General features: G+C 69.5%; 102 protein-coding genes (2 of these 102 running past the window's edge). 49 read left to right on the top strand and 53 right to left on the bottom strand.

The window, feature by feature from the left end; translation table 11 throughout:
* Window positions 1-955, bottom strand: the 5' portion of a protein-coding gene (locus QTI20_RS13190) for an ABC transporter substrate-binding protein (protein WP_286551479.1). The gene continues 62 nt to the left of window position 1, outside the view; the window shows 955 of its 1,017 coding nt (coding positions 1-955); it begins with the start codon at window positions 953-955; the stop codon falls past the left edge of the window.
* A 151-nt stretch (window positions 956-1,106) separates the two neighbouring features.
* Between QTI20_RS13190 and zwf the strand changes: the two genes are divergently transcribed.
* The gene (gene zwf / locus QTI20_RS13185) at window positions 1,107-2,576 is read left to right on the top strand and encodes a glucose-6-phosphate dehydrogenase (RefSeq protein ID WP_286551477.1); all 1,470 of its coding nucleotides are present in this window, start codon (window positions 1,107-1,109) and stop codon (window positions 2,574-2,576) included.
* Window positions 2,577-2,693: 117 nt separating this feature from the next.
* On the opposite strand, the gene QTI20_RS13180 is transcribed toward zwf, so the two are convergent.
* From QTI20_RS13180 to QTI20_RS13150, 7 genes are all read right to left on the bottom strand, one after another.
* Window positions 2,694-3,725, bottom strand: coding sequence for an ABC transporter ATP-binding protein (locus QTI20_RS13180; RefSeq protein WP_286551476.1), 1,032 nt, complete (start codon window positions 3,723-3,725; stop codon window positions 2,694-2,696).
* Window positions 3,722-4,729, bottom strand: a complete 1,008-nt coding sequence (locus tag QTI20_RS13175) for an ABC transporter ATP-binding protein (RefSeq protein ID WP_183028891.1) — start codon at window positions 4,727-4,729, stop codon at window positions 3,722-3,724. Before QTI20_RS13175 ends, QTI20_RS13180 begins: the two co-directional genes overlap by 4 nt.
* Window positions 4,729-5,640, bottom strand: a complete 912-nt coding sequence (locus QTI20_RS13170; protein WP_183028892.1) for an ABC transporter permease — start codon at window positions 5,638-5,640, stop codon at window positions 4,729-4,731. Before QTI20_RS13170 ends, QTI20_RS13175 begins: the two co-directional genes overlap by 1 nt.
* A 160-nt stretch (window positions 5,641-5,800) precedes the next feature.
* Entirely contained in the window at window positions 5,801-7,384 is a 1,584-nt protein-coding gene (locus tag QTI20_RS13165; RefSeq protein ID WP_286551473.1) for an ABC transporter substrate-binding protein, read from the bottom strand.
* Between the two features lie 32 nt (window positions 7,385-7,416).
* Window positions 7,417-8,643 carry a M20 aminoacylase family protein gene (locus QTI20_RS13160; RefSeq protein ID WP_286551471.1) on the bottom strand — a complete coding sequence of 409 codons (1,227 nt, stop codon included), beginning with the start codon at window positions 8,641-8,643 and terminating at the stop codon, window positions 7,417-7,419.
* 1 nt (window position 8,644) lies between these two features.
* Window positions 8,645-9,625 (bottom strand): ABC transporter permease, encoded by a 981-nt coding sequence (locus tag QTI20_RS13155; protein ID WP_183028895.1) that lies wholly within the window; start codon window positions 9,623-9,625, stop codon window positions 8,645-8,647.
* A 219-nt stretch (window positions 9,626-9,844) separates the two neighbouring features.
* Entirely contained in the window at window positions 9,845-10,966 is a 1,122-nt protein-coding gene (locus tag QTI20_RS13150) for a porin (protein ID WP_286551468.1), read from the bottom strand.
* A gap of 281 nt (window positions 10,967-11,247) precedes the next feature.
* Between QTI20_RS13150 and coq7 the strand changes: the two genes are divergently transcribed.
* Window positions 11,248-11,877: a 2-polyprenyl-3-methyl-6-methoxy-1,4-benzoquinone monooxygenase gene (coq7, locus tag QTI20_RS13145; protein WP_286551467.1), complete on the top strand. Its 630-nt coding sequence runs from the start codon at window positions 11,248-11,250 to the stop codon at window positions 11,875-11,877.
* Window positions 11,878-11,891: 14 nt separating this feature from the next.
* Here coq7 and QTI20_RS13140 read toward each other — a convergent pair whose 3' ends face one another.
* A complete protein-coding gene (locus tag QTI20_RS13140; RefSeq protein ID WP_286551466.1) occupies window positions 11,892-12,341 on the bottom strand; it encodes an OsmC family protein in 450 nt (149 codons plus the stop codon).
* Window positions 12,342-12,746: 405 nt separating this feature from the next.
* Here QTI20_RS13140 and ilvA point away from each other — a divergent pair, with 405 nt between their 5' ends.
* Window positions 12,747-14,300: a threonine ammonia-lyase, biosynthetic gene (gene ilvA / locus QTI20_RS13135; RefSeq protein ID WP_286551464.1), complete on the top strand. Its 1,554-nt coding sequence runs from the start codon at window positions 12,747-12,749 to the stop codon at window positions 14,298-14,300.
* Window positions 14,301-14,310: 10 nt separating this feature from the next.
* On the opposite strand, the gene QTI20_RS13130 is transcribed toward ilvA, so the two are convergent.
* Window positions 14,311-14,808: a type II secretion system protein N gene (locus tag QTI20_RS13130; protein WP_286551463.1), complete on the bottom strand. Its 498-nt coding sequence runs from the start codon at window positions 14,806-14,808 to the stop codon at window positions 14,311-14,313.
* A 59-nt stretch (window positions 14,809-14,867) separates the two neighbouring features.
* Between QTI20_RS13130 and gspG the strand changes: the two genes are divergently transcribed.
* From gspG to QTI20_RS13050, 16 genes are all read left to right on the top strand, one after another.
* Window positions 14,868-15,308: a type II secretion system major pseudopilin GspG gene (gene gspG / locus QTI20_RS13125; protein WP_286551462.1), complete on the top strand. Its 441-nt coding sequence runs from the start codon at window positions 14,868-14,870 to the stop codon at window positions 15,306-15,308.
* On the top strand, window positions 15,283-15,786 hold the full coding sequence (locus QTI20_RS13120; protein ID WP_286551461.1) for a prepilin-type N-terminal cleavage/methylation domain-containing protein: 504 nt from the start codon (window positions 15,283-15,285) through the stop codon (window positions 15,784-15,786). Before gspG ends, QTI20_RS13120 begins: the two co-directional genes overlap by 26 nt.
* On the top strand, window positions 15,783-16,154 hold the full coding sequence (gene gspI / locus QTI20_RS13115; RefSeq protein ID WP_286551458.1) for a type II secretion system minor pseudopilin GspI: 372 nt from the start codon (window positions 15,783-15,785) through the stop codon (window positions 16,152-16,154). Before QTI20_RS13120 ends, gspI begins: the two co-directional genes overlap by 4 nt.
* A gap of 1 nt (window position 16,155) precedes the next feature.
* The gene (locus QTI20_RS13110) at window positions 16,156-16,800 is read left to right on the top strand and encodes a PulJ/GspJ family protein (RefSeq protein WP_286551456.1); all 645 of its coding nucleotides are present in this window, start codon (window positions 16,156-16,158) and stop codon (window positions 16,798-16,800) included.
* The gene (gene gspK / locus QTI20_RS13105; RefSeq protein ID WP_286551453.1) at window positions 16,797-17,813 is read left to right on the top strand and encodes a type II secretion system minor pseudopilin GspK; all 1,017 of its coding nucleotides are present in this window, start codon (window positions 16,797-16,799) and stop codon (window positions 17,811-17,813) included. Before QTI20_RS13110 ends, gspK begins: the two co-directional genes overlap by 4 nt.
* A 122-nt stretch (window positions 17,814-17,935) precedes the next feature.
* Window positions 17,936-19,141 carry a type II secretion system protein GspL gene (gene gspL / locus QTI20_RS13100; RefSeq protein ID WP_286551450.1) on the top strand — a complete coding sequence of 402 codons (1,206 nt, stop codon included), beginning with the start codon at window positions 17,936-17,938 and terminating at the stop codon, window positions 19,139-19,141.
* Window positions 19,138-19,698, top strand: a complete 561-nt coding sequence (locus QTI20_RS13095; protein ID WP_286551448.1) for a type II secretion system protein M — start codon at window positions 19,138-19,140, stop codon at window positions 19,696-19,698. The genes gspL and QTI20_RS13095 overlap by 4 nt, the downstream gene beginning before the upstream one ends.
* Before the next feature lie 11 nt (window positions 19,699-19,709).
* A complete protein-coding gene (gene gspN / locus QTI20_RS13090; RefSeq protein WP_286551446.1) occupies window positions 19,710-20,510 on the top strand; it encodes a type II secretion system protein N in 801 nt (266 codons plus the stop codon).
* A 2-nt stretch (window positions 20,511-20,512) separates the two neighbouring features.
* Complete coding sequence (gene gspD, locus QTI20_RS13085) at window positions 20,513-22,798, top strand: type II secretion system secretin GspD (protein ID WP_286551444.1); 2,286 nt, start codon at window positions 20,513-20,515, stop codon at window positions 22,796-22,798.
* A 13-nt stretch (window positions 22,799-22,811) separates the two neighbouring features.
* A complete protein-coding gene (gene gspE, locus QTI20_RS13080) occupies window positions 22,812-24,230 on the top strand; it encodes a type II secretion system ATPase GspE (protein ID WP_286551443.1) in 1,419 nt (472 codons plus the stop codon).
* A 1-nt stretch (window position 24,231) separates the two neighbouring features.
* On the top strand, window positions 24,232-25,464 hold the full coding sequence (gene gspF, locus QTI20_RS13075; protein WP_286551442.1) for a type II secretion system inner membrane protein GspF: 1,233 nt from the start codon (window positions 24,232-24,234) through the stop codon (window positions 25,462-25,464).
* Window positions 25,465-25,469: 5 nt separating this feature from the next.
* Complete coding sequence (locus QTI20_RS13070) at window positions 25,470-26,369, top strand: 5'-nucleotidase (RefSeq protein WP_286551440.1); 900 nt, start codon at window positions 25,470-25,472, stop codon at window positions 26,367-26,369.
* A 239-nt stretch (window positions 26,370-26,608) separates the two neighbouring features.
* Complete coding sequence (locus QTI20_RS13065; RefSeq protein ID WP_286551439.1) at window positions 26,609-26,791, top strand: hypothetical protein; 183 nt, start codon at window positions 26,609-26,611, stop codon at window positions 26,789-26,791.
* Window positions 26,792-26,811: 20 nt separating this feature from the next.
* Window positions 26,812-29,058 carry a phosphocholine-specific phospholipase C gene (locus QTI20_RS13060; RefSeq protein ID WP_286551438.1) on the top strand — a complete coding sequence of 749 codons (2,247 nt, stop codon included), beginning with the start codon at window positions 26,812-26,814 and terminating at the stop codon, window positions 29,056-29,058.
* A gap of 19 nt (window positions 29,059-29,077) precedes the next feature.
* On the top strand, window positions 29,078-30,475 hold the full coding sequence (locus tag QTI20_RS13055; RefSeq protein WP_286551436.1) for an 8-oxoguanine deaminase: 1,398 nt from the start codon (window positions 29,078-29,080) through the stop codon (window positions 30,473-30,475).
* 210 nt (window positions 30,476-30,685) lie between these two features.
* On the top strand, window positions 30,686-32,695 hold the full coding sequence (locus QTI20_RS13050) for a lipoxygenase family protein (protein ID WP_286551434.1): 2,010 nt from the start codon (window positions 30,686-30,688) through the stop codon (window positions 32,693-32,695).
* A 15-nt stretch (window positions 32,696-32,710) separates the two neighbouring features.
* On the opposite strand, the gene QTI20_RS13045 is transcribed toward QTI20_RS13050, so the two are convergent.
* From QTI20_RS13045 to QTI20_RS13030, 4 genes are all read right to left on the bottom strand, one after another.
* The gene (locus tag QTI20_RS13045) at window positions 32,711-33,838 is read right to left on the bottom strand and encodes a TIGR03364 family FAD-dependent oxidoreductase (RefSeq protein WP_286551433.1); all 1,128 of its coding nucleotides are present in this window, start codon (window positions 33,836-33,838) and stop codon (window positions 32,711-32,713) included.
* Complete coding sequence (locus tag QTI20_RS13040; protein ID WP_286551431.1) at window positions 33,838-35,553, bottom strand: putative 2-aminoethylphosphonate ABC transporter permease subunit; 1,716 nt, start codon at window positions 35,551-35,553, stop codon at window positions 33,838-33,840. Before QTI20_RS13040 ends, QTI20_RS13045 begins: the two co-directional genes overlap by 1 nt.
* Before the next feature lie 2 nt (window positions 35,554-35,555).
* Complete coding sequence (locus QTI20_RS13035) at window positions 35,556-36,629, bottom strand: ABC transporter ATP-binding protein (protein ID WP_286551429.1); 1,074 nt, start codon at window positions 36,627-36,629, stop codon at window positions 35,556-35,558.
* Window positions 36,630-36,761: 132 nt separating this feature from the next.
* On the bottom strand, window positions 36,762-37,796 hold the full coding sequence (locus QTI20_RS13030) for a putative 2-aminoethylphosphonate ABC transporter substrate-binding protein (RefSeq protein WP_286551428.1): 1,035 nt from the start codon (window positions 37,794-37,796) through the stop codon (window positions 36,762-36,764).
* A gap of 270 nt (window positions 37,797-38,066) precedes the next feature.
* On the opposite strand from QTI20_RS13030, the gene QTI20_RS13025 reads away from it, so the two are divergent.
* Window positions 38,067-39,854 (top strand): ABC transporter ATP-binding protein/permease, encoded by a 1,788-nt coding sequence (locus QTI20_RS13025; protein ID WP_286551426.1) that lies wholly within the window; start codon window positions 38,067-38,069, stop codon window positions 39,852-39,854.
* On the opposite strand, the gene queC is transcribed toward QTI20_RS13025, so the two are convergent.
* On the bottom strand, window positions 39,839-40,540 hold the full coding sequence (queC, locus tag QTI20_RS13020; RefSeq protein ID WP_286551424.1) for a 7-cyano-7-deazaguanine synthase QueC: 702 nt from the start codon (window positions 40,538-40,540) through the stop codon (window positions 39,839-39,841). The two genes, QTI20_RS13025 and queC, sit on opposite strands and share 16 nt — an antisense overlap.
* A gap of 236 nt (window positions 40,541-40,776) precedes the next feature.
* On the opposite strand from queC, the gene QTI20_RS13015 reads away from it, so the two are divergent.
* From QTI20_RS13015 to QTI20_RS13005, 3 genes are all read left to right on the top strand, one after another.
* Window positions 40,777-42,243: an alkaline phosphatase gene (locus QTI20_RS13015; RefSeq protein WP_286551423.1), complete on the top strand. Its 1,467-nt coding sequence runs from the start codon at window positions 40,777-40,779 to the stop codon at window positions 42,241-42,243.
* A gap of 32 nt (window positions 42,244-42,275) precedes the next feature.
* Entirely contained in the window at window positions 42,276-43,799 is a 1,524-nt protein-coding gene (locus tag QTI20_RS13010; RefSeq protein ID WP_286551422.1) for an alkaline phosphatase, read from the top strand.
* Between the two features lie 137 nt (window positions 43,800-43,936).
* Window positions 43,937-44,587: a hypothetical protein gene (locus QTI20_RS13005; RefSeq protein WP_286551421.1), complete on the top strand. Its 651-nt coding sequence runs from the start codon at window positions 43,937-43,939 to the stop codon at window positions 44,585-44,587.
* Between the two features lie 31 nt (window positions 44,588-44,618).
* On the opposite strand, the gene QTI20_RS13000 is transcribed toward QTI20_RS13005, so the two are convergent.
* The 6 genes from QTI20_RS13000 to QTI20_RS12975 form a co-directional block, all read right to left on the bottom strand.
* Window positions 44,619-44,978, bottom strand: coding sequence for a hypothetical protein (locus QTI20_RS13000; RefSeq protein ID WP_183028925.1), 360 nt, complete (start codon window positions 44,976-44,978; stop codon window positions 44,619-44,621).
* A 92-nt stretch (window positions 44,979-45,070) separates the two neighbouring features.
* Window positions 45,071-45,454: a roadblock/LC7 domain-containing protein gene (locus QTI20_RS12995; RefSeq protein WP_183028926.1), complete on the bottom strand. Its 384-nt coding sequence runs from the start codon at window positions 45,452-45,454 to the stop codon at window positions 45,071-45,073.
* A complete protein-coding gene (locus QTI20_RS12990; RefSeq protein ID WP_286551414.1) occupies window positions 45,451-45,996 on the bottom strand; it encodes a GTP-binding protein in 546 nt (181 codons plus the stop codon). Before QTI20_RS12990 ends, QTI20_RS12995 begins: the two co-directional genes overlap by 4 nt.
* A complete protein-coding gene (locus QTI20_RS12985) occupies window positions 45,993-46,685 on the bottom strand; it encodes a hypothetical protein (protein ID WP_286551412.1) in 693 nt (230 codons plus the stop codon). The genes QTI20_RS12990 and QTI20_RS12985 overlap by 4 nt, the downstream gene beginning before the upstream one ends.
* A 459-nt stretch (window positions 46,686-47,144) precedes the next feature.
* Window positions 47,145-47,615 carry a cyanophycin metabolism-associated DUF1854 family protein gene (locus QTI20_RS12980; protein ID WP_286551410.1) on the bottom strand — a complete coding sequence of 157 codons (471 nt, stop codon included), beginning with the start codon at window positions 47,613-47,615 and terminating at the stop codon, window positions 47,145-47,147.
* Entirely contained in the window at window positions 47,615-49,897 is a 2,283-nt protein-coding gene (locus QTI20_RS12975) for a cyanophycin metabolism-associated ABC transporter (RefSeq protein ID WP_286551407.1), read from the bottom strand. Before QTI20_RS12975 ends, QTI20_RS12980 begins: the two co-directional genes overlap by 1 nt.
* A gap of 127 nt (window positions 49,898-50,024) precedes the next feature.
* Between QTI20_RS12975 and QTI20_RS12970 the strand changes: the two genes are divergently transcribed.
* On the top strand, window positions 50,025-52,277 hold the full coding sequence (locus QTI20_RS12970) for a cyanophycin synthetase (protein WP_286551405.1): 2,253 nt from the start codon (window positions 50,025-50,027) through the stop codon (window positions 52,275-52,277).
* A gap of 40 nt (window positions 52,278-52,317) precedes the next feature.
* Window positions 52,318-54,909: a cyanophycin synthetase gene (gene cphA / locus QTI20_RS12965; protein ID WP_286551403.1), complete on the top strand. Its 2,592-nt coding sequence runs from the start codon at window positions 52,318-52,320 to the stop codon at window positions 54,907-54,909.
* Between the two features lie 24 nt (window positions 54,910-54,933).
* Here the strand turns inward: cphA and QTI20_RS12960 are convergent, their stop codons facing one another.
* From QTI20_RS12960 to QTI20_RS12950, 3 genes are read right to left on the bottom strand one after another with little or no spacing between them, the layout of a single operon-like run.
* Entirely contained in the window at window positions 54,934-57,132 is a 2,199-nt protein-coding gene (locus tag QTI20_RS12960; protein ID WP_286551400.1) for a response regulator, read from the bottom strand.
* Window positions 57,119-57,583, bottom strand: a complete 465-nt coding sequence (locus QTI20_RS12955) for a response regulator (RefSeq protein ID WP_219216346.1) — start codon at window positions 57,581-57,583, stop codon at window positions 57,119-57,121. The genes QTI20_RS12960 and QTI20_RS12955 overlap by 14 nt, the downstream gene beginning before the upstream one ends.
* Window positions 57,583-59,778 (bottom strand): ATP-binding protein, encoded by a 2,196-nt coding sequence (locus QTI20_RS12950; protein ID WP_286551395.1) that lies wholly within the window; start codon window positions 59,776-59,778, stop codon window positions 57,583-57,585. Before QTI20_RS12950 ends, QTI20_RS12955 begins: the two co-directional genes overlap by 1 nt.
* A gap of 380 nt (window positions 59,779-60,158) precedes the next feature.
* On the opposite strand from QTI20_RS12950, the gene QTI20_RS12945 reads away from it, so the two are divergent.
* Window positions 60,159-60,554 carry a hypothetical protein gene (locus QTI20_RS12945; protein WP_286551393.1) on the top strand — a complete coding sequence of 132 codons (396 nt, stop codon included), beginning with the start codon at window positions 60,159-60,161 and terminating at the stop codon, window positions 60,552-60,554.
* Between the two features lie 22 nt (window positions 60,555-60,576).
* On the opposite strand, the gene QTI20_RS12940 is transcribed toward QTI20_RS12945, so the two are convergent.
* Together QTI20_RS12940 and QTI20_RS12935 are read right to left on the bottom strand one after the other, a co-directional pair.
* Window positions 60,577-60,774, bottom strand: a complete 198-nt coding sequence (locus tag QTI20_RS12940) for a hypothetical protein (protein ID WP_286551390.1) — start codon at window positions 60,772-60,774, stop codon at window positions 60,577-60,579.
* A 55-nt stretch (window positions 60,775-60,829) separates the two neighbouring features.
* Window positions 60,830-61,801 carry a LysR family transcriptional regulator gene (locus QTI20_RS12935; RefSeq protein ID WP_286551389.1) on the bottom strand — a complete coding sequence of 324 codons (972 nt, stop codon included), beginning with the start codon at window positions 61,799-61,801 and terminating at the stop codon, window positions 60,830-60,832.
* Between QTI20_RS12935 and tam the strand changes: the two genes are divergently transcribed.
* From tam to QTI20_RS12880, 11 genes are all read left to right on the top strand, one after another.
* Complete coding sequence (gene tam, locus QTI20_RS12930) at window positions 61,719-62,669, top strand: trans-aconitate 2-methyltransferase (protein WP_353507283.1); 951 nt, start codon at window positions 61,719-61,721, stop codon at window positions 62,667-62,669. The two genes, QTI20_RS12935 and tam, sit on opposite strands and share 83 nt — an antisense overlap.
* A gap of 152 nt (window positions 62,670-62,821) precedes the next feature.
* Complete coding sequence (locus tag QTI20_RS12925) at window positions 62,822-63,037, top strand: hypothetical protein (RefSeq protein WP_286551385.1); 216 nt, start codon at window positions 62,822-62,824, stop codon at window positions 63,035-63,037.
* Window positions 63,038-63,099: 62 nt separating this feature from the next.
* Window positions 63,100-63,810 carry a LuxR C-terminal-related transcriptional regulator gene (locus QTI20_RS12920; RefSeq protein ID WP_286551384.1) on the top strand — a complete coding sequence of 237 codons (711 nt, stop codon included), beginning with the start codon at window positions 63,100-63,102 and terminating at the stop codon, window positions 63,808-63,810.
* A gap of 11 nt (window positions 63,811-63,821) precedes the next feature.
* Window positions 63,822-65,579 (top strand): ATP-binding response regulator, encoded by a 1,758-nt coding sequence (locus QTI20_RS12915; protein ID WP_286551381.1) that lies wholly within the window; start codon window positions 63,822-63,824, stop codon window positions 65,577-65,579.
* 186 nt (window positions 65,580-65,765) lie between these two features.
* Window positions 65,766-66,656, top strand: coding sequence for a CsgG/HfaB family protein (locus tag QTI20_RS12910; protein ID WP_286553392.1), 891 nt, complete (start codon window positions 65,766-65,768; stop codon window positions 66,654-66,656).
* A 475-nt stretch (window positions 66,657-67,131) separates the two neighbouring features.
* Window positions 67,132-68,631, top strand: a complete 1,500-nt coding sequence (locus QTI20_RS12905; protein WP_286551379.1) for a M81 family metallopeptidase — start codon at window positions 67,132-67,134, stop codon at window positions 68,629-68,631.
* A gap of 45 nt (window positions 68,632-68,676) precedes the next feature.
* Window positions 68,677-69,981, top strand: coding sequence for an MFS transporter (locus tag QTI20_RS12900; RefSeq protein WP_286551378.1), 1,305 nt, complete (start codon window positions 68,677-68,679; stop codon window positions 69,979-69,981).
* A 36-nt stretch (window positions 69,982-70,017) separates the two neighbouring features.
* Window positions 70,018-70,791 carry an aldolase gene (locus tag QTI20_RS12895; protein WP_286551377.1) on the top strand — a complete coding sequence of 258 codons (774 nt, stop codon included), beginning with the start codon at window positions 70,018-70,020 and terminating at the stop codon, window positions 70,789-70,791.
* Between the two features lie 11 nt (window positions 70,792-70,802).
* Window positions 70,803-72,200: a D-serine ammonia-lyase gene (gene dsdA, locus QTI20_RS12890; RefSeq protein ID WP_286551376.1), complete on the top strand. Its 1,398-nt coding sequence runs from the start codon at window positions 70,803-70,805 to the stop codon at window positions 72,198-72,200.
* A gap of 331 nt (window positions 72,201-72,531) precedes the next feature.
* Window positions 72,532-73,482, top strand: coding sequence for a LysR family transcriptional regulator (locus tag QTI20_RS12885; protein ID WP_286551374.1), 951 nt, complete (start codon window positions 72,532-72,534; stop codon window positions 73,480-73,482).
* A 308-nt stretch (window positions 73,483-73,790) separates the two neighbouring features.
* On the top strand, window positions 73,791-74,702 hold the full coding sequence (locus QTI20_RS12880) for a LysR family transcriptional regulator (protein WP_286551373.1): 912 nt from the start codon (window positions 73,791-73,793) through the stop codon (window positions 74,700-74,702).
* A gap of 9 nt (window positions 74,703-74,711) precedes the next feature.
* On the opposite strand, the gene QTI20_RS12875 is transcribed toward QTI20_RS12880, so the two are convergent.
* The 8 genes from QTI20_RS12875 to QTI20_RS12840 all read right to left on the bottom strand — a co-directional run bounded on the left by QTI20_RS12875 (window position 74,712) and on the right by QTI20_RS12840 (window position 84,506).
* Window positions 74,712-75,572: an isocitrate lyase/PEP mutase family protein gene (locus QTI20_RS12875; protein WP_286551372.1), complete on the bottom strand. Its 861-nt coding sequence runs from the start codon at window positions 75,570-75,572 to the stop codon at window positions 74,712-74,714.
* A 14-nt stretch (window positions 75,573-75,586) separates the two neighbouring features.
* A complete protein-coding gene (prpF, locus tag QTI20_RS12870) occupies window positions 75,587-76,780 on the bottom strand; it encodes a 2-methylaconitate cis-trans isomerase PrpF (protein WP_286551369.1) in 1,194 nt (397 codons plus the stop codon).
* A 22-nt stretch (window positions 76,781-76,802) separates the two neighbouring features.
* On the bottom strand, window positions 76,803-79,427 hold the full coding sequence (acnD, locus tag QTI20_RS12865; RefSeq protein WP_286551368.1) for a Fe/S-dependent 2-methylisocitrate dehydratase AcnD: 2,625 nt from the start codon (window positions 79,425-79,427) through the stop codon (window positions 76,803-76,805).
* Window positions 79,428-79,562: 135 nt separating this feature from the next.
* Window positions 79,563-80,741 carry a bifunctional 2-methylcitrate synthase/citrate synthase gene (gene prpC / locus QTI20_RS12860; protein WP_286551367.1) on the bottom strand — a complete coding sequence of 393 codons (1,179 nt, stop codon included), beginning with the start codon at window positions 80,739-80,741 and terminating at the stop codon, window positions 79,563-79,565.
* Complete coding sequence (locus tag QTI20_RS12855; protein WP_286551366.1) at window positions 80,738-81,133, bottom strand: acyl-CoA thioesterase; 396 nt, start codon at window positions 81,131-81,133, stop codon at window positions 80,738-80,740. The genes prpC and QTI20_RS12855 overlap by 4 nt, the downstream gene beginning before the upstream one ends.
* A gap of 172 nt (window positions 81,134-81,305) precedes the next feature.
* Complete coding sequence (locus QTI20_RS12850) at window positions 81,306-82,226, bottom strand: LysR family transcriptional regulator (protein WP_286551364.1); 921 nt, start codon at window positions 82,224-82,226, stop codon at window positions 81,306-81,308.
* A 75-nt stretch (window positions 82,227-82,301) separates the two neighbouring features.
* A complete protein-coding gene (locus tag QTI20_RS12845; protein WP_286551363.1) occupies window positions 82,302-83,741 on the bottom strand; it encodes an aldehyde dehydrogenase family protein in 1,440 nt (479 codons plus the stop codon).
* Between the two features lie 33 nt (window positions 83,742-83,774).
* Window positions 83,775-84,506, bottom strand: coding sequence for an iron-containing redox enzyme family protein (locus QTI20_RS12840; RefSeq protein ID WP_286551362.1), 732 nt, complete (start codon window positions 84,504-84,506; stop codon window positions 83,775-83,777).
* Between the two features lie 259 nt (window positions 84,507-84,765).
* Between QTI20_RS12840 and QTI20_RS12835 the strand changes: the two genes are divergently transcribed.
* The 5 genes from QTI20_RS12835 to QTI20_RS12815 are packed head-to-tail and all read left to right on the top strand — an operon-like array spanning window position 84,766 to window position 87,355.
* Complete coding sequence (locus tag QTI20_RS12835; RefSeq protein WP_286551360.1) at window positions 84,766-85,071, top strand: 2Fe-2S iron-sulfur cluster-binding protein; 306 nt, start codon at window positions 84,766-84,768, stop codon at window positions 85,069-85,071.
* Between the two features lie 19 nt (window positions 85,072-85,090).
* Complete coding sequence (locus tag QTI20_RS12830; protein ID WP_286551359.1) at window positions 85,091-85,417, top strand: ferredoxin; 327 nt, start codon at window positions 85,091-85,093, stop codon at window positions 85,415-85,417.
* A complete protein-coding gene (locus QTI20_RS12825; protein ID WP_286551357.1) occupies window positions 85,414-85,731 on the top strand; it encodes a 2Fe-2S iron-sulfur cluster-binding protein in 318 nt (105 codons plus the stop codon). The genes QTI20_RS12830 and QTI20_RS12825 overlap by 4 nt, the downstream gene beginning before the upstream one ends.
* Complete coding sequence (locus tag QTI20_RS12820; protein WP_286551355.1) at window positions 85,728-86,501, top strand: ferredoxin--NADP reductase; 774 nt, start codon at window positions 85,728-85,730, stop codon at window positions 86,499-86,501. Before QTI20_RS12825 ends, QTI20_RS12820 begins: the two co-directional genes overlap by 4 nt.
* A gap of 35 nt (window positions 86,502-86,536) precedes the next feature.
* On the top strand, window positions 86,537-87,355 hold the full coding sequence (locus QTI20_RS12815; protein ID WP_286551353.1) for an alpha/beta fold hydrolase: 819 nt from the start codon (window positions 86,537-86,539) through the stop codon (window positions 87,353-87,355).
* A gap of 20 nt (window positions 87,356-87,375) precedes the next feature.
* On the opposite strand, the gene QTI20_RS12810 is transcribed toward QTI20_RS12815, so the two are convergent.
* A complete protein-coding gene (locus tag QTI20_RS12810) occupies window positions 87,376-87,774 on the bottom strand; it encodes an NIPSNAP family protein (RefSeq protein ID WP_286551352.1) in 399 nt (132 codons plus the stop codon).
* A gap of 45 nt (window positions 87,775-87,819) precedes the next feature.
* On the opposite strand from QTI20_RS12810, the gene QTI20_RS12805 reads away from it, so the two are divergent.
* The 5 genes from QTI20_RS12805 to QTI20_RS12785 are packed head-to-tail and all read left to right on the top strand — an operon-like array spanning window position 87,820 to window position 92,870.
* Window positions 87,820-88,794 (top strand): tripartite tricarboxylate transporter substrate binding protein, encoded by a 975-nt coding sequence (locus tag QTI20_RS12805; RefSeq protein ID WP_286551350.1) that lies wholly within the window; start codon window positions 87,820-87,822, stop codon window positions 88,792-88,794.
* A 7-nt stretch (window positions 88,795-88,801) separates the two neighbouring features.
* Complete coding sequence (locus QTI20_RS12800; RefSeq protein ID WP_286551349.1) at window positions 88,802-90,526, top strand: acetolactate synthase catalytic subunit; 1,725 nt, start codon at window positions 88,802-88,804, stop codon at window positions 90,524-90,526.
* Window positions 90,523-91,305, top strand: a complete 783-nt coding sequence (locus QTI20_RS12795) for a 3-ketoacyl-ACP reductase (protein WP_286551345.1) — start codon at window positions 90,523-90,525, stop codon at window positions 91,303-91,305. Before QTI20_RS12800 ends, QTI20_RS12795 begins: the two co-directional genes overlap by 4 nt.
* An 18-nt stretch (window positions 91,306-91,323) precedes the next feature.
* Window positions 91,324-92,322, top strand: coding sequence for a zinc-dependent alcohol dehydrogenase (locus tag QTI20_RS12790; RefSeq protein WP_286551344.1), 999 nt, complete (start codon window positions 91,324-91,326; stop codon window positions 92,320-92,322).
* Entirely contained in the window at window positions 92,319-92,870 is a 552-nt protein-coding gene (locus QTI20_RS12785; RefSeq protein ID WP_286551343.1) for a VOC family protein, read from the top strand. Before QTI20_RS12790 ends, QTI20_RS12785 begins: the two co-directional genes overlap by 4 nt.
* A 10-nt stretch (window positions 92,871-92,880) precedes the next feature.
* On the opposite strand, the gene QTI20_RS12780 is transcribed toward QTI20_RS12785, so the two are convergent.
* The 3 genes from QTI20_RS12780 to QTI20_RS12770 are packed head-to-tail and all read right to left on the bottom strand — an operon-like array spanning window position 92,881 to window position 95,452.
* On the bottom strand, window positions 92,881-93,795 hold the full coding sequence (locus QTI20_RS12780; protein ID WP_286551341.1) for a LysR family transcriptional regulator: 915 nt from the start codon (window positions 93,793-93,795) through the stop codon (window positions 92,881-92,883).
* Window positions 93,796-93,830: 35 nt separating this feature from the next.
* A complete protein-coding gene (locus tag QTI20_RS12775) occupies window positions 93,831-94,796 on the bottom strand; it encodes a Bug family tripartite tricarboxylate transporter substrate binding protein (RefSeq protein ID WP_286551340.1) in 966 nt (321 codons plus the stop codon).
* A complete protein-coding gene (locus QTI20_RS12770; protein ID WP_286551338.1) occupies window positions 94,793-95,452 on the bottom strand; it encodes a flavin reductase family protein in 660 nt (219 codons plus the stop codon). Before QTI20_RS12770 ends, QTI20_RS12775 begins: the two co-directional genes overlap by 4 nt.
* 71 nt (window positions 95,453-95,523) lie before the next feature.
* Between QTI20_RS12770 and QTI20_RS12765 the strand changes: the two genes are divergently transcribed.
* Window positions 95,524-96,348, top strand: a complete 825-nt coding sequence (locus tag QTI20_RS12765; protein WP_286551336.1) for an IclR family transcriptional regulator — start codon at window positions 95,524-95,526, stop codon at window positions 96,346-96,348.
* 30 nt (window positions 96,349-96,378) lie between these two features.
* On the opposite strand, the gene QTI20_RS12760 is transcribed toward QTI20_RS12765, so the two are convergent.
* From QTI20_RS12760 to QTI20_RS12695, 14 genes are all read right to left on the bottom strand, one after another.
* Window positions 96,379-97,566, bottom strand: coding sequence for an acyl-CoA dehydrogenase family protein (locus tag QTI20_RS12760; RefSeq protein ID WP_286551335.1), 1,188 nt, complete (start codon window positions 97,564-97,566; stop codon window positions 96,379-96,381).
* 79 nt (window positions 97,567-97,645) lie between these two features.
* The gene (locus tag QTI20_RS12755) at window positions 97,646-98,638 is read right to left on the bottom strand and encodes a Bug family tripartite tricarboxylate transporter substrate binding protein (RefSeq protein WP_286551334.1); all 993 of its coding nucleotides are present in this window, start codon (window positions 98,636-98,638) and stop codon (window positions 97,646-97,648) included.
* A gap of 35 nt (window positions 98,639-98,673) precedes the next feature.
* On the bottom strand, window positions 98,674-99,651 hold the full coding sequence (locus QTI20_RS12750) for an NAD(P)H-dependent flavin oxidoreductase (protein ID WP_286551332.1): 978 nt from the start codon (window positions 99,649-99,651) through the stop codon (window positions 98,674-98,676).
* A gap of 75 nt (window positions 99,652-99,726) precedes the next feature.
* Window positions 99,727-101,319 (bottom strand): AMP-binding protein, encoded by a 1,593-nt coding sequence (locus QTI20_RS12745; protein ID WP_286551330.1) that lies wholly within the window; start codon window positions 101,317-101,319, stop codon window positions 99,727-99,729.
* The gene (locus QTI20_RS12740; RefSeq protein WP_286551327.1) at window positions 101,282-102,316 is read right to left on the bottom strand and encodes an acyl-CoA dehydrogenase family protein; all 1,035 of its coding nucleotides are present in this window, start codon (window positions 102,314-102,316) and stop codon (window positions 101,282-101,284) included. The genes QTI20_RS12745 and QTI20_RS12740 overlap by 38 nt, the downstream gene beginning before the upstream one ends.
* On the bottom strand, window positions 102,313-103,473 hold the full coding sequence (locus QTI20_RS12735) for an acyl-CoA dehydrogenase family protein (RefSeq protein WP_286551325.1): 1,161 nt from the start codon (window positions 103,471-103,473) through the stop codon (window positions 102,313-102,315). Before QTI20_RS12735 ends, QTI20_RS12740 begins: the two co-directional genes overlap by 4 nt.
* A gap of 19 nt (window positions 103,474-103,492) precedes the next feature.
* Entirely contained in the window at window positions 103,493-104,956 is a 1,464-nt protein-coding gene (locus QTI20_RS12730; protein ID WP_286551324.1) for an aldehyde dehydrogenase family protein, read from the bottom strand.
* The gene (locus tag QTI20_RS12725) at window positions 104,953-106,512 is read right to left on the bottom strand and encodes a class I adenylate-forming enzyme family protein (RefSeq protein WP_286551323.1); all 1,560 of its coding nucleotides are present in this window, start codon (window positions 106,510-106,512) and stop codon (window positions 104,953-104,955) included. Before QTI20_RS12725 ends, QTI20_RS12730 begins: the two co-directional genes overlap by 4 nt.
* A gap of 7 nt (window positions 106,513-106,519) precedes the next feature.
* On the bottom strand, window positions 106,520-106,954 hold the full coding sequence (locus tag QTI20_RS12720; RefSeq protein WP_183028981.1) for a Zn-ribbon domain-containing OB-fold protein: 435 nt from the start codon (window positions 106,952-106,954) through the stop codon (window positions 106,520-106,522).
* A 5-nt stretch (window positions 106,955-106,959) separates the two neighbouring features.
* A complete protein-coding gene (locus tag QTI20_RS12715) occupies window positions 106,960-108,126 on the bottom strand; it encodes a thiolase family protein (protein WP_183028982.1) in 1,167 nt (388 codons plus the stop codon).
* A gap of 3 nt (window positions 108,127-108,129) precedes the next feature.
* Window positions 108,130-108,924 carry an enoyl-CoA hydratase/isomerase family protein gene (locus QTI20_RS12710; RefSeq protein WP_183028983.1) on the bottom strand — a complete coding sequence of 265 codons (795 nt, stop codon included), beginning with the start codon at window positions 108,922-108,924 and terminating at the stop codon, window positions 108,130-108,132.
* Between the two features lie 18 nt (window positions 108,925-108,942).
* Window positions 108,943-109,746: an ABC transporter ATP-binding protein gene (locus QTI20_RS12705; RefSeq protein WP_286551320.1), complete on the bottom strand. Its 804-nt coding sequence runs from the start codon at window positions 109,744-109,746 to the stop codon at window positions 108,943-108,945.
* Window positions 109,746-110,600, bottom strand: coding sequence for an ABC transporter permease (locus tag QTI20_RS12700; RefSeq protein WP_286551318.1), 855 nt, complete (start codon window positions 110,598-110,600; stop codon window positions 109,746-109,748). The genes QTI20_RS12705 and QTI20_RS12700 overlap by 1 nt, the downstream gene beginning before the upstream one ends.
* Window positions 110,597-111,598 (bottom strand): ABC transporter substrate-binding protein, encoded by a 1,002-nt coding sequence (locus QTI20_RS12695; RefSeq protein ID WP_286551317.1) that lies wholly within the window; start codon window positions 111,596-111,598, stop codon window positions 110,597-110,599. The genes QTI20_RS12700 and QTI20_RS12695 overlap by 4 nt, the downstream gene beginning before the upstream one ends.
* Before the next feature lie 219 nt (window positions 111,599-111,817).
* On the opposite strand from QTI20_RS12695, the gene QTI20_RS12690 reads away from it, so the two are divergent.
* Complete coding sequence (locus QTI20_RS12690; protein WP_183028986.1) at window positions 111,818-112,723, top strand: LysR family transcriptional regulator; 906 nt, start codon at window positions 111,818-111,820, stop codon at window positions 112,721-112,723.
* Window positions 112,724-112,799: 76 nt separating this feature from the next.
* On the opposite strand, the gene argC is transcribed toward QTI20_RS12690, so the two are convergent.
* Window positions 112,800-112,821: the final stretch of an N-acetyl-gamma-glutamyl-phosphate reductase gene (gene argC / locus QTI20_RS12685; RefSeq protein ID WP_286551314.1), read on the bottom strand. It continues 893 nt past the right edge of the window; the window shows 22 of its 915 coding nt (coding positions 894-915); its start codon lies beyond the right edge, outside the window — the gene reads right to left on this strand; the stop codon is at window positions 112,800-112,802.

Genomic DNA, 112,821 nt, shown 5'->3' with positions numbered 1-112,821 from the left:
TGGCGCCGTACTTCGCGTAGTCGTAGTTGATCAGCTTGATCTTCTTGAAGTCCGGCACGTTGGGGTCGACCGCGGTCGCCTTGTTCGAGGGCAGCTGGTACTGCTTGGCGGCGGCGCCGAAGGTCTGGGCCTGGGGCGTGAGCGCCCATTCGTAGAACTTCTTGGCCTGCTCGAGGTTGCGCGCGCCCTTGATGATGCTCATCGAGCCGATCTCGGCGCCCGTGCCTTCCGAAGGCGTGACGGTCTCGACCGGGAAGCCCTGCATCTTCTCCTGCGGCGCGTCGTGCACGAAGCTGATCGACACCGCGGTCTCGCCGCGCGCCACCGCCTTGATCGGGCCGGTGCCCGAGCGCGTGTACTGGCCGACGTTCTTGTGCAGGCCCTTGAGGTATTCGAAGGCCTTGTCCTCGCCCATCATCTGCACCAGCGTGGCGATCATGGTGTAGGCGGTGCCGCTGGAGGCGGGGTTGGCGACCTGGATGTCACCCTTGTATTCGGGCTTGAGCAGGTCGGCCCAGCTGCGGGGCACGGCCAGCTTTTTCTTCTTCAGCAGTTCGGTGTTGTAGCCGAAGCCCAGCGGGCCCGAGTACACGCCCACCGTCTTGTAGCCCGACTGCTGCGCCTGCTGCTGCGCCCACGGGTAGAGCTGCGGCAGGCTGGGCGACTTGTAATCGAGCGTCAGGCCCATCTCGGCCGCCTGCAGGTGCGGGTCGCCGGTGCCGCCGAACCAGACATCGGTCTTGGGGTTGTCCTTCTCGGCGATCAGCTGGGCCAATGCCTCGCCCGAGCCCTTGAGGGCCAGGTTGATCTTCACGCCGGTGGTGCGTGCGTACACGGTCGCGATCATGTTGCACCAGTCGGCCTGCACCGAGCAGATGACGTTGACGGTACCTTGTGCCGATGCACCGGTCGCCATGCCCACCAGGGCCGCCGCGACCCAAAACTTCTTGTTCATGTTGGACTCTCGCCTTTGACAATGGAACGGCGGCCCACGGGCCGCCCCCTCGAGCGTAGCCCGCACGCCACGGTTGTCGAATCGGTACAAGTACCATTCGGATGGCAAGCTTCGTATTCGGCATTTCACCCACTTCACGGATTTTCCTTCCATGAGCTTCGACCTCGTTCTGTTCGGCGGCACTGGCGACCTCGCATGGCGCAAGCTGATGCCGGCCCTGTTCCAGGCCTTCCGGCACGGCAGCCTGCCCGAAGGCGGGCGCATCATCGGCGTGGCGCGCGACGACCTGTCGGACGACCAGTACCGCGAACTGATCCAGTCGCGCTTCGAGGCGGTCGAGGGCTCCAAGCGCCCCAATCCCGAAGAGTTCAAGAAGTTCGCCTCGATGCTGTACTTCCTGCGCATGGACCTGTCCAAGCCCGAGGACTACGCCAAGCTGGCCGACACGCTCGAGCGCCGCAACGCCGACACGGTGGTGATGTACGTTGCCACCGCGCCCGCGCTGTTCACCCAGGTGGTCGAGCAGATCGCGGCGGCCGGGCTCAACACCGCGCGCACCCGCGTGGTGCTCGAGAAGCCGCTGGGCCACGACCTGGCCTCGAACCGCGCGATCAACGAGGCGGTGGGCAAGGTGCTCAGCGAGAAGCAGGTCTTCCGCATCGACCACTACCTGGGCAAGCCCTCGGTGCAGAACCTGTTCGCGCTGCGCTTCGGCAACGCCCTGTTCGAACCCATCTGGCGCCGCGAGCACATCGCCAACATCCAGATCACCATCGCCGAGGACCTGGGCGTGGAGAAGCGCGGCGCCTTCTACGACCAGACCGGCGCGCTGCGCGACATGGTGCAGAACCATGCGCTGCAACTGGTCTGCGCGATCGCGATGGAGCCGCCCATCAACGCCCATGCCGACGCGCTGCGCGACGAGAAGCTCAAGGTGCTGCGCTCGCTCAAGCCCTGGACGCCCGAGACCCTGGGCCTGCACGCGATCCGCGGCCAGTACACGGCCGGCACCGCCTATGGCGAACGCGTGCCCGGCTACCTGCAGGAGGCCGGCATCGATCCGCAGAGCCGCACCGAAACCTTCGTCGCGCTGCGCGCCGAGATCGCCAACTGGCGCTGGGCCGGCGTGCCCTTCTACATCCGCACCGGCAAGCGCCTGGCCTCGCGCGATGCGCGCATCGAGATCAATTTCCGCTCCACGCCGCACGCCATCTTCCGCGCGCCGGCCGGTGCGCGCAACAAGCTGGTGATCAACCTGCAGCCCAAGGACGGCCTGGAGCTGCACCTGCTGTCGCAGGCCCAGGACAACCGCAAGCGCAGCAACAGCGGCGACGCCACGCAGCCGCTGGCGCCGGTGCAGCTCGACCTGGATTTCGACAAGCGCTTCGGCAGCGAGCGCGTGGGCGCCTACGAACGCCTGCTGCTCGACGTGATCGACGGCCGCCTCAACCTGTTCGTGCGCAGCGACGAGCAGGAGGAAGCCTGGCGCTGGGTCGAGCCGCTGATCGACAGCTGGGGTTCGGACGGCGGGCCGCGGCCCTATGCGGCCGGGACCTGGGGGCCGAGTGCGTCGAGCGCGATGATCGCCAGGGACGGCTTCGCCTGGAGCGAAGAGCAATAGCTCTCCCCCGAGGGCTTCGCGCGCTTCGTGTCGCTTCGCCTTCCCCCTTCCGGGGGCAACACCGGCGGCCCGGCAAAGCCGGTTCCGCGGTGTTTCTGGAACGGGGCGCCTCGGCGCTTAGATCCGCCCCTCTTCCACCGCGTGGCAGGCCACCTTCACCCCACGCAGCATCTGCAGCGGCGGCCGCTCGGCCTTGCAGCGCGCGTTGGCGTGCGGGCAGCGCGGGTGGAAGGTGCAGCCCGTGGGCGGGTTCAGCGGGTTCGGCACCTCGCCCTGCACCGGCGTGCGCGCGCGGCCGGTGTGCTTCATCTGCGGGATCGCGTCGAGCAGCATGCGGGTGTACGGGTGCTGCGGGCTGTCGAACAGCTTGTGCTTGTCCGCCACCTCGACCAGCCGGCCCAGGTACATCACGCCCACCTGGTCTGCCACGTGGCGCACCACCGCGAGGTTGTGCGAGATGAAGAGGTAGGTCAGGCCCTGCTGGCGCTGCAGGTCCTTCATGATGTTGAGCACCTGGGCTTGCACGCTCACGTCGAGCGCCGAGGTGGGCTCGTCGCAGACCAGGAACTCGGGCTGCGTGGCCAGTGCGCGCGCGATCGAGATGCGCTGGCGCTGGCCGCCCGAGAACTGGTGCGGGTACTTGGGCATGTCCAGCGGGCTCAGGCCCACCGACTGCAGCAGTTCGCCCACGCGCTGCTTGAGCGCCGGACCTTCCTTGAGGATGCCGTGCTCGCGCAGCGGCTCGCCGATGATGTCCTCGACGATCCAGCGCGGGTTCAGGCTCGCGTACGGGTCCTGGAAGATCATCTGGATGCGGCGGCGCAGCGTGCGGCCGGCCGGCGTCTTGAAGGCGGCGTGCGCGTCCTGGTTGTCGAACTGCATGCCGCCGCGCGTGGGGCCGTAGAGACCCACCATCAGCCGCGCGACCGTGCTCTTGCCGCAGCCCGATTCGCCCACCAGCGCCAGCGTCTTGCCGCGCTCGATCTCGAAGCTCACGCCGTCGACGGCGTTGAGCAGCTGCCGCGGCTTGCGCTCGATCATGCGGTTGAGCCAGGGCGAGGAGACGTCGAAGGTCTTGGCCAGGTCGCGCACCTCGACCAACGGCACACCGGCCTGCGAGGTATTCATCGTGTTCGTCGTCGTGCTCATGCCGCCGCTCCCTGCCCGTGCAGCGCGGTGTGCGGGTCGTGCGCATCGTGCAGCCAGCAGGCCGCGCGCGTGGCGCCGGCGTTGATCAAATCGGGCCGCTCCTGCGTGCAGCGCTCGAACACGCGCGGGCAGCGCGGGTTGTAGGCGCAGCCGCGCGGAATGGCATTGAGGCGGGGCATGGCGCCGTCGATCTGGTTGAGGTGTTCGCGGTCGACTTCGATGTCGGGGATCGAGGCCATCAGGCCCATCGTGTAGGGGTGCGCGGGCTGGTGAATCACCTCCTGCACCGGGCCGATCTCGGCGATCCGGCCGGCGTAGAGCACGGCCACGCGGTCGCAGGTCTCGGCGATCACGCCCATGTCGTGCGTGATCAGCATCACGGCGGCGCCGCGTTCCTTGCAGATGCGCTTGAGCAGCTGGATGATCTGCGCCTGGATCGACACGTCGAGCGCGGTGGTCGGCTCGTCGGCCACGATCAGCTTGGGCTCGGCCGCGAGCGCGAGCGCGATCACCACGCGCTGGCGCATGCCGCCCGAGAACTGGTGCGGGAAGTGGTCGATGCGCTGCTCGGCCGCCGGAATGCCGGTGTCCTGCAGCAGCGAGATGGCGCGCCGGCGCGCCTCGGCGCCGTTGACCGGCAGGTGCGCCTGGATGGTCTCGACCAGCTGGCGCCCCACGGTGTAGAGCGGGTTGAGCGAGGTCAGCGGGTCCTGGAAGATCGCGCCGATCTTGCGCCCGCGGATGTGGCGCATCTTCTCGTGCGAGAGCTGGTCGATGCGCTCGCCCTCGAGCCGGATCTCGCCACCGGCCACGCGGCCCGGCGGCTCGAGCAGGCCGATGATGGCCGCGCCGGTGAGCGACTTGCCGGCACCGGACTCGCCGACCACGCCGAGGATCTCGCCCGGGGCGATGTCGAAGGAGATGTTGTCCAGCGCGCGCAGCGTGCCGCGGCGGCCGGGGAATTCCACGACCAGGTTGCGGACTTCGAGCAGGGGGGCGGTCATCAGCGGAGCCTCGGGTTGAGCGCGTCGCGCAGCCAGTCGCCCAGCAGGTTCACGCTGAGTGCGATCAGCACCAGCATGAGGCCGGGGAACACGATCATCCACCACTCGCCGGAGAACAGGTACTGGTTGCCGCTGTTGATCAGCGAGCCCAGCGAGGGCGAGGTCGGCGGCACGCCGACGCCGAGGAAGGACAGCGTCGCCTCGGTGATGATGGCGGTCGCGACCTGGATGGTGGCCAGCACCATCACCGGGCCGGTCACGTTGGGCAGCACGTGGCGCACCATGATGCGCAGCGGCGCCACGCCGATCACGCGTGCGGCCTGCACGTATTCCTTGTTGCGCTCGACCATGGTCGAGCCGCGCACCGTGCGCGCGTAGTCGACCCACTTGGTCAGCGAGATCGAGAAGATCAGCACGCCGAAGGCCACCGTGGTGTCGGCCTGCGGGAACAGGGCCCGGCCGACGCCCGAGATCAGCAGCGCGACCAGGATCGGCGGGAAGGACAGCATCACGTCGCACAGGCGCATCAGCGCCGCGTCGACCCAGCCGCCGCGGAAGCCCGCGATCAGCCCGAGCATCGTGCCGACCGCGACCGAGAGCACCACCGACACCACGCCGACGATCAGCGAGATGCGCGCGCCGTAGATCACGGCCGAGAGGATGTCGCGGCCCTGGTCGTCGGTGCCGAGGAAGTACTTGCGGCTGCCCTCCGGATACCAGGCCGGCGGCAGGCGCGCGTCCATGAGTTCCAGCTTGGCCAGGTCGAAGGGGTTGTGCGGCGACACCCAGCCGGCGAAGACCGCACAGAAGATGCAGACGAACGCGACCAGCGCCGCCGCCATGGCGACGGGCGAGGTCCGGAAGCTGTAGCCGACGTCGCTGTCGTACCAGCGCGCGAGAGTATTTGTCATCGTGAGAGTAGTGAAGGCGCCGCTTCTTGCCTGCCCGATGGCAAGCGAAGCGAAGCCCGTTCGTGAAACACCGCGGAACCGGCTTTGCCGGGCCGCTGGTGTTGCCCCCTTGAGGGGGAGTCCGGCGACACGCAGTGCGCCGGAGCCGGGGGTGGGCCAGTTACTTGATGCTCATCCACTTGAAGGGCATGTAGTTGTCGGCCATCTGCGTCAGCGCGACCTTCTTGCTCACGCCCCAGGCCAGCGTCTGCTGGTGCAGCGGCAGGTGGCCGACGTCGGCGGTGTGCAGGTCGAAGGCCTCCTTGATCATCGCGTCGCGCTTGGCCTTGTCGGTCTCGGACTGGATCTTCTTGGTCAGCTCGTCCACCTTGGGGTTGCAGTAGGCACCCAGGTTGAACTGGCCGGCGCCGGTCTTGTCGTCGGGGCAGGCCATCAGCGCGGTCAGCGCGTTGTGCGAGTCGTAGGTGGTGGGCGTCCAGCCCAGCATGTAGAAGCTGGTGTCGCGGCGCAGCACCTTCGGGAAGTAGGTGCCCTTGGTCTCGGCCGCGAGGTTGATCTTCACACCGATCTTGGCCAGGTTGGCGGCCACGGCCTGGCAGATCTGGCCGTCGTTGACGTAGCGGTCGTTCGGGCAGTTCATCGTGACCTCGAAGCCGTTCGGGTAGCCGGCGTCGGCCAGCAGCTTCTTGGCGCCGTCGACGTCCAGCGGCAGGCGCTTGTCCTGGGCTTCGGTCCAGCCGTTGATGCCGGGGCCGACCATCAGCCCGGTCGGGCGCGAGGCGCCGCGCATCACGGTGCGCTGGATGCCGACGATGTCGATGGCCTGGTAGAAGGCCTGGCGCACGCGCTTGTCCTTGAACGGGTTCTTGCCCTTCACGTTGGAGTACTGCAGCTCGTCGCGCTTCTGGTCCATGCCCAGGAAGATGGTGCGCAGCTCGGGGCCGGCGATCACGCGGGCGTTGGGGCTGGCGTTGATGCGCGCGATGTCCTGCACCGGCACGGGTTCCATCACGTCGATCTCGCCCGAGACCAGGGCCGCGACGCGGGTGGCCGGGTTGGCGATGGGCGTGAAGATGACTTCCTGCGCGTTGCCTTCGATCTTGCCCCAGTAGGTGGGGTTGCGCACGAACACCGTGCGCACGTTGGGCTGGCGCTCGCGCACGCGGAAGGGGCCGGTGCCGTTGGCCTTGAACGAGGCGGTGTTCTCGATGCCCTTGCGGCGGTCGACCGGGGTGGTGGCCTTGTTCTCCTCGCACCACTTCTTGCTCAGGATCATGAGCTGGGTGATGACCTCCGGCAGGATCGGGAACGGACCGCGGGTCTCGATCTCGATCACGTGGTCGTTGATCTTGCGCACTTCCTTGATGTCGGTGGTGTTGGACTTCATGTCCGAACCTTCGCCGGCGGCGCGGGCGAAGCTGAACACCACGTCGTCCGCGGTGAAGGGCGTGCCGTCATGGAATTGCACGTTCTTGCGCAGCTCGAAGCGCCAGACGGTGTCCGAGGTCTGCTTCCAGCTGGTGGCCAGCAGCGGCGCGACGCTCAGGTCCTTGTTGCGGCCGACCAGGGTCTCGTACACGTTGGCGGTGGTGCTCAGCTGCAGCGATTCGTTGAGCGAATGCGGGTCGAGCGACAGCGCGTCGCCCTGGTTCGCCACGCGGATGGTCTGCGCGTTGGCGGCCGTACCGACGGCGCACAGCGCAGACAGGACGGCGGTGGCAAGCACGGTGGATTTGAGGTTCATGGAAGGACTCCTGACTGCGTTGAAAAAAATGGTTAGGCCTGCTGCGCGAGCGGCATGCCCTGTTCGACCAGGCCCGCGTGCAGGGCGGCACCCAGCGGCAGGATCTCGTCGTTGAAGTCGTAGCGGCTGTTGTGCAGCGAGGTGCTGCCGGCGCCGCTGCTGCCGCCCTGGCCGATGCGCAAATAGGCACCCGGCTTGACCTGCAGCATGAAGGAGAAATCCTCGGCGCCCATGCTGGGCTCCATGTCGCGCTCGACATGCTCGGCGCCCACCAGGCGCTCGGCCACGTCGGCGGCGAAGGCGGCCTCGCGCGCGGTGTTGATCGTGGCCGGATAGATGCGCTCGTAGTTCACGCTCGCGCTGGCACCGAAGCCCAGCGCCACGCCGCTGCAGAGTTCGCGCAGGCGGTGCTCGATCATGTCCTGCACCTCGGTGCTGAAGGTGCGCACCGTGCCGACCAGCGTGGCCTTGCCGGGGATCACGCTCATCGCGCCCAGGTCGCCGGCCTGCATCGCGCAGATGCTGACCACGGCACTGTCGATCGGGCGCACGTTGCGCGAGACCAGGCTCTGCGCCGAAGTGATGAGGTGCGCCGACACCAGCACCGGGTCGATCGTCTGGTAGGCATGGGCGCCATGGCCGCCGCGGCCGGTGACGTCGATGGTGATGCGGTCGGCCGCGGCCATCATCGCGCCCATGTTGAGGCCGATGGTGCCGGGTTTCATCGAGGGCCAGTTGTGCATGCCGTAGACCGACTGCACCGGGAAGCGCTCGAACAGGCCGTCCTCGATCATCACGCGCGCGCCCGCGAAGCCTTCCTCGCCGGGCTGGAAGATCAGCACCGCGGTGCCGTCGAAGTTGCGCGTCTGGGCCAGGTAGCGGGCCGCACCGACCAGCATGGTGGTGTGGCCGTCATGGCCGCAGCCGTGCATCAGGCCATGCTTGGCCGACTTCCAGGTGAAGTCGTTGTGCTCGGTCATGGGCAGCGCGTCCATGTCGGCGCGCAGGCCGATCATCGCGCCGCGCGTGTCGCTGCGCCCGCGGATCAGGGCCACGAAGCCGGTCTTGCCGATGTTCTCGTGGATCGCGTCGACGCCGCAGGCGCGCAGCGCTTCCTTCACGCGCGCGGCGGTGTAGACCTCCTCGAAGCCGAGCTCGGGGTGCGCATGCAGGTCGCGGCGCAGGGCCGTGAGTTCGGGGTGGAATTCCGCGATGTGCGCGAAGGCGCGGCCCGCAGGCCGCAGTCGTGCCGCCTGCATCTCAGTGCCCTCCCGCCTTGCCCACGCGCAGGCGCGGATCGACCGCGAAGTACAGCAGGTCGACGACCAGGTTGATGACCACGAAGATCAGCGCGATCAGGCACAGGTAGGCCGACATCACCGGGATGTCGGCGAAGGTCACGGCCTGGATGAACAGCAGGCCCATGCCCGGCCACTGGAACACGCTCTCGGTGATGATGGCGAAGGCGATCAGGCCGCCGAGCTGCAGCCCGGTGATGGTCATCACCGGCACCAGCGTGTTCTTCAGCGCATGGCCGAAGTGGATGGCGCGGTTGCTCAGGCCGCGTGCGCGCGCGAACTTGATGTAGTCGGTGCGCAGCACCTCCAGCATCTCGGCGCGCACCAGCCGCATGATCAGCGTGAGCTGGAAGATGGCCAGCGTGATCGACGGCAGGATCACGTGCATCCAGCCGTCGACGGTGAAGAGCCCGCTGCTCCACCAGCCGAGCTGCACCGTGTCGCCGCGACCGAAACTGGGGAACCAGCCCAGGTGCACCGCGAACACCAGGATCAGCAGGATGCCGATCAGGAAGGTCGGCAGCGAGACCCCGATCAGCGACAGCGTCATGAAGACCTGGCTCATGAAGGAGCCGCGGCGCAGCGCGGTGTAGACGCCCATCGGGATGCCGATGGCCAGCGCCATCACGCCCGCGACCAGCGCGAGTTCCAGCGTGGCCGGGAAGCGCTCGCCGATCAGCCGCGAGACCTTCGCGCCCTGGCGCAGGCTCAGGCCGAATTCGCCCTGCACCGCGTTCGAGAGGAAGTGCCAGAACTGGACGAAGAAGGGTTGGTCCAGACCCAGGTCCGAGCGCAGCTGCTGGATCTGTTCAGGCTTCGCATCCTGTCCCAAAAGGAACACGACCGGATCGCCGACATACTGGAACAACAAGAAGGAGATGAACGCCACCGCGACCATCACGATCGCAGCCTGAAACAGGCGACGCAGAACAAAAGCAAGCATTCAGGAGATGGCAGTCAAAAGGATGAATGCTACAGAGCAAGCACCGTGCCCGACCCCGGGTCAAGCGATGTTGACAAGCGCATGCAGATGCAGTGTGCGCGCACTGTTTTGGACTGAAAAAGCCCGATATCGCAAACGATGCGCATGAAAAAAGCCGCCCGGCTTGCGCCGGGCGGCTTTGGGTTCTTTCAACCAAGCTGGCCAAAGGCCAGCGAGGGATTAGAACGAGTGACGGATACCGAAGTCGTAGCCGTTCGAGCTCTTGTTCGCGGTGCCAGCGATGCCGGTCACAGCGTTGCCGCCCGGGTAGGTCGTGAAGTTCGCGCCGTTCTTGTTGGACACGTGAGCCAGCGTAGCGTACAGAGCCGTGCGCTTCGACAGGTTGTGCACGTAGCCCAGTGCGAACTTCTGAGCCTTCGGATCGTTTGCCACGCCGTCGACGTCGAGCTTGACGATCGAGTACGAAGCGCGGATCAGGCCAGCACCGATCGGAGCGGTAGCGCCGATCAGGAAGCCGTTGGCCTTCGCGTCGGTGTCAGCCAGACCAGCTTGTTGCACGTCGTTCTTGACTTGCGACAGTTCACCGAAGAGCTTGACGACGCCGAAGTCGTACGAAGCGCCCAGGTTCAGCGTGTTCACGTCAACCGACGTGGTAGCCGAGTTGAAGGTCTTGCTTTGAGCGTAAGCCAGAGCGACGTCCAGGGGGCCGTTGGCGTAGCCGAAGCGACCGCCGACATAACGACCGGCCTTCGAGTTGAAGCCCACGTCGTTGTGCACTTGCTCGTCCAGGCCGAGTTGCACTTGACCGTAGAAACCACCCAGGTTCGGCGGCAGGAAGTAGCCGATGGTGTTGCTGGCGCGGACGTAGTTGCCGTCGGTCAGAGCACCTGCGGGCAGGCCACCGATCAGGCCACCAGCGTTGTGGATGGTCGAGATCACGTTGGTGCCGGCGCCGTTGGTGCCGAACGGATCGAACACGGTGTCGTTCCAGAAGGTCGGGGTGTAGTCACGGCCGAGGCGGATTTCACCGAAACCACCCGACAGGCTCACGGTCGAACGACGCGTGAAGTTGAAGGCGCGCACTTGGCTGCCGTCGTCGTTCGACAGGGGAGCTTCGAGCCAGAAACCAGCAGCCAGGCCGCCACCGAGGTCTTCGGTGCCGCGGAAGCCCAGACGGCTGGAGTTGTAGCCGCCGTTACCCAGCACGGTCTGGCTTTGACCATCCTTGACCGAGTAGTGGCTGACCGAAGCGTCGACGATACCGAACAGGGTGACCGACGACTGGGCCGAGGCAACACCGGCAGCAGCCAGAACAGCCAGAGCAACTAGGGATTTTTTCATTGCAAGTTTCTCCAAGGTTAAACATAGGGCTCCGGTGCAGAGAGAACGCTGTGCTGAACACTTTGCGCTCCCACCGGACCCCGGGCCAACCTCCTTTTGGGAAGTTGTTGCTATTGCACCAGACCATCCGCGGCAGGGCAAAAGAATTCACCCGAAATGTCGACTGGGCCGCGCCTTTCGTTGCAAAGATGCGACAAAGCACCTCCCACCCCCAAATTCCCACCATGTGAAAAGCAATAGGACCCGGAGGCACGGGGCCGCCACCGCGTCAGAATGGCTGGATGCTTCGTTCCATCGACCCGTTCCTCGTGGCCGCCGATTCGGCCTTGCGCACCCTGTTCGCCAAACCGCACGCCACCCGCGCCACGCCCGCACCCGAGGCCGCTCCCTCGGAGCTGACGCCGGCCCAGCGCAAGGAGGCCGGCGCGCTGATGCGGGTGAACCATGTGGGCGAGGTCTGCGCCCAGGCGCTCTACACGGCGCAGGCGGCTTCCACCCGCGATCCGCTCCTGCGCGCGCACTTCATGGAGGCCGCACAGGAGGAAACCGATCACCTGGCCTGGACCCGCGAGCGCCTGGACGCGCTGGGGGACCGCCCTTCGTGGCTGAACCCGCTCTGGTATGCCGGCGCCTTCGGGCTGGGCCTGCTGGCCGGACGCGCCGGCGACCCGCTGAGCCTGGGCTTCGTGGCCGAAACCGAGCGGCAGGTCGAGGCGCACCTCGACAGCCACCTCGACCGCCTGCCCGCGGGCGACACTGAATCACGCGCCGTGGTGACGCAGATGAAGCTGGACGAGGCGCGCCACGCCGCCCAGGCCTGGGACGCGGGCGCCACCGACCTGCCGGCGCCGGCCAAGCTGCTGATGCGGGCCGCCTCCAAGGTCATGACCACGGTGGCGCACCGGATCTGACGCCACGGCTCCGCTCAGTGCTCGACGAGGTCGAAGCTGGTGGTGATCTCGGCGGTCTTGCCCAGCATGATGCTGGCCGAGCAGTAGGTGTCGTGGCTCAGCGCGATGGCGCGCTCGACGGCCGCGGCCGGGATGCCCTTGCCGGTCACGGTGAAGTGCATGTGGATCTTGGTGAACACCTTGGGATCGGTCTCGGCGCGCTCGCTCGTGAGCTTGACGCTGCAGCCTTCCACCGCATGCCGGCCGCGCTTGAGGATCAGCACCACGTCGTAGGCGGTGCAACCGCCGGTGCCGGCAAGCAAGGTTTCCATCGGTCGCGGCGCGAGGTTCTGGCCGCCGTTCTGCGGCTTGGCGGCATCGGGCGCGCCGTCCATCGTGAGGACGTGACCGCTGCCGGTCTCGGCGACGAAGCCCATGGCCGATCGCGTGCCCGCGTTGCCGGTCCAGCTGACTGTGCATTCCATGTCTAGAAACTCCAGGAAAAGTAGGCGCTACCGTCTAAAAATCACGGTCGCGGCCCGATTTGTGTGGGAAAAGCGTCACTGCCTTGTTGCATTGCAGCAAACAACCGATATACTTTATTTCATCGCACACGAAGCCGTGTGCACCGGTTGTCTCCTCCACCCTCTCAATTGGTGGATTTAGCCCCGAGTCGCAAGACTCGGGGCTTTTTTCTTGAGGGCCGCCCCACCCCCGACGCGCTTTCAGCGCTTCCCCCTCAAGGGGGCACCTGTCCCACCCCCGATTCGCTTTCAGCGCCGCCCCCTCGAGGGGCCGACACCGGCGGCCTGGCGAAGCCGGTTCCGCGGTGTCCCTGGAATGGCTTGCGCCGGTCTTGGGGGGCAGTGGAAAACTATGATCGGGGTTCCATGCCACAGAACACCCCCCCGCTGACCCCCGCCGACTACCTCAAGCGCATCCTGACCGCCCGCGTCTACGACGTCGCGGTGGAATCGGCCCTCGAACCCGCCCGCGCCCTGAGCGCGCGCATCGGCAACACCGTCCTGCTCAAGCGCGAAGACCAGCAGCCGGTGTTCAGCTTCAAGCTGCGCGGCGCCTACAACAAGATGGCCAAGCTCAGCGCCGCGCAGCTCGCCAACGGCGTGATCTGCGCGTCGGCCGGCAACCACGCCCAGGGCGTGGCGCTGAGCGCCCGCACCCTCGGCACCCGGGCGGTGGTCGTGATGCCGGTCACCACGCCCCAGCTCAAGATCGATGCGGTGCGCGCGTTGGGCGGCGAGGTGGCGCTGTTCGGCGACAGCTACTCCGACGCCTACGGCCACGCGCTGGAACTGCAGGCGGCCCAGGGCCTGACCTTCGTCCATCCCTTCGACGATCCGGACGTGATCGCCGGCCAGGGCACGATCGCGATGGAGATCCTGCGCCAGCACCAGGGGCCGCTCGACGCGGTCTTCGTCGCCATCGGCGGCGGCGGCCTGATCTCGGGCGTGGCCAACTACATCAAGGCCGTGCGCCCGGAGATCAAGGTGATCGGCGTGCAGATGAACGACTCCGACGCGATGATGCAGTCGGTCGCGGCGCACGAGCGGGTCACGCTGCCCGACGTGGGCCTGTTCTCCGACGGCACTGCGGTCAAGCTGGTGGGCGAGGAAACCTTCCGCATCGCGCGCGACCTGGTCGACGAGTTCATCACGGTCGACACCGACGCCGTCTGCGCCGGCATCAAGGACGTGTTCATCGACACCCGCAGCATCGTCGAGCCCGCCGGCGCGCTGGCCGTGGCCGCGATCAAGGAATACGTCGAACGCCATGGCAAGCGCGGCGAGACCTATGCCGCGATCCTGTGCGGCGCGAACATGAACTTCGACCGGCTGCGCTTCGTGGCCGAGCGCGCCGAGGTCGGCGAGGAGCGCGAGGCGCTGTTCGCCGTGACCATTCCCGAGGCGCGCGGCAGCTTCCGCCGCTTCTGCGAACTGGTCAGCGCGCTGCCGGGCGCGTCGCGCAACGTGACCGAATTCAACTACCGCATCAGCGACACGAAGGAGGCGCATGTGTTCGTCGGCCTGACGACCACCGTGCGCGGCGAATCGACCACCATCGCCGACACCTTCAAGGCCCACGGCTTCGGCGCTATCGACCTCACGCACGACGACCTGGCCAAGGAGCACATCCGCCACATGGTCGGCGGCCGCACCGGCCTGGCCCACGACGAGCGGTTGCTGCGCTTCGTGTTCCCGGAGCGGCCGGGCGCCCTGCTGAAGTTCCTGAACATGATGCGGCCCAACTGGAACATCAGCCTGTTCCACTACCGCAACCAGGGCGCGGACTACGGACGCATCCTGGTGGGACTGCAGGTGCCGGCCGGCGACCACGCGGCCTTCGACGAGTTCCTGAAGACGCTGGGCTACCCCTTCGTGGAAGAAACCGCGAACCCGGTCTACCGCCTGTTTCTGCAGGCCTGAGCCAAAGGTCTCAGCTGTTACCCGCTGTCACGGGTGTGGGCGCGGAGGGAATCGCCATGGGCCGCACCGGCAGCTGCAGCGTGATCGCCGTGGGCGAACCGACGCTGCCGCCCAGCGCCGCGCTGCGCACGCTCACCGATTGCAGCACATAGCCATCGACCAGCTGGCTGCCGACGCGGAAGGGCCGCGGGGGCTTGCCGTCGACGGCGATCAGCGCGGCGCCCTGCCGGGCACTGTCGGCCACCACGCCCAGCAGGACGAAGCGGCTGGCCGCCTGGGGCGTCGCGACGGCGGCGGCCGCCTTGTCCGAGGGCGCGCCGAAGAGCTGGGCCACCGCCGCGGAATCGATCGTCGCGACCGGCACGCCGGCCACCGGGGGCGGGGCCAGCCCGTCGCTGGGCGACGCCAGCCGCAGTCCCCAGAACACCACACTGGCCGCGGCCAGCGCCCACACCCCGAGGGTGGTGGTGGCGGCGGGCCAGCGAGGAGATGCGTAGAGAAGCGACATGGGGCCGGATTATCATGCAGCGACGCACTCCCTTCATGCCAACGACCGATACTTTTCCCATGTCTTCCTACCGCAGCCCTACCGCACGCGCCCTGCAGCGCGGCTTCACGCTGATCGAACTGATGGTGGTGCTGGTCATCATCGGCGTGCTGGCCGCGCTGATCGTGCCCAACGTGATCGGCCGCGCCGACGACGCGCGCGCCACCGCCGCCAAGACCGATGTCAACAACATCATGCAGGCGCTCAAGCTCTACCGCCTGGACAACCAGCGCTACCCGACGGCCGAGCAAGGCCTGCAGGCGCTGGTGACGCGCCCCACCACTGGCCCCGCCGCCCCGAACTGGAAGCCCTACGTCGAGAAGCTGCCCAACGACCCCTGGGGCCGCCCCTACCAGTACCTGAACCCGGGCATCAAGGGTGAGATCGACGTGCTCTCGCTGGGCGCCGACGGTCAGCCCGGCGGGGAGGGCAACAATGCCGACATCGGCAGCTGGCAGTAAGCGCGCCTCGCCACCCAAGGTCCGGGCACCCGTTCGATCCGACGGGTTCACGCTGCTCGAGTTGCTGGTGGTGATCGCCATCATCGCCATCGCCACCGCCGGCGTCGGCCTGGCCCTGCGCGACTCCGGGCAGGCCTCGCTCGAGCGCGAGGGCGACCGGCTCGCCGCGCTGCTCGAATCGGCGCGCGCCCAGTCGCGGGCCAGCGGCGCCACGGTGCGCTGGCGGCCCACGCCGCAGGGCCCGGGCGCCTTCGCCTTCGACGGCCTGCCACCGGACGCGCTCCCCACCACCTGGATGTCCGAAGGCATCAGCGCGCAAGCGGTCACTGCCGATGGCCAGCCGGTCGTGGGCCTGCAGCTGGGGCCCGAACCCATCGTTCCCGCGCAGCAGGTGCTGATCACCAGCAGCACCCCGCCGGGCCGCACGCTGCGCATCGCCACCGACGGCCTGCGGCCCTTCGCGGTGGTCTCGCCATGACCCGCCGCCACGTCGCGGCGGCCGGCTTCACGCTGATCGAGGTGCTGGTCGCGCTGGCCATCGTGGCCATCGCGCTGGCCGCCGGCACGCAGGCGGTCTCGGCGCTGACCCGCAATGCCCAGCGCCAGAGCGACGTGATGCTGGCCCAGCTGTGCGCCGAGAACGAACTGGTCAAGGCCCGCCTGTCGCGACAGATGCCGGCCGTCGGCAGTGCCACGCTGGTATGCAGCCAGGCGGGCGTGGACTTCGGCGTCACGGTGTCGACCATCCAGACCCTCAACCCCAACTTCCGCCGCGTCGACGTGCAGGTGCGCGACGCGTCCGACGCCTCCGTGCTGCAGGTCTCGACCGTGATCAGCCGCTACTGACATGCGCACCCGAACAAGCGCCGGCGGGTTCACGCTGATCGAGCTGATGGTCGCGATCGCGGCCATGGCCCTGCTCGCCATGATGAGCTGGCGCGGCATCGACGGCATGACGCGCGCCCAGGCACAGACCCAGGCCCGCGGCGATGCGGTGCTCACGCTGCAGACCACGCTGTCGCAATGGTCGACCGACCTCGACGCCACGGTGGCCCTCACGCAGTTGCGCCCGCTCGACTGGAACGGCAGCGTGCTGCGGCTCACGCGCCGCAGCGCGGACAACAGCCAGCCCGCGCTCTACGTGGTGGCCTGGGCGATGCATGCCGACGCGGCCGGCGCCACGCAGTGGCAACGCTGGCAGTCTCCCCCCATCGTCACCCGCGCCGAGTGGCAGCAGGCCTGGGACCGTGCCGGCGCCTGGGGCCAGGAGGGTGTGGTTGCCGGCGGCAGCGCGCTGTCGCTGGTGCCGCTGGCGAGCTGGCAGCTCGCCTATTTCCAGGGCGGCGTCTGGACCCAGGCGGTCAGCACCGACACCACCACGATCCCCGAGGGCATCCGCCTGGTGCTGCAGCTCCCGCCCGGTGCCGCCCTGACCGGCACGCTGACCCGCGACTGGGTGCGGCCGACCGCCGCCACCCCGAAGACATCATGAGCACGCACCGCCCCGCCCTTGCCGGCCGGCAGGCCGGCGCCGCCCTGCTGGCCGCGATGCTCACGGTCACGCTGGTGGCGACCTTCGCCGCCGCGGCGCTGTGGCAGCAATGGCGCGCGACCGAGGTCGAATCGGCCGAGCGCGCGCGGGTCCAGGCTTCCTGGGTGCTGATCGGCGCCCTCGACTGGTCGCGCCTGATCCTGCGCGAGGACGGCCGCATCCTCGACAACGACAATCTCACCGAGCCCTGGGCGGTGCCGCTCGAGGAAGCGCGCCTGTCGAGCTTCCTGGCGGCCGACAAGAACGTGTCGAGCGACGCGCTGGAGGGCCTGCCCGATGCCTTCCTGTCGGGCCGCATCGTCGATGCGCAGTCCAAGCTCAACGTGATGAACCTGGTCAAAGACGGCAAGCCGGTGCCCGCGGCGGTCGCGGCCTTCGTCAAGCTCTTTGCGCTGCTGAGCCTGCCGCCGCAGGAGGTGGCGACCATGACCAATGCCCTGCAACGCGCCAACCCGCCACCGGCCGCGCCCTCCCCGAACGGCGGCACGCCGGTCAGCGCACCGACGGACGACACCGACAAGCCGCTGATTCCGCAGCAGGTCTCGCAGCTGGTCTGGCTCGGCGTCTCGCCGGCCACGGTGGCGGTGATCGAACCGTACGTCACGGTGCTCCCGGTGGTCACACCGCTGAACATCAACACCGCCAGCGCCGAGGCCCTGTATGCCAGCATTCCCGAGCTCGACCTCGCCGGCGCCCAGCGCCTGGTGACCCAGCGGGCACGCAGCTATTTCCGCAAACTGGATGACGCCAAGCCCTACATGGGCTCGGCGCAGTTCCCCGACGGGCAGCATGAGGTGAAAACCAGCTACTTCGAAGTGCACGGCCGGCTGCGCCTCGATCGCCATTGGGTGGACGAGCATTCCCTGGTGAAGCGCAACGGCATGGACATCAGCATCGTCTGGCGCGAACGGGGTGCCGGTGTGACCTTGCCCACGGACAAGGTGACACGTTAAACGTGCTGACACAAAGATCAATTAAAAGTGCCGCGAGCACGCACCGGCACTGAATCGATCGCTATGAAGTCCATAGCGAACGCGGTCAGCCCTCTCCTACAATAGCCCCCTTTTCGACCGCCATGCCCCTGCTCATCGTCACCCTTCCCCCTCCACCCGCGCCCACCGGTGGCGAGTACGGCTGGGCGATGTGGTCTGCCGATGGCCGCAAGGCACGCGGCGAAGGCAATGCCCTGCCCGCCCTGCTGCCCACCAGCGACGAGCTCGTGCTGGCCCTGCCCGCGGCCGCGCTGTCCTGGCACCAGGTGACGCTGCCGCAGGGCAGCCTGAGCAGCAGTTCGCGCCTGCGCGCCGTGCTCAACGGCCTGCTCGAAGACCGGCTGCTCGAGGAGCCCGAGAACCTGCACTTCGCGCTCGAGCCCTCCGCGGCCACGGGCAAGCCGGTCTGGGTCGCCGCCTGCCACAAGGCCTGGCTGCGCGGCGCGGTCCAGGCGCTCGAAGGCGCGGGCCACCGCGTCAACCGCATCGTCCCCGAATTCGCGCCGCAACCCGCGGGCGCGCCGCCGCGGCTGTTCGCCACCGGCCAGGCCGAGAACCCCTCGCTCACGCTGTGCGACAGCCAGGGCGTGCTGTCGCTGCCGCTCGCGCCCGCCGGCGTCAGCGCGCTGGGCAGCCTGCCCGAAGACACGATCGCATCGGCCGAGCCGGCGGTGGCCGAACTGGCGGACGAGCTGCTCGCGCACCGGCTGCCGATCACCAAGCCGGCCGAGCGCTGGCTGGAGGCCGCGCAGTCGGGCTGGGACCTGGCGCAGTTCGATCTCGCCTCCACCGGCCGCGCGCGCGCCGGCAAGAAGCTCGGCGCGATCGTGCAGGCACTGTGGCGCGGTCCGCAGTGGCGTGCCGCGCGCTGGGGCGTGCTGCTGCTGCTGGCCGCGCAACTCATCGGCGTGAACGCCTGGGCCTGGAAGGAGCGCCGCGCGCTCGACGCCAAGCGCGGCACGGTCCGCAGCATCCTGGCCCAGACCTTTCCCTCGGTGCCGATCTACGAACCCCAGCTGCAGATGACCCGCGAGGTCGCGGCGCTGCAGCAGGCCACCGGCGGCGTGTCGCCGGCCGACCTCGAGCCCATGCTCGGCGCGCTGGCCAGCAGCCTGCCGCCCGGCCGCGTGCCCACCGCGGTCGACTACAGCGGCGGCCAGCTGCGCCTGCGCGGCCTGGCCCTGGGCATGGCCGAGACCAGCACCCTGTCGGCCACGCTGGCATCGCGCGGCTACAGCGCCCGCAGCGAAGGCGACCTGCTGCTGGTGCAGGCGGAGACCCAACGATGAGCCCGTGGATCGACAAGCTTCAAGCCCGCTGGGACGCCTGGTGGCCGTCGCTCGCACTGCGCGAACAGCGCCTGGTGCAGGGCATGGTCGCGCTGCTGCTGCTGGCGCTGCTCTGGTGGGTCGGGCTGGCGCCGGCGCTGCGCACCCTGGCCACCGCCCCGGCCGCCCATGCCGAACTCGACGCCCAGCTGCAGCGCATGAGCGCGCTGCAGATCCAGGCCAGGGCCCTGCAATCGCAACCTCGCGCGAGCCGCGACGAAGCCCTGCGCGCCATCGAGTCCTCGGTGCAGCAAAGCCTGGGCGGCAATGCGCAGATGCAGGTCGCCGGCGCCGGCGAAGGCGTGCTGGTCACGCTGCGCGGCACCTCGGCCGACGGCCTGGCGCAATGGCTGGCCCAGGCGCGCGGCAACGCCCGCGCGGTGCCGCGCGAAGTGCACCTGACGCGTTCGCAGGCGGGTGCCGCGCCGGCGCCGCGCGGCGCCACGGCCGCCCCCGCCCCGGCCGATGCGCTGGTGCGCTGGGACGGCACGCTGGTCATGAACCTGCCCGCGAAGTGAGACCGCCCCGCATGGCAACCCGCTCCTCTTCCCACGCACCGAGCCCCAGCGCCGGCTGGCGCTGGGCGCTCGTCGGGGCCTTGCTGGGCGGGCTCGCGACGCTGGCGCTCTATGCGCCGGCACGCTGGCTGGCCGCCGGCCTGGCCCAGGCCAGCGGCAACCAGCTGCAGCTCATCAATGCGCGCGGCACGGTCTGGAACGGCAACGCCGGCGTGGTGTTCTCCAGCGGCGGGCGCGGCGCCGAGTCGATCTCGCTGCCCGGCACGCTGAGCTGGACGCTGCGGCCGGGCTGGGGCGCGGTCAACGCGGCCTTTACGCTGCCCTGCTGCGCGCCGCAACCGCTGCGCCTGCAGGTGCGGCCCCGCGCCGACGGCGCGCTGCTCGCCTGGGGTGACGGCCGCTCGACCTGGCCGGCCGCGATGCTGAGCGGCTTCGGCGCGCCCTGGAACACGCTCAAGCCCCAAGGCATGCTCGAACTGTCGACGCAGGCCTTCGCCATGGAACTCAAGGGCCGCACGCTCGGCCTCTCCGGCCGGGCCACGCTCGACGCCACCGACATCTCGTCGAGTCTTTCCACGCTGCGCCCCATGGGCAGCTACCGCGTCACCATCGAGGGCGGCCCCGCGCCGAGCCTGCTGCTGACCACCCGTGAAGGCAGCCTGGTGCTCAGCGGCAGCGGCCGCTGGAACGGCACCGCGATGCGTTTCGACGGCGAGGCCAGTGCGGCCCCGGGCCGCGAAGACGCGCTTTCGAACTTGTTGAACATCATCGGGCGGCGCCAGGGCACGCGCTCGCTCATCACACTGGGTTGACCATGAAGCATCTGTCTTCTCACGGCATGCGCCTCGGCCTTGTCGCACTCGCGGCACAGGTCCTGATGACCGCCTGCCTTCCCTCGGCCTTCGCGCAGGACGCCGCGCCGCGCCGCGGCGAGCCGATCACGCTGAACTTCAGCAGCGCCGAGATCGAATCGGTGGCGCGCACCATGGCCGTGATCACCGGCCGCGACGTGGTGGTCGATCCACGCGTCAAGGGCACGATCAGCCTGCAGACCGACCGCGCGATCCCGCCCGCGGCCGCCTTCAACCAGTTCGCCGCCGCGCTGCGGCTGCAGGGCTTCGCGATCGTCGAGGCCGACGGGCTCTACAAGATCGTGCCCGAGGCCGACGCCAAGCTGCAGGGCAGCACCGTGGTCAGCTCCACCGGCGCCGCGGCCCGCATGAGCGGCAACCAGATCGTCACGCAGGTCTTCAAGCTCAACTACGAGGCGGCCAACAACCTGCTGCCGGTGCTGCGCCCGCTGATCGCGCCGAACAACACCATCAACGTGAACCCCGGCAACAACTCGCTGGTGATCACCGACTACGCCGAGAACATGCAGCGCCTGGCGCGCATCGTGGCCTCGCTCGACGTGCCCAACGCGTCGGACATCGAGGTGATCCCGCTGCGCCACTCGGTGGCCACCGACATGGTGCCGCTGATCACGCGGCTGATCGAAGGCGGCAGCGCCACCGGCCCGGCGGGCGCCGCGCCCGGCACCGTCGACGCCACCTTCCGCACCACGCTGGTGGCCGACCCGCGCAGCAACGCGCTGATCCTGCGCGCCGCCAACCCGGCCCGGGTCCAGCTGGTGCGCACGCTGGTCGACAAGCTCGACCGCCCGGCCTTCGACAACGGCAACGGCGCGGCCGGCAACATCTACGTGGTGTACCTCAAGAACGCCGACGCGGTGCGGCTGGCCACCACGCTGCGCGCCGCCATGTCGACCGATGCGCGCGGCACCGGCGGCAACTCGGGCGCGGCCGGCACGCTGGGCAGCGCCACCAATCCGCAGACCGCGGGCCAGACCGGCACCAGCAGCCAGAGCGGCAGCACCACCAGCGCCGCGGCCACCACGCCGCTCAACAACGCCAACCAGCCCTCGACCGGCGGCCAGATCCAGGCCGACCCCTCGACCAACTCGCTGATCATCTCGGCGCCCGAGCCGCAGTACCGCCAGCTGCGCGCGGTGATCGACAAGCTCGACAGCCGCCGCGCGCAGGTGATGGTCGAAAGCCTGATCGTCGAGGTCAACGCCGACAAGGCCGCCGAGTTCGGCGTGCAGTGGCAGACCGCCATCGGCTCCACCGGCGCGGTCGGCACCAACTCCAGCCTCGGCGGCCAGAACATCTTCAACCTGTCGGCGGCCACGGCGGCCGGCGGCGTGCCCTCGCAGCCCTCGAGCGGCTTCAACATCGGCCTGGGCACCAAGATCAACGGCGTGAACGCGCTGGGCCTGGTGGCGCGCTTCCTGCAGAGCAACGGCGAAGGCAACGTGCTGTCGACGCCCAACCTGCTGACTCTGGACAACGAGGAAGCCAAGATCGTGATCGGCCAGAACGTGCCCTTCGTGACCGGCCAGTACACCAACACCGGCAGCAGCAGCACCAACGTCAGCCCGTTCCAGACCGTCGAGCGCAAGGACGTCGGCCTGACGCTGCGCGTGCGGCCGCAGATCAGCGAGAACGGCACGGTCAAGATGACCATCTTCCAGGAAGTGTCGAGCGTGGTCGCGGGCACCGCCAACAACACCAACGGGCCGACCACCTCCAAGCGTTCAATCGAATCGAGCGTGCTGGTCGACGACGGCAGCATCATCGTCATCGGCGGCCTGCTGACCGACGAATACGCGCGCGCCGACGAGAAGGTGCCCGGCCTGGGCGACATCCCGGTGCTCGGCAACCTGTTCAAGAGCGAGACGCGCAGCCGCAAGAAGACCAACCTGATGGTGTTCCTGCGCCCGATGGTGCTGCGCGACAGCATCAGCGGCGAAGCGCTCGCGACCGAGCGCTACGACATGCTGCGCACCCTGCAGCAGAACCTGCAGCCGGCCACCGACAACGTGATGCTGCGCGGCGTGACCGAGGCGCCGGTGCTGCCCCAGCTGCCCCAGTTGCTGCTGCAGCCGACGCCCGAGTCGAACGACAGCAGCCGCCGCATCGAGGGCACGCGCCTGATCCCGCCGCCGATGATCGACAACAGGGTCGCGCCCAAGGACACGCCGCTCAAGGGCACGCTGCCCCCGACCGCCGACCCCGCGACCACGCGCGAACTTCCCTGAGCACCGACGGGCGATGCGTTACCCCCTCCCCTACGCCTTCGCGCGTGCCCAGCAGCTGCTTCTGGAAGAGGCCGACGACGGCAGCCTGACGCTCTGGATGCCGCGCGACCCGCCGCGCAGCGCGCTGGGCGAAGTCGCGCGCCGCTTCGCGATCAAGACCTTCGAGCCGCTGCCGACCGAGCAGCTCGCGCAGCGCATCAGCGCCGCCTACTCCAACGGCGAATCGAACGCCGCCACGGTGGTCAGCGAGGTGCAGGGCGAGGCCGACCTCTCGCGCATGATGCAGGAGCTGCCGGCGGTCGAGGACCTGCTGGAATCGGCCGGCGACGCGCCCATCATCCGGATGCTCAACGCGCTGCTTACGCAGGCCGCGCGCGACGGCGCGAGCGACATCCACATCGAGCCCTACGAGCGCACGTCGTCGGTGCGCTTCCGCATCGACGGCACGCTGCGCGAGGTGGTCAAGCCCAACCGCGCGCTGCATGCCGCGCTGATCTCGCGGCTGAAGATCATGGCCGACCTCGACATCGCCGAGAAACGCCTGCCGCAGGACGGCCGGATCTCGCTGCGCATCGGCACCCGCGCGGTCGACGTGCGCGTGTCGACCCTGCCCAGCGCGCACGGCGAACGCGCGGTGCTGCGGCTCCTGGACAAGAACGAGAGCAAGCTCACGCTCGAATCGGTGGGCATGCTGGGCGACACGCTGTCGCGCTTCGAGACCCTGATCTCACAGCCGCACGGCATCATCCTCGTGACCGGCCCGACCGGCTCGGGCAAGACCACCACGCTGTACTCGGCGCTGGCGCGGCTCGACGCCACGCGCAGCAACATCATGACGGTGGAAGACCCGATCGAGTACGAGCTGGCCGGTGTCGGCCAGACCCAGGTCAATGCCAAGATCGACCTGACCTTCGCCAAGGCCCTGCGCGCGATCCTGCGGCAGGACCCGGACGTGATCATGATCGGCGAAATCCGCGACTTCGAGACCGCGCAGATCGCGATCCAGGCCTCGCTGACCGGCCACCTGGTGCTCGCCACGCTGCACACCAACGACGCGGTCAGCGCCGTCACCCGGCTCACCGACATGGGGGTCGAACCCTTCCTGCTGAGCTCCTCGCTGCTGGGCGTGCTCGCGCAGCGGCTGGTGCGCCAGCTGTGCCCGACCTGCGCCACCCGCTCGGAGAACGGCGAGGCCGTGCCCGTGGGCTGCGACGCCTGCGGCCAGACCGGCTACCAGGGCCGCACCGGCATCTTCGAACTGCTGGTCGCCGATGAAGCGGTGCAGTCGCTGATCCACAGCCGCGCGCCCGAGAGCCAGATCTTCACCGCGGCCGAGCGCGGCGGCCTGCGCTCGATGCGCGCCGACGGCGAACGGCTGGTGCAGACCGGCGTCACTTCACGCGCCGAACTGCTGCGCGTGACGCGAGACTGACGTGCCGGCCTATTCCTTCGAAGCCATCGACGCCCAGGGCAATGCCCGCAAGGGGGTGATCGAGGCCGACACCGCGCGCAACGCGCGCGGCATGCTGCGCGCGCAGCAGCTGATTCCGCTGGCCGTCACCATCGTCGGCAACGCCAACGCGCAGCGGCGCGAGTCGGGCGGCTGGCGCCGGCTGTTCGGCGGCGCGCGGGCCTTCAGCACCACCGAGCTGGCCGTGTGGACGCGGCAGATCGCGGGCCTGGTGTCCTCCGGCCTGCCGCTGGAACGCGCGCTCACCGCGCTGACCGACGAGGCCGAGCGCGAGAACCAGCGCAACCTGGTGGCCTCGCTGCGGGCCGAGGTCAATGCCGGCTCGCCCTTCGCGCGCGCGCTGGCGCAGCACCCGCGCGAGTTCTCGCCGATCTACACCGCGGTCATCGGCGCGGGCGAGCACAGCGGCAACCTGGGCCTGGTGCTCGAGCGCCTGGCCGACGACCTCGAACAGCGCCAGGCGCTGCAGCAGAAGCTGGTGGGCGCGGCGCTCTATCCGGCCATCGTCACGCTGGTGGCGATCGTGATCGTGATCTTCCTGGTCAGCTACGTGGTGCCGCAGGTGGCCAACGTGTTCGCCGGCACCAAGCGCGCGCTGCCCTTCCTCACGGTGGCGATGCTGGCGCTGAGCGACTTCGTCCGCAACTACGGCTGGACGATGCTGATCGCCATCGTGGCCGGCACCGTCGCGATTCGCACCGCGCTCGCACGCCCGGCCTTCCGCGAGAAGTTCGATGCCGCCTGGCTCAACCTGCCGCTGGTGGGCAAGCTCGCGCGCGGCTACAACGCGGCGCGCTTCGCCAGCACGCTGGCCATGCTGACGACCGCCGGCGTGCCGATCCTGCGCGCGCTGCAGGCCGCGGCCGAGACGCTGAGCAACCGCGCGATGCGCGCCGACGCGCTCGACGCGCTGGTGCTGGTGCGCGAAGGCGCGCCGCTGGCTTCGGCCCTGGCGCAGAAGAAGCGCTTCCCCGGCATCGTCTCGATGTTCGCGCGGCTGGGCGAGCAGACCGGCACGCTGCCGCTGATGCTGCAGCGCGCCGCCACCCAGCTCGGCGCCGAAGTGCAGCGCCGCGCGATGCACCTGGCCACCATCCTCGAGCCGCTGCTGATCGTGGGCATGGGCGGGGTCGTGATGCTGATCGTGCTGGCGGTGCTGATGCCGATCATCCAGCTCAACCAATTCGTGAAGTAGACGCCATGGCCGCCACCCTCGACGACAAGCTGGTGGTGGCGATCTCCTCGCGTGCACTGTTCAACCTCGAGGAAGAGAACCGGATCTTCGAGTCGGGCGACAACGAGGGCTACATGCGGCTGCAGTTCGAGCGCATCGACCAGCCGGCCGCCCCGGGCATCGCCTACTCGCTGATCCGCAAACTGCTGCGCTTCAACGACGACGGCGTGCAGCGGGTCGAGGTGGTGATCCTCTCGCGCAACGACCCGGTCTCGGGCATGCGCATCTTCCGCTCCAGCACCGCCGCCGGACTGCCGTTGCAGCGCGGCGTGTTCACCCAGGGCCGCGCGCCCTTCGGCTACCTGCGCGCGCTGCGGGCCCACCTGTTCCTCTCGGTCAACGCGCAGGACGTGCGCGAGGCGCTGCACGCGGGCTTTCCCGCGGCGCGCGTGCTGGTCGAATCGGTCAAGGCCAGCGACGCCTTTCCCAACGAGGTGCGCATCGCCTTCGACGGCGATGCGGTGCTGTTCAGCGACGAGGCCGAGCGCGTGTTCCAGGCCGAGGGTCTCGACGCCTTCCAGCTGCACGAATCGAGCAAGGCCGAGCTGCCCCTGCCCGAGGGGCCGTTCAAGCCGCTGCTGATGGCCCTGCATCGCCTGCAGATGGCCGGCAACGCCTCGATGCGCATCCGCACCGCGCTGGTCACGGCGCGCAGCGCGCCAGCGCACGAGCGCGCGATTCGCACGCTGATGAACTGGAACATCCGCGTCGACGAGGCGATGTTCCTGGGCGGCCTGCCCAAGGGCGAGTTCCTGCGCGAGTTCGAGCCCGACTTCTTCTTCGACGACCAGACCGGCCACGTCGATGCGGCCGCGCGCCATGTGCCGGCCGGGCATGTGAGCAGCGGCATCAGCAACGAGTCCTGAGCGCCGCGCGCGACACCGGGTCGCGCGTTCTTCCCTGCGGTTCTCCACGCCCCGAGGCGCCTCGGGCGCGATCTCGATGCACGCGATGTCACGGAAGGTTCATCGCGAGGTCATGCCCGCTGCCTAGCCTTGGGCGACGGTCCGGTCCACGGACCTCCCCACGCCTTCACGAGCAAAAACGCGGGCCATCGCGCCCGCGCCATCGCTCTGTCGATCACCACAACGCCCAGAGGTCTCTCATGCGAATCTCAACCCTTGGCACGCGTCTCGCGACCGTGCTCGTCCTGGCCGGCGCCCTGTCGGCCTGCGGCGGCAGCAGCAGCGACAACGGCGCCGCGGCGCCCACCCCGCCCACGACACCGACGCAACCCACCACGCCGCCCGACACCGGTGTGGCCCCCGTGAAGAGCTGCGCGCCATGAACGACCCGAAGAAGCAAGCCATGAACTCCCGTCGCAAATTCCTCACCGGCACCGCCACCACCGGCCTGGCCGCGCTCTCGCTCAGCGCCTTCCCGCCCAGCATCCGCCGCGCGCTCGCCATTCCCGCGAACAACAAGACCGGCACCATCCAGGACGTCGAGCACATCGTGATCCTGATGCAGGAGAACCGCTCCTTCGACAACTACTTCGGCACGCTGCCGGGCGTGCGCGGCTTCGGCGACCGCTTCACCGTGCCGCTGCCCGGCGGGCGCAACGTGTGGCAGCAGGCCGACGGCAACGGCCGGCTCGTGCTGCCCTACCACCTCGACCAGTCCAAGGGCAACGCGCAGCGCGTGAAGGGCACGCCGCACGAATGGGACGACAGCCAGAACGCCTGGGACGGCGGCCGCCTCTCGCAATGGCCGCGCTACAAGACCGACGCGTCGATGGGCTACTTCAAGGAAGCCGAAGTGCCGTTCCAGTTCTCGCTGGCCAACGCCTTCACGCTGTGCGACAGCTACCACGCGGCGATGCACACCGGCACCGATGCCAACCGCTCCTTCCACCTCACGGGCACCAACGGCCCGACCGCGCAGGGCGTGGCCTACGTCAACAACGAATGGGACTGGCTGGACGGCCGCGCGTCCGCGGTGAACACCGGCTACACCTGGAAGACCTACGCCGAGCGGCTCGAGGACGCGGGCGTGAACTGGATCTGCTACCAGAACATGCCCGACGAATGGGGCGACAACATGCTGGGCGCCTTCCGCCAGTTCCGTCGCGCCAACCGCGCCTCGGCCTTCCCGGTCTCCAGCGGTGGCGGCCCCGGCTCGCCGTATTCCAACCCCGGCCAGGCCGTGCCCTACCACGCCTACGACGCGGCCAGCGACAACCCCGGCAACCCGCTCTACAAGGGCATCGCCAACACCCTGCCCGGCACCAAGCCCGAGGAGTACCTCGACGCCTTCCGCAAGGACGTGCTGGCGGGCCGCCTGCCGCAGGTGAGCTGGATCAGTGCGCCCTCGGCCTACTGCGAGCATCCAGGACCCTCCAGCCCGGTGCAGGGCGCCTGGTTCATCCAGGAGATCCTGGACGCCCTGACCGCCGCGCCCGAGGTCTGGAGCAAGACCGTGCTGCTGGTCAACTTCGACGAGAACGACGGCTTCTTCGACCACGTGCCTTCGCCTTCGGCGCCCTCGCTCGACGCCAACAAGAAGCCGGCCGGCAAGACCACGCTGGCCGATGCCGACCTGGCGCATGAGTACTTCACGCAGCCGCCGCCCGCGGGCAGCAGCTCGCAGCCCCCGACCGACAGCCGCGTCTTCGGCCCCGGCCCGCGCGTGCCGATGTACGTGATCTCGCCCTGGAGCCGCGGCGGCTGGGTCAACTCGCAGGCCTTCGACCACACCTCGGTGCTGCGCTTCATCGAGGCCCGCTTCGGCGTCAAGGAGCCGAACATCTCGCCCTTCCGGCGCGCGGTGTGCGGCGACCTCACGAGCGCCTTCAACTTCGCCACGCCCAACACCGAAACGCTGCCGACGCTCGGCGGCCGCCTGAGCCGGGACCAGGCCGACCAGCTGCGCACCGACCAGGGCAAGCTGCCCCAGGTGCCGCTGCCGCTCGATCCGCAGCTGCCGCGCCAGCCCACGGGCACCCGCCCGTCGCGCGCGCTGCCCTACGAGCTGCACGCAAGCGCGAGGACCGATGCCCTCAACGGCAAGGTGCAGCTGCTGTTCGCCAACAGCGGCAAGGCCGCCGCGGTGTTCCATGTCTACGACAAGCTCAACCTCGACCGCCTGCCGCGCCGCTACATGGTCGAAGCCGGCAAGACGCTCGACGACGCCTGGAGCGCGATGAGCGACAACGCCGGCGCCTACGACCTCTGGGTGCTCGGCCCGAACGGCTTCCATCGCCACTTCAAGGGCAACCTCAACACGCTGCGCGCGGGCGGCGCCGCGAGCCCCGAGGTGCGCGTCTGCTACGACATCGCCAACGGCAACGTCTACCTGAGCATGCGCAACGACGGCAAGACCGCCTGCCGCTTCACCATCGTGCCCAAGGCCTACCGCAACGACGGCCCCTGGACCGCGGAAGTGGCCGGCGGCGCCAGCGTGGACCAGCACTGGGAGCTCGCGGCCAGCGGCCAGTGGTACGACTTCGCGGTCACCTGCGACAGTGACCCGGCCTACTACCGCCGCTTCGCCGGCCGCGTGGAAACCGGCAAGCACACGGTGAGCGATCCGGCGATGGGCTTGTCCGAACGCTGAGCGGCGGCAGAATGCCGACATGCTGATTCTTCGACATGCCGACGTTCTGGTCACCATGGACGCCGCGCGGCGCGAAATCGCCGACGGCGCCGTGGTGTGCGATGGCCCCGCGGTGGCCTGGGTGGGCCCTACGGCCGATCTGCCCGCCGTCTACCTGGAGGCGTTGCGAAACGGCCAGGCCGAGGCCATCGACCTGCACGGCCACGTGCTGATGCCGGGCCTGGTCAACACGCACCATCACATGTACCAGAGCCTGACGCGCGCCGTGCCGGCCGCGCAGGACGCCGAGCTCTTCGGCTGGCTCACCAACCTCTACCTGCTCTGGGCCGGCCTCACGCCGGAGATGGTGCGCGTGTCGACACAGACCGCGATGGCCGAGCTGATGCTCTCGGGCTGCACCACCACCAGCGACCACCTCTATCTCTTTCCCAACGGCGCGCGGCTCGACGACTCGATCGAGGCGGCAGACGCCATGGGCATGCGTTTCCACGCGGCGCGCGGCAGCATGAGCGTGGGCCGCAGCCAGGGCGGCCTGCCGCCCGATGCGGTGGTGGAGACCGAGGCCGCGATCCTGGCCGACAGCGAGCGCCTGATCGACCGCTGGCACGACGCCTCGCGCCATTCGATGCGCCGCATCGTGCTCGCGCCCTGCTCGCCCTTCTCTGTCTCGCGCGAGCTGATGCGCGAGTCGGCGGTGCTCGCGCGCACGCGCGGCGTGTCGCTGCACACCCATTTGGCCGAGAACGACAACGACGTCGCCTACTCGCGCGAGAAGTTCGGCATGACGCCGGCCGAGTACGCCGAGGACCTGGGCTGGGTCGGCCGCGACGTGTGGCATGCCCACTGCGTCAAGCTCGACCCGGCCGGCATCGCGCTGTTCGGCCGCACCGGCACCGGCGTGGCGCACTGCCCCTGCTCCAACATGCGGCTCGGCTCGGGCATCGCACCCGTCGGTGCGATGCGCCGCGCGGGCGTGCCCGTGGGCCTGGGCGTGGACGGCAGCGCCTCGAACGACGGCGCCCACATGCTGGGCGAGGCAAGGCAGGCCCTGCTGCTGCAGCGCGTGGGCCACGGCCCGGCCGCGATGACCGCGCGCGAGGCGCTCGAGATCGCGACGCTGGGCGGCGCGCAGGTGCTGGGCCGTGACGACATCGGCGCGCTCGCGCCGGGCATGTCGGCCGATCTCGTGGCCTTCGACCTGCGCGGCGTGGCGCATGCGGGCGCAGGGCACGACCCGGTGGCAGCCCTCGTGTTCTGCACGCCGGCCTCGACCGCGTTGAGCGTGATCGACGGCCAGGTGCGCATCCGCGACGGACGCTTCACCGGCCTCGAGCTCGCGCCCCTGCTCGCGCGACATCGCGCGCTGGCGCGGGCGCTGTACGAAGGCGCACGGCATCCGCACACCGCCGGCCGCTGAAGCCGGCCACCCGGCTTTCGTTCGGCTTTCGCCCCAGGACGAAAAGCCCCGCCCAAACGGCATTTTTTCTCGCATTCGCGCGGCAGGCGAAGACCGGCGTTGCCAAGGCCAGGGCCCCTCCACAGAATCCGCAGCCGAATGGAACGAGCGTTCGATCCGGCTGTCACCTCTTCGAACGCTCCAGGAATCACAACGTCAGGGAGTTCAACGATGAAGCGCAGAGAGATTCTCAAATGGTCCGCCTCGATGGGGGGCCTCGGCCTGCTCGCAGGGCAGGCATCGACCGCGTCGGCCGCCGTCCCGGTCCTCCAGCCCCGGCTGCCGCAGAAGCTGGATCCGCTCAGCGCCGCGGCGCGGCGGCTCGAGCTGGCCGGGCGCCAGGCCACCTATGTGTGGACCGAATCGCACATCAACCTCGCCGGCGTGCCGATGGGCGCGGTGGTGCCGCCGGGCGAGCTGCCCGCCCTCGAGCACCAGCTCAAGACGCTCACCAAGGCGCTCGAGGCCGTGACCAACTTCGCGGCCTCCTTCGTCACCAGCGCACAGGCCCCGGGCAGCTTGCAGGCGCTCGACAACCTGCGCACGCGCCTCGCGAGCCTGCAGGCGGCCTTCGACCAGCTGCTGGCCGCGAACGGCGGCCTGCTCACCCTGCCCGCCACGGCCCTGGCGGTGCTCACAGGCCTCGTGGGCACGGCTGGCGACATCGGCACGCAGCTGCGGCAGATCCACCAGCAGCTGCTGTCGCAAGGTCCTCTGAACGCGCTCGGCGGCCCCAAGACCGTGGCGCAGTACGACGCGCTGTTCGTGACCATCGAAAAGCCCGCGATCTCGCAGCTGCTGCATGACAACGACCTGTTCGCCGCCATGCGTGTCGCCGGACCGAACCCGACGCTGATCCAGCGCGCCTCGGCACTGCCGGCCAAGTTCCCGCTCAGCGACGCGCAGTACCGCCAGGTGATGGGCGCCGGCGACAGCCTCGCCGATGCCGCGGCCTCGGGCCGGCTCTACCTGCTCGACTACCAGGACCTGGGCGACATGGCGCCGCAGGGACCGACGAGCAAGCCGCTCACGGGCACGGGCTATGCCGCGGCACCCATCGCGCTGTTCGCGCGCCCCAAGGCCGGCCGCTCGCTGGTGCCGGTCGCGATCCAGTGCGGCCAGGACGCGACGCGCAACCCGATCTTCCTGCGCGTCGACGACACGGCCAATGCCGAGGCCTACTGGGCCTGGCAATCGGCCAAGACCGTGGTGCAGGTGGCCGACTTCAACTACCACGAGATGTTCGTGCACCTGAGTCGCACGCACCTGATGTCCGAGGCCTTCGCGATGGCCACGCAGCGCCAGCTGCCCACCGCGCATCCGCTGAGCCGGCTGCTGTCGCCGCACGTCGAAGGCGCGATGTTCATCAACGAAGGCGCCACGCTGCTGATCATGGCGCCGCTGACCACGGGCGACGTGATCCTCTGCGCGCCCATCGAGACGCTGCAGCGCGAGTGCGGTCGCGACCGGCTGGCCTACGACTTCTACGAGCGCATGATGCTGCCCAACGACCTGCGCGCGCGCGGCGTGGACGACACGGCGGCGCTGCCCGACTACCCCTACCGCGACGACGCGCTGCTGGTGTGGAAGGCGATCGCGCAATGGGTCGGCGACTACGTCGGCACCTACTACCTGAGCGACGGCGATGTCACGCAGGACTACGAGCTCAAGGCCTGGGCCACCGACCTCGCGACCCACGGCAAGGTGCACGGCTTCCGGCCGATCACCACGCGCGCCCAGCTGATCGACGTGCTGACGGCGATCCTCTTCAACACCAGCGCACAGCACGCGGCCGTGAACTTCCCGCAGTACTCGGTGATGACCTATGCGCCCTTCAGCGCGGGAATGACCGGCACGCCGCCCCCCGTCACGCGCACCGGGCAGACCGAGGCCAGCTGGTCGCAGATGCTGCCCTCGCGGCTCGCGGCACAGGAGCAGATCCTGCTGTTCCACATCCTCGGGGGCGTGTACTACCGGATGCTCGGCGAGTACAAGGACAACGCCTTCCCGCACCTGCCGGTGCTGGTCGATCCGGCCATCGCGGGCCCCGGCGGGCCGCTGGAGCGCTTCCGCCGCGCGCTCGTCGGCATCGAAGCCACCATCCGCCAGCGCAACGCGACGCGGCCGCGGCCCTACGAGCACCTGCTGCCGAGCCGCATTCCCTCGAGCACCAACATCTGAGGGCGGCCGTCGGGGCTACCAGGCTTCGAAGACGTCGTGCGCGATGCCGAAGCCGGTGCTCGCGCCGCTGCCGCTGGTGACCAGCACCACGCGCGTGGCGTCGTCGGGCGCATCGATCACGCAGGGTGTGGTCTTCGACGAGGGGTAGACGCCGGTCCAGCGCTCGGTGACCTGCGCGGCCTCGAGGTTCAGCGTGCTGCGCAGGTGGCGCAGGATGAGCTGGTCGACCGCCTCCATCGCGAAGGGCTCGGGCGCGTCGGCGTAGTGGTGCGAATCGCCGACCACCAGCGAGCCGTCGGCGCTCTGCACCACGATCAGGTGGATGCCGTGCGCCAGCGACGCCGCCTCTTCGTCCTGCAGCCGCGCGCGCAGCGCCGCGGCTTCGGGCAGCGTGCTGTAGCCCTCGTAGCGCACCAGGCTCAGGTCCGTCATCACCGCGCCCGGCAGGCGGAAGCCGGCTTCGGGTTGGACGCGCAACATCTGCAGGCGGCACAGCGTGAGGTCCTGCGCGGCGATGCGATCGGCGAACAGGCCGTGCAGTTCGGCGTGGGTGCAGACCACCACGCGCTCGGCGTGCAGTGTGCCGCGCGACGTGCGCACCCGCGGCGTATCGACCTCGTGCACGCTTTCGCCGAAGCGGAACACGACGCCATGCGCTTCGGCCAGCCACTTCGTGAGCAGGCCGATGGCGGTGCGCGATTCGACGCGCAGCTCGTGCGGGCTGAACAGCACCGACTGCGCATCGGCCAGGCGCAGGGCCGGCGCCCTGGCCTGTGCATCGTCTGCGTCGAGCAGATCGCAGCCTTCGCCCATCGGCGTGCGCAGGAAGGCTTCGAGCACCGCGTGCGCCTCCGGCCGACAGGCCGCCAGCCAGAGGTGGCGGTGCACGATGTCGATGCCGGCCTGCGGTGCGACCGCGTTCCACACCGCGCGGCTGTGCATCGCCCGCCGCCACATGTCGCCCGGCGCCTGGCCGGTGACGGTGATGAAGCCGAAGTTGCGGATCGATGCACCGACGGCGGCCGCATCGCGCTCGACCACGCAGACCTGGAGGCCGCGCTGCGCCGCGGTGTAGGCATGGGCCAGGCCGACGATGCCGGCGCCGACGACGATCAGGTCGAAGTGTTGGGTGGCGTCGGGCATCAGCGGCGTCTCCAGGCCTGGGTGCGTCGGATCGCCCAGTGCCCCGCGAGCGCGAACACGCCCCGGCCGATGGCCGCGGTCAGCATGATCAGCGAGGCCATGGCCGCGGCGGGCGCGACGTCGCCGGCATCGTCCATGTTGAGCACGGCGATGGCGGCCAGCGTGGTCTGCGGCGAATAGAGGAACACGACGGCCGAGACGGTGGTCATCGCGTTGACGAAGAAGTAGCCGCCCACGTTGAGCACCGTGGGCAGCGCCACCGGCAGGTGCACCCGCCACAGCGTGCGCCAGAAGGGCACGCCCATCGACTCCGACACCAACTCGTACTCGCGGTCGAGCTGCCGCAGCGCGGTGAGCGAGGTCAGGTGCGCCACCGAGAAGAAGTGCGCGACCGTGCACACCACCAGGATGGTCATGCTGCCGTAGATGGCGCGCAGCGGGTTCGACGGCGAGATGAAGAAGAAGATGTAGCCCACGCCCAGCACCAGCCCCGGCACCGCCAGCGGCAGGTTGGCCAGCAGGTTGAGCAGCTCGCGCAGCAGGCCGAAGTGGCGTGGCTTCTCGACCAGGTAGGCCGAGACGAAGGTGAGCAGCGCGCCCGCCACCGCCGCGCACATGGCCAGGCGCAGCGAGTTGAAGTAGCTGCCCCAGCCGCCGCCGTCCATGTTGCTGAAGTCGTAGTTCTTCAGCGAGGGCGTGAGCTTGTAGGGCCAATAGGTGGCCAGCGAGGCGAACACGGCCATGCCGATCATCACCAGGATCGCGAGCGCCGTGAACACGCAGAAGGCCAGCAGCGCGCGGTCGCGCGCGCGCACCGGCTCGGGCTGGTAGGGCGTGGCGCGCGCCGACAGCGCCGCGGCCTGCCGGCTGCGCACGCGGCGCTCGACCAGGAAGGACAGCACCGCCGGGATCAGCAGCACCAGCCCGACCACCGCGCCCATCTGGAAGTTCTGCTGGCCCACCACCTGCTTGTAGATGTCGGTCGCGAGCACGCCGGTCTGGCCGCCCACCACCTTGGGCACGCCGAAGTCGGTGATGACCAGCACGAACACCACCATCGCGGCCACGATCAGGCCATAGCGCGAAGCCGGCAAGGTGACCGTGCGGAAGATGCGCCAACGTGAGGCACCCATGGTCTGCGCGGCCTCGTAGAGCCGGCCGTCGGAGGTGGCCATGGCGGTGGTGAGGATCAGCAGCGCATGCGGCAGCGTCCAGAACACCGAGCCCAGCACGATGCCCAGCGGCCCGTAGATCGACACCTCGCCCAGCAGCCCCTTGAACAGGCCCTGGTTGCCGAACAGGTAGACCAGGCTGATGGCCGGCAGCAGCGACGGCGCGAGCAGCGGCACCAGCGCCACCGCGCGCAGCAGGCCCCTGGCCGGCATGCACGACAGCGTGAGGCCGTAGGCGTAGACATAGGCGATGGCCGTGCAGATCACCGCGCTGATCGCCGCCAGCCAGAGGCTGTTGAAGGCCGACTGCACCAGCGCGGGGTTGTCGAGGTAGCGCGCGAAGTTGGCCAGGCCGACGAAGGCGCCCGCGCGGTCGAAGAAGCTCTGGCCGACCAGCGCGCCGACGGGCAGCGCGACGATCACGACCAGCAGGAGCACGACCAGCAGAACGGCCGCGCCCGTGATCCAGCGTTCGCGATCGAACGCGCTGCTGCGCGCTATCGCCACCGGCGGTACGGCGACGGCGTCCGGAAGACTGCTCATGCTCAATGCGCCAGAACGGACAGTGCGTTCAGGGGAAGCTGGATGTGCACCATGCTGCTGGGCACCAGCGGCTCGCCGCCATCGCCGCGCGCATCGGCCGGGAGCTCGACCTCGATCTCGGTGCCCAGCGCTTCGCAGGCCAGTCGCGCCGAGGTGCGGTGGCCGAAGAACTCGGTGTCGAGCAGGCGGGCCGCGAAGCTGTTGACGCCCAGCTCGGAACCGAAGCGTGAGACCACCACGTGCTCGGGCCGGATGCCCACGGTGGCCTGCGCGCCGACGCCGAGCCCGCCCGGCGCGCAGAACAGTTCGCTGTCGCGCACGCGCACCTTGCCGTCGGCCAGCACGGTCGCGGGCAGCATGTTCATCCGGCCCACGAAGCCCGCGACGAAGCGGGTGCGCGGCTGGCGGTAGAGCTCGCCGGGCGTGCCGGCCTGCGCGATGCGGCCGTTGTGCATCAGCACCACGCGATCGGCCATCGACAGTGCTTCCTCCTGGTCGTGCGTGACCATGATGGTGACGATGCCCAGGCGCTTCTGCAGCGCGCGGATCTCGCTGCGCAGGCTGGCGCGCACCTGCGCGTCGAGCGCGGACAGCGGCTCGTCGAGCAGCAGCAGGCGCGGGTTGGGTGCCAGGGCACGCGCCAGCGCCACGCGCTGCTGCTGCCCGCCCGAGAGCTGCACCGGGTACTTGTCGGCATGCGCGGCGAGCCCGACCAGGTCGAGCATCTCGCGCGAACGCCTGGCCATCTCGCGCGCCAGCGCGCCCGTGGGGTGCAGGCCGTAGGCGATGTTCTGCGCGGCCGTGAGGTTGGGGAACAGCGCGTACGACTGGAACACCACGCCGAAGCCGCGCGCCGCGGGCGGCAGGCCCGCGATGTCCTGGCCGCCCAGCAGGATCTGGCCGCGGTCGGCGCGCTCGATGCCGCAGACGATGCGCAGCAGCGTGGTCTTGCCGCAGCCCGAGGGGCCGAGCAGGCAGACGAACTCGCCGGGCTCGATGTCGAGATCGATGCCGTCGAGCACGCGGGTGGCGCCGAAGGACTTGCCGATGCCGCGCAGGGAAAGGAAAGCGGTCATTTCAATGGACTTCCGGACGCAGAGGCCTCGCAAAAGACGCAAAGGAAGACAAGGGAATTCTTCTTGAATTTGCTTTTTCTGCGTCTTCTGCGCGATCTTTGCGCTCTCTGCGTCCGGCCATCCGGGTTCTCATCAACCCGGCTTCTTTTCCGACTTCGACTCGTAGCGCTTCGACCATTCGGTCAGGATGCGCTCGCGGTTGGCCGCGGCCCAGGTGAAGTCGTTCTTGGCCAGCAGCTTCTCGACGTCGCCCGGCACGAACTCCAGCTTCTCCTGCACGCCCGGCAGCGCCAGCACCGCGAAGTTCTTCGCGTAGAGCTCGTTGGCCTGCTTGGTCACGGCCCAGTCGGCCAGCGCCTTGGCGGCGTCCTGCTTCTTGCTGGTCTTGAGGATGCCGGTGGCTTCCATGTCCCAGCCCAGGCCTTCCTTGGGCAGTACGATGTCGATCGGGGCGCCGTCGCGCTTGGTCTTGTTGGCGCGGTATTCGAAGGACATGCCGAGCGCGAACTCGCCCGCGCCGGCCTGGCGGCAGGGCTTGCTGCCCGACTGGCTGTAGATGCCGATGTTCTGGTGCAGCGCGTCCATGTACTTCCAGGCCTTGTCCTCACCCATCATCTGGATCCAGCCCGAGACCATCAGGTAGCCGGTGCCCGAGGCGGCCGGGTTGGGCATCGTGACCTGGCCCTTGTAGACCGGGTTGGTCAGGTCCGCCCAGCTGGTGGGCTTGGGCAGGTTCTTCTTCTGCGCCTCGACGGTGTTGAAGCAGATGGCCGAGGACCACACGTCCATGCCGACCCACTTGGGCGGGTTGGCCGGGTCGCGCATGGTGGGCTTGATGGCGTCCAGGCCCTTGGGCGCGTAGGGCTGGAGCATGCCTTCCTTGTCGAGCAGCATCAGCGAGGTGGCGGCCAGGCCCCAGACCACGTCGGCCTGCGGGTTGGCCTTCTCGGCCAGCAGCTTGGCGGTGACGATGCCGGTCGAGTCGCGCACGAACTTCAGTTCGATCGCCGGGTTCTCCTTCTCGAATGCGGCCTTGTAGGCCTGCACCTGGTCGGCTTCGAGCGCGGTGTAGACCAGCAGCTCGGTGCGGCCCTGCGCGGCCACGGTGAAGGCCATCGAGAGCAGGGCGGCCGGCACGAGGGCCCAGCGAAAAGAACGACGCAGCATGTGGGGAGTCCCTAGGAAAGAAGGAGGGGACGTGCGCGAAGCACGCGGACACGGGTCAACGCGGCGATGCTCGCAGTGCCATGTGACAGAGATTTGTCAGGCGCGTGACCGGTGTCTTGCGCGCTCCGGCCGCTCGCCTGTCATGCCGGCGTCACCGCATCAATGCCCGGACGAGCGCATCGGCGCACGCTTTCAGCCCCGGCTAAGGATTCGCGCCCTACCATGGGCGCCTCACGATGTTCGGCGCACGACGCCAGCGAGGGAATCCGCATGTCTCCATCCATCTCGGCGCGTGCCGGCAGCTTTGCCCAGGTGCTCCGGCGCGTCTTCACGCTCGCGGCGCCCTACTTCCGCTCGGAAGAGAAATGGCGCGCCCGCGCGATGCTGCTGTGCATCGTCGCGCTGAACCTGTTGTTCGTGTATGTGGCCGTGCTGGGCAACCAGTGGTATGGCCGCTTCTACGATGCGCTGCAGAACAAGGACTCGGTGGTCTTCTGGCACGAGGTGGGCATCTTCGGCTGGATCGCCTTCGCCAACATCGCGGTGCAGGTGCTCAAGTTCTATGTGACGCAGCTGCTCCAGCTGCGCTGGCGGGCCTGGATGACGCGCAGCTACCTGTCGCGCTGGATGGCGGACCGCACCTTCTACCACCTGGAGCTCGCCCGCTATGCGGCCAAGGACAGCCACACGCCGGACAACCCCGACCAGCGCATCCAGGAGGACATGCAGATCTTCACCAGCGCCACGATGACGCTGTCGATGGGCCTGCTGAACGCGGTGGTGACGCTGATGAGCTTCATCGGCCTGTTGTGGGCGCTGTCGGGCAGCTTCTCGTTCAGCTTCCACGGCACCACCTACCAGGTCGTCGGCGCGATGGTCTGGGTGGCGCTCGGCTACTCCATCGTCGGCACCGCCATCACGCACTTCATCGGCCGCCCGCTGATCGGGCTGAACTTCAGGCAGCAGCGCTACGAGGCCGACTTCCGCCACCACCTGGTGCGGGTGCGCGAGTACAGCGAGGCCATCGCATTGGACAAGGGCGAGACGGTCGAGCGCGAGCGGCTCGAGCTGCGCTTCGGCGAGGTGCTGCGCAACTACCTGGCGCTGATCAAGCAGCAGAAGAACCTGGTCACCTTCACCTCCTTCTTCGGGCAGGCGGCGGTGATCTTTCCGTTCCTGGTGGCCGGGCAGCAGTACTTCGGCGGCGCCTTCCAGCTCGGCCACCTGATGCAGATCAGCTCGGCCTTCGGCAAGGTGCAGGAGTCGCTCAGCTGGTTCGTCGACAACTACGACAGCGTGGCCGTATGGCGCGCCACCACCGACCGCCTGACCAGCTTCGACGACGGCATGCGCGCCCATGCGGAGCGCGAAGACGGCCTGCAGCGCACGCCCGCGGCCGTGCTGCACACCGAGGATCTCGCGGTGGCCCTGCCCAACGGCACGCCGCTGCTGGCCGGCGCCGCGCTCGCGGTGAAGCCCGGCGACAGCGTGCTGCTGCAGGGCCCGTCGGGCAGCGGCAAGTCGACGCTGTTCCGCGCCTTCGCCGGCATCTGGCCCTTCTCCAAAGGCCGGATGCAGGTGCCCGACAACGTGGCCTTCATGCCGCAGCGCCCCTACGTGCCCGACGGCAAGCTGCGCGACGCGCTGACCTACCCCCACCCGGCCGCCGACTTCGGCGACGACCAGCTGCGGCAGGCCCTGAACGACGCCCTGCTGCCCGACCTCGCCACGCGCCTCGACGACAGCGACGCCTGGAGCCAGAAGCTCTCGGGCGGCGAACAGCAGCGGCTGGCCATCGCGCGCGTGCTGCTCAAGAAACCGGCCTGGCTGTTCGCCGACGAGATCACCAGCGCGCTGGACGCGCAGGCCGAAGGCGTGCTCTACCAGCGGCTGTCGGACACGGTGAAGGCCGCGGGCGGTGCGATGGTGTCGATCGCGCACCGCGCGGCCGTGGGCGATTTCCACAACCAGCGCTGGACGCTGGTGCCGCAGCAGGACGGCGACGCCGGCGGCGCGCGTTACCGGCTGAACACCACGACGGTTCAGCCGGCGGCGTAGCGCGCCCAGCCGGTCTTGCGAAGTTCGCAGGCCGGGCAGTTGCCGCAGCCGTAGCCCCAGGCGTGGCGGTGGCTGCGGTCGCCCTGGTAGCAGGTGTGGGTCTCCTCGACGATCAGCTCGACCAGCGCATCGCCGCCGAGCCGGTGGGCCATGGCCCAGGTCTGGGCCTTGTCGATCCACATCAGCGGCGTCTCGATCACCAGCCGGCGGTCGAGCCCGAGCGACAGCGCGAGCTGCATCGCCTTCATGGTGTCGTCGCGGCAGTCGGGGTAGCCCGAGTAGTCGGTCTCGCAGACGCCGGTGACGATCACCTGCAGGCCGCGGCGGTAGGCCAGCGCGCCCGCGAGCGCGAGGAACAGCAGGTTGCGCCCGGGCACGAAGGTGTTGGGCAGGCCGTCGGCCTGCATCGCGAACGCCACCTCCTCGGTCAGCGAGGAACCGCCGAGCTGCGACAGCGCATCGACCGTCAGCAGGTGGTCCTCGCCCAGGCGCGGCGCCCAGTCCGGAAAGCGTTCGGCGATGCGCTCGCGCACCGTGCGGCGCACGTCGAGTTCCACGCGGTGGCGCTGGCCGTAGTCGAAGCCCAGGGTCTCGACGCGCTGGTACTTCGCCAGCGCGTCGGCCAGGCAGGTGGTCGAGTCCTGGCCGCCGGAGAACAGGACGAGGGCGGTGGTGTGCACGGGCATTTCCTTCAACGGCCGGGCCGCTGCATTCAAAGCCGCGATTTTCGCAGGCCGTGCCATGCGCCTGCACGCCGCACATGACAAGCCGACGACCGGCGCCGCCTATCTTTTTCGCCAGGCCGTGAACTTCCGTGCGGGATCCGACTCGTCACGGACCGGTCATCTGCGGTCTCTAGATTCCCGCCTCGGAACAGGTGCGCGCCGCGCGCACCACCCGAACAACCATCCGAGGGAGTCGCATGACCCAACGCTTCATTGCCCCAGCGCTGCTGGGCGTTTCACTGCTGCTGTCCGCCTGCGGCGGCAGCAACCAGGGCCCGCAGCTGCAACCGCCGCCGACGACGCCGACGCCGCCCGTGGCGCAGACGCCGAAGAACGTGCTGTTCTTCCTGGGCGACGGCATGGGCATCACGACCATGACCGCCGCGCGCATCTACAAGGTCGGCGAGGACGGCGACCTGACGATGGACACGCTGCCCGAGACGGCCTTCGTCCACACCTATTCGAACGACGCCCAGGTCACCGACAGCGCCCCCTCGATGTCGGCCTACATGACCGGCGTCAAGATGAACAACGAAGTCATCTCGATGACGCCCGACACCAAGGCCACCGATGCCGCGGGCAAGGCCTACCACGTCAATTTCGACAGCACCTGCCCGCCGACCAACGGCCAGGCCGTCGAGACGCTGCTCGAACAGAGCAAGGCCAAGGGCTACGCCACCGGCGTGGTGACCACCACGCGCATCACCCACGCCACGCCCGCCGCGACCTATTCGCACGTCTGCCACCGCGACGCCGAGAACACCATCGCCGCGGCGCTGGTGCCGGGCGGCAGCGGCTTCAACGGCAAGCTGGGTGACGGCATCGACGTGCTCTTTGGCGGCGGCACCGACTACTTCCTGTCCAAGGAAGCGGGCGGCAAGCGCACCGACAAGCGCGACCTGATCGCCGAGCTCAAGACCGCCAAGTACAGCTTCGCCGCCGACAAGGCCGCCTTCGACAAGCTGCCGGTGGACGGCAGCACCAAGATCGTCGGCCTGTTCACCAAGAGCCACATGGCCTACGACCTGGACCGCGCCGCCGACAAGGAACCGAGCCTGGCCGAGATGACCGGCAAGGCCATCGACGCGCTGGCTGCGCGCAAGAAGGGCTTCTTCCTGATGGTCGAAGGGGGCCGCATCGACCATGCGCTGCACGCCACCAACGCGCGCCGCGCGCTGCACGACACCGGCGCCTTCGACGACGCCATCAAGCTCGCGCTCGACAAGATGCAGGCGGTCGACCCGGGGCTGAAGAACACGCTGGTGGTGGTCACGGCCGACCACGACCACACGCTGCAGCTCAACGGCTATGCCGCGCGCACCGGCAAGACCGAGACCGGCAAGCCGGGCGTGCTGGGCCTGGTCAAGGACTATGTCGACACCAGCAAGACCAGCAAGGACGTCGAAGGCAACCCCTACACCATCATCGGCTTCGGCAATGGCCCGGTTCGACTGGCCACGCGTGGCGCCATCGACAGCACGGCCCTGGAGAACAAGGACTACCGCCAGGAAGCCGTGGTCCCGACCGACCCCACGAGCGACTCCGAAACCCACGGCGGTGCCGACGTGTTCCTCGGCGCGCAGGGCCTGGGCGCGGACAACTTCTCCGGCGTCCTCACCAACACCGACGTGTTCGGCCTGATCAAGAAGGCGGTCGGCCTGTGAGTGGCAAGCGCCGCGCACCGACGAACACAACCATGAACACGACCATGAACCGCACCAATCGCACCACCCGCCTGGCCGCCGCCCTCGTTTGCGCCGCCGCCGGCACGCTGGCCTTCGGCGCCCACGCCGCCGGCGAAGCCAAGAACGTGATCTTCTTCCTCGGCGACGGCATGGGCCCGGTCACCGTGACCGCCGCGCGCATCTACAAGGGCGAGAAGCAGCTGGCCGCCAAGCCCGGCTCGCTGGCGAGCTCCGAGCGCGCCAACCTCGTGATGCAGTCGCTGCCCTATGCGGCCCGCGTGAAGACCTTCTCGCTCGACGGCCAGACCACCGACAGCGCACCCTCGATGGCCGCCTACATGACGGGCGTGAAGATGCGCAACGAGGTGATCTCGATGTCGAGCGACACCGTCGCGGTCGACAGCGCCGGCAAGCAGTACATCGACGGCGAGAACACCACCTGCCCGCCCACCAACGGCAAGGCCGCCGACACGCTGCTCGAGCTGGCCAAGGCCAAGGGCCGGGCGGTCGGCGCGGTGTCGACCACGCGCGTCGGCCATGCCACGCCGGCCACCACCTACGCCCACATCTGCAACCGCAACGGCTACAACACCATCGCCGAGCAGAGCGTGCCGGGCCATGCCAACTACAACCCCAAGCTGCTCGACGGCATCGACGTGCTGATGGGTGGCGGCCAGCGCAACTACCTGGTCGGCGCCGGCACCAAGCGCACCGACGGCGTGGACCTGGTGGCCGCGATGAAGGCCAAGGGCTATGCCTACGTCGACACCGGCACCAAGCTCAAGGCCGTCGACACGGCCGCCACGGGCAAGCTGCTGGGCCTGTTCTCGCCCAGCGAAATGGCCTACGAGCTGGACCGCGTGAAGCAGAATCTCGACCAGCCCAGCCTCTCGGACATGACCGAGAAGGCACTGGGCGTGCTGAGCAAGAACGACAAGGGCTTCTTCCTGATGGTCGAGGGCGGCCGCATCGACCACGCGCTGCACGGCACCAACGCCAAGCGCGCGCTGGAAGACACGCTGGCCTTCGACGCGGCCATCCAGACCGCGCTGGACATCATGAACAAGAAGGACCCGGGCCTGAAGAACACGCTGGTGGTGGTCACGGCCGACCATGACCACGCGATGGCCTTCAACGGCTACCCGAAGATCGGCAACCCGATCCTGGGCCTGGTCAACGGCTATGCCGACGGCAAGCCGACCAAGGCCGCGGACGGCAAGCCCTACACCACGCTGGTGTTCGGCAACGGCGGCCGTCCCAACGCCACGCCTTCGAGCCAGGTCAACGCCGAAGACGGCAACAAGCCCTGGATCGCGCCCGCACGCGGCCCGGTGCGCGACGACCAGAGCGCGATGGACACCACCGACGACAACTACCTGCAGGAAGTCGGCATCAACCTCGGCACGCCCGGCGCGGAAACCCACGGCGGCGGCGACGTGATGCTGTTCGCGGGCGGCGCGGGCTCGAAGCTGTTCAAGGGCACCGTGGAGAACACCAAGGTGTTCAACAAGGTTCGGGAAGCGGCCGGCCTGTGAACAAGCTCACCCCCAGTCTTCGCGCACTGCGTGTCGCTTCGCCAACCCCCTTCCAGGGGGCGATGCCAGCGGCCCGGCAAAGCCGGTTCCGCGGCATCCCTGGCCTGGGGCTGGCGGCCTTTCTCGCAGTCGTTCCATTGGCGGGAATTGCCGCGGGCGACGCTGCCGCGCCCGACCAGAACCTGCGCATCAGCCACCACGTGCTGACGATCGGCAAGGACGGCGTGCAGCGCGAGAGCCGCTACGCCGACCTGATGTTCCGGCGCGCCGATTCGGTGTGGGTCGAGCGCGAGCTGCCGCCGGCGCTGCGCGAGGACCATGCGCACGAAGCCCGCGAGGGCAAGGTGCACATCGGCCACGCCCATGCCGACAACACCGCCGCGCCGCTGTGGGTGCGGCGCGATGCGGGCGGCAAGGTGCAGGTGGGGATGGTGCTGCGCCAGCAGCGCAAGCTGATCGAGGTCGATGCCGCCAACTACGGCAACGTCGGCTACAACGGCTCCTGGGCCAACGCCTACTGGCTGGTCGACCCGGCGAGCCTGAAGCGCATGAAGGACCTGGGCGCGGCCGGCAAGGGCGTGCAGCGCTACGAGCTGCAGCAGGGCGAGAGCACGCTGCGCATCGACTGGGACGTGGCGGGCCGCTATGCGCGCCGGATCGAGCAGCGCAACGCGCACGGCACCTCGCTCAACGTGATGACCGCCGCGGCCATCCCGGCGCCGAAGACGCTGCCCTGGCAACCGGTCGGCGGCTACGAGCGCGGCGAGTACTCCGACCTGCTGGACTGAACGGCCGGGCGGCCGTTCTTCGGCCGCCCTTTCAGATCACCAGGTCCTGCTCGACGCTCAGCACCTTGCGCCGGGCCAGCGCCAGGTTCGACTTGGCCTTGTCGAGCACCACGTAGAGGAACAGGCCCTCCTGCTTCACCATCGGACGCAGGATGTGGTACTGCTTTCCGAGCGTGATCAGGATGTCCTCGATCGCGTCGTTGATGCCCAGCGAGCGCATCGTCTTGAGCTTGGCACGCACGACTTCGGTGTTGCCCGCGGCAGCCACCTCGAGGTCGAGGCCCGAGCCGATCTGGCCCAGGATCATCCCGCTGTCCGAGTCCACCAGGGCGGCGCACATGGCGCCGTCGCTGGTCATCAGGTCTTCCATGGATTGCTTGATGGTTGCCATTTCATTTCCTCGTTGAGTTCATCGCCCGTTGAAAAAGCCGCCGCCCGGGCGAGAAATGGGCGCCGGCGATCGATGTGTGCGCGACGCCGCGTTCAGGCCTGCGCCAGCGTGCGCGCCGCCTGCTTGGCGAAGTACAGGACCTGGCCGATGACCGCGTCGCGCCCGGCGACCACGCTCACGATCAGGTCCACCTCGCGATGGCGCGCCTGCACCATCACCACATGGCCGTGGGCCGCCTCCACCGTCACGCTGGTGCAGGCGCCGAGGTTGCTTTCCTCGCCCGACAGCGAGCCCAGCGCCGCCAGCGAACTGGCCACCGCCGACAGCTGCGCCACCTTGGCGGTGTTCTCGATCCGGCCCGTGACCTCGAAGCCGTCCTCGGTGGACACCACCACCGCCCGCACGCCCTTGACCTCGCGCATGAGACTGTCGACGGCGGCCTGGGCGACCGCATGGATGTGGGGAGGGATGTTCATGCGCGCAGGTCCGACAGGGACCGGGATTCGAGCTGGAGAAGAAGGAGGTCGAGCAGCTGCAGCACCTGCGCGCGCTCGCGCACGTCGACCGGCAGCACCGGGCACACCACGCCGCGCGCGGCCATGTGGCGGCCGTGGGCGTCGATGTCGGGCGACGCATGGGTCTCGGTGCGGCCGATGCCCACCACGCAGGCCGAACGCCCGATCAGGTCGGCGAAGCCGTCGAGGTAGACATCGAGATCGGCCAGCGGATCGGGGCGGCTGTTGTCGATCAGGATCACCAGGCCGAGCGCGCCGCGGGCCAGGATGTCCCACATGAACGCGAAGCGCGACTGCCCCGGCGTGCCGTACAGCCGCAGGCGCTCGCCGTTGTCCAGCGTGAGCTCGCCGTAGTCGAGGCCGACGGTGGTGGTGGCCTTGGCCACCGATGCGTCGGTGTTGCGCACGTCGGTGCTCAGGGGACCGATCTCGCTGACCGCGGCGATGGCCGTGGTCTTGCCGGCACCCATGGTTCCGGAAAAAAGGATCTTGTGTTCGATCATGAGGCGAGGCCCGGCCGCAGGCCGAGGCGGCGGCGGATGCGCGCGAACAGGCCCGGCAGCGCGGGCACGGGCGCCGGGGCGCTCGTGGCTGCGGCCGCGCGCGGCGCGTCGCTGCGCAACAGCTCAGCGCGCTGCAGCTCGTGGAGGAAGGCGAGGCAGACCGAGCGCTCGGCGCAGCCGCGCAGGTGCAGTTGCGTCACGGTGCAGGGCCGGCTGACCAGCAGGGTCGCCAGCGCCAGCCGGCCCGGTCCGCGCAGCAGCTCCGAGGGCGGCCAGCGCGTCAGCTGGAAGGCCTGCTCGTCGTCCAGGATCGGTACCGCCGCCCGCGCCTCGGCGCGCTGGCGGGCTTCGACGATGGCCGCGCCGGCGCGGTTGAGCGCCTGCTCGAGCGCTTCGGGATTCAAGGGCAGGCTCAGTTCGTGGGCGCCCGATCCGGCGCGAGCGGCCCGCAGGACGGTCGGCGGCGGCCCGTCGCCCGCGGCCGCCCCCGACACCGCGGCCAGGCCGCCGAGGCCCTCGCCCGCGATCAGCAGGTCGCAGCGCGCGGCATGGAAGCTCCATTGGTGCTGCGTGCGGTGATCGAGCAGGCGCACCAGGGATTTCAGCAGCAGCTCGTCACGCGGGGCCAGCCCTTCGACGCTCAGGCCCAGCGAGGGCCTGCGCAGTGCCGCGGTGGCTGCGTCCGTCATCTGTGGCCCCGCCCCCCGCCCTGCGCCCGATCGCTCGACCGGTCGAAACGCGTGCGGATGGCAATGGGAAAAAGGACTGAATTCATAACGACTGGAAACAATTATCAGCCTTTCGTTACACGCTGGCGCTATTGAAGCGTGCTTTTTTGCGTCCTTTTTCTCAATTCCGAAGCCTGTAAAAGCTTCGTGGATCTAATGTTTTTTGATTACATCCTAAAGGCCAAGTTTTCCCCTGGAAAACGCTTTGAAGTGCACCACTTCTCCTCGTAGCAGATGGAAATGCAATGTCATTTCAATGAATTGAGGCATTGCATACAGACCCCTCAATTCAGGCCAAAAAAGAATTGGAAAGTTTTCATTCGGGCCAAAGAAAACGGCGAGCGACCTGTGCACGGTCGGACTCGCCGAATGATTTTTTTCTTGACGCACCGGTCGCCACGCGCGGCCGGCCGCCGCACCTCAGAGAAAACGCTCGAGCAGCTTGCGCGAAGGCCGGTCCAGCGTCTTGGGATCGGCGATCCGGAACTGCACGCCGTGGGCGCTGGCGATCAGCAGCGCGCCGTCGGCCAGCCGGCGGATGTCTTCCTCGGCCTTGAGCACGAAGCTCGTCGGGCCGCGGTCGGTGTCCACGCGCCAGGTGCTGGGCACGCCGAAGCTCGACACCGCATGCAGCTTCAGCAGCGCGGGCGCGAAATCGCGGGCCGCGAGGTCCTCGTCGAGCAGCGCGCGCATCGCGGGCGGCAGCTCGTCGAGCCGGTCGATCCAGAGCCGCTCGCGGCCGTCGGCGCCCACCAGCGACAGGCCGGCCTGCGGCGCGCTGAGCGGGAAGGCGCGCACCGGCACGATGCCCTCGTGGCGCTGGCCCTCGGCATCGGTCAGCACCAGGCGGCCGAAGGCGTCGCGCGCGAGCTGGAAGTCGGGGGTTGTCATCACGCCTCTCCCGCGGGGTGGGCCGCATGGTTCTGGTTCGACAGCAGCGCCACGGCCACCGCGGCGCGCTCGGCCACGGCACCGTCGCTGGCCTCCTCGTCGGCCTGGCGCAGCTGCGCCTGGTAGAGCCGCCAGTAGGCGCCCTGCTTCTCCATCAGCACATCGTGCGGGCCGACCTCGACCACCTCGCCGCGGTCCATCACGACCAGCCGGTCGGCCTTGCGCAGCGTCGACAGCCGGTGCGCGATGGCGATGGTGGTGCGGCCCTTCACCAGGTTGTCGAGCGCCTTCTGGATCTCCTTCTCGGTCTCGGTGTCGACCGCCGAGGTGGCCTCGTCGAGGATCAGGATGCGCGGGTCGATCAGCAGCGCGCGCGCGATGCTGATGCGCTGGCGCTCGCCGCCCGACAGGCCCTGGCCGCGCTCGCCCACCAGCGAGTCGTAGCCGTGCGGCAGGCGCAGGATGAAGTCGTGCGCATGGGCCGCGCGCGCGGCCGCGACGATCTCCTCGCGCGTGGCCTCGGGCTTGCCGTAGGCGATGTTCTGCGCGATGGTGCCGAAGAACAGGAAGGGCTCCTGCAGCACCAGCCCGACGTGGCGCCGGTAGTCGGCCACGGCGAAGCGGCGGATGTCGGTGCCGTCGACCTTGATCGCGCCGTCGGTCACGTCGTAGAAGCGGCAGATCAGGTTGACCAGCGTGCTCTTGCCCGAGCCGCTGTGGCCCACCAGGCCGATCATCTCGCCGGGCTGGATCACCAGGTCGAGGTCGCGGATCACCGCGCGCGAGCCGTAGCGGAAGCCCACGTCGGCCAGCTCGATGCGGCCCGAGGGCCGGGCGACCTTGACCGGGTTGAGCGGCTCCGGCACGTTGCTCACGTGGTCGAGGATGTCGAAGATGCGCTTGGCGCCGGCCGCGGCCTTCTGCGTGACCGAGACGATGCGGCTCATCGAGTCGAGCCGGGTGTAGAAGCGGCCGATGTAGGCGATGAAGGCGGTCAGCACGCCCACCGTGATGCTGCCGCGCGCCACCTGCCAGATGCCGAAGCCCCAGACCACCAGCAGCCCGATCTCGGTCAGCAGCGACACGCTGGGCGTGAACAGCGACCAGGTCTTGTTGAGCTTGTCGTTGACCTGCAGGTTGTAGGCGTTGGCGGCATGGAAGCGGTCGGCCTCGCGCTTTTCCTGTGCGAAGGCCTTGACCACGCGGATGCCCGGGATGGTGTCGGCCAGCACGTTGGTGACCTCGCTCCACACCCGGTCGATCTTCTCGAAGCCGGTGCGCAGCCGGTCGCGCACCACGTGGATCATCCAGGCGATGAAGGGCAGCGGCACCAGCGTGACCACCGCCAGCAGCGGGTTGATCGAGAACAGGATCACCGCCGTCATCACGATCATCAGCACGTCGGTCAGGAAGTCGAGCGCGTGCAGCGAGAGGAAGACGTTGATGCGGTCGGTCTCGGAGCCGATGCGCGCCATCAGGTCGCCGGTGCGCTTGCCGCCGAAGTAGTCCAGCGGCAGCGTCAGCAGGTGCTCGTAGGTGGTGGTGCGCAGGTCGGCACCGATGCGCTCGGACACCAGCGCCAGCAGGTAGGTGCGGGCCCAGCCCAGGCCCCAGCCGGCCAGCGCGGCCGTGAGCAGCGCGCCCAGGAACAGCGCGACCTTGCTCATGGCGATCTGGTGGCCGTTCTGGAACGGGATCAGGATGTCGTCCATCAGCGGGATGGTCAGGTAGGGCGGCACCAGCGTGGCGGCGGTCGAGGCCAGCGTGAGCAGGAAGCCGGCGATCAGCTGCTTGCGGTAGGGCTTGGCGAAGCGGCCCAGGCGCAGCAGCACCCAGGTGGAAGGCGGCGCGGCCGACGCGGTTTCGGCGGGCAGTTCGTCCGCGTCGACCGGCTCTGTCGCCAGCGCGACACTGCCGGCCCGCTGGCCCAGCAACTTGAACAGGCGCAGCGCGTCCGCTTGCTGTGCCAAGGTGTAACGCCAGCGCGCCAGATGGCCGGCATCGCTTTGCAGGTCGATGGTGCCGACGCCCGCGTGATCGCTCAGCTGCATGGAAAGTCCGGCTGTTGTGAGCGCCCACTCACGCCAAACCCCCTCTGCGGATCGGGCCAGCAGGCGCCGATCGCTGAGGGCCAGCAGCCCTTGTGCAAACCGAAGTTCGCCGTCAAGGTCAACCGTGAGCGTCGCCAGAACGTTTTCCGCGACTGAGAGCCGGCTTTTCAGCGCTTCTGAAACCGGCCCCGCTTCGCCCTCCGGGGTGCCGATTGGATCGTGATGTTGCATTGTCTTTCTGTGTCTCTGGTCCTCGCCGAACCACGCCAAGGTGCCCGCCCGGCGCCGATTCTGATCGATCGCCATGGGCGCGCCTGAGGGCGCCCGCGTGCTCGGCCCAAGCACAACGAACGTTTCCATGACCTGTTTCGACGACATCCGACTGCTCCGTACCCGTTATTTGCGCGGCCCGAACCTCTGGACCTACCGTCCGGTGCTCGAGGTCTGGCTCGACCTGGGCCGGCTCGAGGACTTCCCCTCCAACCTGGTGCCCGGCTTCACCGAGCGCCTGACCACCCTGCTGCCGGCGCTGATCGAGCACCACTGCGGCGTGGGCGAGCGCGGCGGCTTCATCCAGCGCCTCAACGAAGGCACCTGGGCCGGCCATGTGCTCGAGCACGTGGTGATCGAGTTGCTGAACCTGGCCGGCATGCCGACCGGCTTCGGCCAGACCCGCAGCACCTCGCAGCACGCGGTCTACCGGATGGTGTTCCGCGCCCGCGACGAGCAGGTCGCGCGCGTCGCGCTGGCCGAGGGCCATCGCCTGCTGATGGCCGCCATCAACAACACGCCCTTCGACGCCGCCGACGTGCAGCGCGCGGTCGACGTGGTCAAGGCCAAGGTCGAGGACTGCTACCTGGGCCCGAGCACCGCGGCCATCGTGGGCGCGGCCACCGACCGCGGCATTCCGCACCTGCGCCTCAACGGCGGCAACCTGGTGCAATTGGGCTACGGCGCGAGCCAGCAGCGCATCTGGACCGCCGAGACCGACCACACCAGCGCCATCGGCGAATCGATCGCCAGCGACAAGGAACTGACCAAGTCGCTGCTGCAGAGCTGCGGCGTGCCGGTGCCCGAAGGCCAGGTGGTCGAGAGCGCCGAGGAAGCCTGGGAAGCGGCCGAGGACATCGGCCTGCCGGTGGTGGTCAAGCCCTCCGACGCCAACCACGGCCGCGGCGTCTCGCTCGAACTCACGACGCGCGAAGAAGTCATGGCCGCCTTCGCGGTGGCCGAGCCCGAAGGCAGCGATGTGATGGTCGAGCGCTTCGTGCGCGGCCACGAGCACCGCCTGCTGGTGGTCGGCGGCCAGGTGGTCGCGGCGGCGCGCGGCGACATCATCACCGTGACCGGCGACGGCGTCTCGACCGTGGCCGCGCTGATCGACAGCCAGCTCAACAGCGACCCGCGCCGCGGCGCCGAGGAAGAGTTCCCGCTCGACGTGATCGACGTCGCGACCGACGCCAAGCTGCAGCTCGAACTGCAGCGCCAGGCGCTCGACGGCCAGGCCGTGCCGGCCAAGGGCCGGGTCGTGACGATCCAGCGCAGCGGCAACCTGGGCGTGGACTGCACCGACCAGGTCCATCCCGAAGTGGCCCATGCGGCCGTGCTGGCCGCGCGCGTGGTCGGCCTGGACATCGCCGGCATCGACTTGGTGGCCGAGGACATCTCGCGGCCGCTGGCGGCCCAACGCGGCGCGATCGTCGAAGTCAACGCCGGCCCGGGCCTGCTGATGCACCTGAAGCCGGCGGTCGGCTCGCCTCGCCCCGTGGGCCGCGTGATCTGCGAGCACCTGTTCCCGGATGGCGACGACGCCGAACTGCCCGGCCGCATCCCCGTGGTCGGCGTGGCCGGCTCGCGCGACACCGCGGTGCTGGCACGCCTGCTGGCCTGGCTCACCGGCCTGGGCGGCCGCTACACCGGCCTGGCCTGCGGCGACGGCCTGTTCCTCGAGCGCCGCCGCGTCGACGCCCGCCCCAGCGCCAACTGGGAAGCCGGCCACCGGCTGCTGGTCAACCGCTCGGTGCAGGCCGTGGTGATCGAGAACGGCGCCGCCTCGATCCTGCGCGACGGCCTGGCCTACGACCGCTGCCAGGTCGGCATCGTGACCGACCTCGACGGCGCCGAGGCGCTGGCCGAGTTCGACATCACCGAGAGCGACCAGATGGTCCGGGTGCTGCGCACCCAGGTCGACGTGGTGCTGCCCCAGGGCACCGCCGTGCTGAACGCCGCCGACCCGCGCGTGGCCGCGCTGGCGCCGCTGTGCGACGGCGCCGTGATCCTCTATGCGGCCGACCCGCAGGCCGCCGCGCTGGCGCCGCACCGCGCCGAGGGCGGCCGGGCCGTGCTGGTGCGCCAGGACCGCGTGGTGCTGGCCAACGGCACCAGCGAATCCTTCCTGCCCGGCCTGGGCCGGCTCACGGTCTGGCGCGCCACGCACGCGGGCGTCAGCCTCGACGTGCTGCTGGCCGCGGTCGCCGCCGCCTGGGCGCTGGGCATTCCGCTCAACCTGATCGGTGCCGGCGCCGAGGCCTTCGAGGCCGACCTGCAAGCCGCCCTCGCCTCCCTGCAGCTGTCGCAGAGCGCACCCCAGCCCGAGCCCCAATTCGCCTGATGAATCGACGGCCTTCGATGGCCGCAAAGGTTTCACCGCCATGCAAGTCACCCGCATCCGCGCCCTGCGCGGCCCCAACCTCTGGAGCCGTCACACGGCCATCGAAGCCGTCGTCGCCTGCCACGGCGCCGAGAACGCGATCGAGCAGCTGCCCGGTTTCGAAGCCCGGCTGCGCGCGCTGTTCCCGACCATCGGCGAACTGCACCCGATGGTGCTGGGCCAGCCGCTGGCGCTGGCCCATGTGCTGGAGAACGCCGTGATGGCGCTGCAGGCCCAGTCGGGCTGCAGCGTGGTCTTCGGCCGCACCACGCGCACCACCGAGGACGGCGTCTACCAGGTCGTGATGCAGTACTGCGAGGAGGCCGTGGGCCGGCGCGCGGTGAAGCTGGCCGAGGCGCTGATCGCCGCCGCGCTGGACGACGGCGCCTTCGACCTGCAGGCCGCGCTGGCCGAACTGCGCGACCTCGATGAATCCGAGCGCCTGGGCCCGAGCACCGGCTCGATCGTCGACGCGGCCGTGGCCCGCGGCATCCCCTACCGCCGGCTCACCCGCGGCAGCCTGGTGCAGTTCGGCTGGGGCTCGCGCCAGCGCCGCATCCAGGCGGCCGAGATCGACAGCACCAGCGGCGTGGCCGAGGCCATCGCGCAGGACAAGGAACTCACCAAGCAGCTGCTCAACGCGGCCGGCGTGCCGGTGCCGCTGGGCCGCCCGGTCAGCGACGCCGCCGACGGCTGGGCCGCCGCGCTCGAGATCGGCCTGCCGGTGGTGGTGAAGCCGCAGGACGGCAACCAGGGCAAGGGCGTGACGGTCAACATCGTGAGCCGCGAACAGCTCGACGCCGCCTACGCCTCGGCCGCGACCTACGGCGAAGTCATGGTGGAGAAATTCCTGCCCGGCTTCGACTACCGCCTGCTGGTGGTGGGCGACCGGCTGGTGGCCGCCGCGCGGCGCGATCCGCCGCAGGTGATCGGCGACGGCAGCGCCACGGTCCGGCAGCTGGTCGACACCGTCAACCTCGACCCGCGCCGCGGCGAGGGCCATGCGACCTCGCTGACCAAGATCCGGCTCGACGACATCGCGGTCGGCCGCCTCGAGGCCCAAGGCCTGACGCCCGACAGCGTGCCCGCGCTGGGCCAGCGCGTGGTGCTGCGCAACAACGCGAACCTCTCGACCGGCGGCACCGCCACCGACGTGACCGACACCGTGCACCCCGAGATCGCCGCGCGCGCGGTCGACGCGGCGCAGATGGTCGGCCTGCACATCTGCGGCGTCGACATGGTGTGCGAGAACGTGCTGCGTCCGCTGGAAGAGCAGCACGGCGGCGTGGTCGAGGTCAACGCCGCGCCGGGCCTGCGCATGCACATCTCGCCCTCGTTCGGCCGCGGCCGCGCGGTCGGCGAGGCGGTGATGGACACGCTGTTCGCGCACGGCGACGACGGCCGCATCCCGGTCGTGGCCGTGACCGGCACCAACGGCAAGACCACCACCGCGCGGCTGATCAACCACATCCTGGCCTCGAGCGGCCTGCGCACCGGCATGACCAACACCGACGGCGTGTGGGTCGACGGCCGCCAGACCGACAGCGGCGACTGCAGCGGCCCCAAGAGCGCGCGCAACGTGCTGCTGCACCCCGAGGTCGACGCGGCCGTGTTCGAGGTCGCGCGCGGCGGCGTGCTGCGCGAGGGCCTGGGCTTCGACCGCTGCCAGGTGGCGGTGGTGACCAACATCGGCAGCGGCGACCACCTCGGCCTGAACTACATCACCACGGTCGAGGACCTGGCGGTGCTCAAGCGGGTGATCGTGCGCAACGTGGCCGAGGCGGGCTACGCGGTGCTCAACGCCAGCGACCCCAACGTGGCCGCGATGGCGGCCGGCTGCCCCGGCGGCGTGATCTTCTTCAGCGTCGACCGCCAGCACCCGGTGATGGCCACGCACCGCGCGCAGGGCAAGCGCACCGTGCACATCGACGGCGATGCGCTGGTCGCGGCCGAGGGCTCGTGGCGCGAGCGCGTGCCGCTGCGCGACGTGCCGATCACCCGCAATGGCACCCTGCCCTTCCAGGTCGAGAACGTGATGGCCGCCACGGCCGCGGCCTGGGCCGTGGGCCTGGACTGGGACACCATCCGCAGCGGGCTGTCGAGCTTCATGAACGACGCGGCCGGCGTGCCGGGCCGCTTCAACGTGATGGAGTACAACGGCGCCACCGTGATCGCCGACTACGGCCACAACACCGACGCCATGAAGGCGCTGGTGGCCGCGGTCGACACCCTGCCGGCCCAGCGCCGCTCGGTGGTGATCAGCGGCGCCGGCGACCGGCGCGACTGCGACATCCGCGACCAGACCGCGATCCTGGGCGAAGCCTTCGACGACGTGATCCTCTACCAGGACGCGGCCCAACGCGGCCGCGCCGACGGCGAGGTGATGGCGCTGCTGCGCCAGGGCCTGCAGGGCGCGCGCCGCACCCAGCATGTGGAGGAGATCCGCGGCGAGTTCGTGGCCATCGACCGCGCGCTGGCGATGCTGCAGCCGGGCGACCTCTCGCTGATCCTGGTCGACCAGGTCGAGGAGGCGCTGGCGCACCTGGCGCAGCGCATCGCGGCCGGACGGGCGACCGCCGTGCAACCGGCCTAGGCGCGCGCCCGGGTCCGAGGCGCTTCAGGGCCCCTCGATCAGCTCCTTGACGCGCCGGGCCAGCGCGTGCATCTCGAAGGGCTTGGTCATCACGTGCATGTCGCGGTCGAAGGAGCCCTGGCCGAGCACCACGCTTTCCGCGTAGCCGGTGATGAACAGCACCTTGAGCTGGGGCCGCCCGGTGCGCGCGGCATCGGCCACCTGGCGGCCGTTCATGCCGCCGGGCAGGCCCACGTCGGTGATCAGCAGGTCGATCTGCCGGCCCGAATGCAGCCAGCGCAGGGCCTCGGCCCCGTTGCCGGCCTCGAGCGTGGCATAGCCGAGTTCCTGCATGACCTCCACGATCAGCATGCGCAGCGCGGCTTCGTCGTCGACCACCAGCACCGTCTCGCCGGCAGGCGCGCGCGGCGCGGGCTCCATGCCGGGAGGCGGCGCCGCCTGGGCCTCGGCCGGCACCTCGCTGCGCGGCAGCTCGATGGTCACGGCCGTCCCTTCGCCCACCTTCGACCGGATGCCGACGCGGCCGCCGGACTGCTTGGCGAAGCCGTAGATCATCGACAGGCCCAGGCCGGTCCCCATGCCCAGCGGCTTGGTGGTGAAGAAGGGGTCGAAGGCGCGCTGCGCCACCTCCTCCGTCATGCCGACGCCGTTGTCGCGCACGCAGATGGACACGTAGGCGCCGGGCGCGAGGTCGGCGGCGCGGGCGGCCTGCGCGTCCAGCGACAGGTTGGCCGTCTCGATGACCAGCTGGCCGCCGTTGGGCATCGCATCGCGGGCGTTGATGCACAGGTTGAGCAGCGAATTCTCGAACTGGCCCGCATCGACATGCGCGCTCCACAGGCCCGGCGCGGCCTGGACGTCCAGCCGGATCTCGGGCCCGACGGTGCGGCGGATCAGGTCTTCCATGCCGCGGATCAGCGGGTTCAGGTCCAGGTGCCGGGGCTCGAGCGTCTGGCGGCGCGAGAAAGCCAGCAGCCGGTGCGTCAGGGCCGCCGCCCGCTGCGTGGCGCCCTGCGCCACGCCGATGTAGCGCTCGAGGTCGCCCGGACGGGCCAGCGGGCCGCGCCGGCGCATGAGCTCGAGGCTGCCGGAGATCGCGGCCAGCAGGTTGTTGAAGTCGTGCGCCAGGCCGCCGGTGAGCTGGCCCACCGCCTCGAGCTTCTGGCTCTGCCGCAGCTGCTCCCGGGCCGCCTCGAGCTCGGCCGCGCGGGCTTCCACCTGGCGTTCGAGCGAGGCGGCGAAGGCCGTCAACGCGATCTGCGCCTCACGCCGCGCGATGGCCGAACGCAGCCGGTCGCCGACGTCGCGCACGAACTCCAGCTCGTCGCCGGGCCAGGGGCGCACCTCGCCATGGTTCAGGTAGAGCAGGCCGACCAGGCCGCCGTTCTCGGTCAGCGGCATGTTCACCACCGCGCGCGCGTGGATGGCCTCGAGCGCGGCGGCGGTGGCCCGGGTGCGGGCGTCCTCGCGGGCGTCGGCGAAGGCCACCGCCACGCCGCGCTTGAGGTCCTCGATGTAGCTGCCGTAGTCGCGAAAGCGCAGCACACCGGCCAGGCTGCGCACGCCGGGGGCGTTCCAGTCGCGCTCGATGGTGATCGTTTCGGCCGCGGTGTCCACCACGCCATAGCCGGCCCGGTCGACGCCCAGCTGCTGCGCCAGCGTCTGCGCCGCCATGTAGGCGATCTCGATGGGGTCGTCCATGTCGCGGATGCGGTCGCTCAATTCGATCAGCGCCATCCGGCGCGACTCGATGCGGCCGGCGGCCGCGTGCGCATCGCGCAAGCGGTGCTCCGCGATGCCCAGCGTGCGGCGATCGGCCGCCTCTTTCAAGGCGCGGTCCAGCACCAGCGGCAGGCGCGCGAGGCGCCCCTTGCTGACGTAGTCGGTGGCCCCGCGCTTGAGCAGCTCGACCGCGTTGTCCTCGCCGATCACGCCGGAGACGAAGATGAAGGGCACCGACGGCGCCGACGCGCGCGCCAGTTCCAGCGCCTGCCCGCCGGAGAAGCCGGGCAGCTCGAAGTCGGAAAGGATCACGTCGAAGCGATGGCGCGCCAGGGCCTGCACGAAGCCCTGCTCGTGCTGCACGATCGTGGTCTCGATCGCCGCGTAGGTCTGGGCCAGGGTCTCGGTGAGCAGCTCGGCGTCGAAGCGCGAATCCTCGAGGATCAGCACGCGCAGCGCGGCCGCATGGCCGGCACGGGCCGTCGGATCAGGGCTGCTCATTGTGGCGCAGCGCCTTCAGGGAACCCGGCGGCGGTTCGTTCAGCACGGCCCAGAAGACGCCCAGGTCGGCGATGGCGCTGACGAAGCGGTCGAAGGCCACCGGCTTCACCACGTAGGCGTTGACGCCCAGCTGGTAGCTCTTCAGCACGTCCGCCTCTTCCTGGGACGAGGTCAGCATCACGACGGGCACGCTGCGCAGCGCCGGGTCGGCCCGCACCGCTTCGAGCACCTCCAGCCCGTTGACCTTGGGCAGCTTCAGGTCGAGCAGGATGACGGCCGGATTGCCCTCGGTGCGGCCGGCGTGCTCGCCTTCGCGCTTGAGGTAGTCGAGCGCCTCCGCGCCATCGCGCTGGATCACCACCTCGTTGGCGAGCTGGCTGCGCTCGAGCGCGATCAGGGTCAGTTCGAGGTCTCGTTTGTCGTCTTCGACGAGAAGGATCGGCTTCAGCATCACAGGGTTCCGTGCGGGGGGGTTGGAAGGGTGTCGGTCGGGTTCGGGTCGGGGAGGTCCTCGCGCCGGGGCAGCACGAAGCCGAAGCGGGCGCCGACGCCCGGCTCGCCCTCGGCCCAGACCGTGCCGCCGTGGCGTTCGACGATGCGCTTGACGTTGGCCAGGCCAATGCCCGTGCCTTCGAATTCCTCGGCCTGGTGCAGGCGTTGGAACACGCCGAAGAGCTTGCCCACGTACTGCATCTGGAAGCCGACGCCGTTGTCCTCGACCTCCAGGCCGTCGCCGGCCTCGGTGCTGACGGCCCGCACGGCGATGCGCGCGGGGTCGCGGCCGCGCGAGTACTTCAGCGCATTGCCCAGCAGGTTGCGGGCCGCGACCTGCAGCAGCAGCGGATCGGCATGGATCGCCGGATAGTGCGCATCCAGCACCCATTCGACCTGCCGGCCCGGCGGCTCCTGGCGCGAGAGCTCGCGCACCAGGTCGCCGACCAGCAGCTGCGTGTCGACCGCACGCTGCTTGAGCGCGGCGCGCCCCATGCGCGAAAAGTCCAGCAAGGCATCGACCAGCTGGCCGGCGAACGAGGCGGCGTCCTTGACGTTGGTCATGTAGCGCAGCGCGCGCGGCGACAGCGCCTTGCCCTCCGAGTCGACCACCAGGTCGACATAGCCGGCGATGTGGCGCATCGGCGCCCGCAGGTCGTGCGACACCGTGTACGAGAAGGCTTCGAGTTCCTTGTTCACGCGGGTGAGTTCATGCGCCACCTCCGCGAGTTCCTCGGCCCGCCGCAGCACGATGCCGATCAGCGCCTGCCGCAGCTCGCCGACGGCACCGATCTCGGCATCGGACCAGGCTTCGGCGCTGCCGCGGATGCGCTCCTGCCAGCCCTCGAAGCTCTTGCGCGGGTGGATGCGCCCGTCTTCGGCGATCGCGTTCTTGCGCGGGTTGCCGGCCCAGGTCACGGTCTTGACGATCTCCGGCCGGAACCACAGGATCAGGTGGCGGTGCACCTGCGAGATCGACACCGCCAGCACGCCGGCCGCGGTGAACGGCAGGCTGGCCGCGGGCGCGTAGTGCCGGGCCAGCGTGTCGCTGTGATAGACCTCCTGGCCGAGGCCGGCGATCCACTGCGCCAGGCCCTGGACGTCGGCGTCGGACGGCACATCGCCGACGCTCCAGACCGCATCGTCGAGCACCACCGCGGCCCCCGTGGCCCGTGCGACGCGCAGCATCAGCGAGGGCTCCAGCACCAGGCGCTGGAGGGTGGCGTCGCTGTCCGCGAGATGCGCCACGATCTGCAGGGTCAGCTGGCGCAACGCCAGCCGCTCGGCGACCAGGCGATTGGCTTCCTTCGAGCGGATCTGCAGCGCGAGCAGCTGCCCCAGGTGCTCGCAGGCCAGCCGCGTCGACATGCCGATGAAGCGTGGCGCGTGGTCGTGGCAGGAGATCAGTCCCCAGAGCTTGCCGTCGATGACGATCGAGACCGACATGGACGCCAGCGTGCCCATGTTGCGCATGTACTCGAGGTGGATCGGCGACACGCTGCGCAGCTGCGCCTGCGACAGGTCGATGTCGGCGGCGCTCAGCGCGCCGTCCTCGATGCGCAGCGGGACCGGGATGTAGTTGGCATCGGCGATCAGGCGGAACTGGTTGAGCACGTACAAGGCGCGCGCCTGCTGCGGGATGTCGCCGGCCGGGAAATGGTGGCCGGCATAGCTGTCGTAGCCGGCATCGATGGCCTCGGCCAGCACCTCGCCATGGCCCGCCTCGTCGAAACGGTAGACCAGACAGCGGCCGAAGCCGGTCAGGCGCTTCATCTCGGCCGCCACCAGCTGCGTCAGCGCCTGCACCGACTCGGCGTCCTGCAGGCAGGGCAGGAAGACCCGCGTCAGCGAGTAGATCGGGGCTTCGTTGCCCTCGGTCGGTTGCGCCGGCTCGAATTCGAGCAGCAGGTGCCGCTCGGTCCGGTGGCCCGAGACGTCCCAGCGGGCGCCGTCCAGCGTCCAGACGCCGAGCGCGCTCGGTGCGGCGCCGGGCGGCAGTTCGGGCCAGGGGAAGGCATCGAGCGCGCTGACGGCCGCCGGCACCGCGTCGGGCGGCCAGTTCTCGCTGCGGGCCACCGGCCGCCGGGTCGCCGCATCGAGCACCAGCAGGCGGCCGTGGGGCTGCACCGCGCCGGGCACCCGTATCGGTTCCACATGGCAGGACGAGAGAAGGTCCGGCGTCGAAGCCGGGTCAGCGATCGCAGCGGGGAAGGGAGCGTGGTCAGCCATGCGGGGGAAGAAAAAATGCCGCAATGCAGCCTGCCGGTTTTGGCGGCTTGCATGATGCCTGCGAAGACCGGCTCTTTTTGTCGGCCAATCGCCACAATTGGGCCGCCGCGGATGTGAAGGCAGGCGGCGCCCCGGGATGGCGCGTTCCGCCGGGCCACGTGAAAGAACCGTCCGACAGCGATTGGCGGCGGCCTGCCCGGCGCTTCGCCATGCCGTCCCGCAGCGAGCGGGCGCCACGGGTCCAGAGTGGCACGCCCAGGCCCCCGGATTCCACCGGCGCGGCCCTCTATCCAGGAGTTGCAACCATGAAGATCTCTGTCCGTTCCTTGGCCCTCGCCCTCTGCGCCACCGGCGCGCTGGCCGGCGCGCCCGCTGCCTTCGCCCAGGGCGCCGCGCCGGGCACCGATGCCCGCATGCAGCGTGAACGCGCCACCTGCGACGGCGTGCAGCAAGACCGTGCGGCCTGCCTGAGGGAAGCCGGCGCGGCCAGGCAGGAGGCCCAGCGCAGCGGGCTGACCAGCGCCTCGCCCAGCGCCTATGACCAGAACGCGCTCGAGCGCTGCCAGTTGCAGCCGGTGGCCGACCGGGCCGATTGCGAAGCGCGCATCCGTGGCACGGGCGTCTCGGCGACCGAAGGCAGCGTGATGGGTGGTGGCGTGATCCGCGAGACCGTCACGCCGATTCCCGCGCCCGCACGCTAGGACGGCGGACCGGAGCGGAAGCTCAGCCGGGCCGGCCGATGACGGCCTTGGCGATGGTCACCAGGCTGGCGGTCATGGCGCGCGCACGCGGCGCCAGCAGCTCCGCGCTCAGGGCGTCGGGGTCGCGGTACGCCTGCAGTGCGTCCCGATCGCGCCCGCCCGTCGCGACAAAGTCCATCAGTGCTGCGAATTCGGAGGAGTCGGGGTTCGGGAAAGACATGCGGTCATCGTAGTGCTCAACTGACCATTTATGACAGTTGTCAAAAGTTCTATAACTACCCGTTGCCAAGGTTTTCACGAATTGATATCCGACCTTTACCTGAGGCGCCGCGCCGTGGGGAGGCCTCCGCCAGTGCCGCCGCGGCCACCATCTCCCGCAGGCGGCGCAGCACCGATGCGCTGTCCCCCACCCGCGTCGCGAGGTGCAGCGGCGCGCTCAGGCCCGGACACTCCGAGAGCGCGCGGTAGGCGATGCCGTCGCCCCGCAGGCGCCGCATCGAGGCCGGCACGATGGACACGCCCAGGCCCGCCGCGACCAGGCTCAGCGTGGCCGTCATGCGGGGCGCCTCCTGCACCACCCGCGGACTGAAGCCCGCCTCGCGGCAGGCCACCAGGATCGCGTCGTAGAGGCCCAGCCCCACCCGGCGCCGGTACAGCACGAAGGCCTCGCCGGCCAGGGCCGACAGGGGCAAGGGCGCCTCGGGGCCGCGTGCCAGCGGATGTTCCATGGGCATGGCCAGCAGCATCGGCTCCTCGAGGATGGGCACGGCCTGCAGCGCCGGCGTGCCGCTCAGCGGCGAACGCACGAAGGCGGCATCGAGGCGCTCATGGACCAGCGCGTCCATGAGTTCGCCGGTGCCGGCCTCCTCCAGCACCACGGCGACGCCCGGCAGCGTCTCCCTGAACTGGCGCAGCACCCGCGGCACGAAGGGATGCAGCGCGGCCGAACTGGTGAAACCGATGCCGAGCCGCCCCTGTTCCCCGCGGTCGGCGCGGCGCACCACCTCGGCCACGCCGTCCGCCCGCGCCAGCACCGCCAGCGCCTCCTCCAGCAGGGCCTGCCCCGCCGTGGTGAGCCGCACGCCGCGCGGCAGGCGTTCGACCAGCTTCACGCCCAGTTCGGTTTCCAGGCCCTGCAGCAGCCGGGTCAACGGCGGTTGCTGCATGCCCAGGCGTTCCGCGGCGCGTGTGATGTGGCCTTCCTGCGCGATCGCGACAAAGGCATGGAGTCGTCGCAGTTCCAGCATCGAGATACCTCAGAGGTATGGCAACTCTTCATTCATGGCATTTGAAATCATAGCTCGATCGACTTACGCTGCGGCACACGCCAACCCACCCGAGGAACACACGATGACCTGGTCCGCCCAAAAATACTCGACCTTCGAACAGGAACGCACCCGCCCGGTCCGCGACCTGGTCGCGGCCATCCCGACCGAAACCGTGCATCGCGCCATCGACCTGGGATGCGGCCCTGGCAACTCCACCGAGGTGCTGGCCGCGCGCTTCCCGCAGGCGCAGGTGAGCGGCGTCGACAGTTCCGACGACATGGTGGCGGCCGCGCGCCGGCGGCTGCCGGCCCTGGATTTCTCGCTCGCCGACATCGGCGCCTGGCAGCCGGCCCAGCCCTTCGACGTGATCCTGGCCAATGCCGCGCTCCAGTGGCTGCCCGACCATGCGACGCTGTACCCGCACCTGGCCAGGCAGCTGGTGCCCGGCGGCAGCCTGGCGATCCAGACGCCCGACAACCTCGAGGAGCCCGCGCACCGGCTCGCGCGCCAGACCGCGGCCGAAGGCCCGTGGGCCGCCAGGATCGGCGAGGTCAAGCATCCCGCACGGCACAGCGCGGCGTTCTACTACCAGCTGCTGCGGCCGCACTGCAGCCACGTCGATGTCTGGCGCACCACCTACTTCCATCCGCTGGCGGGCGGCCCGTCGGCGGTGGTCGAATGGTTCGAGGGCTCGGCCCTGCGCCCCTACCTGGGGCCGCTGGACCCGGAGGAGAAGGCGGGCTTCCTGGCCCGCTACCTCGCGGCCGTGACCGAGGCCTACCCGCCGCTGGCCGACGGCACCGTGCTGCTGCCCTTCCCACGGCTGTTCATCGTCGCGGTGCGCTGAACGGCGCGGCGTTCGCCGAAGCCCTCTTCCCCCCTCTTCCCCCTCTTCCCGCCGCATCGCGGCGATCTCGCCCATCGCGTCACTGCGCGGCCTCCTACACCCTCGGGACCAGAGGCCGGCAACCCTTGGTCTCCATTCAAGGAGCCCATGCCATGCAGTCATCCACGCCCGACGAACTCGCACAGACCGAAGTGCTGATCGAACAGGCCCGCACAGAGGCGCAGATCCGCGTCGCGCAGGTCGACAAGGAAGAAGCGGAAGCGGCCGGCAAGCCCGGCGCCGACGAGAACGCGGCCGGCTTCCTGAAGCCGGACCCGTCCGTCGAGGACGAAGACGCCGATCCCGTGGGTGGCCCGGCGCAGGGCTGAGCCGGCGCGAAGATGACTTCCGGCACTTCCGCGTGCCGGGCGCTTCGCTACCATGGTTCGCAATGCGAACCGAATCGATCCCGCCTCCCCTCGCGCGCCCGCACGCCGACACCGCTCCCCTCCCCGCACGCCCGCGCGCCATCCTGGTCGTCGATGACCACGACCTGGTGCGCCTCGGCGTGCGCGCGCTGGTCCAGTCGCAGGCCACCGACGCCGCCACGGCCACCGAGGTCTTCGAGGCCGACAGCCTGGCGAGCGCGCTGTCGCTCTACGCGGCCGCGCAGGACGCGATCGGCCTGGTGCTGCTCGATCTCGCGCTGCCCGACACGCAGGGTCTCGAGGGCCTGCTCGCGTTTCGCACGCACTTTCCCCTGGCCCGCATCGTGGTCCTCTCGGGCACCGTCGACACCACGCTGTCGCGCGGTGCGCTCGACCAAGGTGCGCTCGCCTTCCTGCCCAAGTCGGCGGACCTCAACGAGGTCGTGAGCTTCATCCGCGCCTGCGGCCTGCTCGACGTGCAGAGCGCCGCCATCGGGCTGCCGGCGCTGCCCGGGCCGTTGTCGACCACACCGTCGGCCGAGCGGCCCGAGGCCCTGGAGCAGCTCACGCCGCGGCAGCTCGAGGTGCTGCAGTGGGTGCTCGAAGGCAAGGCCAACCGCGAGATCGCGCAGCTGGCCCACCTGAGCGAAGGCACGGTGAAGAACCATGTCTCGACACTGCTGCTGCTGTTCGGCGTGCGCTCGCGGGCGCAGCTGATCAGCCAGTTGCGTTGAGCCCGCGGTCCATGCGCGCGCGCGTCCCCGCCCGCCCCGCGGGCCGCGGCGACGACGATGCGCTCGAACAGCGCGTGCTGCGCGAGCACGTCGCCTCGGTCTACTACATCTACAACGCCACGCTGGTCTCCCGGGTGGTGTTCATCCTGCTGCTCGGCGGCTTCCTCTACCTGCAGCTGCGTTCGCCCGCGGTGCTCGCCTTCGTCGGCATCCACCTCGCGCTCTATGCCTACCTGGCCTTCGCGCCGCGCTGGACGCCCGCGGCGCCGGCCGCCGACAGCCCGCGATGGGTGCGGCGCATCACGGTCACCGTCACGCTCATGGGCCTGGCGGATGCCATGGCGCCCTGGTTGTTCGTACCCGCCGGCAACATCGCCGTGACCGCGGTGCTGATGGTGGTGATGCTCGGCAACTGCGCGCGCGCCGTGCAGTCGCTGCGGCCGCTGACGGTCGCGATGTACGGCCACACGCTGCCGATGCTGGGCGGACTGATCGCCGCGCTGATCGTGCATGGCGACGGCATGCACTGGTTCCTCGCCGCCTTCGCCACGGTCAACCTCACGCTGATGCTGCGGGTGGGTGTGCAGGAGCACCGGCAGCTGACCGATGCGCTGCTGCTGCGCTTCGAGAACGAGGCGCTGGCCGCGCGCCTGAGCGAGCAGGTCGCGGCCACCGAGCGCGCGAGCGCCGAGAAGACCCGCTTCCTGACCACCGCCAGCCACGACCTGCGCCAGCCGCTGCATGCGGTCGCGCTGTTCGGCGCGGCGCTCGAGACCGCGCTCCAGGACCGGCCCGAAGGGCGCAACGCCGAGCGCCTGATGCGCGCGGTCAATGCGCTGGGCAAGTCGCTCGACACCATGCTCGACGTGTCGCGCCTGGACGCCGGCGTGGTCACGCCCACTTTCCAGCCGGTGCAGATCGATGCGCTGCTGCTGTCGCTCAACCACGTGTTCTCGGCCCAGGCCGAGCAGAAGGACCTGCAGCTGCGCCTGCGCGCCAGCGGCCTCTGGGTGCACAGCGATCCGCAGCTGCTGGCGCGCATGCTGTCGAACCTGATCGACAACGCCGTCAAGTACACCCAGCGCGGCGGCGTCACCGTGACGGCGCGCGCGCACGGCCGCACGGTGCGCATCGACGTGCTGGACACCGGCGCGGGCATCGCGCCCGACCAGCGCGACCGGATCTTCGAGGAGTTCTACCAGGTCGGCAACTCGGGCCGCGACCGCGCGCGCGGCCTGGGCATCGGCCTGTCGATCGTGCAGCGCCTGTCGCGCCTGCTCGGCCATCCGGTCGAGCTGCGTTCGCGCATCGGACGCGGCAGCCGCTTCCGCATCTCGCTGCCGCTGGCCGAAGCCCGCGCGCGCGTCGCGCAGGCCGCGCGCGCGGCCGGCAGCCTGCCCCGGCGCGTGCTGCTGATCGACGACGAGGCCGACATCCGGGAAGCCATGACCGTGCTGCTGCGCGCCTGGTCGATCGAGGTGATGGCCGTCGGCGACGAGCAGGGCGCGATCGACGCGCTGAGCCGCGCCCGCGTGCCCTCGCAGCAGGCCGACATGCTGATCTGCGACTACCGGCTGCCCGAGGGCGCCAACGGGCTCGACGTCGGCCTGCGCCTGCACCGGCGTTTCGGCATCGAGCGCCCCCTGCTGCTGATCACCGGCGAGACCGCGCCCGAGCCGCTGCGGCATGCACGCGAATCGGGCGTGCCGATGCTGTTCAAGCCGGTCAACGCCGCGGCGCTGCGGCGCGCGCTCACCAGCGAAACATGACTTTCGGCACTGGCGGCGCCGGTGCCCAGCGCTTAACTTTCGGCTCGCCCGCCCCGGGCGCTCCCTCCTCCCTAAGCCATCAATGAAAAGCAGTCTGCGGATTGCGGCCAGAGCCGTCGTTCTGCGCGCGCGCCGCGGCCGCTCCGGACCCTGACCATGCACACTGCCACCCACCCCGCGCGCCTGATGCGCCTCACCCGGACCGCGTCGGTGCTGGCCGGCCTGGCGATGCTCGCCGCCTGCCAGACCACCGACATGCAGATGGGCGCCCAGGGCGCCAAGACCGTCGCCACCGGCGCGGCCGCGGGCGACGCCACGGCCAACGCCAACAGCGCGCTCGAGAAATGCGCCTCGCCGCTGGGCACGGTCTCGCTGATCGAGAACCAGTCGGCCGGTTGGTACACGATCCTGCGCAACGAGTACAAGCTGCCGCCCACGTCCAACCTGCTGCGCCTGCTGATCCAGCAATCGAACTGCTTCGTGGTGGTCGAGCGCGGCGCGGCCGGCATGAACGCGATGACGCGCGAGCGCGCGCTGATGCAGTCGGGCGAAATGCGCCAGGGCAGCAATTTCGGCGGCGGCCAGATGGTGGCCTCCGACTACGGCCTGTCGCCCGAGATCGTGTTCAACAACAGCAATGCCGGCGGCATGGGCGCCTCGCTCGGCGGCCTGGTCGGCGGCCGCTACGGCGGCGTGCTCGCGGCCGTGGGCGGCAACCTGCAGACCAAGGAAGCCAGCACGCTGCTGACGCTGATCGACAACCGTTCGGGCGTGCAGGTCGCGGCCTCCGAAGGCAGCGCCTCCAAGACCGACTTCGGCGGCTTCGGCCAGATCTTCGGCGGCACCGCCGCGGGCGGCCTGGGCGGCTACACCAACACCGCGCAGGGCAAGGTGATCAGCGCGGCCTTCATGGACGCCTTCAACCAGATGGTCGTGGCGCTGCGCAACTACAAGGCGCAGACGGTCAAGGGCCAGGGCCTGGGCGGCGGCGGCCGCCTGGGCGTGGACGGCGCCGCGGCACCGTCGCAGACCTCGGCGCCGGGCGCGACGCGCGGTTCGACGCGCAAGAAGAAGTGAGCGCGTGATCGGCATACGCCGTCGAAACACGAAGCCCGGCCGCTCGCGAGAGCGCCGGGCTTTTTTCATGGCGAGGGACCGGATGGCGCCCATCGACCTGTGCTGCAGGATCACTGCGCCGTCGTTCCGCTACATCGGTCCCGCTGCGCTCAGGTCCTGACTCTGCCCACCGCGTCGCTGCAGGGTTGCACCGATGCCACTGCTGCGCGCCAGAAACCGGGGCCAGGCAGACCGCTTTGGTCAGGCGCCGCTGCAGCGCCCCCGAACTCGGCGTCAGCGCCAGCGTGATCAGGCCGATCTCGGGCAAACGCCGTCCAGTCAAACACCGCCGACAAATTAGTTTGACTAATGGACAGAGAACTATAAATGGTTTTTTCTTTGACTCGAAAAAACCAATAATTTCGACGTCAACAGTTGAATCCCATTCGAGCGACGCTTCGAAGGCCCCGCATTTCACCCCCCAAAAAAAGAGCCAATGAATTCCACGCATTTCAATGTTGCTGTCGCGAGCTTTGAATTCGAAGGCAACGATTTTTCCCCCAAGATTTGCGGCTCTCGCGAGTTCGCCCTGTTCCTGGAAAAGACCGAGGTGATCCCCGGGATCGCTGCGAGTCCGCTCGCCCTCACGGGTGGCATCGAGACATTGCAAGAGAGCGCTTCCGTCAGCGTGATTCCCATCCTCGCGACGCAAGGCGGGTCCGGTGGCACAGTCGACAGAAGGTTCTTCGAGCATGTCGTCGACAAGATCATCGGGGGTCTGAAAGATATCGGCCCGGTGGATGGTATTTATCTCGCCCTGCACGGCGCAATGACGTCGCCTGGCTATCCGGACGCAGAAGGCGAACTGCTTCGACGGGTTCGTGAGGCTGTCGGTGACAAGCCCATCATTGCCGTGAGTCTCGACCTGCATGCCAATGTCACCGAGCAAATGGTCGAGCACGCGTCGATTCTTGTTGGCTACGAGAACTACCCCCACGATGACGCGTACACCACAGGCAAGAAGGCCTGCCGGCTGTTGCTGCGCGCGCTCACCGGTGAACTGCGGCCCGTGATGTCCATGGTGCGGCTCAAGATGCTGATCCCGGTGGTTGGCGGATCGACGCTCGTACCGGGCGCTCCGCTGCAGCAAGTCAAGGCGTTGGCGAGAGAGCTCGAACGCGATGGCGTCGAATCCATCAGCTACTTCACCTGTCAGCCGTGGCTGGACGACGACCACGCGAGCAATGTGGTGGTCGCCATCGCAGACCAGAAGATGGAGCTTGCGAAACGTGCCGCGAAAACGGTCGCCACCGATTTCTGGGCGCGCCGTGAAGCCTTCGTCCTGCCGCTCCTGCCGGTCGACGACGCCATCTCGCGCGCGCTCACTGCCGAGGTGAAGCCATGTGTGTTGGCCGACACCGGTGACAGCGTCGGCGCGGGCGCCGCAGGCGATGCCGCATTCGTTCTTGCGCATCTGATGGCGCAGGCGGGAGAAGCGAAGTGCGCCCTCTCCTTGGTCGACGCCGAGGTGGCGAGCCTGGCAACGGCCGCAGGCGTCGGCGCCACGGTGTCTGTCGCCGTCGGGTTCAAGCTCGACGGCAGGCATGGGTCGCCGCTCGGCATCACCGCCAAGGTGGTGACTGTCCACTCCGGCGAATTCACCTATCTGGCCGGCCCGTCCGCAGGCACGACGGGCTACATGGGGCCTTGCGCCGTTCTCCAGGTTCGCAACATCTTCGTCCTCGTGACGACCCATGGCACCTACGAGTATGCGGACGAGCAGTTCCGAGCGGTCGGCATCGACAGCGCCGGAATGGACATCGTGGTGCTGAAGAACGGCATGAATTTCCGGAATCTGCTCGGAGAAGGGGCCTCGTGGTTCCTCATCGACAGCGTCGGCTCATCGTCTTCCAATCTTGCCGCGCTTCCCTGGAAGAACAAGGTCACGCCGTTCTGGCCTCGCGACAAAGACATCTCCGACCCGTTCACACACTGAACACGCGCCAACTCCCAAACCCTTAAGAACGAAGCAGAGACAAACATGACGTCAGAAGATGCCCTCTACAAGCGCGTAACCTTGCGGCTGGTTCCGTTCCTCGTCCTCCTGTATCTGGTTGCGTACATCGACCGATCGGTCCTGGCATTCGCCAAGCTCCAGATGAACGTCGATGTGGGCATCAGCGACGCGGCCTACGGCCTGGGTGCAGGCCTTTTCTTCCTTGGCTACATCGTCTTCGAGATTCCCAGCAATCTCATCCTCACGCGCGTGGGCGCCCGGAAGTGGTTTGCCCGAATTCTGTTCACGTGGGGGTGCATCACTGCCGCGATGGCGCTGATTCAAAGTCCCACCAGCTTCTACTGGTTCCGATTTCTGCTCGGTGCGGCGGAAGCCGGCTTCTACCCTGGCGTTCTGTACTACCTCACGCTTTGGTACCCCGCCCAGCGGCGCGGGAAAATCTACGGTCTCTTCGCTTTCGCCCAACCCCTCGCACCCATGCTTGCGGGCCCGCTGGCGGGTGCACTGCTCGGCATGAATGGCCTGGGGGGTCTTCAAGGATGGCAATGGGTCTTCATCGTGTGCGGCGTTCCGGCGGTTCTGCTTGTCATCCCGACGCTCAAGCTTCTGCCCGATACACCGTCGGACGCCAAGTGGCTGACCAAGGAAGAGGCTGAGATCCTCAACCGCGAAGTCAAGCAGGACGCGGACAGAATCCGCTCGAAGGAAGCAAGCCACAGTCTTCTGGGCACTCTGAAGGATGCGCGTGTCTTGATGCTTGCCTTTGCCTACGTGCCAATTCCGTTGGCAATCTACGGCCTGTCCCTGTGGCTCCCCACGCTCATCAAAGGGTTTGCAGTGACCGACCTGACGACCGGGTTCCTGTCGGCCGTCCCCTTCCTCTTCGGTGTGATCGGCTTGCTGGTGATTCCACGCAGTTCCGACAAGCGGAACGAGCGCCACTTTCACATCGTCGGATGCTCCCTTGTTGGCATCCTGGGGCTGCTGGGCGCGGCGTTCTTTTCCTCACTCGCGATGCAACTCTTTTGCCTTTGCTTCGTGGGGTTCAGCCTGTACTCGGCATCTGCCGTCCTGTGGACCCTCCCCGGGCGCTTTCTCACCGGTGCGGGTGCGGCGGCGGGCCTGGCGGCCATCAACTCGATTGGCAACCTGGGCGGATACCTCGGTCCCTTTGGCATCGGCCTGATCAAGGAGCGCACCGGCAGCCTGGCCTACGGGTTGGTGTACATGGCAGGCGGGATGCTGCTCACGATTGTTCTCGTCCTGATTCTGCGAATGAAGGAACGCGCAGAGTCCCCCTCCCCGCTGGCCTGCGCCAGTGCCCGATAAAAGTCGAACACAAAAGTCGAACACCCTGGAACTGCGATGCGCACTACGCCCCCCCTGTTGTCTGAAGATTTCTGCGCGGTCTCCGACAGCGTCGCCCAAATCTACTTGAATCCCCCCATCCGTCGCCTGCGCGAGCAGTTGGCCGTGGCGCTCCGTGCAGCGGCGATGCACGGGCTGGCTGAAGGCGTGTGCAACCACTTCAGCGTCGCGCTCCCGCAGGACGGCGACAAGTTTCTGCTCAACCCCCGTGGATTGATGTGGCAGGAGATCCAGGCGGACGACATCCTCCTGGTGGATGGAAACGGCGACAAGCTGGTCGGCCGCCACAGCGTGGAACCGTCGGCGATGTTCATCCACGCGGCCATGCACCGTGTGGCCAGGAAGCAGGTGGTGCTCCACAGCCATGCGCCGTTCGCCACCACACTGAGCCTGACGGAGCAATGCGCCTTGGACACCACGCTCTCGCAGAACGCCATGCGGTTCCATGGGCGAATCTCGAGTGACCCGCTTTTCAACGGTCTCGCACTGGACCATGCGGAAGGGCAGCGCATTGCCGGCGCCACCCAGGGGGCCGACGTCGTCTTCCTGGCGAACCACGGCGTGGTTGTGTGCGGGGATCGCCTGGACTACGCCTACGACGACCTCTATTACCTGGAACGCGCCTGCCAGCTTGAAGTTCAGGCCAGGGCGATGGGGGTGCCGACGCGTTCGGTCAACGTTGAACTGGTGGCCATCACCGCGGCCCAACTACAAGGCGAGCGGCTTCAGTCCGAGCTGTTCTTTCAGGCCCTCGAGCGCACCGTCAAGTAAGCGCGAACGACATGGATGCAGTCAAAGATCGCAACGTTGCTGAAATTTCCTGTGGGAAGGTCGTGCATGGAAAAACGCTCGAAGCTTGGGCCGATTCCCATCCGTTGATGCGCGAGATGGTCAAGGGCGAGCCTGTGCTTTGGATCAATCCCAATATGGTCGCGTTCGCGCAGGCACGCACCGATATCGAGTTGGCATACGAGGACGTGGCCGACGCAGAGGCGCGCCTGCAGCGTTTCGCGCCGTATCTGGCAAGCGTTTTTCCCGATGTGAGCGAGGCTGCAGGCATCATCGAATCCGAAGTCCGCGAGATTCCCAGACTCGCAACAGAGATCGCTCGCCGCTACAACGTGGAGGTGCCCAAGCGGCTGCTGATGAAGCTCGACAGCCACCTTCCCATTTCCGGCTCGGTGAAGGCGCGTGGAGGCATCTACGAAGTGCTATGCCACGGTGAGAAATTGGCGCAGATGGCAGGATTGCTTTCAGAGGGGGACAGCTATGTGAAGCTGGCCGAGCCCGCCGCCAAAAGGCTTTTTTCCCGTCATGGCGTGGTTGTCGGCTCCACCGGCAACCTGGGCCTGTCGATCGGGATCGCTGCCTCTACGCTTGGCTTTGCCACGACGGTTCACATGTCGGATGACGCTCGCGCCTGGAAGAAGGCCAAGCTGCGCTCGCATGGTGTCAATGTGGTCGAGCATGCGGGAGACTATGGTGTGGCCGTCGAGAACGGCCGCAAGGAAAGCGAGCGCGATCCGACAAGCTATTTTGTCGACGATGAGAACTCCCGCACGCTGTTCCTCGGCTATGCCGTCGGTGGGTGGCGACTGAAGCAGCAACTGGAGGCGATGGGCGTTGCCGTGACGGCGGAATCGCCGCTCGTTGTCTACCTTCCCTGCGGCGTTGGGGGCGGCCCTGGCGGCATTTCCTTCGGGCTCAAACAGGCATTCGGGGACAACGTTCACTGTGTTTTCGCGGAGCCGACGCAGTCGCCCTGCATGCTCCTCGGGATGTACACAGGCCTTCACGATGAGGTGGCCATCGGCGATTTCGGCATCAGCAATCACACCGCCGCGGACGGGCTCGCCGTGGGGCGGCCATCGGGTTTCGTCGGGCGTGCCATGCATCGCATGATCAGCGCCATCTACTCGCTGACCGATGATGAGATGTTTGCGCTGGTGTACATGGCGCAGTCGAGCGAGGGCATCCGGCTGGAGCCGTCCGCAGTGGCGGGCGCCCCAGGTTTCGCTCGGCTCCATGCGCATCCCCAGTGCCTGGGGATTTCCACAGGCGCGTGGAACAACGCGACGCACCTTATCTGGGCCACGGGCGGCGGCATGGTCCCGAAGGAAGAATACGAAACGTATCTCGCTGAAGGCGCGCGGGCGCATGCCATGGAGACAGATGCTTAGACGCTCCGCAAGGACGGATCGGTGAATGCTTGGCTTCCGCGCTTCGCGCCGATCAGCGCCTGCTGGCCGGTGTTGGCGCTGTCGCCTGAGCACGCTGCTCATCGCACATGGCCACGGTCACCACGGGGCTGTGGACCATAGCGTCGCCCTGCTCGCCCAGCGGCCGCTCGGACCCAACGGGTACATCCCGCCTGCAGAAGCTGAGGCAAACTGTGGCCGGCAACGGACCGATCCAACCGCCATCGCTGCGGCCTGACTTCAACCCACAGGCGCCGCGAAGCCCGGACTCGATCCGCAACCCTTCCTCCCATTCACAGTCTGTGGTCGCTTCATGAGCCTGCTTTCTTCGTCCATGATGGTGTGGCTGCGGAGCTTCGAGGCCGCGGCCCGGCATGCCAACTTCACCCGCGCAGCAGCGGAGCTGTGCGTTTCGCAAGGCGCGATCAGCCAGCAAGTGAAAAACCTGGAGGGCGCCCTGCGGCGCCCTCTTTTTGTACGCGCTTCCCGTTCACTTTCCTTGACCCCCGAAGGAGAGCGACTGTATGCCGTGGCGCACGATTCCTTTCGTTCGCTGGACCTCACGCTTTCACAGCTTCGCGCCAGCCAGAACCGTGAAGAAGTCACTCTGAGCTGTTCCCCATCCTTTGCCATGGTGTGGCTCACCCCGCGGCTGGGCAACTTCTTTCGAACCTGTCCCGGCACCCACCTGAAGATTCAGGGAGAGTTCCACCGTCTCGATCTGCTGCAACTTCATCGGCAGGGGCTCAATGCAGCCGTGCGATACGATCTCGGCCGCTACGAAGACCTGGAAGCCAAGCCATTTCTGGACGAATGGCTTTTGCCCGTCGCCAGTCCGAAGTTTCTGGAACAGCATCCGGAGCTGAAGACACCGGCGCAGCTCAAGCCGCAATGGCTACTGCACGACAGCAGCCCTTGGGTCGGTGCCGGCGAATACGAGGAGTGGGAATTCTGGCTCGAGCAAGCGGAGGTGGGCATTGGCGAGTTGGAACTCGGGAACACTTTCAATCTTTCTCTGCTCGCGCTTGCTGCCGCCGCCAATGGCCAAGGAGTCGCCATGGGGCGGGCTGCATTGGTTCTCGATGACCTGGTGTCCGGCCGTTTGATCGACATCTTCAAGCTCAGCGTACCTTCGGTCGCTTCCTATGCCTTCATCACGCCACCCGACGCGGACGATTCGGTTCAGAAGGTCGAGATGTGGCTGCAACATGAGGCGCGGGAGTTCAGAGATTCCTGTCGCTACCATCTACCGCACCTCAAGTAGATCCCGCGAGTGACCCGCTGCAAGCGTGCGGCGAAGTCGCCTCGCAAACGAGCGGTTGGTCGTGCTCACCTGCCGCCCCCGCTACGCCGAGCAGGTGCATCGCCCAGGGCCTGGGCGGCGGCGGCGGCTTGGTCGTGGGCGGCGCCACGGCACCGTCGCAGACCTCGGCACCGGGCGCGGCGCGCCCGTGAGTGGCAGCGATGGATCCCGCAAAGGACCGCCAGCCTGGGACAGGCGGGATCCACGCCCTGCGACCCGTGAAGTAAGATCGCCCGACTTCACTCATCGATGAATTCCACTCATTCGCCATGCTCGAGCGCAGCCATCTGTCGATCGTCCAGGAAGTGGACAAGCAGGGCTCGCTCACGGCGGCCGCCGAGGTGCTGCACCTCACGCAGTCGGCGCTGAGCCATTCGATCCGCAAGCTCGAGGCCCAGCTCGGAACCGAGATCTGGCAGCGTGAAGGCCGCAGCCTGCGGCTGACCCAGGCGGGCCAGTACCTGCTGGCGGTCGCCAACCGGGTGCTGCCGCAACTCGCGCTGGCCGAGGAGCGCCTGGGGCAGTTCGCCCAGGGCGAACGCGGCTCGCTGCGCATCGGCATGGAATGCCATCCCTGCTACCAGTGGCTGCTCAAGGTGGTCTCGCCCTACCTCGCGAACTGGCCCGACGTGGACGTGGACGTGAAGCAGAAATTCCAGTTCGGCGGCATCGGCGCGCTGTTCGGCCACGAGATCGACCTGCTGGTGACGCCCGACCCGCTCTACAAGCCGGGCCTGCACTACGAGCCGGTGTTCGACTACGAGCAGGTGCTGGTGGTGCCGCGCGGCCACGCGCTGGCGAACCTGCCCTACGTGAAGCCCGCGCACCTGAGCAAGGAAGTCCTCGTGACCTACCCGGTCACCACGGACCGGCTGGACATCTACAACATGTTCCTGATGCCCGCGGGCGTGACGCCCCGGCGCCACAAGGCCATCGAGACCACCGACATCATGTTGCAGATGGTCGCGAGCGGCCGCGGCGTGGCCGCCCTGCCGCGCTGGCTGGTGGAGGAATATGCGCAGAAGATGGACATCGTGCCGGTCCGGCTGGGCCCGCGCGGCATCGCCAAGCAGATCTTCCTGGGCGCGCGCGAGATCGACATCGACGTCGACTACCTGAAGGCCTTCGTCGAGCTCGCGCGGCACTCGTCGGAGCTGTCGGCGCCGCAGGCGAGCACCTGAGGCGCGTTCTCAGGTGTAGCGCTTCTCCAGCGCATCCCATTCCGGCTTGCCGACCAGGCGCTGGCGTTCGGCGAAGGTCGCGACCAGGCCGCTCGATTCCTGCACCTCCTGCGCGTCGCGCAACACCGTCAGCGCCTTCTGCATGCCGGCGACCGCACCCTGCAGCGCCGCGTTGGCGTAGAGCACGATGCCGTAGCCGAGTTCGCCCAGCTCGGTGGCGTTGAAGATCGGCGTCTTGCCGCCGATCACCATGTTCATGAGCTGGGGCTTGGCCAGCCGCCGGGGCAGCGCGCGGATCTCGTCGGCGGTGGTCACGGCTTCGACGAACAGGATGTCGGCCCCGGCCTCGGCGAACTTCTGCGCGCGCTCGACGGCGGCCTCGAAGCCGTGCACGGCGGCCGCATCGGTGCGCGCCATGATCAGCAGGTCGGGGTCCTGGCGCGCATCGACCGCGGCCTTGATCTTGCTCACGGCTTCTTCGGTGGCGATCACCTCCTTGCCCGAGAAATGGCCGCAGCGCTTGGGCGCGACCTGGTCCTCGAACTGGATGCAGTCGGCGCCCGCGCGCTCCAGCGTGCGCACCGTGTGGCGCACGTTCAGGGCATTGCCGAAGCCGGTGTCGGCATCGACGATCAGCGGCACCGACACCGCATCGCGGATGCGCGCCGTGTGGTCGGCGATTTCCGCCAGGCCCATGAAGCCCTGGTCGGGCATGCCGAACCACATGTTGGTGACGCCGGCGCCGGTGATGTAGATCGCCTGGAAGCCCAGGTCCTCGACCACCTTGGCCGACAGTGCGTTGAAGGCGCCGGGAACGATCAGGCCGCGGCGGGCCTCGGCCAGGGATTTGAGTTGCTTGCGGGTGGACATTCGAAATCTTCCAATCAGAAACTGTCGCCGGGAACGCGGACCCAGCCTTCCATCAGCACGCGGGCGCTGCGGCTCATCAGGGCCTTGGTCACAACCCATTGGCCGTCGACCTGGCGGGCCTCGGCGCCCACGCGCAGCGTGCCCGAGGGGTGGCCGAAGCGCACCGCCTGGCGCGCGCCGCCGCCGGCCGCGAGGTTCACCAGCGTGCCGGGAATGGCGGCGGCGGTGCCGATCGCGACCGCGGCCGTGCCCATCATCGCGTGGTGCAGCTTGCCCATCGACAGTGCGCGCACCAGCAGGTCGACGTCGGCCGCCTGCACGGCCCTGCCGCTGGAAGCCGTGTAGCCGGCGGGCGGTGCGACGAAAGCCACCTTGGGCGTGTGCTGGCGTCGGGCTGCTTCGCCGATGTGCTGGATCAGGCCCATCTTCAGCGCGCCATGCGCGCGGATCGTCTCGAACATGGCCAGCGCCCTGGCATCGCCGTTGATCGCCTCCTGCAGCTCGGTGCCGGTGCAGCCGATGTCGGCGGCGTTGAGGAAGATGGTAGGGATGCCGGCGTTGATCAGCGTGGCCTTGAAGGTGCCGACGCCGGACACTTCGAGGTCGTCCACCACCTGGCCGGTCGGGAACATGGCGCCACCGCCCTCGCCATCGCCCTCGTCGGCCGGGTCGATGAACTCCAGCGCTACCTCGGCGGCCGGGAAGGTCACGCCGTCGAGTTCGAAGTCGCCGGTCTCCTGCACTTCGCCGTCGACGATGGGCACCTGCGCGACGATGGTCTTGCCGATGTTGGCCTGCCAGATGCGCACGGTGCACAGGCCGTCGCGCGGCACGCGGGCCGGGTCGATCAGGCCGTGCGCGATGGCGAAGGGGCCGACCGCGGCCGACAGGTTGCCGCAGTTGCCGGTCCATTCGACGAAGGCACTGTCGATCGAGACCTGGCCGAAGAGGTAGTCGACGTCGTGCTCCGGGCGGGTGGAAGGCGACAGGATCACGGTCTTCGAGGTCGACGAGGTCGCGCCGCCCATGCCGTCGATCTGCTTGCCGTAGGGGTCGGGGCTGCCGATCACGCGCAGCAGCAGCGCATCGCGCGCCGGCCCGGCTTCGCGCGCGGCCGGCGGCAGGTCCTGCAGGCGGAAGAACACGCCCTTGCTGGTGCCGCCGCGCATGTAGACGGCGGGGATCTTGATCTGAGGTACGGATGCCATGGTGAGGAGAGGGTGGTGGTCTTCAGGCGGCCGGCTTGTTCGCGGCCAGGAAGTCTTGCGCAAAACGCTGCAGCACGCCGCCGGCCTCGTAGATCGACACCTCCTCGGCCGTGTCGAGCCGGCAGGTCACCGGCACCTGCAGGACTTCGCCGCTCCTGCGGTGCACGAGCAGCGTGAGATCGGTGCGCGGCGCGGGCCGGCCGGCCACGTCGAAGGTCTCGCTGCCGTCCAGGCCCAGCGTGAGGCGCGTGGTGCCGGGCTTGAACTCCAGCGGCAGCACGCCCATGCCCAGCAGGTTGGTGCGGTGGATGCGCTCGAAGCCTTCGGCCACCACCGTCTCGACACCGGCCAGGCGCACGCCCTTGGCGGCCCAGTCGCGCGACGAACCCTGGCCGTAGTCGGCGCCGGCCACGATGATCAGCGGCTGCCGGCGGCTCAGGTAGGTCTCGATGGCCTCCCACATGCGCACCACCCGGCCCTCGGGCTCGAGGCGCGCCAGCGAGCCCTTCTGCTGCACGCCGTCGACCACCGCCATCTCGTTGACCAGCTGCGGGTTGGCGAAGGTGGCGCGCATGGCCGTCAGGTGGTCGCCGCGGTGCGTGGCGTAGGAGTTGAAGTCCTCTTCCGGCAGGCCCATCTTCGCCAGGTACTCGCCGGCGGCGCTGTCCAGCAGGATCGCGTTGGAGGGCGACAGGTGGTCGGTCGTGATGTTGTCGGGCAGCAAGGCCAGCGGCCGCATGCCGCGCAGCGTGCGCGGCACGGCCGCGAGCGCGCCCACGCCCTCGCTGTCCCAGTAGGGCGGGCGCCGGATGTAGGTCGACTGCGGGCGCCAGTCGTACTGCGGGCCGACCTTCTCGCCGTTGTCGGGGTGGATCGCGAACATGGGCTCGTAGACCTGGCGGAACATCTCGGGCCGCACCGAGGCCGCGACGATGGCATCGATCTCCTCGTCGCCGGGCCAGAGGTCCTGCAGGCGGATCTCCTTGCCTTCGACGACGCCCAGCACGTCGCGCTCGATGTCGAAGCGGATCGTGCCCGCGATCGCGTAGGCCACGACCAGCGGCGGCGAGGCCAGGAAGGCCTGCTTGGCGTAGGGATGGATGCGGCCGTCGAAGTTGCGGTTGCCCGAGAGCACCGCGGTGGCGTAGAGGTCGCGGTCGATGATCTCCTGCTGGATCGCCGGGTCGAGCGCACCCGACATGCCGTTGCAGGTGGTGCAGGCGAAGGCGACGATGCCGAAGCCCAGTTGCTCCAGCTCCCGCAGCAGGTCGGCGTCGCGCAGGTAGAGCTCGACCGCCTTGGAGCCCGGTGCCAGCGAGGACTTGACCCAGGGCTTGCGCTGCAGGCCCAGCCGGTTGGCGTTGCGCGCCAGCAGCGCGGCCGCGATCACGTTGCGCGGGTTCGAGGTGTTGGTGCACGAGGTGATGGCCGCGATGATCACCGCGCCATCGGGCATCAGGCCCGCGGCCTCCTGCTGGCGCGCCGCGTCGAGGCCGACGGCGATCTCGCGCGCGGCCAGCTGCGAGGTCGGCAGGCGGCGGTGCGGGTTCGACGGGCCGGCCATGTTGCGCACCACGCCCGAGAGGTCGAAACGCAGCACGCGTTCGTAGCGGGCCGTCTGGAGCGCATCGCCCCAGAAGCCGGCGGTCTTCGCGTAGCGCTCGACCAGCGCGACCTGCGTGTCCTCGCGGCCCGTGAGCCGCAGGTAGGCCAGCGTCTGCTCGTCGATGTAGAACAGCGCGGCCGTGGCACCGTACTCGGGGCACATGTTGGAGATGGTGGCGCGGTCGCCGATGGTCAGGCCCTGCGTGCCTTCGCCGAAGAATTCGAGATACGCGCCGACCACCTTCTGCTGGCGCAGGAATTCGGTGAGTGCCAGCACGATGTCGGTGGCGGTGATGCCCGGCTGGCGCCGGCCGCTGAGCTCGACGCCGACGATGTCGGGCAGGCGCATCCACGAGGCGCGGCCCAGCATCACGTTCTCGGCCTCGAGGCCGCCCACGCCCACCGCGATCACGCCCAGTGCATCGACATGCGGCGTGTGGCTGTCGGTGCCCACGCAGGTGTCGGGGAAGGCCAGGCCGTCCTGCACATAGACCACCGGCGACATCTTCTCCAGGTTGATCTGGTGCATGATCCCGTTGCCCGCCGGGATCACCTCCATGTTGGCGAAGGCGCGCTTCGTCCACTCGATGAAATGGAAGCGGTCTTCGTTGCGGCGGTCCTCGATCTGCCGGTTCTTCTCGAAGGCCTGGGGATCGAAGCCGCCGCACTCCACGGCCAGCGAATGGTCCACGATCAGCTGCACCGGCACCACGGGGTTCACCTGCGCCGGGTCGCCGCCTTCGGCCGCTATCGCGTCGCGCAGGCCCGCCAGGTCCACCAGCGCGGTCTGGCCCAGGATGTCGTGGCACACCACGCGCACCGGGTACCAGGGAAAGTCGCGGTCGCGCCGGCGCTCCACGAGCTGCAGCAGGCAGTCCTCGAGGATGGCCGGGTCACAGCGCCGCACCAGGTTCTCGGCATGCACGCGCGCGGTGTAGGGCAGGCCGTCCCAGGCGCCGGGCCGCAGGGCGTCGACCGCGGCGCGCGCGTCGATGTAGTCCAGCGCGGTGCCGGGGAGCTTTTTTCGGTAGGAAGAGTTCATCGTGGTGGGTCGGTCGCGGGGCGCGCCGCGCGCCTTTCTGGAATCAAGGCTCGGTTCTTGGTCGGTGCGGGAGTCGTTGTGCTGCACGACTTTGGCACGGCGCCGGATCGCCGCGTGGGCATCCAGCGCCACGCTTCAGCTGCGCGCCCCGATCGGCACGAACACCAGGTCTTCCGGACCGGTGTAGTGGGCGCTCGGCCGGATGATCTTGTTGTCGACGCGCTGCTCGATCACGTGGGCCGCCCAGCCGCTGGTGCGGGCGATCACGAAGAGCGGCGTGAACATGGCCGTGGGCACGCCCATCATGTGATAGCTCACCGCGCTGAACCAGTCCAGGTTGGGGAACATCTTCTTGACCTCCCACATCACCGACTCGAGCCGCTCGGCGATGTCGTACATCTTGGTCGAGCCGGCATCGTCGGACAGCTGCCGGGCCACGCCCTTGATCACCACGTTGCGCGGGTCGCTGACCGTGTAGACCGGGTGGCCAAAGCCGATCACCACTTCCTTGGCCTCCACGCGCCGGCGGATGTCGGCCTCGGCCTCGTCGGGTGCGTCGTAGCGCTTCTGAATCTCGAAGGCCACCTCGTTGGCGCCGCCGTGCTTGGGGCCGCGCAGCGCGCCGATGGCGCCGGCGATCGAGGAGTACATGTCGCTGCCGGTGCCGGCGATCACGCGCGCGGTGAAGGTCGAGGCATTGAACTCGTGCTCGGCATACAGGTTCAACGAGGTGTGCATCGCGCGCACCCAGGCCTCCGAGGGCTTCTCGCCGTGCAGCAGGTGCAGGAAGTGGCCGCCGATGGAGTCGTCGTCGGTCTCCACCTCGATGCGCTTGCCCTGGGTGCTCCAGTGGTACCAGTACAGCAGCATCGAGCCCAGCGAGGCCATGAGCCGGTCGGCGATGTCGCGCGCGCCGGGCAGGTTGTGGTCGTCCTTCTCGGGCAGGATGCAGCCCAGCGCCGAGACGCCGGTGCGCATCACGTCCATCGGATGGGCGCCGGCGGGCAGGCTCTCGAGCGCGCTCTTCACGCTCGCGGGCAGGCCGCGCATGGCCTTGAGCCGCGCCTTGTAGGCCTTGAGCTCGGCGCGTGTGGGCAGCTTGCCGTGCACCAGCAGGTGCGCGATCTCCTCGAACTCGCAGACCTCGGCGATGTCCAGGATGTCGTAGCCGCGGTAGTGCAGGTCGTTGCCGGTGCGGCCGACGGTGCACAGCGCGGTGTTGCCCGCGGTCACGCCCGACAGGGCGACGGACTTCTTGGGTTTGAAGGCGGCCGCCGGTGCGGCGCGCTCGGTCGTGGGGGTCGTGGGGGTCATGCGGTTTCCTTGTCCAGGTAAGAACGGTCGATGGCGGCGGGGCGTCCGGCGGCGTCGACCGCCACCATCTCGAACACGCCCTTGAGAACTTCTTCCACGGGAATGCCGGGGCGGTCGGCCAGGCCGGTCACGCACACGGTCATCGAGCTGCGGCCGATGCGGCTGACCCAGGCGCGCAGGGTGAGCTGGTGGCCCACCGGCACCGGGGCGAGGAAGTCGGCGCGCGTCACGCCGGCCATCACCACCTCGCGCTGCGCCAGCCCGCGCGCGGCCAGGAAGGCGGCCTTGGTCATGAGCTGCAGCCCCTGCCCCGCGAACAGCGTGCCGCGGTGATTGGCATGGGCGGGCAGCACCAGTTCGTGCAGCGCGGTGGTTCCAGCGGGTGGGTTCATGGCCTCGCAATCTACGCAAAGGCCTGCATCGACGGAAGGACTGAAAAGGCGAATCTGTGCGAAGTGAAATCCGCGAATTTGCGAAGCTTGCGAATTGGCAAAGGCCGCTCGGTCAGGCGGCGGGCGAAGCGTCGATGCGGCACGGCGGCGCTTCAGCGCCCGCCCGCGCGGCTCACTTGCGCGCGTCGCCCGCGCTCAGCACGCGCCGGATCTCGTCGGCCACCAGGTCGATCAGTGCATGGGTGGCGGCACTCAGCGGCCGGCGCTTGTGGCTCACGCGCACCACGTGCCGCACGATGCGCGGCGACAGGATCGGGCAGACCGACAGCGTGCCCTCGTTGACCGCGCGCTGCACCACGATGCGCGGCAGGATGGTGGCGAAGCGCGTGCGCTCCACCAGCCGCACGATGGTGCTCAGCACGTCGATCTCGAACTTGGGCGCGAGCACGATGCCCTCCTGCCGGGCGGAGGCTTCCAGCACGCCGCGCAGGCCATGCCGGCGCGTGGGCAGCACCAGGTCCAGGTCGAGTTCGGGCAGCCGCGCGAGCCGCACGTTGGCGGGCAGCCGGGGGCCGTGCTCGGCGCTCGTGACCAGCAGCATGTCTTCCTCGGCCAGCGATTCGGTGGCCAGCGAGAGCTTGGCGCGCGGCTCGTTGATGATCGCGACGTCGAGCTGGCCGCTGGTCACCCAGTCGATCAGCATGGCGCTGTAGCCGACCGAGACCGTGACCTCCACGTGCGGGTAGGCTTCATTGAAGCGCGACAGCGCCTCGGGCAGTACGCTCTCGGCCACCGAGGAGATCAGGCCCAGCGACACATGCCCCGTGACCACCTCGCTGCGCTGCGCGAGCTGTTCGCGCGCGTTGTCGATGTCGCGCACGATGGGCAGGAACAGGCGGTACATGAGCCGCCCGTGCGCGGTGGGCGCCATGCCGCGCCGCTTGCGCTCGAACAGCGGCTGGCCCAGCTCTTCCTCCAGCTTCGCGATCTGCATGCTCAGCGTGGGCTGGACCACGTCGAGCCGCTTCGCGGCCTGCGTCATCGAGCCGTCTTCGAAGAGCGCGAGAAAGTACTGAATCTGCCGGAGGTCCACGCGGGCCTTGTGGTGTGAGATCGCCCGGAGGCGCGGGTGGAGCGCGATTGTAGAAGGCGCCCGCGCAGCCTTGGCTCAGGCCGTGCCCACCTGCTGGTAGATGTGCTTGATCTCCTGGAAGTCGATCAGCGCGTCGTAGCCGTGCAGCCGGCCGAGGCCGCTGCGCCGGTAGCCGCCGGTCTCGGCCTCGGCGAAGAGCTTGTTGTGGTCGTTGATCCAGACCGTGCCGTTGCGCAGCGCGCGGGCCACACGCATCGCGCGCGCGCCGTCGCGCGTCCAGACGCTGGCCGACAGGCCGAACTCGGTGTGGTTGGCGCGCACGATGGCCTCGCGCTCGTCCTCGAAGCGCTCCAGCACCAGCAGCGGGCCGAAGATCTCCTCCTGCACGAAGAAGGCCCGCGTGTCGCGGTGCGCCACCAGCGAAGGGTGCACGAAGTTGCCTTCGCGCCGGCCGCGCAGCAGCACCGCATCGGCCGCCTGCAGCGCATCGTCGATGCGCTGCCCCACCAGCCGGGCCGCGTCGGCGTCGATCAGCGGCCCGATCTGCGCGCCCTCGACCAGGCCCGGCGCCACGCGCTGCGCGGCCAGCGCCGCGGTCAGGGCCCGCTGCATGGCGTCGTACTGGCGCGCATGCACCAGCACGCGCCGCGCGGCCGTGCACTGCTGGCCGCTGATGATGGTGGCGGCCACCGCGATCGCGGCCGCGGTCTGCTCGATGTCGGCGTCCTCGAACACCAGGCAGGCCGACTTGCCGCCCAGCTCCAGCGACAGCTTCTTCATGGTGGGCGCGGCCGCGGCCATGATGCGCTGGCCGGTGGCGTTGGAGCCGGTGAAGCTCAGCACGTCCACCTCGGCGCTCTCGCTCAGGTACTGCGCCACCGCATGGCCGTCTTCGCTCACCAGGTTGACCACGCCGGGCGGCAGGCCCTCGCAGGCGTGCAGGGCCTCGATCACGCGCGCGGTGATCAGCGCCGTCTGCGGCGCGGGCTTGATCACCGTGGTGCAGCCCGCGGCCAGGGCCGGCGTCAGCGAACGGATCAGCAGCACCACCGGCGCGTTCCACGGCACGATGATGCCGGCCAAGCCCGCGGGCTCCTTGAGCAGGGTCGAGTAGGCGCCGGGCTCGACCTCGAACACATGGCCCGGCATGTAGCGCGTCAGGCCCGCGTAGTAGCGGATCTCCGACACCGCACCCGCGATCTCGCCGCGCGACTGCGCCAGCACCTTGCCGTTCTCGCGGGTCAGCAGCTGCGCCAGCGCTTCGGCCTGCGCCTCCAGCCGGTCGGCCCAGCGCAGCATCACCAGTTGGCGCAGGCGCGGGTTCTGCGACCAGCCCGGCAACTCGAAGGCCCGGCGTGCCGCGGCCACGGCCGCTTCGGCATCGCCGCGCTCCGAGGCCGCATGGCGCCCGAGCGGCGCGCCGTCGGCCGGGTCGTGGCGGTGGCCCCATGCGCCGCCGGCCGCGGGCTGCCAGCGGCCGTCGATGAGGTTGAGGGCGTCTTGTTGGATGCTCATGCTGTGTCGATGTGGGTGCGGGAATCGGAGGCTTCAGTCGACCAGCGCGGCCGCTTCCTTCTCCAGGTCCTGCTGGACGTACACGCGGAAGAGCTCCGCGGTGTAGAGCAGGCGCATCTGCGCGCCGACCTCGCAGGCCTTGAGGCAGGCGGCCTGCAGCTCCGGCGTGTCGGCATGCTCGATCACGATCTGGTAGCCGCGCTCGCCGTGGATCTCGTCGGACACGATGTGCAGGTCGAAGAACTCGACCTCCTCGTCGGTGAACTTGTACTGGTCGCGCAGCGTCGGCGCCTGCTTGCGGTAGATCGAGGGCACCTGCGATTCCAGCCCCACCACGATGCCGGCCACCGCGATGATCGGGTTCTCGCGCATGGCCATCGAATAGCACCAGCTCTGCAGGCCGCGCGTCGAGGGCAGCATGTTGTCGGGGTCGGTGACCCGCGCGCGGGAGGAGCCGCAGGCTTCCGCAAAACGGATCAGCAGGTCGGTGTGGCGGTCGCCGCCGATCTCTTCCTCGTACATGTTGGCCAGCATGAAGTCCTTGACCTCGAGCAGATGGGCCGGCGTGCGCGCGTAGATGAAGCCCAGGTAGTCCGCGAACGGGCCCACGTAGTGGTAGTGGTTCTCGGCCCAGCGCGCCAGGTGGGCGCGCGAGAGCCGGCCCTCGGCCCAGGCGATGCTGAACGGCGACTTGTTCGCGCTCTTGCCTCGCACCTTTTCCTCGAGTGCGTGGCGGAAATCTTCCTTGCTCATCAATGCGGTCATGGGGTGGTCCTTCGTGGGTCTGAACTGAGGTCCGCGGCCACCGGGGGCGCGCGGCACGGGGCCCTTGGGGGGCTTGGCGTGATCCTATGGATTGGCGATGCAAACCGTCTACTCCTATCAATGCTTTTGATGTCTCGCATCGGCGGCGCTGATGTGGTTTGACGCGCGCCGGGCTTCGCTTCGACATTAGCCCTCGAGCCCTGGCGCCGACCGATGCGGCCCGAGCGCCCCACCCCGCGACCCATGGAACCGATTGCCCATGCCCAAAGTTGTGATCCGTAAAGACGGCCAGTGCCACGAAGGCGAGGTGCGGCCCAACACCAACCTGGTGGTGCGCGCCGGCATCAAGCAGTTCCCTTTTCCGCACCTCGACTACGGCTGCGGGATGGGCAAGTGCTCCAAGTGCATGTGCAGGGTCCTGCGCGGCGCCGAGCACCTGGCCGAGCCCAACTGGAAAGAGAAGAAGCAGCTCGGCGAGCAACTCGATGCGGGCTTCCGGCTGGCCTGCCAGCTCTGGATCCACCACGACATCGAGATCAGCCAGGGCGAGACCGCGCCCACCTGACATCCCACCGACCTTTCCCATGGCCTCTGCATACGTGATCCTCACGAACAAGGACGGGCAGTTCCGGACCGAACTGTGCGACGGGCTCCATGCCGTCGAAGCCCACGACTATTTCTTCTGCGGCCAGCGGCGCGCGCGCTTCGTGATCGCACAGCTGCTGCGGCCGGTGAAGGTCGCGATCGTGGAAGACGGCGATCCGCCCCTGCGCAATCTCGTGCCCTCCAAGTTCCTGCCGGGCTTCGACACGCTCGAGGCCGCGCGCGAGGAACTGTCGCAGCTCGTGAACTTCGGGACCCTGGACGTGCGCCTGGTGCACATCGACGCATCGGAACTCGACCGCCCATGATCAGCATCACCTTCATCACCAACGACCACAAGGTCCTGACCGCGCCCGAGAACAGCAACCTGCTGCGGGTCTCGCTGCGCGGGCAGGGCGGCATTCCCTTCAAGTGCGGCGGCGGCCTGTGCGGCACCTGCAAATGCCGGATCGAACGCGGCCTGGAACATGCCGACACGGTGAAGCCCAAGGAGCGCAAGCACCTGTCGGAGGCCGAGCTGGCACAGGGCTACCGCATGGCCTGCCAGACCTTCGTCGGCGGCGACGTCAGCGTCTCCTGGTCCCCCGCCCCTTCCCCCACCCGAAACGGCAGCGCCCCATGACCGACCCCGACAGCTTCTCCGTCCGCGTGCTCGCACGCACGACCGTCGCCACCGACACCGTGGCCTTCTTCCTCGAGCGCCCCGCGGGCTTCGCGTTCGAGGCCGGCCAATTCGTCAGCGTGCAGCTTGCCGGCTTCGACGTCCCCGAGGACGGCTCCGACGACGGCGAGCGCATGCTGTCGATCGCCAGCGCACCGCACGACCCGCAGCTGATGATCGCGATGCGCATGCGCGACACGCCCTTCAAGCGCCACCTGTCGACCTGCGCGCTCGGCAGCGAAGGCGCCAGCGTGCTGCTGAGCCCGGCGATGGGCGACTTCGTGCTGCCCGCGGACCCGAGCCGGCCGCTGGTGATGCTGGCCGGCGGCATCGGCATCACGCCCTTCTACAGCATGCTGCGGCACCTGCAGCACGAGGCGGCATGCGGCAAGGCCACGCCGCCCGTCACCCTGCTCTACGGCAACCGCACGCCCGATCTCGCCGCCTGGGGCGACGAACTCGCGCGGCTCTGCGCCGAGCTGCCATTGCTGCGCGTGGTCCATGTGATCGCCGAACAGGGCGAGGCAGCACCGCATGGCGGCGCGATCACGCCGTCCACGCGCAGCGGGCTGATCACCGCCGAGCTCATCCAGCAGGAAGTGCCCGACTGGCAAGCCTGCCACTACTACATCGTCGGACCGACCGCGATGGTCGCGGCCATGCAGGACGGCCTCGACGCCTGCGGCGTGCCGCCGGAGCAGGTGGCGATCGAGTTCTTCGCCGGCTATTGAGCCGCCCCTTTGTCCAGCACTTCAGGACGCTTTCCATGCAGACCCTCTCGGAGCTCATCCCCCTGCCCTCGGCCGCCGGCCAGATCGCGGTGCATCGCCACGGCGACCCTCGCGCGCCGGCCGTGTACATGGCGCACTCCATCCTCTCGAGCAGCGCCATGTGGACGGCACAGGCGGCGCTGCTGGCCTCGCGCGGCTGGCAGGTGCTGTGCGCCGACACGCGCGGCCACGGCGACTCGGTCGCCCACCAGCCGCCCGCCACGATGCAGCAACTGGTCGACGACACGGTCGCGGTGCTCGACGCACTCGGGCTCCAGAAGGTGCACTACGTCGGCCTGTCGCTGGGCGGCATGAGCGGCTTCGGCCTGGCGCTGGCGCATGCCGACCGGCTCGAGAGCCTGTGCCTGTGCGCCGCGCGCGCCGACATGCCGCCCGAAGCCGCGGCGCCCTGGGACGAGCGCATCGCCACCGCCGAGCGCGAAGGCTGCGCCGCGCTGGCCCAACCGACGCTGGAACGCTGGTTCGGCCGCGCCTTTCTCGACGCGCATCCCGACACCGCGCAGCGCCTGCTGCAGGTCGCGTCGTCGACCTCGGTGACGGGCTTCGTGGGCTGCGCGCGCGCCATCCAGGGGCTGGACTACCTCGCACGCGTGCACGAAATCGCCCTGCCCACCACCTTGATCGTCGGCGCCAACGACGGCGTGCTGCCGCAGGCCATGGCCGACATCCAGCGGCGCATGGCCGGCTCCGTGCTCGAAGTCATCGCCCAGGCCGGGCACCTTCCGAACATCGACCAACCCGCCGCCTTCGACGCCGCCCTGCTGCGGCACCTCGGAACGCCCGAACGGCGCTGAGGTCCGCGGGCCGCGCAGACTCAGTCGGCGCGCTCGAACAGCGACGCGAGCAAGCAGCCCTTCTGGCTGGCCAGCAGTGGCCCGTCCTCTTCGGACGCGGCCTTGGCCCGCCGCCACTCCTCGTTCGCTCCGAAGGCCGCCCAGGCCGCGGCGTGCTGGGCCTCGCTGTCGAAGCGCACGATGTACCAGAGATCCCCCTGCGGTGCGCCTGGCGCGAACACCGACACCACATGGATGCCCAGACGCTCGAAGATCGGCAGCGTGGTGGACAGGAAGCGCGCGCGCAGCGCATCGGCCTTGATGCCAACGGCCCCGCATGCCGCCATCTGTGACGGATGTTCATCCTCGTGATTCCGCGCGACGGCTCGAACCCGGCGCGCGATCTCCGTAGCATTTCCGGGCCGCTTCGACAGTGCCATGACAGGGCCTGCGTGGCGGCCATTCAACAACGGAGACCCGCCCACATGACCCTCTTTCCCGCCCGTTCCCGACCATGGCGCCAAGCGCTCGGGGCCTTCCTGCTCGCGCTCTTCACCACCGCCGCCTGCGCGGAATGGCCCGAGCGCGAGATCGGTTTCATGGTCCAGTTCGGCCCCGGTGGCACCACCGACCTGGTGAGCCGCGCGCTCGGCGTCGAACTGTCCAGGGAACTGGGCAAGCCCGTGATCGTGCTCAACCGTCCCGGCGGCCAGGGCACGGTGATGGGCGGGCTGCTGGCCCGCGCCCAACCCGACGGCTACCAGATCGGCATGCTGTCTTCCGGCATGTCCACCTGGCAGCTCGTGACCGACACGCCGCAGAAGGTCAAGGACTTCAGCTCGATCGCCAGCGTCGGCCGCTACCTGTACGCGATCGTGGTCAACGCCGACTCGCCCTACCGGCACATCGACGACCTGATCGCGGCCTCGAAGAAGGCCAAGGGGGGCCTGAACTTCGGCGCGCCGAGTTCGGTCAACACGCTCGGCATGCTGCTGCTGGCGCAGAAGACCGGGCTGCAGTTCGAGACCGCCAACTACCGCTCGGGCTCCGACTCGGTGGTGGCGCTGCTGGGCAAGCAGATCGACGTGGTACTGCAGAATCCCACCGACTTCATGCCGCACGTCCGGAACGGCAAGCTGCGCGCACTGGCGGTGGCGAGCGAGACGCGGCTGCGCGAACTGCCCGAGGTGCCTACGCTGCGCGAGCTGGGCTACGACGTGGTGACCGACGTCTACTTCGGCGTCGGCGGGCCCGCCAACCTGCCCGAGCCCATCCGCAAACGCCTCGAGACGGCCACGCTCAAGGTGGTCAACGATCCGGCCTTCCAGGCCCAGTTGCGCGACACCTACGGCATCGAGCCGGCACCGCTCACGGGCGCGCAGTACCGCGTGGTGCTGGAGCGCTCGCAGGACGACGTCGCCAAGCTCAAGAGCCGCTTCCCCAGTTCTTCCCCCAAGTAGGTTTTTCATGTCCATTTCCGAACAGAACGGTGGCAGCGTGGCCGACCGTGTGGCGGCGGCTTGCCGTCGCCATGGCGTCGAAGTCGTCTTCGGCCAGTGCAACCCCGTGCGCTTCCATCTCGCGGTGCCCAAGCAAGGCATGCGCAACATCGGCTACCGCACCGAGAACGCGGGTGGCGCCATGGCCGACGGCTATGCGCGCATCAGCCGCCAGACCGCGGTCGTGACCGCGCAGAACGGGCCGGCCGCGACGCTGCTGGTCGCGCCGCTGGCCGAGGCGCTCAAGTCCTCGGTGCCCATCGTGGCGCTGGTGCAGGACGTGCCGGTGGCGCTGCGCGAGCGCAATGCCTTCCAGGAGTACGACCACCTCAAGCTGTTCGCCGGCTGCGCCAAGTGGGTCGGCCGCATCGACACGGCCGACCGCGTCGACGAATGGGTCGACATGGCCTTCCGCGCCGCGACCAGCGGCCGTTGCGGGCCGGCGGTGCTGCTGCTGCCCGTGAACATCGCCGACAGCGAGGCCACGGACGCGCCAACGCGTCGCGCAAACAACGGCCGCTTCCCGCTCGATCCGGTGGTGCCGGCCCCCGAGCGCGTACGCGAGGCCGCGCGCCTGCTCATGGCCGCACAGCGCCCGCTGGTCATCGCCGGCGGCGGCGTCCACCTCTCGGGCGCGGCGCAGACCCTGGCCGCGATGCAGGAGCGTTTCGGTCTGCCGGTCGCGACCACCATGATGGGCAAGGGCGCGGTGTCGGAGCTGCATCCGCTGTCGCTCGGCGTGATCGGCAACGTGCTCGCGGTCGGTGCGCCGGCCTACGAGGCGCGCTCGCTGATCGCCGACGCCGACGTGGTGCTGCTGGTGGGCACGCGCACCGCCGCCAACGGGACCGATACCTGGGCTCAGTACCCGCGCCACGCGCGCTTCATCCACCTCGACATCGACCCGGTGGAGATCGACCGCAACTACGAGGCGCTGCGCCTGGTCGGCGATGCGCGGCTGGGCCTGGAGGCCCTGGCCGAGACGATGGCGCACCATGAACCTGGCCTGCGCAATGCGGGACGCGCCGCACTGCAGGAGCGCATTGCGTCCTCTCGCTCCGAAGCGCGTCGGCTGCAGCAGGGCGTGCGCACCGAGGACCGACTGCCAATCCGGCCCGAGCGCCTGATGCACGAACTCGAGCAGTTGCTGCCGGCCGAGGCGATCGTCACGGCCGACGCCAGCTACGCCTCGGTCTGGACCACGCTCTGCCTCACGGCACGCCGCGCGGGCGACCGCTTCCTGGTGCCGCGCGGCCTGGCCGGCCTGGGCTGGGGCCTGCCGCTCGCGATGGGGGCGCAGCTCGCGCAACCCCGCGCGACCGTGGTGTCGGTGGTGGGCGACGGCGGCTTCGGCCATGTCTGGAGCGAACTCGAGACGATCCGGCGCCACGGCATCAAGCTGGTGCTGCTGGTGCTCAACAATGGCGTGCTCGGCATGCAGGAGGACATGGAGGTGTTCCGCTACGGCGGCCGCACCGACACCCGCTTCGAGCGGGTGGACCACGCCGCGGTGGCGCGCGCCTGCGGCCTGCACGGTGTCACGGTCGAGGCGCCGGGCGCGCTGCGCGCCGCGCTGCAGGACGCCCTGGCCGCCGACCGGGCAACGGTGATCGACGTCATCGTCGACCCGGCGGCCTGCCCGCCGCTCACCGCCTACAGCAGCCGGCCGAGCCAGCTGGGCGGTGGCAAGTGAGCGCGCCCACCGACCGCCCGGTGGCCCTGGTCACCGGCGGGCGCCAGGGCATCGGCCGCGCCTGCGCGCTCGCACTGGCCCGCCAGGGCTTCGACCTGGTGCTGGTCGACCTGCACGACGACGAACGTGCACGCGTCACGCTGGCCGAACTGCGCGCGCTCGGCGCCCAAGCCGATCTCCGAACGGCCGACATCGCAGACCTGACAGGCCACGCGACCCTGGTGACCGATGTGTTCGCACTGCACGGACGCGTCGACTGCCTGGTCGACAACGCCGGCGTGGCCGCGCGGCCGTTGAAGGACGTGCTGGACATCACGCCCGCGGACTTCGACCACAACTTCGACCTCAACATCCGCGGCACCTTCTTCCTGACCCAGGCCGTCGCGCGGCGCATGCTCGAAGACCCGGCGCCGCGGCCCTACCGCAGCGTCATCGTGATCTCCTCGATGGCGGCGCACTATGCACGGCTCAACCGCTCGCAGTACTGCATGTCGAAGGCCGCGGTGGCGATGATGGCGAAGGTCATGGCGCTGCGACTCGCGCCGCACGGCATCCATGTGCACGACGTCCGGCCCGGCTTCATCCGCACCGAGATGACCGGTTCGCTCGACACCGGCCCGCAGGACGCGCGCATCGCGAGCGGCGAGGTGCCGCTGCGGCGCTGGGGCGAGGCCGAGGACGTCGGCCGGCTGGTTGCGACCCTGGCCGCCGGGCTGGTGCCCTACGTGACCGGCGAGCCCTTCGTGATCGATGGCGGCCTGCGTGCCAACAGTGCCTGAGCGGCAGACAGGACCACCATGCTTGCATTGCGAAAACTGGCGCCCGGCTTCGGCGTCGCGCTGGCCGAGGCCGCCGCACCACAGACGCCGGCGCCCGGCGACGTCCTGATCGAAGTCGAGGCCGCCGGCATCTGCGGCAGCGACCTGCACATCTACGACGCCAAGGGTTCAGCCTACGATTTCCTGTGGCCGCGGCTGCCGCTCACGCTGGGCCACGAGTTCTGCGGCCGCGTGGTCCGGCTCGGCGAAGGTGCGCCGGCCGGACTGCTCGGCCGGCGCGTGGTCGCGCTGCCGGTCGGCATCGGCACGCAGCGCGACGGCTGCTTCGCGCCCTGGGTCACGGTGCCGGCCGCCCACTGCCTGCCGATCCCCGACACGCTCGACCGCGAACTCGGTGCGCTGATCGAGCCGCTGACGGTTGCGCACCATGCCATTGCCTTGTCGGAAATCGCGGCCGGCCAGCGGCTGCTGATCATGGGCGCGGGCGCCATCGCGCAGGGCGCGGCGCTGTTCGCGCGCCTGGCCGGCGCACGCCAGATCGTCGTCACCGGCCATGCCGACACGCACCGCTTCGCCGTGCTGCGCCGCATGGGCTTCGACACGCTGGTCGACCGCGCCGAGGCCGGCTCGGAACAGCGGCTCGCGGCCCTGGCCGGCGAGGGCTTCGATGCGGTGATCGAGATGACCGGCGTGGCCTCCACCGTCGACGAGGGCCTGGGCCTGCTGCGCCGCCAGGGGGTGCTGGTGGCCACCGGCATCCACCCGGCGCCGGGCGCGATCGACATCACGCGCCTGGTGCGGCGCCAGCTGCAGCTGCGCGGCAGCTACGGCAACACGCGCGAGGGCTGGCAGCAGGTGATCGACACCGTGGCCTCGCACCCGGCGCAGTTCGCGCCGCTGGTCACGCACCGCTACGCGCTGCGCGACGGCCTGCAGGCCTTCGAAGCGGCCTACAGCCGCGTCGCGACCAAGGCCCTGCTCTTCCCCCACTCCTTCGAAACCCGCACCCCACGATGAACGACTTCCTTTTCGGCGGCCGCCCCGAGACCGCGATCCAGGCCGGCCATGTGGTCGAGGACATCGACCAGGCCATGGCCAGCTTCAGCGCCCAGCTCCGGGTCGGGCCCTGGTACCGCTTCCGCACCTCGCAGCCGCGGCCCGGCGCGTTCTACCGCGGCCGCGAGGTGAGCCACGACCTGTCGATCGCGCTGGCCTTCCACGGCACCCTGATGCTGGAGCTGATCCAGCAGCACGACGACCAGCCTTCGGTGTTCCGCGACGGCGTGGCGCGCCGTGGCCACGGCTTCCACCACTGGGGCATCGGCACGCGGCAGTTCGATGCGCGCGTGGCCGAGGAACAGGCGCAGGGTCGCGAGGCGCTCTACACGGCGCGCACCGCGCGCGGCGCACGCATCGCCTACTTCGAGGGCGCCACGCCGCTGCACGCGATGAAGGAGCTGATCGAGATCACCGACACCAGCGAGGCCTTCTATGCCGGCATCGCGCGGCAGGCGCGCGACTGGGACGGCCGCACGCTGCTGTGGCCCGGGCCGCAGGCGGCCTGATCCGCGCGCTTCAGCCCGGCGGCAGGAAGCCGGGCGAGGCCGCGATGCGTTCGCGCAGGAACTCGATGAAGGCCGTGGTGCGCGGGCTCGGGTTCTGGTTGTGCGGGTAGATCGCCCAGATCGGATCGTGCTCGGGCTGCGCGTCGCTGTCGAGCAGGGTCACCAGCGCGCCGCTGGCGATGTCCTGCTCCACCACGTAGTAGGGCAGTTCGGTGATGCCCACGCCGGCCACGCACAGGCGGTGCAGCATCTCGGCCTGGTTCGAGGTGATGTCGCCATCGACCGAGGCCGGCTTGAGCGGCGACTCGGCGCGCAGCCCCCAGTGGATGTCATGCGTGCGGATCGAGAAGTTGAGGCAGTTGTGGTCCTTCAGCGCCGCCGGCGTGGCCGGCGTGCCGCGGCGCGCCAGGTAGGCCGGCGCGGCGCAGATCACGTGCTTGGTCAGCCCGATCTTGCGCGCGAAGTACGCGCTGTCCTGCAGCGCCCCCAGGCGGATCGCGAGGTCGATGTTGCGCTCCACCAGGTCGACCCGCTCGGCCCCCAGCTGGATGTCGATCCTGATGCGCGGAAAGCGCCGCACGAACTCGGCGATGAAGGGCACCAGCGTGTAGCCGAAGCTGGGCAGCGTGTAGATGCGCAGCCTGCCGCTCAGCTCGGCCGTGAGTTCGCTGAGGCTGCGCTGCGCATCGTCCATCGCCTCCAGCACCCGGCGCGCACCGACGATGAAGACCTCGCCTTCGTAGGTCAGCTGCAGCGAGCGCGAGGTGCGGTGGAGCAGGCGCGCACCCAGCCGCTCCTCCAGGCGCGAGATCGCCTTGCTGACAGCCGAGGCGCTGAGGTCCAGCTGGCGCCCGGCGGCCGAGAAGCCGCCGCTTTCGACCGCGCGGACGAACACGGCAAGCTCGGAGAAACGGTCATGGGACATGGCGCGAGCTTAGCGGCGCCAGGGCGCGCCGTGCCTCACTCGGGCACGATCTTCGCCGCCGCCGCGGTGCGGCGCCACAGCGCCACCTCGGCGTCGACGAAGCGCGCGAAGGCTTCCTGCGTGTCCACGAAGACCTCGCCGCCGGTGGCCTCGACGCTCTCGCGCTCGGCCTCCGCCGCCTTGCGTGCCATCCGGTTGAGGTAGGCCACGGCCGCCTCGGGCGCGCCCTTGCGCAGCCACAGGCCGCTCCAGCTCGTCATCTCGTAGCCGGGCAGGCCCGACTCGGCCACCGTCGGCAGTTCGGGCAGCACCTTGAGCCGCGTGCGGCCCGAGGCCGCCAGCGGCACCAGCGTGCCGGCCCGGATCTGCGTGAGGCTGTTGAAGATGTCGACGAACATCACGTCGCAATGCCCGCCCAGCAGGTCGTTGAGCGCCGCTGTCGCGCTCTTGTAGGGCACGTGCAGCAGCTTGACGCCCGCCATCTGCTGGTAGAGCTCCATGCCCATGCGGCCGGCCGAGGTGCCGGCCCCGAAACTGATCTTGCCGGGCTCGCGCCGTGCCAGCTCGGTGAGCTGCGCGATGGTCGACACCCCGAGGCCGGGCCGCGCCACCAGCAACGAGGGCAGCCGCCGCGTGCTCCCCACGGGCACGAAATCCTGCAAGGGGTCATACGGCAGGTTCTTGATCAGGAACAGGTTCGCCACATGGGCATTGGAGGTCGCGAGCACCGTGTAGCCGTCCGCCGGCAGCCGCGCGACCTCGGCGGTCCCGATCGAGCCGCCCACGCCGGCCTTGTTGTCGACCACCACCACCTGCCTGCTGTCGGCCGTGATCTGCTGCGCGATTGCGCGCGCATTCAGGTCGGTGCCGGTACCAGCCGCCCATGGCACCACGATGCGCAGTGCCTTGCTCGGATAGTCGGCGGCCCGCGCCGGCAACGTGGCCGTCGACGCCGCCAGTCCGCCAGCGGCGGCGACGCGCAGCATCAGGCGCCTTCTCATTTCATCGCCTCCTGCATGTACGGCACGGTGTCCAGGCCCTCGAAGTCGGGCCGCACCACCTGGAACTTCGACTCGACGGTCACGTAGTCGAGGTAGCCGACGCGCGCCAGCGGCTTGATCTTGAGGATGTCGAGCACGCCGTCGGCGTCGATCACGTCCTCCTGGATGTGCACGCCGATCACCTCGCCGATCAGCAGGTAGGTGCTGGCCTCCGGCGTGTTGGCCGGGATGTAGAGCGACTGCCGAAGCCGGCATTCGAAATGCACGGGCGAGGCCGCCACGCGCAAGGGCTTGACCCGGCTCGAGGGCACGGTGGGAATGCCCAGCTGGCTGAACTCGTCGACCTCCGGCCCGAAAGCCTGGGCCGAGGACACCACCCACTGGCGCAGATCGTAGGTGGCCATGTTCCAGACGAACTCGCCGGTCGCCAGCGCATTGGCGGCGGTGTCCTTCATCGAGCCGTCGGGCCGGCAGTTGACCGCCACCGTCACGGTCGGCGGGTCCCAGGTCAGGTTCTGGAACTGGCTGTAGGGCGCGAGGTTGTGCACGCCCTGCGGGCTGACGGTCGAGATCCAGCCGATGGGTCGCGGCACGCAGCAGGATTTGAAAGGGTTGTAGGGCAGGCCGCTGGCGGTGCGGCCGGGTTCGTAGAACATGGTGGGTCTCCGGTTTAATAGGGACGTCTAAGATATGGATATTCCATTCGTATCTCCATCGATGTTTCGCTATGTCATCCAACAAGAATCAAACGCCGCCATCGGTGCGGCGCGTGCTGGCCGAAGACGCCGACTTCGGCGGCGATCGCCAGTTCGCCACCACGCTGGCGCGCGGCCTCGCGCTGCTCAAATGCTTCACGCCCGCCCGGCCGACCCTGGGCAACCGCGAGCTGTCGGAACAGACCGGGCTGCCGAAGGCCACCATCTCCCGCCTCACCTACACGCTCTGCGCGCTGGGCTACCTGCGCAACGTGCCGGACTCGCAGCGCTACGCACTGGGTTCGGCGGTGGTGTCGCTGGCCTATCCGCTGCTGGCGAACATCGGGCTGCGCCAGGCCGCGCGCGCGCCGATGCACGAGCTCTCGGCCTCGGTGCGCGGCTCGGTGTCGCTGGCGATCCGCGACCGGCTGGACATGGTCTTCATCGAGGTCAGCCGCAGCCGCTCGGCCTTCTCGGCACGCATCGCCGACATCGGCCTGAGCTACCCGATCGCGGCCACGGCCATCGGCTGGGCCTACCTCGCGGCCTGCCCCGCGACGGAGCGGCAGGCGCTGATCCACGAGATCCGGCTGCGGCAGCCGGCGCTGTGGGCCCAGTACGAGCCCAACATCCGTGCCAACCTGAACTTCTATGCCAGCGCCGGCTTCTGCGCGAACCACGGCGAACTCCGGCCCGAGGTGGCCGCGGTCGCAGCGCCCTTCGACACCACGCCCGAGGGGCGCCAGCTGATCTTCAACTGCGTCGTGCCCACTTTCCGCTGCACTCGGGAAGACCTGGTGCACGACATCGGCCCTCGGCTGGTGAACATGCTGCGCAGCCTGCGGCTCGCCCACTGAACGCCGCGCCACCTCCACCTCCTCCATGGCTCACAGGCCCAGCATCGTCTTCGCGATGATCCCGCGCTGCACTTCATTGGAGCCACCGAAGATCGACAGCTTGCGGTTGTTGAGGTATTGCGCGGAGGCGGTGGCGGCCTCGGGCGGGCTGCCGTCGAGTGCCAGCGCATCGGCCAGCTGTGCCTGGGCGCGCGGCCCGACCGCGCGGCGGATCAGCGACGACAGCTCCTGGCGGATCTCGCTGCCCAGCACCTTGAGCGCCGAGCTCTGCACGCCAGGCGAGCCGCCCGCGGCCACGGCGGCGGTGACGCGCAGGCTGGTGGTCTTGAGGTTCTCCAGCGCGATCTCGACCCGCGCCATGCGGGCTGCGAAGAGCGGGTCCTGGTCGAGGGGGCGGCCCTGGCGCTGCACGCGCGCCGCCACCGTCTTCAACCGCTGCAGCGCCGCCACGCAGAAGCCGATGCCGGCGTTGCGCTCGTGCGTGAGCAGGTACTTGGCGCAGGTCCAGCCCTCGTTCTCCTCGCCCACCAGGTTCTCCAGCGGCACGCGCACGTCGGTGAAGAACACCTCGTTGACCTCGTGTTCGCCGTCCAGCGTGAGGATGGGCCGCACCTCCACCCCGGGCGACTTCATGTCGATCAGCAGGAAGCTGATGCCGCGCTGGGGGCGCGCCTCCGTCGAAGTACGGACCAGGCAGAAGATCATGTCGGCATGCTGCGCGAGCGTGGTCCAGGTCTTCTGGCCGTTGACGAGGTAGTGTTCGCCCCGCGCGTCGGTGGTGCGCACGGCGCGGGTGCGCAGCGCGGCCAGGTCCGAGCCGGCGCCGGGCTCGGAATAGCCCTGGCACCACCAGTCGCTGCCGTCGAGGATGCGCGGGAGCCAGTGCGCCTTCTGCGCCGGCGTGCCGTAGCGGATCAGCACCGGCCCCAGCATGATCAGGCCGAAGGGCAAGGTGCGCGGCGCATCGGCCAGCGCGCATTCGTACTCGAAGATGAAGCGCTCGACCGCGGTCCAGCCCGGCCCGCCATGCTCGCGCGGCCAGTGGCTCGCGAGCCAGCCGCGCGACTGCAGGATCGCGTGCCACTGCACCATCTCGGCCTTGGTCAGCGTGCGGCCCTCGGCCACGCGGGTGCGCAGCGCGGCCGGCAGCTGCGTGGCGAGGAAGGCGCGCACCTCGGCGCGGAAGGCCTCTTCGGCGGCGGTGAAATCGAGGTCCATCGTCAGCGGACCTCGTGCGTGCGGCCGATGAACGCAGTGAGGGTGGTGAAGGCTTCGCGCATGGTGCGGGTGCTCCTGGTCATTCCAGCGCGATGCCGCCGATGCTCTGGATCAGCTTGCCCCAGAGCACGGTGTCCTCGCGCACCGTGCGGGCGAAGCGCGCCGGGTCGGGGTCGCCGACCTCGTAGCCGATCTGGGCCAGCGCGGCGCGCATGTCCTCGGTCTTCATCACGGCCGCGAAGTCGGCCATCAGCGTCGCGACCAGCGGCTTGGGCATGTTCGCCGGGCCGAAGATGCCCAGCCAGCCGACCAGCGGGCCGAGCGTGGGATAGCCGGCCTCGGGGAAGTTGGGAATCGCGGGGAAGGCCGCGACGCGGCCGGTGCCGGTGATCGCCAGCCCGCGCAGCCGGCTGCCGGGCTGCAGGAAGGCGGCCGAGGAGCCGATGTCGCACATCACGGCGCTCAGCTGGCCGCCGATCAGGTCGTTGATCGCGGCCGCGCAGCCCTTGTAGGGCACGTGCACCAGGTCCACGCCGGCCGCATGCTTGAGGGCCTCGCCGATCAGGTGGCCCAGCGTGCCGTTGCCATAGGAGCCGTAGCTCATGCGGCCCGGCCGGGCCTTGGCCGCGGCCACGAACTCGCCGAGGGTCCTGGCGGGGTTGTCGGCATTGACCAGCATCACCAGCGGCGTGACGCCGATCTGCGCGATCGGCGTGAGGTCCTTCGTGGCGTCGTAGGGCAGCTTCTTCATCAGGTGCGGCAGCACGGTGATGGTGGAGCCGGCCGCGAGGATCAGCGAGCTGCCGTCGGGCGCGGAGCGCACGATGTTGTCCACGCCCAGCACGCCCGAGGCGCCCGGCCGGTTCTCCACGATCACGGGCTGGCCCAGGGCCGGTGCCACCTTGGTCCCGAGCCGGCGCGCGATGGTGTCGATGCCGCCGCCGGGCGGCACGGTGACCACGATGCGGCCGGGTTTGCTGAGCGTGGGCGCGGCCTGCGCCCAGGCCAGCGGCTGCAGCGCCACCGTGGCCAGCGCGCACAGCGCGGCCCGAATCCAAAGATGCTTGCTCATGCTTGTCTCCTTTTGTTGTGGGTCTCGAATTCGATTCAGGCCGTGGCACGCGGGCGGCCCAGCCCCTCGCCGAGCGCGGCGGCGTACTCGGCCGCCAGGCGGTCGATCAGCGCCGCGGCCGGCTGCACGCGGTCGATCGCGCCGATGCCCTGGCCGCAGCCCCAGACGTCCTTCCAGGCCTTGGGCTTGATGCGGCCGGTGCCCAGGTTCATCGCGCCCGGATCGCCGGCCGCAAGCTGGTTGGGGTCGAGGCCGGCCGCGACGATCGAGGGGCGCAGGTAGTTGCCGTGCACGCCGGTGAAGAGGTTGGTGTGCACCACGTCGCGGGCCGTGCTGTCGACGATCATCTTCTTGTAGGCCGCCGCGGCGTTGGCCTCCTCGGTGGCGATGAAGGCCGAGCCCATGTAGGCCAGGTCGGCGCCCATGGCGCGCGCCGCCAGGATCGACCGTCCGCTGGCGATCGCGCCCGACAGCACCAGCGGGCCGTCGAACCACTGGCGGATCTCCTGCACCAGCGCGAAGGGCGACTGCGTGCCCGCATGGCCGCCGGCGCCGGCCGCCACCGCGATCAGGCCGTCGGCGCCCTTCTCGATCGCCTTGCGCGCGAAGGCGTTGTCGATCACGTCGTGCAGCACGATGCCGCCGTAGGCATGGACCGCCTCGTTCACCTCGGGCCGCGCGCCCAGCGAGGTGATCACGATCGGCACCTTGAAGCGCGCGCAGACCTCGAGGTCCTGCTGCAGCCGGTCGTTCGTGCGGTGCACGATCTGGTTGACCGCGAAGGGCGCGGCCGGCCGATCCGGATGGGCGCGGTCGTGCGCGGCGAGCGCGTTAGTGATCTGCTGCAGCCAGTGGGCGAGTTCTTCCTGCGGCCGCGCGTTGAGCGCCGGGAAGGAACCGACGATGCCGGCCTTGCACTGGGCGATCACCAGTTCGGGGTTCGAGATGATGAACAGCGGCGAGGCGATCACCGGCAACCGCAACCGCTCGGAAAGGATCGGGGGAAGGCGCATGCGTGGACTCCTGGAGGCGATGGGCGGGCACACCGGCGGCGCACGTCCCGCGGGACGCGCCTCGACGGTGGGGCTTCAGATGCGGCGCGTCTGGTCGCGCCAGTAGGGTTCGCGCAGCAGGCGCTTGAAGATCTTGCCGGTGTCCTCGCGCGGCAGCGCGGCATGGAAGTCGATGGTGCGCGGCACCTTGAAGTTGGCGATGCGCTCGCGCAGGAAGGCCTGGATGCGGGCCGCATCGAGCTCGGCGCCGGGCCGCAGCTGCACCGCGGCCGCCACGCCCTCGCCGAACTCCTCGTCGGGGATGCCGAACACCGCACAGTCGGCCACGCCGGGCATGCCCTGCAGCACGGCCTCGACCTCGGCCGGATAGATGTTCACGCCGCCCGAGATGATCATGTCGGTGCGCCGGTCGCAGATGTAGAGGAAGCCGCGCTCGTCGAGATAACCCACGTCGCCCAGCGCGACCAGGCCGTCCTGTTCCATCGCGTCGCGCGCCGCCTGGTTGTTGACGTAGGTGAAGTCGGGCAAAGCGGGCTGGCGCACGTGGATCGCGCCCACCTGGCCCGGGGGCAGCGCGCGGCCCGCCTCGTCGACGATGCGCAGCCGCGCCGGCCCCAGCGCCTGGCCGACCGAGCCCGGGTTGGCCAGCCAGGTGGGCGAATCGATGAAGGTCACGTAGCCGGTCTCGCTGGCGCCGTAGGCCTCGGTGATGACCGGGCCGAACCAGTCGATCATGCGGCGCTTGACCTCGGGCGGACAGGGCGAGCCGGTGGAGGCCACATGGCGCAGCGTGGCCACGCTGAAGCGCGCGCGCTCGGCCTCGCCCAGCGCCAGCAGCCGGCGGTACATGGTGGGCACCAGGTAGGCATGGGTGACCGCATGGCGCTCGATCAGCTCGAGCGTGCGCAGCGCATCGAAGGCGGGTTCGAGGACCAGCGTCGCACCCGCGTCGCAGGCCTGCACCAGGTACATGGTGGAGGCGCTGTGGTAGATCGGCGCGCACAGCATGGCGGTGACCCCGGGCGCCATGCCCGAGGCGATGCGGCCGATGCGGCGCGACTCCAGCTCGAGCGCATCGCGCAGTTCGGGCGCCAGCGCCAGCCGGCGCACGCCCTTGGGCTTGCCGGTGGTGCCCGAGGTGTATTGCACCGAGCCGAAATGCAGCCGCGGGCGCGGCGCCATCGGCGGCACGCCGACGCCGAAACCGTCCCAGCGCGCGGCCCGGCCCGACACGTCGGGCAGCGGCTGCGCCGGATCGGCCGGCACCGCCACCAGCGCAACCCCGGCCGGCACGCCGGCCAGCACCTGCGCGAGCAGGTCGTCGTGCACGAACAGCATCGCGGCGCCGCTGTCCTCGAGCATGAAGGCGGCCTCGGGCGGCTTGCAGTGCCAGTTGAGCGAGACGAAGTAGACGCCGGCCCGGCGGCAGGCCAGGATCAGCGCCGCATAGGCCGGGCTGTTGCGCATCATCACGGCCACCGTCTGGCCATGCGCCACGCCCGCGGCCTCGAGGCCGGCGCAGAGGCGCTCGACCTCGGCCTCCATCCATTCGGGCGTGAAGGTGCGGCCGGAAAAAACGATCGTGGGGTAGCTCATCTCGGTTGTCTCCTGTTGTTCTTCTCGTTCGTTCTCAGCGGCCTTGAAGCGCCGCCAGCGCCGCGCCCGCATGGCGCGCGCCGACGGTCATGGCGCGGCGCAGGCAGAGGCCCGCGTCGTGCTCGTCGGCAAAGCCGATCGCGCCATGGAATTGCACCACCTCCTGCGTGACGCGCAACGCGGCCGCGGACGCGCGCTGCACCGCGGCCGCCGCGGCCCAGGCCGCGCGCGCGGTGCCGGCGGCGCGCGCGGCCTCGTGCACCAGCGCCCGGGTGGCGGTGACGTCCACATGGCAGTCGGTGGCGCGGTGCTGCAGCGCCTGGAAGCTGCCGATCGGCACACCGAACTGGCGTCGCAGCCGCAGGTAGTCGAGCGCCAGGCGCAAGGCCGCGTCCATCAGGCCGCAGAGGTAGGCCGCATCGCCCAGCCAGGCGAGCTGCCGGCCGCGCGCCCAGGCTGCTTCGCCCACCGCGCCCGACAACAGGCATGGCGCATCGGCCCAGGCCGCGGGCTCGATGGCCAGGTCGGCCAGGCGGCTGCCGTCCACCGCGTGGCGCACGCGCAGGGCGATGCCGAGGGCGGCCGGGTCGAGCCCTCGCGCCTCGAAGTCGGCGCCCTGCCCGCTCGCGACCAGCCACTGCGCCGCCGCATCGCCCTCGGGCACCAGCGAGGCCGTGCGCGTGCCGTCTGCGCCGCGCTCGGCCTGCGCCAGCGCGACATGGAGCGTGCCCTCGATCAGCGCCTGCAGCGTGGGCGCGGCGGCGTCGCCGCCCTCGGCCAGCACCGCGGCCGCCGCCATGCCCGCCGTGAGTGGCGGCATGAGCAGCGCGCGCCCGGCTTCCTCGGCGACCACGCAGAGCGCCGGCGCGCCGAGTTCCAGGCCGCCCGCCGCCTCGGGCACCGCGATGCAGAGCCAGCCGAGTCCGGCGATGGCCTTCCACGCATCGGCCTCCCATGCAGGCCCGCCTTCGTGCACGCGGCGCGCGGCGCCCGGTCCGCCGTGCGAGGCCGCGAAGTCGGCGGCGCTCTCGGCAATCATGCGCAGGGGTGCGCTCGCTTCGGCGTTCATGGCTTGGCTCCGGCGACCGGCAGGCCCAGCACCCGCGTCGCGATGATGTTGCGTTGCACTTCGCTGCTGCCGCCGTAGATGCCCAGGCGGCGCGCCTGCAGGAACATCTCGGTGGCATCGAGCAGGTCGGCACCGTGGCGGGTGGCGTCGCGCAGCGCGGCGGCCGGGCCCGCGACCTGCCGCACCAGCTCGAGCAGCCGGTGCACGGTGTCGGTGGCCAGCAGCTTGAGGTAGGAGCTGTCGGCCGCGAGGCCCTGCGCCGCCGCTTCGGCGGCTTCGAGATACGCCGCGACCAGCGTCTCGACCTCCACCTCGGCCAGCGCCACGGCCTCGTGCACGCCGGGCGGCACGCGCTCCGCGGGCGTGGCGCGCAGCATCATGCGCAGCCGCTCCAGCGCCCGCAGCGCCTGCGCGGGCGCGCCGATGCGCAAGCGCTCCTCGCTGAGCACGGCGGTCGCCACCTGCCAGCCCTTGTCGATCTCGCCGACCACGTTCTCCAGCGGCACCATCACCTCGTCGAGGAAGACCTCGGCGAACTCCTCGTCGCCCGCGATGGTGCGGATCGGCCGGCGCCGGATGCCCGGTGTCTTCATGTCGATCAGCACGAAGGTGATGCCGTGCTGCGGCTTGCCGCTGCTGGCGGTGCGCACCAGCGCGAACATCCAGTCGGCGTGGTGGCCCCAGGTGGTCCAGATCTTGTGGCCATTGATGACCAGGGTGTCGCCGCGCACTTCGGCGCGGGTGCGCAGGCTGGCCAGGTCGGAGCCCGAACCCGGCTCGGAATAGCCCTGGCACCAGATCGCGTCGCCCGCGAGGATCGGCCCCAGGTGGCGCTGCTGCTGCGCGGGCGTGCCGCGCGCGATCAGCATCGGGCCGATGTGGTTCAGGCCCTGGGTCGGGAAGTCGGGCGTGCCGGCGCGCGCCATCTCCTCCATCAGGATCACCTGCTGCACCGGGCTCGCGCCCATGCCGCCGTGCGTGCGCGGCCAGTGCGGCGCGATCCAGCCGCGCTGCGACAGCGCGCGGTACCAGGGCATGCCCTCGGCGGGCAGCGGACGGAAGGTCTTGTGGCGCAAGGCCTCGGGCACGTGGGCCGCGAGCCAGTCGCGCACCTCGTGGCGGAAGGCCGCGTCGGCGGCCGATTCGGGTCTGAGCATGGTGGCAATCGCGGCCGCCTCAGAGGCTGCCGATCTCCTGGTAGACGTGTTTGATCTCGAGGAAGTCGTGCATGCCCTCGGCCCCATGGAGCCGGCCGAAACCGCTCTCCTTGTAGCCGCCGACCTCGGCTTCCGCGAACAGCTTGTTGTGGGCGTTGATCCACACGGTGCCGCAACGGATCTCGCGCGCGATGCGCTGGGCACGCGCGCTGTCGCGCGACCACACGCTCGCGCCCAGCCCGAAGCGGGTGGCGTTGGCCAGCGCGACCGCGCCGCGGTCGTCGTCGAAGGCCTCGAGCGTCATCAGCGGAGCGAAGTGCTCGTCCTGCACCGCCGGGCACTGCGGGTCGTCGACCTCCACCAGCGTGGGCGACACGAAGGCGCCGTGCGCGGGCAGGTCCGCCACCGGGCCGCCGCGCACCACCAGGCGATGGCGCGCGCCCAGTTGCTCGACCAGGCCCAGGATGCGGTCGCGGTTCGCGCGATCGATCACCGCGCCCATGCGGCTGTCGGGCAGCTGCCCCGGGCCGACGCGGAAGTCGCGCATCGCCGCCGCCATCGCATCGCGGAAGTCGCCAAGCAGGCGGCGCTGCACCAGGATCCGGCTCGCGGCCGTGCACTGCTGGCCCGACAGGATGGTGCCGGCCGCGAGGATCTCGCGCACCGCCAGGCCCAGGTCGGCGTCGTCGCAGACCACGCAGGGCGCCTTGCCGCCGAGCTCGAGCGACAGCCGCTTGAGCTGCGGCGCGGCGGCCGCCATGATGGCCTTGCCGACGGCCGTGCTGCCGGTGTAGCTCAGCACGTCGACGCCGGGCGCGGTGACGAAGGCCTGCGCCGCCTCGCTGCCGGCCTCGTGCACGATGTTGACGGTGCCGGGCGGCAGGCCCTCGGTCTCGGCCAGGCGCTGCGCCACGCGGTGCATGAACAGCGCGGCCTGCGGCGCCGCCTTGACGACCACGGTGCAGCCGGCCGCCAGCGCCGGTGCCAGCGAGCGCACGAACAGGATCAGCGGCGCGTTCCAGGGCACGATGATCGCCACCACGCCCGCGGCCTCGTGCGTGATCAGCGAGCGCACGCCCGGCGCGGGCTCGAGCACGCGGCCGGCCGCGCTGCGCGCCATGCCCGCGTAGTAGCGCAGTTCGGAGGCCGCGCCCTCGACCTCGCCGGCCGACTCGCGCAGCACCTTGCCGTTCTCCAGCGTGAGCAGCAGCGCGAGCGGTGCCGCGTCGGCCGCCAGCCGGTTCGCCATGTCGAGCAGCACCTGGGCGCGCAGCCGCGGGCTGTGGCGCCAGGGCGTGGTCTCGAAGGCCTGGCGCGCGGCGTCGATCGCGGCCCGGGCCTCGACCGCGCCGCCGGCCGGCGCATGGCCGACCAGCGTGCCGTCGGCCGGGTTGGTCGATGCGAAGGACGGGCCCGCGGGCAGCCACTGGCCGCCGATCCAGTGGGCGGCCTGCGTGTCCCAGCGCATGGCCTCGGCGCTCATGCCGGCACGCGCCGCGCGGGCTGCGGCGCCAGCCGCGCCAGCGCCATCTCGCGCAGCTCGGCCTTCATCACCTTGCCCACGCCGTTGCGCGGCAGCGCGTCGACGAAGAACACGTGCTTGGGCTTCTTGTAGCTGGCGATGCGCGAGCGGGTGTGCTCCTGCACCGCCTCCACGCTCAGCGCGCGGCCCGGGTGGCGTTCGATGAAGGCCACCACGGCCTCGCCGAAGATCTCGTCGGGCACGCCCACCACCGCCGCATCGGCCACGTCGTCGTGCTCGACCAGCACCTGCTCGACTTCCTTGGTGTAGATGTTGAAGCCGCCGCTGAGCACCATGTCCTTCTTGCGGTCGACGATGTAGAGGTAGCCGTCGGCGTCGAAGCGGCCCATGTCGCCGGTGTGGATCCAGCCGTCGATGATGGTCGCGGCCGTGGCCTCGGGCCGGCCGAAGTAGCCCTTCATGGTGGTGAAGCGGCCGGCCTCGCCCGAGCGCACCAGGATCTCGCCCACGTCGTCGACCGACACCTGCTGGCCCTTGTCGTCGACCAGCTTGACCTGCACGCCGGGCGTGACGCGGCCGACCGAGGCGGGATGGGTGAACTGCTCCTCGTGGCCCAGCACCGTGACCGAGCCGACCTCGGTCATCGCGAAGAAGGAATGCAGCCGCGCCTGCGGCAGGTAACCGATCATCCGGCGCTTGAGTTCGACCGGGAAGGCCTCGCCGGTGACGATGATGTGGCGCAGGCTCGCGCAGCGCGCGGCCTGCCCGGCCAGCACCGGCATCAGCATGCGCGCCACGGTGGGCACCATGCCGGCCGCGCTGACCTGCTCGCGCTCGATGGTGTCGACCGCGGCCTGCGCGTCGAAGCGCTCCATCACCACCAGCTTGGAGCCCAGGCACATCGAGTTCATGAGCCGCGCCAGCCCGGTGCGGTGCGCGAGCGGCGTGGTCACGAGGAACACGTCGTCGGCCGTCACGCCCCACTCCACCGCGTTGATGAAGGCGTTGCCGATCACGAAGTTGGCGTGGGTCAGGATCGCGCCCTTGGGCTTGCCGGTGGTGCCCGAGGTGTAGAGGATCATCGCGTCGTCGGGCGACAGCGCGAGCTCGGGCAGGCGTTCGTCGGAATGGGTGCGCAGCGTCTCGAAGGACTCGGCGCCCGCCACCGCGCCGCCCACGGCCACGCGGCGGATGCCCTGCAGTTCGCTCGCCAGCGCATCGATGGCCGGCGCGCTCTCGGCATGGAACACCAGCACGCGCGCCTGGCTGTCCTGCGCGAAATACACCAGTTCGCGCGGCGTGTTGCGGGTGTTGACCGGGATCACGATCGCGCCGACCGAAAAGGCCGCGTACATGATCTGCACGAACTCGATGCAGTTGGGCAGGTACACGACGATGCGGTCGCCCTGCACCACGCCGGCGCGCCGCAGGCCGGCCGCCAGCGAGCGCGCGCTCGACAGCAGCTCGCCGTAGCTCAGCCGCTGGGCGCCGACGACGACGGCCGGCTTCGAGGGCGTGCGCAGCGCATGCGCCGCCATGAAGTGTTCGAGACGCATGACGTTCCTAGGCCAGTTCGAAGGCCGGGTAGGCCTGCTCGGGCGTCAGCTGGTCGATCGCCAGCCGGACCCGCTTGCCGATCGCCAGGTCGCTTGGCGCGCAGCGCAGCACGTTGGCGATGATGCGCACGCCCTCGTCGAGTTCGACCGTGGCCACGCACAGCGGGATGCGGCCTTCGACGCCCGGGCCCGGAATGCGCACCACGGTGCAGGCGTAGATGGTGCCGGTGCCGGCGACCTCGCGCCACTCGAGCGTGCGGCGCCCGGTGAAGCCGCTGACCGGCTTGGGGTAGTGCTGGAAACGCTTGGCGACGGTGCAGTACTGCAGCACCAGCTTGCCCTGGGCAATGCCGTCCCAGAAGGGCTTGCTGTCGACGTAGACGCCCTGCCGGGGCACGGGACGGACCGGCGCGGCCGGCGTGGTGGGGGTGGTATCGCTCATGTTCTTCATGCCTCCAGGACCATGGCCGAACTGGTGCCCCAGTTGCGGCCGTAAGGGATCACGCCGATGCCGGTGACCAGCGCGTTGCGCGGGTCGGGCACCTGGCGGCTGCCGCCTTCGCCGAACATCTGCCGCACGGCTTCGGCCAGGTTGAGGCCGCCGCTGGCCAGGCCGGGCTGGCCGGCCGAGATCTGGCCGCCGCCGGTGTTGAGCGGCAGCTCGCCGTTGAAGGACAGGTCGGTGCGCAGCGTGTAGGCTGAGCCTTCGCCGCGCTCGCAGAAGCCGAAGGCCTCGAACTGCATCATCACGGCGATGGTGAAGTCGTCGTAGGGCTGGAACATGCGCACGTCCTTGGGCGCGAGGCCGGCCTTGCGCAGCACCTCGGGGCCGATCCTGGTGAAGCCCGACTGCGTGATGTCGGCCAGCGGGTCGCTGCCGTTGAAGTTGGTGACCTCGCCGTAGGCCACGGGGTAGACCATCTTCTTCAGGCCCAGGCGCCTGGCGTTCTCCTCGGTCGTGACGATGAAGGCGTTGGCGCCGTCGCAGAACATCACGCTGTCGAGCACGCGCAGCGGGTCGGAGATGACGCGCGACTTCAGGTACTCCTCCATCGTGAGTTCCTTCTGGAACTTCTTGTAGCCGTTGGGGTTGTGCAGCGCATGGGCGCGCTGGGTGATCGCGATCTTTCCCAGCGCCTCGGGGTCGAGGCCGTACTGGTGGATGTAGCGGCTCATCAGCAGGCCGAAGGTGGCGGGCGGGCCCTGCACGCCGGGCGGGTCCTGGAACTCGCTGCGGTAGGCGCCGTAGTTGGAGCGCCAGTCGGAGCTGGGCGCGTCGGACGACATCACGACCGCCAGCTTGCACATGCCGTCGCGGATGGCCGACATGGCGCGCGCCACGCCGCCGGTGGCCGAGCAGCCGCCGATGCCGCCGTAGTTGAGCCAGGTCGGCGTGATGCCCAGCGCCTCGGTCATGTAGACCGCGAAGAAGGGGTTCTGCGCCTCCGACAGCGCGGTGGTGACCGACAGGCCGTCGATCTCGCTCCGGTCGATGCCGGTGCGCTCCAGCAGCTGGTCGAGCGCTTCACCCGCCAGGTCGTAGGCGCTGCGGCCGGTCTTGAAATCGATGGCGGTCTCGGCGTAGCCGCCGATCACGATGTCTCTTTTCTTCATCTCTCACTCTCCTCGGAAACCAGGGGCGCGCTTCTCGCGGAAGGCGCTCAGGCCTTCCTTGCGGTCCTGGGTGAAATACAACATGAAGGACACGTCGCCTTCGGCGGCCATGCCCTCGGCCAGCGGCAGGTCCATGCCGCGGTCGATCACGGACTTGGTGAACATCACCGACAGCGGCGCGTTGCCGGCGATGGTGCGGGCCAGCTCGCGCGCCTTCTCGATCGCCTGGCCGGCCTCGGTCACGTGGTTGACCAGCCGGTACTCGCGCGCCTCGGCCGCGCTGATGCGGCGGCCGGTCCACATCAGTTCCTTGGCCAGCGCGGGGCCGATCAGGCGCGGCAGCGTCTGCGTGCCGCCGCCGCCGGGCATCAGGCCCAGGCGGATCTCGGGCAGGCCGAACTTGGCGTTGGCGCCGGCCACGATCATGTCGCCCACCAGCGCCAGCTCGAGGCCGCCGCCGAGCGCGAAGCCCTCGATGGCGCTGATGACGGGCTTGCTGTAGCCGGGCAGCGAACGGAACAGCTCGTTGACCTTGCGCGCGCGCCGGCGCTTGCGATAGAAGTCGAAGTACTCGTTGTCGCCGATGGTGAATTCGCTGGTGTCGATGCCGGTGCAGAAGGCCTTGTCGCTGCCGCGCAGGATCACGGCGGCGATCTCGCGCTTCGACTCGGCCTCGCCCAGCGCGTCGAGGATCTCCTCGGCGGTGGTCTCGCGCAGCGAGTTCATTTTCTCGGGCCGGTGGAGGGTGACCTCCAGCCAGCCCTCCACCTGCTCGACGATGATGTCCTGGTAGCTCATGGGAAGTTTCGCTTTCTCTTAGTGCTCTGTGGTCGTGAATGAAGAGGGGTCGGCCTCGGCCGGGTCGTCGGTGTCGCCGCCGATGGCGCGCTCGATCTGCTGGTGCATGCGCGCCATGCAGGCCGCGTCCTGGCGCTGCGCGGCGCTCACCGACAGCTCGAGGCAGACCCGCGCCGGCGCGGCCAGCACCAGGATGCGGTCGGCGATCTCGAGCGCGTCCTCGATGCGGTGGGTGACGAAGACGCAGGTCTTGCGCTGCTCGCGCACGATCTCGGCGAAGTCGCGGCGCAGGGTCTGCGAGGTCACGTGGTCGAGCTGGCTGAAGGATTCGTCGAGCAGCACCAGCGCCGGATCGACCGCCAGGGCGCGCGCCAGCGACACCCGCTGCCGCATGCCTCCCGAGAGCTCGGCCGGGTACTTGTGGCCGGCATCGCCCAGCTTCACGCGCTGCAGCCATTGCGCGGCCCGTTCGCGGGCTTCGGCGCGCGGCCGGTTGAGCAGCAGCAGGCCCAGCTCGACGTTCTCCTGCGCGGTGCGCCAGGGCAGCAGCCGGTCGGTCTGGAAGCTCACGGCCAGCTTGCCGCGCAGCGCCACGAAGTCGCGGGCCGGGTCGGCGCCGGCCACGCGCACCGTGCCGTCGTCGGCCGAGGCCGTGCCCATGAGCAGCGACATCACGGTGCTCTTGCCGGCGCCGGTCTGGCCCAGCAGCGCCACGGTCTCGCCTTCGCGCACTTCCATCGACAGGTGGTCGATCGCGGTGTGGCTGCCGAAGCGCTTGCTGACGTCGCGCAGCTCGATCAGGGGGGTGGGGACGTTCGTCATCAGCGCACCTTCGCTTCCTTGCGCCAGCCGAGGAAACGCGCCTCGGCCAGGGTGGCGACCCACTGGATCACCAGGTTGAGAACCACCAGCAGCACGGTCCAGGCCAGCACCTGGTCGATGCGGAAGGTCGACTGCGCGAAGCTCATGCGCGAGCCGATGCCGAAGGCCGAGGCCACCAGTTCCGCGAAGATCACCATCCGGATCGCATAGCCGATCACCGACTTGGTGGTGAGGAAGATGTAGGGGACGATGTGCGGCGCCACCAGGTAGCGCAGCATCTGCCAGCGGCTGGGCCGGAAGCTCTCCAGCATGTCGACCCAGTCGGTGGACAGGGCGCGCACGCCTTCGTACACGTTGAGCGCATAGAAGGGCAGCAGGATCACGGTGAGGATGAAGAAGATCCGCGCCTCCGGGTCCTTGAACCAGAACACCGCCAGCAGCATCCACGACAGCGCGGGGATGCCGGTATCGACCACCACCAGGGCCTTCAGGTAGGGGCCGACCTTCTTCGAGGTGCCCATCAGCAGGCCGATCGCGACGCCGACGAAGGCCGAGAACACGATGGCCACGCAAAGCCGGCCCAGCGTGATCGCGACATGCAGCAGGTCGGTGCTCAGCAGCTGGCCCAGCGCCTTGGCGATCACCACCGGCGAGGGCATCACGTAGTCGGGCACGTACCAGCTGCCGATCTCCATCGCGGCGAAGATCAGCACCACCACCACGCAGAGCGCCTTGAGGTCGCTGCGGTCGCGCGGCTTCGGCGTCACGATGGCGGCGGTGGTCGGCGGCTTGCGCGCCGACACGGAGGGCGCGGGCTTGGCCGCGCCGGGGATCTGGATGTCGGCCTGTTTCATTCTGCGAAGAACCCGTTGTCGACCACCTTGGGCAGCGCGCCGTTGCGCACCAGGAACTCGTTGGCCGTGCGGATGCTGCGGCGGCCCTCCTCGGTCTGCATCGAGGTGTGCTTGAACTCCAGCCGCTTCGAGGCGATCGCGGTCTTGAGCACCTCCGGCGGGATGCCCGAGTTGGCGCCCGCGATGGCCACGGCCTCATCGGTCCTGCCGGTGATGCCGTCGATGCACTGAGCGAAGGCCTTGTTGAGCCGCGCCACCAGCGTCGGGTCGCGCGCGATGGCGTCCTTGCGCACCGCCACGCCGAAGTAGGGCAGGTCGAGGTTCACGCGGCGGCGGTATTCCTCGCCGGCGTTGTAGAGCACGCGCATGTCGGGCACGCGCGCCAGGCCGACCGAGACGTTGGGCTCCCAGGTCAGGCCGGCATCGGCGCGGTTGGCCATCACCAGCGTGACCGAGGCCGCGGGGTTGTCGACGTTCTGCACCACCGCGTGGCTCTCCAGGTCGATGCCCGCGAGCTCCTTGACCACGGCGCGCATCATCCGGTAAGTGCCGGTCGACTGCGGCGCCGCCAGGGTCTTGCCCTTGAGCGCCTGGATCGTCGCCGGGCCCTTGGCCTGGGTGATGATGTTGATCATGTTGCCGGTGGTCACCGAGCACACGTACTGCAGCGGCACGCCCGCGAGGTGGCGCGAGGCGAAGGTGTCCCAGCTGCCGATGCAGATGTCGTAGTTGCCCGCGACGAAGTCGTTGTAGTAGGTGGTGACCGCGGTGTACGAGGTGGGTTTGCCCAGCTGCAGGCCGTTGGCCTTGTCGAGCTCCTTGGCGACCATGTAGTCGGTCAGCAGGGTGGTGAAGCCGGGCGCGAGGTTGGCCCATTTGAGGGCCGGCTGGGCGGCCGCGGTGCGCGCGGCCAGCGTGCCCAGGCCCAGGACCGAGGCGGGTGCCCAGGCCGAGGCGGCCCGAAGCAGCGTCCGGCGCGACAGTGCGTGTCTGTTCATTGGCGTGTCTCCGTCTTGTGGTGAATCCGGGGCGCGGCCCCTGCACCAGGGGCCACGCGCTTTGTCTTGTTGTGGGCAAATGGTAGGAACGGGCCTGCGTTCCGAATAGGGTCAGAACTGGACCGGGCGTTCCAGCGGTGGAACGCACGAAGCCCCCACGGGCGGCGATGTCGACTACGCTCGGCGCCTGTTTCAGCACACGAGAGAGACACCCGGGCCATGGCCGACAAACTGGATCTGAATTCGCTTCGACTGTTCTATGACGTCGTGAACGCGCAGAGCATCACGCGCGCGGCGACGGAACTGGACATGCCCAAATCCACCATCAGCCGCAAGCTCACCCAACTCGAGCAGCAGGTGGGCACGGTGCTGCTGAAGAAGGGCCAGCGCCGCCTCACGACCACCGAGATCGGCGCGCGTTTCTACGAGCACTGCCGGCGCGTGGTCGACGAGGTCGAGCAGGCCGGCCTCGAGACGCTGCAGCTGCAGACCGCGATGCGCGGCGCGCTGCGGGTGAGCATCCCGATCGACTTCGGCGTGTCGTGGATCGGCAAGGCGATCGCCGAGTTCGTGCTGGCCTATCCGGAGCTGGAACTGGAGGTCGACGTGAACAGCCGCGCGGTCAATCCAAGGGAAGACCCCTACGACCTCACGATCCAGCTGGGGCCGCTCAAGGACACCGAACTGACCTACCGGCGCATCGCGACGATCACCCGCGGCGTCTACGCCAGCCCCGAATACCTCGAACGCCGCGGCGTGCCGCTGTCGGTGGACGAGCTGCACCGCCACGACTGCATCATCACCACGCAGCAGCGCGCGGACGGCATCTGGACGCTGCGCAACGAGGCCACGCACCGCTTCGCGCACATCGAGGGCAAGGTGGTGGTGAACAACATCTCGATCGCGCGCGAGATGGCCATCGGCCACGTGGGGCTCAGCATGCTGCCCAACGTGATGTGCGCCAACGACCTGCGCTCGGGCCGGCTGCGCCGGGTGCTCAAGGACTGGGAGAGCCCGTCGATGCACGCCACCGCCCTGGTGCTGAGCCGCAAGGGGATGCCCAGCAAGATCCGCGCGTTCCTGGACTTCATGTCCGACCGGCTGAGCCTGGACCAGAAAGGCTGACCGGCCACGGCCGCGCCTTCCGCGAGGCGCCGCCGATCGAGGCCTGCGCCGGAGTTCATCCGGGCAGCCCCTTCGTTCAAACCCCGGCCATCAGGCGC

Source organism: Variovorax sp. J2P1-31, assembly GCF_030317215.1.
GTDB lineage: Bacteria > Pseudomonadota > Gammaproteobacteria > Burkholderiales > Burkholderiaceae_C > Variovorax.
The sequence above is the reverse complement of the archived record's forward strand: the minus strand, read 5'-3'. Positions and strand labels throughout refer to the sequence as shown.

Bases quoted from the DNA above. Each gene is read 5' to 3' on its own strand.
- QTI20_RS12945 (WP_286551393.1), top strand. From the start codon at position 60,159: ATGAAGATCTCTGTCCGTTCCTTGGCCCTCGCCCTCTGCGCCACCGGC.
- QTI20_RS12960 (WP_286551400.1), bottom strand. From the start codon at position 57,132: ATGAGCAGCCCTGATCCGACGGCCCGTGCCGGCCATGCGGCCGCGCTG.
- QTI20_RS12770 (WP_286551338.1), bottom strand. From the start codon at position 95,452: ATGTTCTACGAACCCGGCCGCACCGCCAGCGGCCTGCCCTACAACCCT.
- dsdA (WP_286551376.1), top strand. From the start codon at position 70,803: ATGGATGCAGTCAAAGATCGCAACGTTGCTGAAATTTCCTGTGGGAAG.
- QTI20_RS12840 (WP_286551362.1), bottom strand. From the start codon at position 84,506: ATGACCGCATTGATGAGCAAGGAAGATTTCCGCCACGCACTCGAGGAA.
- QTI20_RS12760 (WP_286551335.1), bottom strand. From the start codon at position 97,566: ATGGACCTCGATTTCACCGCCGCCGAAGAGGCCTTCCGCGCCGAGGTG.
- QTI20_RS12925 (WP_286551385.1), top strand. From the start codon at position 62,822: ATGCAGTCATCCACGCCCGACGAACTCGCACAGACCGAAGTGCTGATC.
- QTI20_RS12835 (WP_286551360.1), top strand. From the start codon at position 84,766: ATGCCCAAAGTTGTGATCCGTAAAGACGGCCAGTGCCACGAAGGCGAG.
- QTI20_RS12725 (WP_286551323.1), bottom strand. From the start codon at position 106,512: ATGCGTCTCGAACACTTCATGGCGGCGCATGCGCTGCGCACGCCCTCG.
- QTI20_RS13065 (WP_286551439.1), top strand. From the start codon at position 26,609: ATGCGAATCTCAACCCTTGGCACGCGTCTCGCGACCGTGCTCGTCCTG.
- QTI20_RS13040 (WP_286551431.1), bottom strand. From the start codon at position 35,553: ATGAGCAGTCTTCCGGACGCCGTCGCCGTACCGCCGGTGGCGATAGCG.
- QTI20_RS12740 (WP_286551327.1), bottom strand. From the start codon at position 102,316: ATGAACGCCGAAGCGAGCGCACCCCTGCGCATGATTGCCGAGAGCGCC.
- QTI20_RS12780 (WP_286551341.1), bottom strand. From the start codon at position 93,795: ATGTCCCATGACCGTTTCTCCGAGCTTGCCGTGTTCGTCCGCGCGGTC.
- prpC (WP_286551367.1), bottom strand. From the start codon at position 80,741: ATGACCCCCACGACCCCCACGACCGAGCGCGCCGCACCGGCGGCCGCC.
- queC (WP_286551424.1), bottom strand. From the start codon at position 40,540: ATGCCCGTGCACACCACCGCCCTCGTCCTGTTCTCCGGCGGCCAGGAC.
- gspK (WP_286551453.1), top strand. From the start codon at position 16,797: ATGAGCACGCACCGCCCCGCCCTTGCCGGCCGGCAGGCCGGCGCCGCC.
- QTI20_RS12855 (WP_286551366.1), bottom strand. From the start codon at position 81,133: ATGAACCCACCCGCTGGAACCACCGCGCTGCACGAACTGGTGCTGCCC.
- QTI20_RS12805 (WP_286551350.1), top strand. From the start codon at position 87,820: ATGACCCTCTTTCCCGCCCGTTCCCGACCATGGCGCCAAGCGCTCGGG.
- QTI20_RS12720 (WP_183028981.1), bottom strand. From the start codon at position 106,954: ATGAGCGATACCACCCCCACCACGCCGGCCGCGCCGGTCCGTCCCGTG.
- gspE (WP_286551443.1), top strand. From the start codon at position 22,812: ATGCGTTACCCCCTCCCCTACGCCTTCGCGCGTGCCCAGCAGCTGCTT.
- QTI20_RS12905 (WP_286551379.1), top strand. From the start codon at position 67,132: ATGAATTCCACGCATTTCAATGTTGCTGTCGCGAGCTTTGAATTCGAA.
- QTI20_RS13015 (WP_286551423.1), top strand. From the start codon at position 40,777: ATGACCCAACGCTTCATTGCCCCAGCGCTGCTGGGCGTTTCACTGCTG.
- QTI20_RS12935 (WP_286551389.1), bottom strand. From the start codon at position 61,801: ATGCTGGAACTGCGACGACTCCATGCCTTTGTCGCGATCGCGCAGGAA.
- QTI20_RS13000 (WP_183028925.1), bottom strand. From the start codon at position 44,978: ATGGCAACCATCAAGCAATCCATGGAAGACCTGATGACCAGCGACGGC.
- gspD (WP_286551444.1), top strand. From the start codon at position 20,513: ATGAAGCATCTGTCTTCTCACGGCATGCGCCTCGGCCTTGTCGCACTC.
- QTI20_RS13025 (WP_286551426.1), top strand. From the start codon at position 38,067: ATGTCTCCATCCATCTCGGCGCGTGCCGGCAGCTTTGCCCAGGTGCTC.
- gspG (WP_286551462.1), top strand. From the start codon at position 14,868: ATGTCTTCCTACCGCAGCCCTACCGCACGCGCCCTGCAGCGCGGCTTC.
- QTI20_RS12830 (WP_286551359.1), top strand. From the start codon at position 85,091: ATGGCCTCTGCATACGTGATCCTCACGAACAAGGACGGGCAGTTCCGG.
- QTI20_RS13165 (WP_286551473.1), bottom strand. From the start codon at position 7,384: ATGAACCTCAAATCCACCGTGCTTGCCACCGCCGTCCTGTCTGCGCTG.
- gspI (WP_286551458.1), top strand. From the start codon at position 15,783: ATGACCCGCCGCCACGTCGCGGCGGCCGGCTTCACGCTGATCGAGGTG.
- QTI20_RS12915 (WP_286551381.1), top strand. From the start codon at position 63,822: ATGCGCGCGCGCGTCCCCGCCCGCCCCGCGGGCCGCGGCGACGACGAT.
- QTI20_RS12790 (WP_286551344.1), top strand. From the start codon at position 91,324: ATGCTTGCATTGCGAAAACTGGCGCCCGGCTTCGGCGTCGCGCTGGCC.
- QTI20_RS12730 (WP_286551324.1), bottom strand. From the start codon at position 104,956: ATGAGCGCCGAGGCCATGCGCTGGGACACGCAGGCCGCCCACTGGATC.
- QTI20_RS12895 (WP_286551377.1), top strand. From the start codon at position 70,018: ATGCGCACTACGCCCCCCCTGTTGTCTGAAGATTTCTGCGCGGTCTCC.
- QTI20_RS13010 (WP_286551422.1), top strand. From the start codon at position 42,276: ATGAACACGACCATGAACCGCACCAATCGCACCACCCGCCTGGCCGCC.
- QTI20_RS13160 (WP_286551471.1), bottom strand. From the start codon at position 8,643: ATGCAGGCGGCACGACTGCGGCCTGCGGGCCGCGCCTTCGCGCACATC.
- QTI20_RS13150 (WP_286551468.1), bottom strand. From the start codon at position 10,966: ATGAAAAAATCCCTAGTTGCTCTGGCTGTTCTGGCTGCTGCCGGTGTT.
- QTI20_RS12715 (WP_183028982.1), bottom strand. From the start codon at position 108,126: ATGAAGAAAAGAGACATCGTGATCGGCGGCTACGCCGAGACCGCCATC.
- zwf (WP_286551477.1), top strand. From the start codon at position 1,107: ATGAGCTTCGACCTCGTTCTGTTCGGCGGCACTGGCGACCTCGCATGG.
- QTI20_RS13170 (WP_183028892.1), bottom strand. From the start codon at position 5,640: ATGACAAATACTCTCGCGCGCTGGTACGACAGCGACGTCGGCTACAGC.
- QTI20_RS12900 (WP_286551378.1), top strand. From the start codon at position 68,677: ATGACGTCAGAAGATGCCCTCTACAAGCGCGTAACCTTGCGGCTGGTT.
- QTI20_RS13175 (WP_183028891.1), bottom strand. From the start codon at position 4,729: ATGACCGCCCCCCTGCTCGAAGTCCGCAACCTGGTCGTGGAATTCCCC.
- QTI20_RS12755 (WP_286551334.1), bottom strand. From the start codon at position 98,638: ATGAGCAAGCATCTTTGGATTCGGGCCGCGCTGTGCGCGCTGGCCACG.
- QTI20_RS13140 (WP_286551466.1), bottom strand. From the start codon at position 12,341: ATGGAATGCACAGTCAGCTGGACCGGCAACGCGGGCACGCGATCGGCC.
- QTI20_RS12955 (WP_219216346.1), bottom strand. From the start codon at position 57,583: ATGCTGAAGCCGATCCTTCTCGTCGAAGACGACAAACGAGACCTCGAA.
- QTI20_RS12885 (WP_286551374.1), top strand. From the start codon at position 72,532: ATGAGCCTGCTTTCTTCGTCCATGATGGTGTGGCTGCGGAGCTTCGAG.
- QTI20_RS13050 (WP_286551434.1), top strand. From the start codon at position 30,686: ATGAAGCGCAGAGAGATTCTCAAATGGTCCGCCTCGATGGGGGGCCTC.
- QTI20_RS13155 (WP_183028895.1), bottom strand. From the start codon at position 9,625: ATGCTTGCTTTTGTTCTGCGTCGCCTGTTTCAGGCTGCGATCGTGATG.
- cphA (WP_286551403.1), top strand. From the start codon at position 52,318: ATGCAAGTCACCCGCATCCGCGCCCTGCGCGGCCCCAACCTCTGGAGC.
- gspN (WP_286551446.1), top strand. From the start codon at position 19,710: ATGGCAACCCGCTCCTCTTCCCACGCACCGAGCCCCAGCGCCGGCTGG.
- QTI20_RS12690 (WP_183028986.1), top strand. From the start codon at position 111,818: ATGGCCGACAAACTGGATCTGAATTCGCTTCGACTGTTCTATGACGTC.
- QTI20_RS13110 (WP_286551456.1), top strand. From the start codon at position 16,156: ATGCGCACCCGAACAAGCGCCGGCGGGTTCACGCTGATCGAGCTGATG.
- prpF (WP_286551369.1), bottom strand. From the start codon at position 76,780: ATGGCATCCGTACCTCAGATCAAGATCCCCGCCGTCTACATGCGCGGC.
- QTI20_RS12735 (WP_286551325.1), bottom strand. From the start codon at position 103,473: ATGCTCAGACCCGAATCGGCCGCCGACGCGGCCTTCCGCCACGAGGTG.
- QTI20_RS13095 (WP_286551448.1), top strand. From the start codon at position 19,138: ATGAGCCCGTGGATCGACAAGCTTCAAGCCCGCTGGGACGCCTGGTGG.
- QTI20_RS12990 (WP_286551414.1), bottom strand. From the start codon at position 45,996: ATGATCGAACACAAGATCCTTTTTTCCGGAACCATGGGTGCCGGCAAG.
- QTI20_RS12745 (WP_286551330.1), bottom strand. From the start codon at position 101,319: ATGCGGGCGCGGCGCTGGCGGCGCTTCAAGGCCGCTGAGAACGAACGA.
- QTI20_RS12750 (WP_286551332.1), bottom strand. From the start codon at position 99,651: ATGCGCCTTCCCCCGATCCTTTCCGAGCGGTTGCGGTTGCCGGTGATC.
- QTI20_RS12815 (WP_286551353.1), top strand. From the start codon at position 86,537: ATGCAGACCCTCTCGGAGCTCATCCCCCTGCCCTCGGCCGCCGGCCAG.
- QTI20_RS12940 (WP_286551390.1), bottom strand. From the start codon at position 60,774: ATGTCTTTCCCGAACCCCGACTCCTCCGAATTCGCAGCACTGATGGAC.
- QTI20_RS12880 (WP_286551373.1), top strand. From the start codon at position 73,791: ATGCTCGAGCGCAGCCATCTGTCGATCGTCCAGGAAGTGGACAAGCAG.
- QTI20_RS13130 (WP_286551463.1), bottom strand. From the start codon at position 14,808: ATGTCGCTTCTCTACGCATCTCCTCGCTGGCCCGCCGCCACCACCACC.
- tam (WP_353507283.1), top strand. From the start codon at position 61,719: ATGCCCAGGCGTTCCGCGGCGCGTGTGATGTGGCCTTCCTGCGCGATC.
- QTI20_RS12980 (WP_286551410.1), bottom strand. From the start codon at position 47,615: ATGACAACCCCCGACTTCCAGCTCGCGCGCGACGCCTTCGGCCGCCTG.
- coq7 (WP_286551467.1), top strand. From the start codon at position 11,248: ATGCTTCGTTCCATCGACCCGTTCCTCGTGGCCGCCGATTCGGCCTTG.
- QTI20_RS13180 (WP_286551476.1), bottom strand. From the start codon at position 3,725: ATGAGCACGACGACGAACACGATGAATACCTCGCAGGCCGGTGTGCCG.
- QTI20_RS12910 (WP_286553392.1), top strand. From the start codon at position 65,766: ATGCGCCTCACCCGGACCGCGTCGGTGCTGGCCGGCCTGGCGATGCTC.
- QTI20_RS12875 (WP_286551372.1), bottom strand. From the start codon at position 75,572: ATGTCCACCCGCAAGCAACTCAAATCCCTGGCCGAGGCCCGCCGCGGC.
- acnD (WP_286551368.1), bottom strand. From the start codon at position 79,427: ATGAACTCTTCCTACCGAAAAAAGCTCCCCGGCACCGCGCTGGACTAC.
- QTI20_RS13055 (WP_286551436.1), top strand. From the start codon at position 29,078: ATGCTGATTCTTCGACATGCCGACGTTCTGGTCACCATGGACGCCGCG.
- QTI20_RS13120 (WP_286551461.1), top strand. From the start codon at position 15,283: ATGCCGACATCGGCAGCTGGCAGTAAGCGCGCCTCGCCACCCAAGGTC.
- QTI20_RS12995 (WP_183028926.1), bottom strand. From the start codon at position 45,454: ATGAACATCCCTCCCCACATCCATGCGGTCGCCCAGGCCGCCGTCGAC.
- QTI20_RS13070 (WP_286551440.1), top strand. From the start codon at position 25,470: ATGGCCGCCACCCTCGACGACAAGCTGGTGGTGGCGATCTCCTCGCGT.
- QTI20_RS12820 (WP_286551355.1), top strand. From the start codon at position 85,728: ATGACCGACCCCGACAGCTTCTCCGTCCGCGTGCTCGCACGCACGACC.
- QTI20_RS12800 (WP_286551349.1), top strand. From the start codon at position 88,802: ATGTCCATTTCCGAACAGAACGGTGGCAGCGTGGCCGACCGTGTGGCG.
- QTI20_RS12970 (WP_286551405.1), top strand. From the start codon at position 50,025: ATGACCTGTTTCGACGACATCCGACTGCTCCGTACCCGTTATTTGCGC.
- QTI20_RS12705 (WP_286551320.1), bottom strand. From the start codon at position 109,746: ATGACGAACGTCCCCACCCCCCTGATCGAGCTGCGCGACGTCAGCAAG.
- QTI20_RS12920 (WP_286551384.1), top strand. From the start codon at position 63,100: ATGCGAACCGAATCGATCCCGCCTCCCCTCGCGCGCCCGCACGCCGAC.
- QTI20_RS13060 (WP_286551438.1), top strand. From the start codon at position 26,812: ATGAACTCCCGTCGCAAATTCCTCACCGGCACCGCCACCACCGGCCTG.
- QTI20_RS13035 (WP_286551429.1), bottom strand. From the start codon at position 36,629: ATGACCGCTTTCCTTTCCCTGCGCGGCATCGGCAAGTCCTTCGGCGCC.
- QTI20_RS12785 (WP_286551343.1), top strand. From the start codon at position 92,319: ATGAACGACTTCCTTTTCGGCGGCCGCCCCGAGACCGCGATCCAGGCC.
- QTI20_RS13030 (WP_286551428.1), bottom strand. From the start codon at position 37,796: ATGCTGCGTCGTTCTTTTCGCTGGGCCCTCGTGCCGGCCGCCCTGCTC.
- QTI20_RS12695 (WP_286551317.1), bottom strand. From the start codon at position 111,598: ATGAACAGACACGCACTGTCGCGCCGGACGCTGCTTCGGGCCGCCTCG.
- QTI20_RS12810 (WP_286551352.1), bottom strand. From the start codon at position 87,774: ATGGCACTGTCGAAGCGGCCCGGAAATGCTACGGAGATCGCGCGCCGG.
- QTI20_RS12845 (WP_286551363.1), bottom strand. From the start codon at position 83,741: ATGAGCATCCAACAAGACGCCCTCAACCTCATCGACGGCCGCTGGCAG.
- QTI20_RS12825 (WP_286551357.1), top strand. From the start codon at position 85,414: ATGATCAGCATCACCTTCATCACCAACGACCACAAGGTCCTGACCGCG.
- QTI20_RS12765 (WP_286551336.1), top strand. From the start codon at position 95,524: ATGTCATCCAACAAGAATCAAACGCCGCCATCGGTGCGGCGCGTGCTG.
- QTI20_RS12710 (WP_183028983.1), bottom strand. From the start codon at position 108,924: ATGAGCTACCAGGACATCATCGTCGAGCAGGTGGAGGGCTGGCTGGAG.
- gspL (WP_286551450.1), top strand. From the start codon at position 17,936: ATGCCCCTGCTCATCGTCACCCTTCCCCCTCCACCCGCGCCCACCGGT.
- QTI20_RS12975 (WP_286551407.1), bottom strand. From the start codon at position 49,897: ATGCAACATCACGATCCAATCGGCACCCCGGAGGGCGAAGCGGGGCCG.
- QTI20_RS12985 (WP_286551412.1), bottom strand. From the start codon at position 46,685: ATGACGGACGCAGCCACCGCGGCACTGCGCAGGCCCTCGCTGGGCCTG.
- QTI20_RS12700 (WP_286551318.1), bottom strand. From the start codon at position 110,600: ATGAAACAGGCCGACATCCAGATCCCCGGCGCGGCCAAGCCCGCGCCC.
- ilvA (WP_286551464.1), top strand. From the start codon at position 12,747: ATGCCACAGAACACCCCCCCGCTGACCCCCGCCGACTACCTCAAGCGC.
- QTI20_RS12775 (WP_286551340.1), bottom strand. From the start codon at position 94,796: ATGAGAAGGCGCCTGATGCTGCGCGTCGCCGCCGCTGGCGGACTGGCG.
- QTI20_RS13045 (WP_286551433.1), bottom strand. From the start codon at position 33,838: ATGCCCGACGCCACCCAACACTTCGACCTGATCGTCGTCGGCGCCGGC.